We start from the raw sequence: 92,908 nt of genomic DNA, 5'->3' as shown, positions 1-92,908 counted from the left end.
GCCAGGCCCTTAAGTTATATAATCTACTTTTCAATGGACCACGCATCGACGCTGCAGGGATCCACTAAAATCGGTATTGGTCTACAGGTTTTACTGTTTTTCCTCTTATACGATTAGCAATTCTAAGAGATATTATCTAATTTAGTCATTACAGCAATGTATATATGATGAAAGCTAAACGGATATCCTTACTCAGTATTTTACTTTTATTTTTCTTTAACAGCAATAGTTTGAATGCACGGGGGCAAGCATTGGATGATGGTGTTTTGCGCATATTGGCGATTGGGAATAGCTTTTCGGAGGATGCGATCGAGCAGAACCTTTACGAATTAGCCAAAGCAGGGAAGAAAAAGATCGTCATCGGTAACCTTTATATTGGTGGGGCTCCATTAAGCCTACATGTAAGCAATGCGAAAGGAGATAAGCCAGCTTATCGCTACCGGAAGATCAATCTGGACGGTCGGATGTCAGAGCGGGCAAATGAAAGACTTTCTACGGCTTTGGTAGATGAAGCTTGGGATTATATTAGTTTCCAGCAGGCAAGCCCTTTGTCGGGGGATTATGATTCCTATGCGAAGGATCTACCACTTTTATATGAGTACGTCACAAAACATGTAAAGTATCCGGAAACACACTATATATTACATCAAACCTGGGCCTATCAGAATGGTTCATCGCATGAAGGTTTTGTCCGGTATAATCGTCATCAGAGTGCGATGTATACGGCTATCGTAAACACCTCTCAGGAAGTCTTTAATTGGGGGAATTTTAATGTATTGGTACCTTCGGGAACAGCTATACAAAATGCACGATCAAGCTATTTAGGCGATCAATTCACACGGGATGGATATCATCTTAATTTGGATTATGGACGTTTTGTAGCCGCATGTACCTGGTACGAGGCACTGTTTAAGGAAAATGTTGTCAATAATACGTTTTTGCCACTCAAAGTGACCTATATTGAAGGACAGATTGCACGTGAAGCTGCACATCAAGCGGTGGGATCTCCTTATGGGGTTACTGTATTGAAGGATTTTCAATTAATGAAATAATATATTTATATGAGTATCAAAAAAAGCTATTTGATCGAATTGGATCATGAAACAAAAAATACCAAACGTATTTTGGATCGGATACCAGATGAAAAATTAGATTGGCGTCCGCATGAAAAATCGATGACTCTAGGGGAGCTTGCAGCCCATGTTGTGGAGTTACACAGTTGGGTGTCTAAAGCGATACCAAAAGATGCATTTGATTTTAAGGTCGATTATCATCCACTCAAGGTGTCTTCGGTAGAAGAGCTTAAATTGGCGCTTTCTGAAGGATTGGAAAAGAACAAAGCTGCCATAGAACATATAGCTGAGGAAGACTGGTTTAAGGACTGGGTATTGAAAGCTGGAGACTATGAAATAGCACGTTTACCACGCGCTGGCGCTATACGTTTTATTGTTAACAACCATATTGTCCACCATCGTGGACAGCTGACTGTATATTTACGGTTACTCGGTATTCCAGTACCGGGTTTATATGGGCCTTCGGCGGATGAACCGATGCCCAGTATGTAGTATCATTTGGATATGGTATAGAAAAATAGATATAAAAATAAAGGGGATCAATTTGATCCCCTTTATTTTTATATGTTGAATTGTCTAATTATTTAGCCAATTCTTCAGCGATTGCTTTTCCGATTTCAGCTGGAGATTCAACTACACGAATACCACACTCACGCATGATTTTCATTTTTGCAGCAGCAGTATCATCAGCACCACCAACGATTGCACCAGCGTGGCCCATACGACGTCCCGGAGGCGCTGTTTGACCAGCGATAAACCCAACAACAGGTTTAGTGCCGTGTTCTTTGATCCAACGTGCAGCTTCAGCTTCCATTCCACCACCGATCTCACCAATCATGATGATCGCTTCAGTCTCTGGGTCGTTCATTAATAATTCAACAGCTTCTTTAGTTGTTGTACCGATGATAGGGTCACCACCGATTCCGATAGCTGTCGTGATTCCTAATCCAGCTTTTACAGTTTGATCTACCGCTTCGTAAGTTAAAGTTCCTGATTTAGAAACTACACCTACGTTACCTTTTTTGAAGATAAATCCTGGCATAATACCGATTTTAGCTTCACCTGCAGTGATGATACCAGGGCAGTTAGGACCGATCAAACGAGATTTCTTGTCGCTTAAGTATGATTTTACTTGGATCATGTCTTTTGTAGGGATACCCTCAGTAATACATACAATCACTTCGATACCCGCAGCGGCAGCTTCCATGATTGCATCTGCAGCAAATGCTGGAGGTACAAAGATAATAGAAACATTAGCTCCTGTAGCGTCTACTGCATCTTGAACAGTGTTGAATACAGGACGGTCTAAGTGTTGTTGACCACCTTTACCAGGAGTCACACCACCAACTACATTTGTTCCGTACTCAATCATTTGAGTCGCATGGTAAGTACCTTCGTTTCCAGTGAAACCTTGAACGATTACTTTTGAATCTTTATTAACTAATACACTCATTTCTTCTTTAAATTTTGCACACAAATCTACTATTTTGCTTTCTAAAATGGAAGCAATGTGGATAGGAATGTGACCTTTATTGATAAATTTTTAGTTCAGATTGCGTTTTTGGATAAAATCCCAAAGGATAATGCCAATTGCGACAGATACATTAAGTGAATGCTTGGTGCCATATTGGGGGATTTCGATACAAGTATCGATTTTTTCCATGACTTCTTCATCAACTCCATTGACCTCATTTCCAAAAATTAATGCATACTTTTTATCCGAGTTTGGCTCAAATTGATGTAACATGACACTATCATCCGCTTGTTCAACGGCAATGATGATATAACCTTCTGCTTTTAGTTGATCTACGACGTCAGCTGTATCTTTATGGTATTCCCAAGACACGGATTGTGTAGCACCTAAAGCAGTTTTTTCGATTTCCCGATGTGGAGGAGTGCCGGTAATGCCACATAAATATATTTTTTCAATAGCAAATCCGTCTGCGGTACGGAAGGCCGAGCCGACATTGTGCATACTGCGAACATTGTCTAAAACGATTGCGATAGGCGTTTTTTCTTGTTTTTTAAACGATTCAACATCTGTACGTTGAAGTTCATCCATCGATAATTTTTGCATGTCGCAAATATACTAAACCTAAAAAACAAAATAGATTTTGAATATTGAAAATAAGGTGTTATTTTTGCAGTCCGAATTACAAGAAAAAATTGAATAAAAATTAGCTAAAAAAAATGGCAAATCATAAATCAGCGATCAAAAGAATTAGAGCAAACGCTACTAAACGTTTAAGAAACCGTTACCAAGCAAAAACAACGCGTAACGCAATCAAAAAATTACGTCATACAACTTCTGCAGAAGAAGCAAAAACATTGTTACCACGCGTAATTTCTATGCTTGATCGTTTGGCAAAGAAAAATGTGATCCACAAGAAAAAAGCTTCTAACAACAAATCTAAGTTAACTAAATTCGTTAACGGTTTAGCGTAAGCTTTCTGTATAGATATTGAGGGGTGCAGCTCGCTGTATCCCTTTTCTTTATGTTATATACTTTGGATTTCTCTTTCCAAGCGAATAGTAATAAAAAAAAGCATCAATACTGATGCTTTTTTTTATTTTATTAGCAATAAGCTATTGCTTTAAATTGGGCAATAACTCCGCAATGACTTTTTTCAACTTATTGGGATCTTTCATATAAGGTTCCAAATCATATAGCTCTACTTTTTTGAAGTCGATGGGATGACTCTCACTCTGCAACGAAATGCTTCCTTTCTTTAATAGTTGTCCATCTTTTTTTACAGTAGGATCAAAGGCTGTTACATTGCCACCACCGATTTGAGGTTTGGTGTATTGCATCACCACTTTGTCTTCAAGGATATGTTGTACAAGTGAATCTCCCAATACCAGAAAATCCGCTGTTACCCATTGGTCTCCAGCATAGGTTTTGGATGTGGAGCTGATACAGTGTGGGGTAAATAGTTTGTTATCGATGACAACATTTGTTCCCGGTGTACAGAGATTGCTCGTTGTACGTTCGTCCTTACCATTGCCACCTAAAAGTTGTCCTTCGATTGATATCGGAAAATCTTGATCTACACCCATTGTTTTCGGGTCTTGTCCGTGTAGCATAGCACCACTATTGCGCCAAGCCCAACCTTCGCCACCTGGTGCTTGTTCGCCTACAAAACGATAGGTTACACGTAATAAATAAGCTGAGAATTCTTTATTAAAGAATAAATGGCCGTATTGAAAATTGAAGTTATCATAGCCATCATATCTGACTTTCAATAAACCATCTTCAACACGGAATGTGTTTTTATAGTTATCTCCAACCTTGTGGTTTCGGATTTTAGGGGTCCAGTTTTTTAAATCTTTCCCATTAAATAATTGAATGGGTTTGGGTTTTTTGTCTTGAGAATTGCCAAATACGGAAGTACTGAGTAATAAAATTCCAGCACCATAAATAATATGTTTGAATTTCATCCTGAATTAGGTTTATTGACCTAAATTAGGGAAACATTTTTAAATAAGCAATTCTTTTTGTTTGACATATTCGCTCGGGCGAATACCAACGACCTTATTGAATGTATTACTAAATGTAGGTAAGCTGTTATATCCAACTTTCAAAGCTACTTCATTGACACTTAATTTTTCATCCAATAATAACTTGAGTGCAGTTAACATTCTCAAGATGGTATAATATTGGATAAATGACATATTTAATTCCTTCTGGAAAAGTCTAGCCAATGTGCGTTCACTGATATTGAAAAGGCTCGCAAGTTTTTTGAAGCTTACATTTTCTTCGATATTCTCTTCCAGATAAGTAACAATATCTTTTAATTTCGGGTGGCTTGGATAAGGTAGCGCCAAGGGAAGTTCGTGCAAGGATAGTTCAGGGAGAATAAGTTTAAATGCTGTAGCTAAGCTATATTTAGGTTCTTCAACCGGAAATATATTGCCATTCCAACGATTGGTAAACATAATTAATTCAATCAGCAGGTCGTTTACCGGATAGATACCCATTTTGCCGTAGAATGCGGTATCGTTATTCGTTTTTGGAAAATAAAGATTGCGCATCACTACCTCAGGGGTACTTGGATGGATACTGTGCTTCACACCTGCAGGAATCCATAGATAATGCCGAGCCGGCAGAAAATATGATTTTTCATCTGTTTTTATAAAAACGACTCCACCCTCTGTATATAAAAATTGATCCTTATCATGGCAATGCTCGGTAATATGATTTTCCGCTATGATGGCATGATGGCAGTAGATGCTATCTTCAAATGAATCAACTTCTGTCATATAATAGCGGTTGACATATTTTGCGTCGCTCGTTGTATCTTTTATGTTCATTTTTTGCTATAAAACTACGCTGCAAAGGTAAGACTTTTTTACTAGACCTGACCTTGTATCTACTAAAGTGAGTGTATGCTTACAATAAAATTGCAATTAAATCGCTGGCGAGTTAGTATTTACTTACTTGGTTTTTGATTCGTTGTTTTTAAATAGCTGAAAATTAAATAGATATGATATTCGTTTCTGTTTTTATAAAAATATCTGGAAATATATTTTTATTTATCTACTTGAAAAACAAGGTATTATTATTGTTTCGTCTCTATTGAATAATTTTGTGTCGAATGGTAATAAATTCACTGTTGAAAAAAGCGTTAAAATTGTTTGTTTGAGAAATGGTCATGAAGGGCTAATATCTTTTTAAATAGCGGATATAAATAGGTTTCAATTTCTTAAGTTTACATGAATAGCATACAATATAAAATTATAAGGATATGGCTTACGAAAGAATAAAAATTCAAAGCTTACACGATAAAGTTATTACAGCTGCCGAAGCTGCGAAATTATTTCAGGATGGTATGGTCGTCGGAGCAAGTGGATTCACCAAGGCAGGCGATAGTAAAGTGGTATTACCGGCTTTAGCGGAAAGAGCCAAAGAGGAACCTTTGAAAATAACATTGATTACTGGGGCTTCTTTAGGGCATGGTACCGATGGTAAATTGGCAGAAGCTGGGGCCCTATCCAAGCGTATGCCCTTTCAGGTGGACCGTACCCTTCGCAATAAGATCAATGCCGGAGATGTACTTTTTATAGATCAGCATTTAAGCGAGACTGCTGAACTGTTGCATAATAAAAATCTACCCCCTGTCGATATTGCCGTTTTGGAGGTTGCCGCGATCGAGTCGGATGGCAGTATTGTTCCAACGACTTCGGTTGGTAATTCAGCTACTTTTGCCGCATTGGCTAAACAGGTTATTTTGGAAGTCAATACCGCTATACCGACCACGATTAAAGGGATACATGATATCTACCAGGCAGAAGATTACCCACGTCGTAATGTTATCCCTATTGTAGCGCCCGAAAATAAAATTGGTCGAAAGACAATTCCATTGGATCCCAGCAAGATCGTGGGTATTGTATTTACCAATGAGCTTGATAGTCCGGCAGATATCGCCGAGCCAGATGCCAAAACAACAGCAATAGCGAAACATATATTGGCATTTTTTGAAAACGAAGTTGAATTGGGGCATCTATCTGAGAGTTTGATGCCATTGCAGGCAGGGATCGGAAAGGTGGCCAATGCGGTGCTTACAGGCTTTATCCATAGTAAATTTCATAATTTAACGATGTTTTCTGAGGTATTGCAAGATAGCACATTTGATTTAATTGATGCTGGAAAGCTGGATTTTGCCTCAGCTTCTTCTATTACCGTATCAGAGGAATGTTACTCACGCGTATTTGATCATTTGGACAAATACCGCGACAAGATTGTGCTACGTCCTCAAAATATTTCCAATGCACCGGGCTTGATCAAACGTTTGGGTATTATTGCGATCAATACAGCGATAGAATTTGATATTTATGGAAATGTAAATTCGACGCATACTTCTGGTACTAATATTATGAACGGTATCGGTGGTTCAGGGGATTTTGCGCGAAATGCTTATTTAAGTATCTTCGTCACACAAGCGGCCTCTAAGGACGATGTGATTTCCCATATCGTTCCGATGGTATCTCATGTGGATCATACGGAACATGATGTTGATATTTTGGTTACAGACTATGGTTTGGCCGATTTACGTGGTTTAGCACCACGAGAACGCGCAAAAGTTATTATTGAAAATTGTGTACACCCCGATTTCAAAGCGCAATTGTTGGATTATTATACTCGTGCCTGCGAAAGGGGAGGGCATACGCCACATTTGTTGGAGGAAGCTTTCAGCTGGCATATCAACTTAAGAGAAAAAGGGACTATGAAGAAAGATTAGCTGCATATATAGCAGCAGGTTATAAAAGAATAGGGCTACTGAGGATTCAGTTAGCCCTATTCTTTTATAATTTAGTATCTACCCTTCCACAGGATCATTTCAAATATTCTAATCCTTGGGGTTCGACTTTACTTTTCGGACAAATTTTATAAGAATGCATTTTTTTCGTCCACGGTCTCATTTTAAACTTTCAACTCCCAAGAGACGGGCAGTTTTTACCTTTCAAGACCTTTTCGCTAATCCAATAGTACCGGTCTTTTTGAACTATTTACATAGGTTTGCCTATTTGTGAGACTTTCTTGGTGTTATCTATACTGACTTTGCTATTTTGTTCTGATTGAGACCGATATTAACCTTCGTTCGGAACCATTGCTTGGTCTCTGGCAATTCAATCTGTTTTTGGTAATGCGCTATGATTGTAGGATGGAATTTAGCGATGGTTTTGGCACCCCAACCGATTCCCTTTTTGATGTGGAAATTTGTTGCATTGGATAGTGTAAGCAAAAGCCTAAACATTGTTTCTGCAAATTTTGGTGAGAGGCCTTTCTTTACCGCATAATGTGTCGCTACGCCGATGGTGCGTACAATCCATTTATCTGAATTTTTGGCCAATAGCGCCAACAAAGGGATTGTTTTTTCTGGATAGGTAAGTAGGGCATGACCAAGTACACGCTCACCTACGATATCGCAGACATACCATTGGTCTCCGGATAGAATATAAGCACATGCTCTTTGGATCGACTGTTCAAGATGTAAGGGCAGGCGTAGTTGTAGCATCATACCCGCCAATACGTAACTCCCCATTTCTTTGGTTGCGACCATTATATCCATAAAGTGCAGCTGTTCATTTTCGGGTATCCATAATGCCATTTCCTTTGCCGCGAATTCTAAAAGAGGAAAGCTAACCTTATTTTTTAATAAACCTTCATTTATGGTTACAAGGAGAGCATCCTGCCCCTGCTGTTCCCAGCTTTGTTTAGCCTGCCCTAGGATTTCTCTTACACGAACCTTACTGGAGATTTTTTCCATTGGTACTATTTGATCCATTATTTTTGGTCTTTATAGATATTCCAAAAATTATAATCCGTCATTGGAGCATCTGTTATACCAATATTCCGGCCCATAGTGACGGTCTGTCCACGATGATAAGTGCCATGGATGATCAAATGCTGAATATATTCATATTTTGAAAAATCACACTGGAACCAAGGCGATTCGACTTTTACATTTTTTTCTAGATCCTGCTCCGATAAGCCTTCTACATAGTCTTGGAGTTTCTGCGAACTATCTTTGATGGCATTAAAAATATCCTCTTTATTACTGAATGTTTTTTCGAAATCAAAGTCATTACGTTCTGAAATATGACTCCACCAGTACTCCTGCGTCTGCCAGATATGGTGCAATGTTTTTAAGATCGTTGGAAAGCTCGATGGGACTTCTTGATTGAGTTGTTCATCCGGCTTGGTACTTAACCAATCCACATACTTGTTGACTACCCAGTTGTTGTACTGTACGCTTTTGGTAATTAAGGTTTTTAAGCTCATAATTATTGGTTTCTTGTTGTGTTAATATTTTAAAACTTCTTACGTAAATATAAATCTTTCCAAACAGATTTGCGATATTTAGATAAAGTATGGAATGCTTCATGCTGATTATTATTCATGAATTGATAACGTATTTTCTTTGGTCAAAAAGTTCATCCGGTACCCCTGTATTTGCTTTGTCAATTCGTGTAACAATCATAAATTATGAAATAATGAAAAGAATAAAAGGTGTTGCACTCGCTCTTATTGCGTTGCTATTTAATAGTAAGGTACAAGCTCAAATCAATTATTTAAATGAATCCAAAGCAGATTTTGACAAACACATGCAATGGTTTAGAGAAGCCAAGTATGGCATGTTCATCCATTTTGGACTTTATAGCCAACTTGGTGGAGACTATAAGGGAAAGTCAATTGAAGGTTATGCCGAATGGATTCAGGCAGGGGCTGATATTCCAAAAGAAGAATATGCTAAATTGATCTATAGCTGGAACCCGTCGCATTTTGATGCGGATCAAATCGTCCAGTTAGCCAAAGATGCTGGTATGAAATATCTGGTCTTTACGACCAAACATCATGAGGGATTTTGCCTATGGGATTCAAAATATACAGATTATGATATTGCTTCAACACCAATGAAGGGGCGGGATCTCATACAAGAATTGGCTACTGCCTGTAAGAAAAAGGGAATCCGATTTGGTACTTATTATAGTATTATAGACTGGCACCACGATTCACAATATCGTAATAGCGAAGGAAAAAGCGGTTGGGACAAATGGGGACAAGTAGCGATGAAACCAGATCAGAAGGCTGCTTATATGCAGTATATGAAAAATCAGTTGAAAGAACTAATTGTCAAGTACGATACCGATATGCTCTGGTTTGATGGTGATTGGGTTAATTGGTGGGATATGGCCGTAGGACAGGAACTCTACCAATATTTACGTGAATTAAAGCCATCCCTTATTGTAAATAATCGGGTGGCTAAACGTGAGCAATTCAAACGTGATTTTGGTACACCAGAGCAAGAGCACCTCAGTGCGAAAGTAGATTATGATTGGGAAGCTTGTTATACGTTGAATAACTCATGGGGATTCAAACGATCAGACAGTGTATGGAAGAGTCCTGAGGAAGTAAATAAAAAGTTGGTGGAGATTAATGCGCAAGGCGGAAATTTATTGTTAAATATAGGTCCAGACGGAAATGGTGAAGTTCCTGCGATAAGTAAAGAGATATTGCTGAAAGCGGCGGCGAGGCGAAAAGGTCAAACAAAATAGTATGATTTCCCTTATTCGGATAAGATCACAATAAGTTAGTTGATTATTCCATTATTTGTCAATAACATTAATCTCATAAATGGAAGGTATGCCACTTGCTTTTATAATATTCAATCGTAGCTTTTCTGTTTGATAGGCTCTCGGTAACCTGATCACCTTACAGTCTCCCATGGACTCCGCTCCCAAATAAATGGTCTCCCAGTTGCCCTTATTAAAGATCTGTATTTTATATTCCTGAATTCTATTGATTCTGACATTGGAAAACCCATCACCTAGATTTTTGGTATCCTGATATTCAAATATGCTGATTTTGTTAAATTTTTGCTTAGGATCCAATTGAATGTCAACTGTTGCTAATGTATCTGCAGCTATCCAACGACTATCTAGACTTCCATCGGTAATATTTGAAGCGGTGTAGTTCACTTTTGCATCCTGTTTGGTTGAGCTTGCGTTAACGGGTACTTTTGCCGAAACAAACTGACCGTTTTTAGGCAAAGGTTTTCCTTTTTTTAGTCCCAATCGTTTTCCCAATTCAATAACAGCATTAGCCTCATATTCACGGATTCGACCAGTCTGATCAGGAGGCACATTGACAACTAGACAGTTGTTATTATCGGTACTCCAGTAGAACAGTTCTTCCAGTTCGTCAAGAGATCTGATTGGTAACTCTGTCGATTTCTGAAACCAGTTCCAACGGCTGCTTAAGCAGATGGTGTGCTCATAGGGAAGGTAATAGGATTGACCTTTATATAGATATTGTTTTTTATCATAACGGGTGATCAACTTAGGATCCCAGAGACGGAAATCAGAGGGAAAATATTGAAAATAATATTTATTATCCTCGGTCATAGTTGATGGTAACGCGGCATTTCGCTCACCTTCTTTATAAACGATTGTATGGTTAACGCTGATGGCGCAGTGTGGATTATAGGATTTGACCAGTTTATAAAGTTGGTCCAGCCCCCAATTATCAGGATGACGATCCCAGCCCCCATCCAACCATAGTTCACTGATTTTACCATATTTGGTAAAGAGTTCTGTCAACTGGTTTTTCATATAGTCAATATATTTTTGGGGATCCTTATGTTTGTAAGATGGTTCTTTGCGATCCCAAAGGGAATAATAGATAGCGAAATCCAGACCATATTTTTTACAGGCATCGGATACCGCCTTGACCACATCTGTTTTCACAGGAGAGGCAGCAACATCATAATCAGTGTATTTACTATCCCATAAACAGAAACCGTCATGATGTTTTGTAATCAATAGGACATAGCGGAATCCCGCATCCCTCGCGGTACGTACCCATTGATCCGGATCGAGTTGGGTTGGGGTATATTTTTCTATCGGAATGCTTCCATCAGACCACTCCATATCAGTAAACGTGTTGACGCCAAAATGCATAAACATGCCATAGCCACGTTTGATCATTTCTTTCTGGGTTTGATTCGGTTTGTTCCCAGCTTGTTGTACCTGTGCGTGACCTAGCGTCACTAGACTAAGATATAGCGCAAGGAAAAATAGTGTTTTGTTCATAATTTATTTGGTATACATTTAATTTCTTCAAGCTTAGGTTTATCCCCCTTTAGATCACTGTATTTGACTGAATACCGGATATTAGAAAGACATTTTGAGTCTTCAACCGTCAATAAGGAAGTAAGATACTAAAAATATGGAATCATTATCAAAGCTTCAGATTTATGCAAATTCTAGAAATGGAATTAGGGGAATAGGTAAAATGAAAAAATATAACCAGACCTAACTGCTTGATCAGTATATTTATAGTAGATAGTATAAAACAACCAAGATAAACTTAATTTCAAACAAACATGAAAACAAAAATCATTTTAATTCTTGTCATGATCACTATGCTGTTCGGATTCCAAAATGGGGTGAAGGCAGATCCACCTTTTCAGAAAAAAGGGATGATCAAATTGACTGTTTTTTATCCTAATGGGCCAGGAAAAACATTTGACTGGAATTATTATCTCGATAAACATATGGCCTTGGTGAAACAAGTCTTTGGAAAAAATTTAAAAGGTGTCGCGATTGACAAAGGGCTTTCTGGAAAAGGATCACAGGGTGAACCAACATATTTAGCCATTTGTCATTTGTATTTTGAATCGGTAGCAGCTTATGAAGGACCAATGAAAGAGAATGGAGCAAAGTTTGCAGAGGATTTTCCAAAATATACCAATGTCAAGCCCGAAGTTCAGATTAATGAAGTGGTAGAATAATCAGGATCTATTTAAAATTAAGACCTGAAGAAAGTCGTTTGTGAAAAGCAAACGACTTTTATTTTTATCTTTATTTTCAGCATAATTTTATTTGGCTCTCTTAAAATAATAAGCAATTTATCTACAGATGGAAATAGAAGAAATTTTTCAAGACAAATCGATAAAATTAAAGGGTAAGGTCGCTATTCTTGGAGCTAGATTACTCAATGGCGACCTTTCTCTCCAATTGTTATTAGAATATGCAGATCAACAAAAGCTGTTGACAAAGCGACTCGCCTAGAAGTTATTGAATATGCGACCAAAAAGAAGCCGGTAATCGGTAACAGCACACTATTGGGGCAGCTAGAGGAAATATGAAGAACAAGCTGTTCAAAAAGAAAAAACACGCCTCTTGAAAATTAAATAGAAAAGGTCCGCAGCATAGGCGGCCTCTAAAAATAAAATAATTAAAATAAACGGATTTATAGGGACAAATTCGTTTATTCGACGTCTTTATCATAAGTAGCTAAATTTATTTTAAGATTGACCAAACTATAACCAAATGAAATATTAAAATTATGAAGATAAAACCAAGTCTAGTTCCCAAATTATTGTTTATTGGTCTGAGCTGTGCACCTATTTTTACAACACAAGCGCAACAGTCCGGTACGATCAAGCGTGTTTACATCAGTACAAAGGGCAGTGACCAAAATCCGGGAACAGTAACGCGTCCTTTTGCTACAGCCGAAGCGGCTTTAAAAGCCGTTGAAAAATCCAAACAGGGAAAAGCGCCAACAGGTATTGAAATTATCTTTACCGGCGGCACCTATTACCTGGACAAACCGATTCAATTATCGGCGGCATTTTCAGGTACAAAAAAGCAACCTTTGCGTATCAAAGCAGCAGACGGAAAGCAAGTCATCCTCAGCGGAGCCAAACCTCTTGATTTGAAATGGGAACAAGGAGAAAAAGGCATATGGAAAACTAAAATCCCCGCAGGAATGAGCTTCCAAAGCCTTTATGCAAACGATGCACATCTCGTGAGGGCGCGTTATCCAAATTATGATGCATCCGTACTACCTTTTCAGGGCTATGCTGCTGATGCATTAAGTCCGGAGCGTGTTGCGATCTGGAAAAATCCAACTGGAGGTATTGTCCATGCTTTACATTCGGGTCGTTGGGGTGGATTCCATTATCGTATTACCGGAAAAGATGGAGCATCAAAGGTTAAACTGGAAGGTGGAGAGCAAAATAACCGACCAAGTCCAATGCATGAAACCTATCGCTATGTCGAGAATATAGTTGAAGAACTTGACACCGCGCAAGAGTGGTATTTGGATGAGCAGACAGCGACCCTATATTATATGCCATCCAAAGGTAAGGATCCCAATCAATTGAAATTTGAGGCACCGCAGTTGGAAAATTTGATTACGATTGCTGGATCTGCCAGCAATCCAGTGCAGGATATCGAAGTCAGCGGTATCCGCTTTATGCATACGGCAGCTACTTTTATGAAAACGGCCGAGCCACTATTGCGTAGTGACTGGACAATCTATCGTCAAGGAGCGGTGAAGATCGAAGGTGCTGAAAACTGTGTTATTCGTGCCAATGATTTTATCGAATTGGGAGGAAATGCAGTCTTCGTTAACAATTACAACCGTGGAGTTAAAATCAGTGGCAACCGTATTGAACAGATCGGTGCCAGTGCCATCAACTTTGTGGGCGATCCTGAGGCAGTACGCTCACCCGCTTTTCGCTATGAGAAATTTGTTCCACTCAGTCAGATGGATACCGTTAAGGGGCCTAAAAGTAATAATTACCCCATGGATTGTGAAGCCAGTGACAATTTGATTCACACTATCGGATTGATCGAAAAACAGGTCGCCGGTGTGCAGGTCTCCATGGCTGAGTCTTTACGTATTTTGCACAATACCATTTACAATGTACCCCGTGCTGGTATCAATGTGGGCGATGGTACCTGGGGCGGTCATGAGATCGCTTACAATGATGTCTTTAGCACGGTACTGGAGACCAGCGACCACGGCGCGTTTAACTCTTGGGGACGTGATCGTTTTTGGCATCCTGATCGAAACAAGATGGATCAGCTGACAGCGGCTCAGCCAAACTTGATCTTAATGGATGCGGTCAAAACAACCAAAATTCACGACAACCGTTTTCGCTGTGACCACGGCTGGGATATTGATTTGGATGATGGATCTTCCAACTATGAAATCTACAACAATCTCTGTTTAAGCGGTGGATTAAAATTGCGGGAGGGCTTTTACCGCAAAGTATATAATAATGTGATGCTCAACAATGGTTTCCATCCACATGTCTGGTTCCAAAATAGCCAAGATGTCTTTCGCAATAATATTGTGATGCATGCTCATCAAGATATTCAGGTGAAGTACTGGGGAGATGAAGTGGACTACAATATTTATGCACGGCAAGAAGATCTTCAAAAAGATCAGGCCAAAGGTATAGAAAAACATGGTCGTGTTGTTGCAATGAATTTTGTTGCACCTACTCTTGGCGATTTCCGATTGAAGAACTGGAAAGACCAAGGTTTTAAAAATTTTGATATGCTGCATTTCGGTGTGACCAGCAAAAGACTGAAAAGTCTTGCTACCAGTCCGGAGATACCACAGCTGATCCAAAAAGACACAAAAGAACAGGGCGTGAAGTGGGCTTGGAAAGGTGGAAACTTTAAACCTGTTGAAACATTGGGCGAACAGTCAGCCGCTGGACTTCCATCGATTGCCGGTGTATTGGTTCTTCAATTGGATGAAAATAGCACAATCTATAAGAGCGGTTTACGGGTAGGGGATGTTATCCTCAACTATCAAGGTGAGAAAATCGATAAGTTAACAGATTTGCAGCAAGCTATTAAAAAACATGTGCATGCCGATCAACCTAAGGTTGTCCTTTTTAGAAACCAACAACAGCAGGAGTTGGATTTGCAACTTTAGTAAGTCATCTAGGGTATGATTAATAACCTAGTACAATAATAAAAGGAGGTTGTCCAAAGTGTGAAGTGACAACCTCCTTTTTATTTCATACACGTCTCCCGAAAATAGTATTGTTGAAGAAAATTATTGCTTGGCTCAGAAATTATAGATAGGAAAGGATAACGTTAACATGTCAATTCTAAAATCAATAGCCTCGCCAAAGCCAGGGGATAAAAGATTTAGAATTTAAACTCGTCAATTGTCAGGTCGTTGAAAAGTAGCTTTGCACAATTTTCATGATTCTGGGTAGTGCCCTGTACATACCAGATGACGGTATATTTTCCACCACGTCGGATCTGTTTACCACGTTTTGCTTTTAAATGATGTTGCCTGAAGATCCCTTCATATTTTGCTAACGCTCTCTCATCATAAGGAAGGGTAATCTCATAGGTATAGCGCATGCTGATCCGATCGATAATATTCTGAATGTATTTAAAGACAATCAACATTAAAAACACTGCAATGGAACCAATCGTTGCTTCTTTGTAATAGCCTGCGCCAATGGTCATGCCCAGAGAGGCACAGATCCATATGGTGACTGCCGTAGTGAGCCCCGATACACGGTTTTCTTCCTTAAAGATGACACCTGCGCCTACAAAACCTATTCCGGTGATAATATTGGCGGCGATACGGTCGGGACTCCCTGGTCCACCCAGACTCAACGAGAGCATAGTAAACATACAGGACCCCAATGTAACCAATATCATGGTTCTTAATCCAGCAGATTTCAGCTGATACTCCCGCTCGAGTCCAATAATACCACCTACAATAATGGAAAATAAGATGGGATGGATGTCGTCAATAAAATTCATGTTCTCGCTTTTACCTACCGTAAAAGTAGCGTGTTTCAGCTTTATTTACAAAGCACTTTTGTCTGTTTGCTGAAATTATTTTCGCTTATCGATTGAAAGCAAACTGTTGCAGGGGACAGTAGGTTCGATCATGGAATGAATGACAAGTGGAGTGGACGGTTCAGGAGGAAAAATAAATAATTTTGAAAATAGTTTAGGACAATTTGCAGTTTCAAACGTTATGTGTTAAGCGTTAATGAATAATCCTTACGATAAAATTTTAAACCAAAATTATGAGAAAATCTATTATCCTGATTTCAATTGGCCTGCTAGGTTTGTTAAGTTGCAAGAAAACCGACAGACTCGTTGCAAATGATGTACTTAAAGCAAAGGCTCTTGTCAATGGCATGACATTGGGGGCTACCTACTATGTAGACCCTTCCGGTAGCGATGACAGTGTTGGTACAAGTGCCGGAGCGGCATGGAAGACCCTAGCCAAAATTAATGCTTCTGTGTTCAGTCCCGGCGATCGGATCCTTTTCAAGAGTGGTGCCGTATGGAATGATACCCTGCATATCAAAAGTTCTGGAGCCAGTGGAGCGGCTATTGTACTCGATAAATATGATGGGGAGACACGGCCCATTATTAATGGTGGCGGGAAAAGAAATGGTTCCAACACGCTATATTTAAATAAGGTATCATATGTCGAAGTTAATAATCTGGAATTGACCAATACGGTGCCAAGCGGAACCAGTTATGCGGCAACCGGAATCAGGGTAAATGGTGGTACTGACATTGCTGTAAAGAACTGTTACATCCACCATGTAAATGCTGCGTTTGATAATCAGCCGAATTTTCAAAAAGCTACCGGCGGTATTATTATTGATGGCACCGTAAGCAATGTATTGGTGCAAAGCTGCCATATTGCTAATTCCTCAGTCACCGGTATACGCACTACCGGAACAGCAACCAATGTACTGTTTGACGATAATCTGCTGGAATATATCTATGGCGATGGCATTATCATGGCCGGAGCGACAGGAGGTTGCAAGATTACTCATAATACGGTCTATAAAGCCTGTATGAATACAACCAATTATAACTATGCAGGTATCTGGACCGTAAAGAGCAAGAATACCGTAGTCGCTTATAATGAGGTCTATGGGCTGACCGGTGGAGGCGCCAATGATGGTATGGCCTTCGACGCTGATGGCTATGATGCCAATTCCCCGACTAATGGTGATGTTTTTGAATATAATTATTCGCATGACAACAACGGCGGCTTTATGCTGTTTATGTACAATTCGCAGAATATTACAGTACGTTATAATGTCAGTGTCAATGATATCGGAACTAGTGGTAAGAAAAAACTGTTTCTTTTTAATGGTAGTACAAACCGCAATCACCAAATTTATAATAATGTGTTCTACATTAAGAATCCAGGGGGGACTATCTTCCATAGTGCTCCGTATGGTACCTACTCAAATAATATTTTTTATGTAGCACCATCGGCTACAGGTTTGGCTCTAGCCAGAAACGATGCCGGCAATTCGATTCCATTGACAAATCAGACAAGGTTCAACAACAATAATTTTTACCCCGGCAATATATTTACCGCGTTCAACTGGGGAACCTCGGTGCAGAGTAATAGCTTTTATACAGATCCCGCGTTCTTAAATCCAGTTGCAGGAACGGGCTTTGATATTGCCAAGGGCTATGATGTGGATCCCAATTCACCGGTCCGCAATGCGGGGATACTTATCACTGGCAATGGCGGAAAAGATTTTGTAGGCAATGTTTTACCTGCGGGTAATCCAGATGTCGGTGCGTTTCAACATGCTGTAATTTCACTAGCAGGCAGTAGTCTTGCCGATGCCTATGTGCGCAATGGTACTTATGCTGGTGTCAATTATGGGACATCGCCGGATCTGATCGTAAAATCTGATGCGCTATCTTATGCCCGCAAATCATATGTAAAATTTGATATCGCTGCTGTTACGCGACCGAAGGTAAGTTTGGCGGTCTTAAAAATGTATGTCAGTGGGGTCAACACGGCACCACAGCGTGCAATCAATATCTATACGACGGGTACCAGTTCCTGGCTGGAAAATACCATCAATTGGAATAATGCACCAATGGATACAGTATCGGCTGGGAAGATTGTTGTTTCGGGGGATGGTCTTCAGAGCATTGACGTGACGAATACCATTAATAGACTGCTGACGGGTACCGATCGTAAAGTATCATTTCTATTTCTCAATACAGGTGCTGTTTCCTCTACAAATGACATGTCTTTTAGCAGTAAAGAAGCTGCGGCAAACAAACCGGTCCTGGAACTTCAATATTAGTACATTTCAAGAAAATGAAAAAAATAGTTCCCCTCAGTAGGGAAGGCTTTAGTTTTAATTACATAAAAAATCCGCCCCTTATCTGGAGCGGATTTTTACACTGCGTTTGCAATCTATCTTATTTTAATTTATTGATGTGATACACCTGGGTTACACCTGGATCAATTTCAGCACCTTTTTTAACGGTGTTATTTTTAATATTATACTCGTAAATAAACCATTTTGAGGCTGGGGTTTTTACAGCAGTATACAGATTTCCGTTTTCGATCAGGTTGATTGTTGTTGTTGGATCTCCACCTGTCATTTCAGCTAGGTTGGCTACAATTCTTTTATTGGCTACATCGATTACATAAGGTCTGATGTATGCTTTTCCTTCACCCAACCAAGCGAGGTCACCGCCTTTTACCGCGTAGTCTTTTAGGTCAAATAGATAGTTTTTATCAAATTGAGTTTGACCATTATTGACACGCATCAGCGCATATGTACCATCCGTTTTACCACGGGTCAATATATATAGATTGTTGTTATCATCCAGGAAGGAGTAATTCTCTCTTTGCCAGTGGCCCGCTACATAACTCGCTCTGTCGTCGCTCATCACATGACCGTTTTGCATGCTTGGGTAATCGCAGATATAGACGTAAGCTTTCTTGTCTATCGGTTTGTAATCGTAGTTATAATAGAAGAAACCAAAATACGCCTTTCCGCCGCCAATGCGCATACTGGTGACATTGAGGATTGTCGGATCAACACTGCCATCGGGTTTGTAAACCGTGTAATCCAACAGTGGAATCTGCGCTTTTAAGGTTTTTGAGATCGTCATATCCTTGGTATTCATAAAGTAGATGTCCTTTTCGAATACTTTTTTATCCAAGTTTGCATCACTCGCTCCTGTTCCCGTAAAAACAATTTCTTCCGTGCTGCTAAACTGGGCTGCGACTTTCCCTAAATAGAAATCGGTTGGAAAAGCATAATTATCAACCTCTTTGAATTGTCCGTTGTCTGTCAGTTGGTGTTTACTAAAACGGGTTCCGTCATTGGATAAGTAATAGTAGCCATTGAATATATAGGCATAACCTGCATATCGTGCTTGCGGCAGGTTGCCCGTGATGTCTACCCCTTTATTATTTGCAGGCGATAATAAGGTATCTTTCATGATTTTATCGGTTGTCAACAGATACGATCCATTGGCCGTAGCCACCCAGACAGAATATGTGGATGGTATAGTTTCTGTAACTTCGGGGATGTTCGGGCTATCTTTGCAGGAGGATAGTAATAGTCCTGCTAATGCACAATAGCCAAATAGTCTATTTTTCTTCATGATTATTGATGGTGTTTGATGAATTATAATATTGATATTCTAAATTTTACGTAAAATGCTCTTCCGGGCTTTTGGAGACGAAAGTTGTCATAAGCGCGTTCATCAAAGATGTTGCGGGCCTCACCTGAAATATTATATCGGTTGCGGTTCCATGAATAGCTCACTAACAAGGAGTGAACAATTTGGGTAGGAATATAATTTTTGGAAGCGAGTGAACCAAGATGGCTATCGCTTAAATAAAACCATTTGGTATACTGGGTCGTCCAGTTAAACTGTGTACGGCTCCCTTTGCTGAACCAGTCATTTTGAGCAAAACCAAGATCTAGATTACCGTATGTCCAGGGACGGTTGGGTATTTGATAGCCATAAGACAAGCTAACTTCCTGACTGGTTTCGTTGGTGAATTTCTGATTATCAATGGCTCTATCATAACTTCCATTTAATGCGGCTGTGATGATATCTTTATAGCCGTAGCGAAATTCGAAACTTCCACCATATATTTTTACCCCCGGAATATTGTAGTACTGAAATTTGTCGCGTTCATCTTGGGTGACGATACGTACATTTTGATAATCTTTTGCCAAGCGGTAGAACCCCGAAACGTCGAGATTTATAAAATGGTTTTCATTAAAAAATGTATTATAATAAAAACCCGTGTTGAGGTTATCACTGCGCTCAGGCTTGAGATCCCAATTTGAAACATAATTTTGATCATCACCATAAATGGCAATCATTTCGGGCATATTATAAGCTCGCTCGGCAGAGAATTTAACCCCGCCATCTTTGAAGATCCTGTAACGGGAAGCGAGGCTATAACCTTTATAGCCTAGATATTTTGATTGTGTGATAATTGCACCACTCAATAATTCATTGTTATCACCGAATTTACGCTGATCAACCTGTTGATCGGTATCTATGCCGTAGTATTTGATCGCAATATTGGTGACCAATCGTTTATTCAACCATTGACTCTGCCAGGCTAGTCCTGCGATATGCTTAACCATGTTTTTGGGCAAACCTGAAGTACTATTGTTTGCTATTTCATCAAAAGTTTTACGGTAATTGGTACTGACATTGTAGTTGAGGTTCAAACTATGGTTGCGGCTTTCGTCGAAGTCATAGTTTAGATTTATCCTTCCAAGTACACTATTGGTGTTCTGTTTGTTATAGATCTCCTTTCGTCTGTTCTGACCATTTGGGTTGCTGATCGGATTGCCGGTCCATTCATAGTTATATTGGGCAGTATCTCTGTTGCGGGTGATGTCAAAGCCATAGTTTGCGTAGATATCAGCATATAATCTGTCAATAATGAAATTTTGCTTTTTATAGCTCAGGGTAGGCATGATGTAAGCTGATTCTCGCCAGTCGCCACCATAAGGTTTGTTGATCGTGGCGCCGAGTTGATTTTGTTTATTATTTCCGGAATAGGTCAGACCAACGAAAAACTGATCGGCCCAGCTTTTGTCGCGTAGCCCTATCTCAACTTGGCCCATAGACGAATAATAGCGGTCATTGAAGCGTCTCACCACATCAATAGGTACGAATTTATTATTTACTACTTTTTCAAAAACGATACCGTACTTTTCCTCTGTATACATTTTGTAGTCATTGTCCGAATAGTTGTAGAAAGCATTTGTCCGGACAGATAGTTTATTTTTAGGATTGGTATACATACCAACTAAAGATGCCTGGTGGGTATTGAAGGAGCCATAACTATAGCTGAGATCAAGGAAATGTCTATTCCGTTGTTTGGTAATGATGTTGACGGCTCCCCCGAGGGCATCCGATCCTAAAAATGCGGGAACAACCCCTTTATAGATTTCTATTCGATCGACCAAATTGACCGGGATATTATTTAAGGACATGGCAGACCCAAAATCATCCATCGGAACACCGTCTATATAGATCTTGGCAGCAAGACCGTTAATACGGAAGACAAAATTAGAGCCTAGTCCACCGTCTTCCCGAAAGGTCACGCCGGGAGCTGTACGAAGAATTTGGCTCACATTGGCGGTTTGGTTGGCATATCGGTTCATGTCAACAACACTCACATTGAATCCTGATCTTTTTATTTCGTTGACTTTTTTTTGGTTTTCCGTTTGCCCTTTTACATGGACAGTTTCCAGCATATGTTCATCATTTTTGAGCTGAAAGTCTTTGTACGTTTCATTACTTTTCAATAGGATAGTTTGCGTAATGTAACCAACAGAGGTCACCTCAATTTTAAGGTTCTGTTTGGAATCTATTTTTAATTTGTAAAAACCATCTATATCAGTCGATGTGCTGAGGTTGGTGCCGACAATGGTAATGGTGGCGCTTTCGATCGCTTTTCCGAAGGCATCTTTCACATACCCTGAAAAGGATGTTTGAGCTTGCGCAACGGAGGTAAGGAAAAATACCGAGAGGAAAAAAATGTAGGTTGACTTGAGCATGCTATTAGCGTTATGTATGTTTTTATAATGACATATGATTGGATCGTTTAACTATGCTCCTGCCAATCAGCTTTATAGGAGTATAAGTTTTTCAAAGCGGGACAAATATAAGTTTATTTAGATTAAATACAAATAATGGTTTTAATATTTTATAAATATTCATGTTAGCAGACCGCTTGCTAAATATGGGAAGGAAATAGATAAGTTGTAGACTGCGGAAGATTCATGTAATCTCCTGCAGCCATTTTTTGCTTTTTTCTTAGGTCATTCGCAGGGTATAACCGTCCTATAGAATAGCGGTTGCAGATAACTTTTAAAAATTGCCGATATATTTAATAAAATTGTTAACTTATGTTATCCACTATTCCATTTCAATTTTTTTATTGCAGGATATGATAATATAATAAATCGAGTGCTGTATTTTCCACTGTCTTTTCTATCTTTGATAGAAAGCCACCTTGGAGACGAAAATGCCATTCGAATTCATTGGATAAGTATATATTTTTTCGTAATAGGACAAACCAAACAGACGGTTTGAATGTCATAGAAATAAAAAGAAGAATAGCCAGATGAAACTTAGAGGAGATTTACAATTACGCAAATTGGGCGATGACCATATTCTAGTCTATCCAGGGCAAGATCAACTGGATGCTTCTAAGGTGTATACCTTTAATGAGACCGCTGTACAGATCTGGTTGGAATTGCAGGGAAAGGAATTTAATGTCGAAAGTGTAACAGCCGTTTTGTTGGATAATTATGAGGTGGAGGAGAACGAGGCTGAAAGAGATGCTGCAAAGTTGGTCAAGCAATTTGAAAAACAAGGATTTTTGATTTAACTGATATTGGAAGGCCTTAATGACATATACCTTTTATGATCACAACAAAATATTTTAATTACCAACAGATCTTTAACCTTGCTGGGGTACACCTGATCTGGCTGACAGCCTGGTGTTCTCTTGTTGCTGTCGTTTATTATTTTTTTCAATGGGAATGGATGATCATTCCTTGGGTTCCCCTGGCACTGATTGGTACAGCAGAGGCTTTTTATGTGGGTTTTAAAAATAACCAGGCTTATGATAGGTTATGGGAGGCACGTAAGATATGGGGTGGGATCGTCAACTCTAGCCGTTCCTTTGTATCTATGCTTTATGCTTTTAATACCGAACAAGGGGATCAGCAAAATTTGGAAGAATTCAGGAAAAAAATAACCTATCGTCATATTGCCTGGTTATATCAACTGCGTGAACAGCTCTTGATACCAACCGAATGGGAGCACATCAGCCTGAAGAGACATATTGGGGCATTGAACGTAAAAAGGCATCGTTTAATAAAGGCTGGTTTTCCGGACTATAGCCGTACACCTATTTTTTTACATAAATATCTTTCGGCGGAGGAATTTGCATTGCAATCAAGCTATAGAAACTTTGCAACTTATTTAAATGCCGAACAGGCAAAAGATATCAATGCCTTAAAAAATGATGGGATAATCTCGGATTTTAATCAAACGCAATTGCAGAATAGCCTCAATCAATTCTATGATTACCAGGGGCAAGCCGAGCGGATCAAAAAGTTTCCCTCGCCAAGGCAGTTTGCAAGTACGGCATTTGTTTTTAATGTTATCTTGATCATGCTATTACCCTTAGGGCTGGTCAATGAATTTGCCAAGTTGGGTCATTGGGGAATCTGGACAAGTATTCCTTTTTGTGTGGTGATCGGATGGATCTATATTGTAATGGAGCTGGTCGGGGATTATACCGAAAATCCATTTGGTGGACTGATGTTTGATATCCCGATGCTGTCGATCTGTCGGACGATCGAGATTGACTTATTGCAAATGATGGGTGAAGAAAATCTGCCCGAGCCGATCGCATCAAAGAATGGCGTATTGGTTTAATAATACATGGATTTGGCAGTACCTTCTCGTTTAATAGGTTGTTTAAATGAGAATGGTCAATGTGTTTTTTACCTCAGCTATCATAAATGAACTGTGTGTACTAGCAATATGCTGTAGTGAGGTCAGCTTACTCAGCATGAAATGGCGGTAGTCTTCCATATCGCGCACACAGATTTTTAGGATGTAATCATAGTCGCCGCTGACATGGAAGCATTCAGTGACTTCCTGTAAATCCATCACCTCGCGCTCGAACTGCTGAATATATTCTTTTTTATGCTGTGTGAGTTTGACATGGCAGAGCACCATAAAATCCTTGGCAATCTTGTGCTTATTGAGGAGGGCAATATATTTGGAGATTACCCCTGTGTTTTCGAGTTTGCGCACACGCTCGTACACCGCCGTTACAGATAATCCGAGCTTATAAGCAAGCTCTTTGCTGGTTTGTTTGGCATCTTCCTGTAGAAATTGCAATAATTTCTTATCTGTTTCATCGAATTGCATAGATTATTTTTTGGTTTAAAAATATACGATGTATCTGTTATAGATATATTTTCTGATATTTTGTTAAACATTAGATTTATAATCTAATATACCGATAAAATGTTGTTATAAAATTTAAAATAGCCCAATTTTATAAGTAAAAAATTATGGAAGATTTTAATGCAGCAAATGAAATACAGGATTTGCAATATTTTGGAGAATTCGGTGGTGTAAATCCGTCGATATCGGATAGTTCTACTTATACCTTCCTTTCGGCTAAGACCATGTTTGATACCTTTGAAGGGAACGCAGATGGGTGTTACTTATACTCAAGGCATTCGTCACCTATGAATCTATATCTTGCGCAGGCATTGGCGAAGCTGGAAAATACAGCGGCAGCCAATGTAACAGCTTCGGGAATGGGGGCTATTACAACTGTACTATTGCAACTCTGTAAAAGTGGTGACCATATTGTTTCCAGCAGGACCATTTATGGGGGGACTTATGCTTTTCTGAAAAATTTCTTGCCACCATTTCAAATTGATACCAGCTTTGTCGATATCAGCAATTTCGATGCAATCGAACAAGCAATACGTCCGACAACGAAAGTGATCTATTGTGAAAGTGTCAGCAATCCGCTATTGGAAGTCGCAGATTTAAGGAAGCTTTCGGCAATCTGTAAGAAATATAATCTAAAACTTGTGGTCGACAATACCTTTTCACCGCTATCTGTTTCACCGAAGCTACTGGGAGCGGATATTGTGATTCATAGCCTGACAAAATTTATTAATGGTAGCAGTGATACAGTCGGTGGAGTCTATTGTGGACCGCAGGAATTTATCAACGACACCAAAAATGTCAATTCGGGCGCCTGCATGTTGCTCGGTCCGACAATGGATAGCCTCCGTGCGGCCAGTATTCTTAAAAATCTAAGGACACTCCATATCCGGATGAAGCAGCATAGTTACAACGCATTGTATCTCGCCGAACGCTTTGAACGGGACGGACTACGGATTTCGTACCCAGGATTGTCCTCCCACAAACATCATGAACTGCTAAAAAGTATGATGCACACTGAATATGGATTTGGTGGGATATTGACGCTGGATGCTGGAACTACGGATAAGGCGAATAAACTAATGGAACTGATGCAAAAGGAGAACTTAGGTTATTTGGCGGTAAGCCTTGGATTTTATAAGACCTTATTTTCCTGCTCGGGCAGTTCTACGTCCTCTGAAATTCCTGAGGAAGAACGTGTAAGTATGGGGATCTCGGATGGGCTGATCCGCTTTTCTATCGGACTGGATCATGATATTGAGCGAACGTATCAGCGTATGAAAGCTTGTATGGAGAAAACAGGAGTACTTTAGCCACCTGATGTATTTTTTTAATGATGGCTACTCGTTTAGTTGGAAACGGATCAGAGAAGTGGTAGCGCATCAAATGTTTGTATTGATGTGACTAAGGATTTAGACGTAAATCCTAGTTTGACCCGGTGTGGTATAAGTAATTGAAAATTTTATTGGGACTATTTGACAATTCGGTTGTCGTTTAAATAGTGTATCACAATTTAATGGAGAGATACACCATATAAATTCTTATTCGTATTAATTGATGTTTAAGGCCGCACAGTACCCGATGTACTGGCGGCCTTATTGTTCTTGGTCAATTGATTTCTTAAACTGGTTTAAGTTGACACGATTATTGTTGCTTTATATTTGATCATTAAAATTAAAGCATATGTATAGTCAATTTTTTGTTCGTCTGGCTGTGGCAACAGCCTTTTTATCTGCGGTGGCGGATCGTTTGGGTTTTTGGGGAGCACCCGGCACGGCGAATGCTTCATGGGGAAACTGGGCGAATTTTGTCGCTTATTCCAATCGGCTTAATTTTTTTGCGCCTGCTTCCATGGGGAATGTACTAGCAATCGGAGCTACGGTACTCGAAGTAGTTTTGGGAATTTTGCTTTTGATCGGCTATCGGACACGTTTGGTAGCGCTGTTGTCTGGAGTGTTGCTGACAATTTTTGCATTGACGATGATGCTGTCCTTTGGGATCAAAGTCACTTTCAACTATTCGGTCTGGGTGGGTGCAAGTGCTTGTTTTTTATTGGGAACAAACCGAATTTTTCCCTTCAGCCTAGATAATTATTTGGAACGGCATAGAAAAAAATAAACAATTTGATTTTTTTATTTTTTTTCGGGACAATTGGCTCTTAACCGTCTTATAAGTATAGACTTTTTTACAAAGAATACGTTTTTCATAGGTTAGTGTGAAGCCGCTGCAAATTCCCCATTTGTACGGCTTTTTATGTTTCTGTTACATTTCCTTTAAATTCACTTCTTTCTTCTCGCCGTCCTTATCTATGGTGATGCGTTTCTCTATATTCGCCTTGTCAATATAGGATGACCTAGCTGTTCCGTAATTTGTGGTAGATCCGGTATAACCCCAATAGTTATAATAATTAGTATACCCCGATACATAGGAATAATTATAGGAGTTGGAAAAATCAAAGCTGGTCATAATAATGTAATTGCCAGGCATTAATTCAGCAAATTCAAAGTGTCCCTCATCATCATAAACCTTCGCGTGTTTGACGGAATGTCCAAAATCGGGATCCAGCGGGACCTCTGCAACTTTCTTTTGCTTTCGGATCTTTTTGTTTACCTCAAGCCATTCTTCATAGTATGCCGAATTTGGAAAAAGCATAATCTCCGTTCCTTTTGGCGCATATTGTTTTTTCGCTGTATTGACTAGACCCGCCAGCCTTTTGCCAGAGCTTGACCGTGCATAAGCGGTGCCGATGATTACGCTATTACCATTGGATATCTGCTGAATAGCCTGCCCTTTGTTAAATCGATTTTTGATCGGCTGGTAATCGAGCTCCTCGTTGACTGTAATTTCCCACTTACCATTGCCCATGGACATTTCTCGCTGCCAGAGTCGCCGGTCTTTCTTATCCACGACATAATTATAGATTGCACCCGTATTTTCTTCCAATAGCGTGATTAACCAGGTGTCATGTTTGCCCGTTTTCGGAGAGCCATAGCTATAGCTTTTGACTTCTTTAATCGTATAGTATTCCACCTGAACATTGGATTCGTCATTGTAGTAAAATTGGGGGATCCGTGCCTTATATCCGACATCCAGAGGAAGTGTTCCCATCAGATGGTCTGTCCAGTTGAAGTCAATAAATGGTTCGGTAGAACGTAAATTCAGCTTTTTATCTTTTTTTGTTTCTTTGGAATAATAATTACCAGTGATGGTCTCCCCAAAGTTGAGATTTAATTTTGTTTTCTTGGCGTCACTGGCATAGCTGATGGATTTTAGTGTGCTTCCATCCACGACGCTGGTACGCGCTGTAACCCAGGCATTGTCTTTGGGGGTATAAGAACTTGTCAGGCTCAATTGATTGTTGGCCGCAACAATATCATAAGTAATTGTTCCTTGTTTGTCCCAGTTGTTATCTTTGACATAGTATACCGTGTAAAGTGACTTCTCCGGTTTTATATACTTGGTATTGATATCCGGGCTGCCGGGTGCGACTATCTTTTGACTTAATGCCACAAAGGGAAGCAGGCCTGCTGCTAAAACAAGTGCATACGATTTCATATATGTATTCCTATAGTTAATGAAAAACAAGCTGGTTTTTCTTGTTCATTTAATTAATCTAAGGTAATAAAAAAGTTTTTTATTTTTTTGGGACAATCGCGATTCTGAACCGTCTTACTATTGACACAGATATTTAATTGTCTATTCTTAGTTTGGTTATAGCCGCATTGAATTACCCGTTCTTGCGGTCTTCTTTATTTATGTTACTCTTCTGTTCGACTCTTATAAATTTTTTGAAATATTTTGGAACAATCGCTGGACTCGACCATCATACTAACTACTTTTCCTAAGTATATGTTTTTTATCATAGGTTAATGATGAAACCGCAATGAGTTCCCCACTCATGCGGCTTCTTTGTATAGTTGATGGTTGTTGTCCAACCTTTTATTTTTGAGAAGGGACTGTACTGCTTTTGGGTACGTCATCCAATGTTTTAAGAAATGCAATAATTTTGGCTGTTTCTTTAGCTGTTAAACCTAATGTATCCGTCGGTAGGGTCTGATTGTCCAGCTTAAAGCCAAACTGCTGACCACCGCCTTTGTTGTAAAAGTCCATGACCTGCTCTAAGGTAACATAACCTCCATTGTGCATGTAAGGAGCCGTTTTGCTGATATTGCGGATAGTTGGTGTTTTAAAGGAGTATTGCAATTGGTGGACCGTCTCATGATAGCGTCCTCTGCCTCGGTCTGGATCCAGTTGCTTATTACGATAGTCTGTGGCCACGCCCAATACTTCGGATTCGGTCTTGGCATATTCAGGCGGCACAGTCCCGTTAAACAGTGGAACAAAATGGCAGGTAGCACATTTGGCTTTGCCGACAAAGAGGTTAAAGCCTGCTTTCTCATCTGCTGTCAGTAGCTGTGACTCGCCCCGCATATAGCGGTCAAACCGGGAGTTGAATGTACTCAGCGAGCGGACATAACTAGCCAATACATTTTGTACCTGCCAATTCTCAACGGTATCGGTCTTATAAATCTTGTTAAATTCTTTTGTATAGACCTTATGTTGATTCAGACGGTTGGCAATTTCCAGCATGGATCCGTGCATCTCATCCTTATTGGTGATAACGTCCACGCTCTGTCCTTCAAGATCCTCACGACGCATATCCCAGAATTGCCCATGTTGATAATTGCTATAGGAAAGAGAAGGGGTATTGCGATCCATCTTTGCACCCGATAGGGTAGTTGGCACTTTGAGTCCGTCTGCAAAGGCCTTGTCTGCGTGATGACAGGAAATACAGGATCTGCTCTGGTCACCAGAAAGGATATTGTCCCGAAATAACTTGGCTCCTAAAACAACTTTTTCGGAACTCATTTTTTGTCGTTCTGAGGGAACAAAAAAATCCGGATTAAAGGCGTCTTTGCTAAATAAATTGGAGGCTTCGGGCGAAATAGGGTGATTGACATTCAAGGATGGGATATTTTCCAATTGCCGAAACTGATGCAGTGCATCGGAAATTTTATTCAAATGTTGATCCATTAGACTGAGGCAGTCAAATTGATTTCGATCTGCACTCTTGCCCAAGATGCTATTTGTCCTGTTGATTAAAACCAGGATCTTTTCAATCTCTTCAGGATGATTGACCTGCTCTTTGATCATCGCCAACACATCAGCTACGCCATTGAGGGCATGAGTTGATTCGATGAGACCTTTACCCGAGATCGGGGTGTCAAAGCCCGTAACCCCTAAGGTAGTGATCCGAAATATCTGGTTGCGCAATGATTCCATGAGTTGGGGGAGTGATAAGGTATTGACCTCAAAATAAGTGTCGATCGCCAGGGACTTGTTTTTTAGTTTCTTTAAAAATCGAATAATCTGTTGTTTTTCTTCCTTTTGATAGCTGGGGTAGAAATATTCCTCCAATGTCTGCAAACCTTCGGCTTCGATGACGGCATTTTCTTCCAATTCAATTTCGTCTAGATTGGGGCCATTCAAAAAACGGGCGGTCTCGGGCATAAAATAGCCAACTGCCCATTCCATGGATTTGTACGTGGACCGCAACTGATCAAATCCCTGTTGCAGCTGTTGGTCAATGCTATTATTTTCGACGTTGGCGATCTGTTGGTCAATCTGTTTATCAAATGTGGTATTGATCGTTAACACCCGCTGTCTTATATCTGGTAGATCTTGAGGATCTGTCGTATGATTTCCTTTACACATGATAGCGAATAATACAATTGCTATCAGACCGCTCACAAGCCAATATTTCATCTATTTTTTATGTTTGAATAAAATAACAACAAGGGTATCCTTTCGCAGTGAAGGGATACCCTTGTTGGGTATTAATGTTGATTTTTAGTAAAATTATCGTTGTACGTTACGGATAAGAACGACTTGACCACCTTCCTTGTTGGTAACAGCTCCGGATCCATCAGCGTTGGCAAATTTATCATTCCGCCAAGTGTGGGAGTGGATATTGACAGCAAAGGTATTTGGAATGCCAACCAATTTGGAAACATCTGTCATCGCACCAAATTCCCATGAACCAAATTTACTGAGGTTGCCACTTTGGTTGTAATTTTTTTGCCAATCTGTGTTATTGCGCTCATGTTTCATGTTTAACCAAGGCTTGTAGGTCTTGGTCGCCATATTGTATTGCCAGATATAAGAATCGTGTTTGGCATCAGTATAATAAGAATCACCATCTTCCTGTATATACACGTAGTTCTCAGTCACACATAGGTTGTCAGGATTGATCAGGTTATTTCCCGGATCAGAATCTCCCTCAGCAATAACTTCCAATTTACCCTTCAGCATATCTTTAGAGTCCATATTCAATTTATAGACCCGGCCCCACATTGTTAATCCTTCTGTTGGGGTCTTGCCGTCACCCGACTGGCCTGTTGCGGTAAAATAGACTTCACGTCCATTACCAGCACCTTTACGGTAATCCACATCTTCTACTCTGGAGAAACGAATGGCTTTGTTGTCTATGTTAGCTTGGTTGATTTCTTTACCAGTTTTGTTTTTGGCATTTGGAATTTCGACAAACTCGACATCATAAGAACCACCCTTTTTCATATTTGTTTCGGTATAGTCATTATTGCTACGCTTTAGGGCGTATAGCTTGCCATTATCCAAGTCACCTTGTTGATCAGCGATATAAAGGATCAATTGGCCAGCAGATTGATGGTCTGAACCGTACGATTGATCTTCTCCGATCAGGATATAGGTCTTGCCATTGGATACGTCTTTTGGAAGTGGTACCGCATTTTCCATGGAAGCTTTTCCTAAAGCCGGTTTAACACGGTTTTTGTCCGAGCGTTGGGCTACAGATCCCAGCGGATCCAGTTTATGAACCATACTCTCTTCGCCCGATTCGCCCGCTGTTAGAAAAGCGGAGAAACCATGCTCTTCAGGTGTGGCAAGCGTAGCCGAACAAAGTCTGGTACTACCGCCAGTACCATCCATGATATATTCGCCTTTAATTGGTTTGAAGTTTTTATCGAGATAAACACGGGATACCGATTGCGTGATTTCGTGGTTACTGATCATCAGGAAACCATCTGATTTGTCATCCTTCATAAATCCAGCGCCATCGGGTTGACCAGCGAATACGAATTCGGGACTACCGGATAATTTATCTGAACTTGAGATCAGGGTGGTGATCTTTAAATTTTCAAAACCTGGCATGCCAAAGACAAAAGCGGGTTCTTTCGAATAGTTTTCTAAATTTTCCACTGGCGGATTCTCTCCACCATCTCCGATTTTATCGTTGTCTTTACAGCCAGCTATTGCCACTGACAATAGCAAACTCAGGATTGTAATTGGGTTTCTTCTCATACCGCAAAGGTATTCTGAGGATATTAGCTGTATATTAACTCTATTTTAAATAAACAATTTGCCATGAAACAGAAAAGATGATTAATTTTATGTTGGCATATTTTTCTGATTTTTTATTTTTAAATTGATCCTAATGTAGAAATATGTGAGGAGAAAAAATAGAGACAATTGCTATACTCAATCTTGGAGCTGTAACTGATAATGCATCACAAACTGATTAAACAATTGAATAACCCATTTGTTAGTCAGAAATAAAACCGATATAACCATTTTCTCTTACATTTGCAAAAGAGAGGCAAACCAAGTTGTTCGATTATCGGATTGTATAGTGAGCCCTCACTGTATATAATTCCGATGCGATGGCTGTATCTTTTGGGAAGATGTTTTTTAATGTGCGTGAAAAAGAGGTGTTAAAAGGAATAGTTGATGGTATGGATAGTCAGGAGATCGCAGACTGTTTGTGCCTATGTATTCATACAATCAATACTCACCGTAAAAATATCTTAGCTAAGGCGGGAGTCAAGACTCCCATGCAGCTGATCAAAAAGACAATTGGGGAAGGTTATGTTTAATTTTGGATAAATATTACTTTGGTCAGCTATTTACCTGTGTTTTGGTATTCTTTAAATTTATAGTAACAAAAAGAGGAACCTAGATTCCTCTTTTTGTTTTTTTTTCGTTAAAATCCAAGGTAAGATCAAGTTTTACTTGAAATTAGTTTTTTACTTGAAATCAGTTCCTGTTACTTGGATGAGTTTGTTTTATTTGCCGGTTCACCGCGAAGTACGATTTTGGCGGCTTGTTTTCCGTTGTTTTCCTTTGCTTCGGAGCTGATGGTACTAGTAGAACGCACGTTTACATTCGTTATAGTATTTGGTTCTGCCGACCTAATTTCTGTTACCTTTGCCGATCCGGATGTAGCAGTTCCTGTTTTTACTATCGAAACAGCTTTGGGATCATTGACTTGAACATTGTTTGCTTTTACCGATGTGACAGTGCTCACATTCGCTGTTCCACGCATAGTTATCCGTTTAGGTTCCCGATGCTTTTCACTTGAATTTCCGCCGGAGGTGCCATTATCGGTAGCATTTCCATTTCCATTCGCATTACCGTTTACATTGATCCGTTTAGGTTCCTGAAATTTTACGTTTTCAACATACACCTCTTCCACTTTGGGTACCGCATCGAATTTTACCTCTTTAGGTGCTGGCGGCTTATTTTTCATTGTTTTCTTGCTGTTTCCACCTGTTTTTTTGGGTTCTGGAAAGCGTATTGTTTCTTCTTTTGGAGCAGCATTTTTCTTGCGTTCCATTGCGGGAGCTCCTTCTCTTCTGGGCGGATTAGGCCGTTCAGATACCGCTTTTGGGGCATCCGGTTTTTTGGAAGTGGGGGGAGTATTGGCCGGTTTCGCAGGCTCAGTTTTTTCTGTTTTGGCCGGCGTTGTTTTCTGTGCTTCGACATGAGTCGAAAACAACAGGCTTATTGCTGTTGTCAGCAATAAGGTAAGCGCAGGCATCAGCAGGAGCTTACCACTGTTCGTTCTTTTCTGTAACATAATTAATCGTTTTTTTGTTGTTAAAAAATTAAAATTACTGGCCGGTAATGCGTTTATATCGGGGGAGGACATGCTCCACTGGATAATCAGATGTTGGTAACTGGCGCGTTCATAAACCTGTACTACGGCATCGTCTGCCAGGTATTCGTGGTTTTGTCGAACAGCCCTGTTGATCAGGTAAACCATGGGGTTGAACCATAATACAATGCGCATGAACTGCATGAGCATCACGTCTATGGAATGTCGCTGGTCTACATGTGCCTGTTCATGAGCGATAATCGAAGCCTCAATCTCTCCTTGTAAATATGCGCCACGGGGTACATAGATCCGTCTGAAAAATGAGAAGGGAGTTTTAAGGCCATGAATACTATAAATTGAAGGATTGTTTGTTGCTGATGCGCGACCGATGTAGGATGAAAACTTTTTATAGTTTACTATATACCTAATCAAAAGTACAATCGCAATCAGTAGATAGGCAAGGAAAATAGCCGTGTTGGTTGATATCAACGATTCCTGAGGGACGGCTACAGGGGCTGTGATGGCAAGCTCCATATGCTCTGGAACGACTTCCGGTTGAACCCTATTAAAATGAAAAAAATCAGGGATAAATGACGGCAGAGCAGTTTGCACCAATGGTGCAAAAAGAGCGATAGGTATAATAGCAAGCAGATAAAACCGGTTAAATGCCAATAGCTTATGCTGTTGCAGAAGAGAAATGTATACCAGATACAGTAAGCCTGAACAGGTGATCAATTTTCCCAAATAGATAATCATGTCGCTTTGTTTTTAATTTCTGAATCAATTATTTTTTTCAGTTCTTCCAATTGCTCCTTGTTCAATTGCGATTGTTTTGTAAAAAAGGAAGCGAATTTTAACGCTGAATTATCAAAATACGTTTCAACAATATCATTGACGTGTGCGAGATAATAACTGTCCTTGTCGAACAACGGATAATACTCACGTGAATTGCCATATAATACATACGATATGGCTCCTTTTTCGGTCATTCGTTTTAATAATGTCGCAATCGTCGTCGGAGCAGGTTTGGGTTCAGGATAGGCTTCCATAAGGTCTTTCATAAAGGCCTTTTTCATGTCCCAGATGTACCCCATCAATTGTTCTTCAGTCGCTGATAATTTATTCATACTACAAATATAGAATCTATTCTACATTTTGTAGAATGAAAAATGTTAAAATTTGTTATTTACTTGTATTTAATTGATTTTTAGTGTTTTATTTTTGTTTTCGTGCTTGTGATAAACAATTTTTGTTACAAAAAAAGAGAATGGCGACTGCTAAAATAATGAGCCTATGGGATACTGGGGGGGACTTTATCTGGAATGCTAGTGGAAAATGAAGTGAGACTGCATATCGAACCTGGAATACGAAATGCCTTATATCAGGGGTTTCTTTTTTGGATTGGCATTAAAATATTCTTTTTTAAACTGGAACATCTGTGCCATTTTTTGTGCGCGCCATTTGGCTTCGTCAGCCTTTTCACCTGTATATAGCCGATCGACGGACGCTTCAAATAAAAGGAGCCATTGATCGAAATGTTTTGCCTCAATGGGGAGGGGGATATGGGGTGGAAATGGACTGCCAAAGTAGGTATGTTCATCTAGTAAGATCGTCTGCCAGAAGCGATACATTTTTTCCAGGTGTACGCCCCAATTGTCCTGAATACGTTCCTGAAAAATAGGGCCTAGGAGATTGTCCTGACGAACTGTGCTGTAAAACTGATCGACTAATATTTTTATGTCCGCGATGGTTTGAATGTCCTGTTTCATGGGTTTAATGCCTGATTTTGTGAAACGGATACTTCATCTGTAGCTGTTGCACGGTGTATGAATAGGATAAATTTAGCGAGAATATAGGAGAATTGAATCAGGTTGATGTAAAGATGTGTGTTAAAAATATTGGATTTTTCTTTTATTGTCAGTAATTTGAATAGATATTTAGGGAAAACACATGGGAAAATACACTTTTTTTGTCCTGCTGCTGCTGGGATGTTACACCGCGCAGGCACAAATCACCGATATTACAGTCAACAAAGAAAATTTTGAATCTTCGGGTTTTCCATTTAAAGGCAAACGTGTGCTGCAGGTGGAGCATATTCAGACCGAAAAGGAAGATAATTATATCATTTTTTCAAAAGAGGAACGCGGAGCAGATCCGGATAAACTATATGCTCAGCAATTTCAGCGAAAAGATGGTATGTGGGTACCTGTTGTGGAGGAAACTATCGTTGAAGATGGTATTATTACTTCGGTGTGGGAATCTAGAAAAGCATTCTTTGATGCTGACAAAGATGGTAAATTGGATGCGGTGTTTATCTATTCGAGACATCCTAAGGATCATGTCGAAAAGCAGCTGAGCTGTATTGCTTTGGTTTTATATAAGGGACAATTTTATCGTCTGCGCGCAGATGCGGAGGATGGATATACTAAGACTTCCTATTCGGACAACTACGCTTCTTTGCCTAATGAAGTGAAGGAGAATGTGGAACGCTATTGGGAAAATCTGGACAAAAGATAATAGATTGTAATACTGAACACTAAGACAAAAGGGCCATTCAATTTTGGAATGCCCCTTTTGTCTTTGATTATGCTCGGATCGCTACAGTCCTGTTTGGAATATTGAATACATAGGCTTTTTTTTCTGAATTGCCTGTTTTTATTGATTCGTATTTTTCATTAAGGCATCAATGAACTCGTTACGCTCGGTTTATTGATCAGAAAGAACTTCAGTCAATTTTCATTGCTATTGGTGCTTTCCCTTTCGTATTTTACTGAATGGAAGCCAATAATTGTTTTTCCTCTTCTTCTTGCGTTTTACCAATGACATAGCGTGTAATGTTTTGATGTTTGATCTCATCAATTGTATGGATCACATCTTTCGTTCTAGCGTCTTTGCTCGGCTTGATCAGTACGATCATATCCTTGCTTTTGGACAGGGTATTGATCTTTGCTTTCAATTGCGCGAGCACTTGCGGTAATGTCTTTTCTATATCGCTTGGCTTTTCGGAAGCGGCAATGGGCTTCTTGAAGTCGCCATGATACCACATAAATTTTCCATCCCCAAGGATCAATGTCGCTGTCCGGTTTTCGTCAATGAGTACTGGTGGTGTAGCCTCGCCTTTTGTTTTGTCTGGCATGGCAATATCCATTGCTGCGGGTTTGTTTAGGGTTGTGGTTAGCATGAAGAAGGTGATCAAAAGAAAAGCAAGGTCTACCATTGCTGTCAGATCTACCTTTGGGGCCATTTTTCGGCTTCTAATTTTTTTCTTTCCGCTTTCTTGTGTTTTTTGGTTTAATTCTGCCATGATGCTTTGTCTTTAGGTTATAACTCTTGTTCATACACATTGATATGATGCCCAAGAGAGAACTATTCCATATTTTTTTTGACAATGGGAGCCGTTTTTTTCTTTGATTTTTTTTAGAGGGTTCAATTACAATAGGTTAAAGAATTGCCTAATAGAAGATGATAGACCAAGATTTGCTAGTGCTAATAATAGTGTTGTAGTGATACTAACTTCTAAGGTTGAGAACTTGTCTTCTCTGGTAGTAACTATCGCAAAAAGGTGAAGCAGAGATAAAGTGGTCGTGGCGGTTGTATAACATAGGTAGTCAGTTAGGGGAGATTGTTGAGGAACGTATTTTCGTTGAGGGAAATGAAATAAAAAAGATTAGTAACTTGCCAATAAAAAATATGGAGCAGGATAAAGGACTTGTCTATACAGATATCGTATCACCGGTAGGGAGCATAAGGCTTGTGGCGACCAGACGTGGTCTTACTGCTGTATTGTGGGAAGGTGAAGACTATACCCGGACAAAGTTATCTCAACCAGATAAAGATGACCATGCGCCATTACTTTTACTCGCTCAGCAACAGCTTTTGGAATATTTTGATCGCAAGCGCACTGTTTTTGACCTGCCGCTGGATATGAAGGGAACTCCCTTTCAGCTTAAGGTGTGGGAAGCTTTGCTCACTATTCCTTATGGCCAGACAAGAACCTATGGGGATCTGGCGCGTCAGCTTGGCGATATCAAAGCTGTACGCGCAGTCGGTGGTGCATTGAACAAAAATCCGATATCCATTATTGTACCCTGCCATCGGATCATCGGTGGATCTGGGAAACTCGTTGGTTTTGCAGGCGGCCTGAAAAATAAGTCTATTCTTATTGATCTGGAAAAGAAAGATCGGACTCCGACATTGTTTGATTGAAAGTAGGCGCTAACCTACAACCAGCCTTCCTTTATCGCCTTGGTTATTAGATCCACGGGTGTTTTTACGCCAGCTTTAGCAAGAATATTTTTCCTGTGCGTGTTTACTGTGTGAAGACTGATACACAGCTCATCTGCAATTGTTTTGCTCATTTTGCCCTCAACGATACATTTTAAAATTTCTCGCTCTCGCTTTGTAAACATATCATAGGATTTTGTGAACGCTTGATCGAGTTGAATATTAAAAAAAGAAGGTTCGTCATCAAGTCCAATAAGTGAGAAACAGGGTTTTCCTTCTTGTTTTATATGCGATATGTCGGTATGCAGAGAGAGTGTCCGGTAGAAGTTATTTTCATCATAATCTATCTGAATAGCCTGATGCAAGATCCTGATATAGTGTCCATCTTTTCTTTTGAACCTGAAATCATATTGGACTTTATAGCTTTTTATTTTTTCATAAGGTAAACTCTTAAAAAACTCTACGACTTTATATTCAAAGTTGAGAAAATAGGGTTTGTCATCAGGATGGATACGTTCCATGAGGAATGGAATAGAAAGCTCATCTGGTTTATAGCCGATCAGGTTTTGGCATTCTTCGCTGATGACCTCGACATCCCCAGTATACATGTTGAACACTAAATAATAGAAATTTCCTGCTTGAAATATATTTAACAAGCGTCTATGAAATTCGATCTGTTGTTGTAAGTGTGAGGTATCTGCTGTTTTCTCAATGTCTACAACTGTCTTCCAGAATTTCTTTGCTGTAAGGTAATATTTGGATTTAGGTGACTCCATAAAAGTTAATCGGTTAATACTGTAAATCTACAAAAAAGTACCTGGATATCTGAATGAAAGAACTCAGGTTTTTTATCGAAAAATCTTCTAATTGTTATCCTGAGAGACGGTAGGGGAAGATGATAAAGTTCGAACCCCGGCCAACCCTTCTGGTTCGAATCAACTTGTCTTTAAAATAAAAGATCCCTCATCTTTCGATGAAGGATCTTTCTGCGGAGAGTGAGGGATTCGAACCCCCGAACCTGTGACAGTTAACGGTTTTCAAGACCGCCGCATTCGACCACTCTGCCAACTCTCCGCGACAAAAGTAGAAATTCTGAATAGATTTGCAAAACTTATTTTTGCAGCAATGTCTTATGGTTTGAAAATGAGCAAGATTATTTTAAAAATGCTATGCCGGAATAATCTCGTGGCAGTGTTTTTTGATATTGGCAGCTATTTTATCGATCGGTAGATCATCCTGATCTATACCAAAAGGCTCCTCAATGGATTCACCGATCAATTCAAGCGAAGCTAATACGTATAGAATAAACGGAACGGCGACGACAACAAAATATCCGATCGAAAAAACATAGCCTACAGGAAGTGTCATTGTATAGAAGATAATGAACTTCTTGATAAACGCGCTATAAGCTAATGGAATTGGCGTATTTTTTATCCGTTCACAGGCTCCACATACATTGGTCATGGAGACAATCTCCTCATTGAGTATAATCAATTGGTCTCCACTGACAATTCCTTCTTTGTAAAGATCGTTTATCTTCTGAAAAATCATATTGGAAACCTGATTTGGACCATGCTTCTTGCTGTCCAACGCCGTAAGTTCGGGATGCTCGTTTTCATCGAGCATAAACTTGGTGTAGTCAGATCGCAAAAAATCATATAGGGTCTCCGCAAACAAGGGTATAGTTTTTCGGAAGAAACTGCGATTGACCTTGTCATCCGCATCGAGCATGGCGTTGAGCTTATAGGCAAAGGCCCGGCTGACATTGGTCAATGTACCCCATTGTTTACGTGCTTCCCACCAACGGTCATAGGCCGAGTTGGTTCTAAATACCAACAGTAAGGAGATCACAAAACCCAACAGGTTATGGACGATGGTAATGTTTTTAACCCAGCTTCTTTCATTTAATTTGAGATATTCCAATTCGAGATAGGCTATAGCCCAGGAGTAGACAGCTATTAAAATAAGAAAAGGTAACAGCTTGTTAAAGGTGTCTGATTTATGCAATTTGAAAGTTGCTGACAGCCAATCTTTAGGGTTGTATACGATCATATACAAAAATATAAATTGTTATGAAAACTTTGCGAGTTAATTGTGATTCCCGTAACTTCATCATCGTATGGCGCAACAGCAATCAAAAAGAACAAAAGGGAGTGGGAAGAAACAGCAACCTCGCGAAACCAAATGGATATGGATGATCGTGGGGATGTTTATATTTTTCTTATTTCTTGTTGCATGGCACTATAAAGCCGGAATAATATATTACTTCCGTGTGGCAACATCCAAAAATAAATCTTTAACAAAGGAGGCTAAGTATGATATCCGTAATATCGAAATCATGAGTAAGCATGATGACAAGGTATTTGGTATTGATGTTTCGACTTATCAGGATGATATCGATTGGCAGAAAGTGAATACGATCAACGATCAATTTCCCATCGACTTTGTATTTATCCGGGCGACGATGGGGGAGAGGCGTATAGATGATAAATTTAGCCGAAATTGGTCCAAAATACGTAACCGGGCTATCTTACGGGGTGCATACCATTATTTTCGGCCAAATGAGAATTCGGTCAAACAGGCTAAAAATTTTATCCGTAAGGTTCAGCTCCATCCAGGAGATCTTCCCCCCGTACTCGATATTGAGGAGCATCCGAAACAGCAATCTATGGATAGCCTGAAAGTGGGATTGAAACGTTGGCTCGAGGAGGTGGAAGCACATTATAAAGTCAAACCTATCCTATACTCCGGAGATAAATTCTATAGTGATTTTTTAGAAAAGGAATTCGCAAACTATACCCTCTGGATCGCGAACTATAATTTTTGGATTGAAAATCCAAAAGAGCATTGGGCATTTTGGCAATTTTCAGAAAAAGGCTCTGTGGCAGGTATTCGTGGAAATGTTGATTTAAATATCTATAATGGTAAAATAACTGAATTGGAAAAATTACTTATCCCCTTTAAATAGCAAATAAGATGAACAGAATTTTAGTAGCCGCATTGATAGGGGCTGTCTTTATATGTCCTGGTGCTCTGCCAGCTAATGCAAAATCAAATCTACAGCAAAAAGAATCACATTATACCACAGCTGATTTACCATTACTTGCCTTGAAGCAATTTAGAAAACTGCGTAAACAGCATGATGTGGTCGTTTTGGATACAAGGTCAGGTGATGATTTCTTAAAGGGTTTCATTCCAGGATCGATCAATGTAGGTTTTAAGGGACCATTTGATATTTTCCTAAAGCAGGTTGTCCTTGATAAAAACCAAAAGCTCTTAATTGTTGCTGAGGAGCAAGACCATAAAGTGGTGTCAGAGCGTCTAGCGCAATTGGGCTATGCAGGTGTTATCGGTATATTGGACGGTGGTATAGACCGCTGGAAAGAACGGGAACCTGTAGATTCTGTCACAAACCTAAGCGCAGGAAGATTTGGAGAAAGATCAGATCCAGGTCATATTGTGGATGTACGGACAGTGAAAGAATTTGATAAGGGACATATTGACAATGCAATGAACATTCCCTTGACGGATTTCATTAATTTTGGTAACACGCTAGAAAAAGATAATAAGCCACTTTATGTGCATTGTCAATCGGGTTATCGCAGTGCGGTTGCCGTTTCTATTTTGCGTGCCAAAGGATTTAAAAACGTGTGCAATATTCAGGGTGGATATAAGGCATTGAAAGATGAAATAAAGGAGAATTAATAATGGCAACTTTTGACCAGATTATTCAATCAAATTCGCTGGTTTTAGTGGATTTTTTTGCGACGTGGTGCGGTCCATGCCAGACGATGGCGCCGGTGTTACAGGATGTAAAGGAATTTTATCAGGAGGATCTATCGATTATAAAAATAGATGTGGATAAGAATCCAAAAATTGCTTCCATTTATAAAGTAAGTGGAGTACCTACTTTTATATTATTTAAAAATGGTCAACAGCTGTGGCGCCAGAGTGGGATGATCCCAAAGATGGAATTGCATAAGCTGATCGACCAGGCGAAATAAATCGGTGGGTAAAAAAAATAAGGCGTTCAATCAAATTGAACGCCTTATTTTTTTAATGATTCTCTGGTTTTGATAGGTAGTGTTATATAGCACTAAATATTAAAACTCATCATCATCGTCGAAGTCATCCAATCCTTCAATTTCAGGAATTTCGAAATCATCGTTTTCGAAATCATCATCGTCGTCATCAGGTCCATTGAAAGACGCGAATTTTACTTCTTCAAGATCTTCGTTAGCTAATATTGCCGTGTTCATAAAATAATACTTTATTGTTGCTTATTCAATGTTGTAAAATTAGAGAAGAAAACTATTTTTTAAAACTTTTTTTAAAAAAAATATAGCCCTTTATTTTTCTGCTAATCAGTATGTTGAATTGTTTTTTAAAAATAAAAATTTATTTTATTTTATTTACTCATTTGTTTCGCCAATTGCATTGTCTTCCGTAACGATATCTTTTAGCTGCGGAAGATCACGAACACCATTGATTCCGAAATGATCCATAAACTGTTGGCTGGTAGCGTACAACAATGGTTTGCCTATTGTATCGGCTTTGCCAGCTATTTTGATCAGTTTCTTTTCCAGTAGTCTTTGGATAGAATAATCACAACTGACACCTCTGATCTGCTCAACTTCCAGTTTGGTAATCGGCTGTCTGTATGCGATAATGGCAAGTGTTTCCAAAGCCGATTGACTGAGCTTGCGTTTGTTGTTGTGATTTTGTAATTGCTGTATCGCCTCGTGATAGACCGCTTTGGTCAGAAACTGATACGAATTATTGATATACCGTAACTCCAATACCTGATCTTCATCCTGATATTTGTCCTCAATCTTTTTGATTAATTCACGCAACTCTTCTTTCGATAATTCAATAGCCAAGGCTTCTTGTAGAATCTGTTTGATATCGGCAAGATCTATTCCTTCTGCAGAAGCAAAAATAATTGCTTCAATATTTCTAATGACGTCTTTCAATGTAGGGTATTAATAGTTAATGACTTGTTCGACCATGTGCGCAGGCAGTTCTCTGAAATCATATTTTTGCGTTCTTAATTGCGGTTCAAAACCCGCTTCCAGAATAGCTTCTTGTATTGATCTGGAGGTAAACCGATGGGGAGCACCTGCTGCCGAAACGACATTCTCCTCGATCATGATGGATCCAAAATCGTTGGCACCAGCATGCAAGCATAACTGGGCGGTGCGTTTTCCAACCGTAAGCCATGATGCCTGGATGTTTTTGATATTTGGTAACATGATTCGGCTTAAAGCGATCATACGGATATACTCTTCACTGGTAACATCATTGGTAATGCCGCGGAGTCTTTTTAATAATGTGCCATCATCTTGGAAAGGCCAAGGTATAAAGGCCATAAAACCATAAGAATCGGCCGGTTTTTCATCTTGCACTTCTCTAATCCATACAAGATGTTCGAAACGCTCTTCGATGGTTTCAATATGCCCAAACATCATGGTAGCGGAACTAGGCAGATTGATTTTGTGCGCCGCACGCATCACATCGAGCCATTCCTTGCCACCGCATTTTCCTTTGGATATCAAACGTCTGACACGGTCATTGAGAATTTCGGCTCCGGCTCCCGGTAAAGAATCAAGACCTGCTTCTTTCAATTGAGTCAACACGTCGATATGGCTCATGTTTTCCAGTTTAGAAATATGGGCGATTTCCGGTGGACCGAGTGAATGGAGTTTCAGTGTAGGGTAAAGTTCCTTTAACTGTCTATATAGATTTTTGTAGAATTCAATACCTAAATCCGGATGGTGTCCTCCCTGTAGCAAAAGTTGGTCGCCACCGAATTTAAATGTTTCTTCGATCTTCTGTTTGTAACTCTCGATATCGGTGATGTAACTGTCTTCATGACCGGGACGACGAAAGAAATTGCAGAACTTGCAGTTTGCAATACAGACATTGGTCGTATTGACATTCCTGTCGATCTGCCAGGTTACCTTGCCATGTGGTACTTGTATCTTGCGCAATTCATTGGCTACGAAAGTCAAATCAGCTGTGGGTGCATTCTGATATAAAAAAACACCCTCTTCCTTGGAAAGGAACTCAAATCGGAGCGCCCGTTCTAATAAACTACTTACATTCATCAAAACAAATATAAGTACCTTTTAGCGGATTTAAATGTATTTGGCGAATATTTGACATTCCGACTTGATATTGAGCGGGAAGCAGATAAACTAAATTTTCTCAACTTTCCTTTGTAACAGAAATATGGATGTTTGACTTAGTGTATTAAATACAATAACTTGATTTATAGTGTGTTGTGATTTAAATTAAGAATTTTCTTTTTTTTATATTTTTTATTCTTTACATTTATTTAACAGATTTTAACATTTCTGTAAATAACCAAACTGAAATTGAAAATGATAACCAAAGTGGCTCATAATCAGTGGCAATGCATGTTGTTTCTGTTGGAGCTGAACGACCAAGACTTAAAATAAACCAATACCAAGCTAAACAAACAGATAAATAAACATAAATTTTTTTAAACCACCTATTTAAAATTATGATGAAAAAAACGGACAAAAATTGCTGTTTTGATCTCATATTGGGCCAAAAGTTCAATAAGAGGTTCTTGCTGATGAGTTCTCTGCTCATCGCAGGCGGAATGACTGCTCAGGTATCTGCCAAAGGAGCTGTTACTCATGGTCGAGTTGAAGTCGTTTCGTTGGTGAAAACTAAAGGGTTGCAGGAAATACCTATTAAAGGTGTTGTAAAAGATGCCACTACAGGCCAGGCGATTACCGGTGTATCGGTTAAAATCAAAGGAACAAGTAAGGGAACATCAACAGACGCGGATGGTGCATTTACGATCCAGGGAAAAGTCGGTGATGTATTGGTCGTGAGTTACATCGGTTACTCAAGCGCTGAAGTGACTGTCACGGGAAAAGCGGATCTGGCAATTTCGTTAAATTCTGCTGAAGGTGCACTGGAAGAGGTTGTGGTCACAGGTTATTCCTCACAACGTAAGAAAGATTTGACCGGTGCCGTTGCAGTTGTCAGTGTGAAAGACCTTAAAACGACACCTGCTGCCAGTGCTGTAGAATCATTGCAAGGACGGGCGACAGGGGTTCAGATTGTCGTAGATGGTGCGCCGGGATCAACTCCGCAAATTAAGATCCGGGGTTATAGTACGATCAACAATAATGAACCACTCTATATTATAGATGGTGTTCCTTATGAAGGCAAATTAAGCTGGCTTAATCAAAACGACATTGAATCCATGCAAGTGCTGAAAGATGCCTCCGCAGCTTCAATCTATGGTTCACGCGCGAATAATGGTGTGGTTATCATTACCACAAAGATCGGAAAGGAAGGAAAACCTCAATTTAACCTTGATTCATACTATGGTGTACAAGTACCAAATAGCTCTCGTTTTCCAAAGATGTTGTCTCCACAACAGACCTTGGATATCGAAAATTTATTAAACGGCGAAAGTAAAAAGTTGCCAGATTATCTTATAAACGGTCCAAAAGTAGGCGGGAAAGATGTAATAACAGACGCTGATATCGACATGTCAAAGTATAAATTTGACGCAGGTAGTCGTGCTGATTTTTTCCAGATCACAAAAGCAAATAAGATGGGTACCAACTGGTTTGATGCATTGTCCCAAAATGCACCTACACAATCACATCAGTTAAGTGTGCTTGGTGGTGGAGAGAATGCTTCATATGCGATTTCCGGAGGTTATCTGAAACAAAAAGGTACCATTATCCATACCGGTTTTGAAAAATATAATCTTCGTTCAAATACACGGTTCTCTGCTTTCAATAACAAGTTGCGCTTTGGAGAAAACATGCAATATAGTTTTACAGAGGGCTTTGGTGTTGGGGTGAATACAAATACTGCGGGTGATTATATCGGTGAAGGAAGTGCCCTAGGTTTCGCTTATCGTATCCATAATATTATTCCGGTCTATGATATGGGCGGAAATTTTGCTGGATCCGTTGGGGGACAATTTGGTAACGGTGAAAACCCGGTCGCTATCGCCTATCGTGCGAAAGATAATAAGAATAAGAGTAATATGTTCTTCGGAAACGTATTCGGGGAATATGATATCTTATCGGGACTGACATTCCGTAGCAGTTTTGGTATGAAGTATGAAAACTATAACGGCATATCATATACTTACCCTAATCCCGAATTTACGGAGGGAAGTTTTAATAATGGGATCAATGAGTTCTTTGGGTTAAATAAAGAATGGACTTGGACAAATACGTTAAATTATAAAGCAACATTTAATGAAGATCACAGTCTAGCTATCTTAGCAGGTACTGAGGCTATCCAAAATAGAAACAGACAGATCAGGGGTAAAGGAAATGGATTCTTTACTATGTCGACTCTGGATTACCTTTATTTGGACGCTGCATCAACAGGACGTGTGAGTGAAGGCGGTGGCTCGGTAGGCTCCTTATTTTCTATTTTTGGAAAAGTTGACTATTCGTTCAAAGACCGCTATATCTTGAGCGCGACGGTGCGTCGGGATGGGTCGTCCAATTTTGGTCCGAACAACAAATATGGTACTTTCCCAGGCGCCAGTGCAGCTTGGCGTTTGTCACAAGAAGAATTTATGAAAGGCATATCCTGGCTTTCTGATCTGAAAATCAGAGCGGGTTATGGGGTGACGGGTAATCAACGTATTCCTGCCAATCAATATTTAGATCGTTATCAAGTTGCGGTGAATTCTTCATCCTACCCAATTGACGGAAGCTTGACATCAGGAATGTGGCACAATGCCTATAGTAACCCTGATGTAAAATGGGAGCAGGTTTCTGCGTTGAACCTTGGTTTGGACTTTACCTTATTGCAAGGTGATTTTGATGGATCCTTCGATTGGTACAATAAGAAGACCAAAGATATGTTGTATCTGCTTCCTTTGCCAGCCGTTGCAGCAGGTCGTGCCGCATCGCCTTATGTCAACATCGGGGATATGGAAAATAAAGGGATCGAACTGTCTTTAAATTATCATTACGGGAGACGCCAACAGAGTGCCTTTACATTGGATTTGTCGGGTACTATCTCACGTAACGTGAATAAGATCGTGTCATTGGCCCCTTCTGTTAGCCAACAGGTGTACGGAAGTTTTAGAAGTATGGAAACCTCTATCCTCAAACCCGGCGAAGCAATAGGTGCTTTTTATGGCTATAAGGTAATCGGAATCTATTCTGATGCGGATATGGCCAACACCGCTGTCGCGAAGTATGAAGATGGAAAATCCAGAGCAGGAGCGCTTAAATATGAAGATGTCAATGGTGATGGAAAAATTGACGCTAATGACCGTACAGTAATAGGAAGTCCACATCCTGATTTTGTCTATTCATTCAATATTAACGCCGGTTACAAGAATTTTGACTTTATGGCTTATTTCTATGGGTCAAAAGGAAATAAAAACTATGAGGCGACACGTTATTTTACCGACTTCGGTGTATTCAGAGGGCAAAAAAGCGAGCGGGTGCTGGATGCCTGGGATGCAAAGAACAATCCCTCAAGCATGATTCCTTCGCAGGTAAATAATGCCTCAGCATATGAATATGCTTCTTCGAGCTATTATGTGCAAGATGCTAGTTTCTTAAAGCTAAAGAACCTTCAGGTCGGCTACAATTTTGATACCAATAAGGTTTTTGGTAACAATACTGGCATAAAGAAACTGAGAGCCTATGTTGGGGTTACGAATCTGTTTACCATTACGAAATACCAAGGTTTGGATCCAGAGGTCAGTGCAACACCGTCTACATATTCCGCATTGGGTGTTGACTTTGGTGTGTACCCACAGGCACGTCAATATATGTTGGGTGTGAGTCTTGGATTTTAAGCACGGAATGAATTACGATAAAATTTGATTGAAATGAAAAAAAGAAATATAATTACAGTTCTAGGTATATCATTGATGTTATTGAGCTCATGTGGTAAATCTTTTCTAGAAAGAGATCCACAGGGTGAGCTGCCTGAGAGCCAGGTCATCAATTCGAAAGGGATCGAAGCGTCATTAATAGGCGCCTATGGAATCCTGAATGGGAATGTGAACGGCACCTGGGGGAACTATGCTTCAGCGCCGAGCCAATGGTTATTTGGCGAAGTAGGGGCCGATAATGCACATAAAGGCTCTGAGGCGACGGATCAGCCCAATATGAATATGATCGAATTCCATACGCCAAATAGCTCTAACGATAATCTGAGCACCATGTGGGAAGTGTATTATGAAGGGGTGTCACGTGCAAATAATACATTGCGCCTACTAAAATTGGATCAGGCAGGAGGAAAAACCGTTACCTCTGCCAGAGCAACGGAAATTGAAGCCGAGGCAAAAGTGTTACGTGCGCATTATTACTTCTTCCTGTGGCGAGTTTTTAAAAATTTGGCTTATGTCGATGAAAATACCTCCGTCGATGATGCTAAAGTAAAACCAAACACAGATGATGTTGTTCCTAAAATTATCGATGACCTGAAATTTGGCATCGCTAACCTCCCACAGGCAAAAATCAATAAGCAGTCAGGGCGTATGGATAAAGGAATAGCGCAAGCTTATTTGGGAAAAGTGTATTTATATCAAAAGAAATATGCTGATGCCTTGGCTTTATTTAAAGATGTCATCGGAAGTAAAGATATCCGTACAATGCCTTATCAGAATAATTTCGATGTACTTACTAAAGATGGACCAGAGGCGCTTTTGTTAGCAAAGCATGCCATCAATCCTGATGGAAGCGGCGATAACGCTAATGTGGGGGATATGTTATCTGGTTTGAACGGGAGCAATCCTGTTGGCTGTTGTGGATTCTATCAACCAACAATCGATCTGGTAAATGCTTATAAAGTCGATGCTAAGGGTCTACCAATGTTAGATACTTACCGTAATAATCCGTATAAATCTGACTTTGGTCTTGTGGACAAACCGGGTGATTCGGTAAAAACGCATTACAAACTGGATGTTACCTTACGTTTCGATCCTCGTTTGGATTATACAGTAGGTCGTAGAGGTGTACACTTCTACGATTATGGTGTAATGCCGGGAGATGCCTGGATCCGTGAGGTAAGTTCAGGAGGGCCTTTTGTGGGAATAAAAACAATGATCCCAAAAAGTTTACACAGTGGACACACGGCAGCTGGTGCGGCTTATATCACTGATCTGGATGTAAATATCATTCGCTTGGCTGACGTTATTCTCATGGCAGCAGAGTGCCAGGTTGAACTTGGTGATCTGGATGGTGCTTTGAAATCGGTCAATGCCATTCGCGAAAGAGCTGCTAAATTACCTCCAAAACTAACAGGAGATGATGTTCCCGCTGCAGCGTATGATGTAAAACCTTACCCTACTTTCCCTGATCAAAATTTTGCACGTAAAGCTGTCCGTTTTGAACGTCGTCTGGAATTAGCGATGGAAGGACACCGGTTTTATGATTTAGTAAGATGGGGCGAAGCTAAAACCGTTCTGGAAAGCTACGCGAATTTTGAAGGCGGTTTTATGGCTCGTTACAAAGGCTTAAACTTTAAGCCTCAAAATGAATATCTGCCAATTCCACAGTCACAAATTGATAGAAGCGGTGGCGCCTTAAAGCAAAACCCCGGTTATTAATACCTGATATAAAGACAGCAAAAGGAGGAAATTCGTTCCTCCTTTTGCTGTTTTAAATGATTTGTATCTGAATTTTGGCAATAGGAGAAAAGGAGTTGTTGCTCTTTTTTGTATGTTTGAACCAATGAAAAATTTCTTGCGCACGATATTGCTGCTTTGGCTTATCCCATTCTCTACCCTTATTGTAAAGTCACAGGATTTTGAAGACGTCTATCGGATGCTTCAGGAATCCAAAATATTAAATGATCATTTCTATGGATTTTCACTGTACGACTTAAACGCCAATAAGTTTGTCCTGGACGTCAATGGTAATAAGCATTTTACACCAGCTTCAAATACCAAAATGTACACAACCTATGCGGCACTGGAGCTGTTAGGTGACTCCATTCCCGGATTGGAGTATGCGGAAAGGGGGGACTCACTGTTGATCTGGGGAACGGGAGATCCGACCTTTTTGCATAATAGACTCGACACGCGAGTGGTCTATAATTTTCTGAAAAGAACGAACAAAACGATCTATGTTGTACCCGGAACAATGAAAAATAAATTCTACGCCCATGGTTGGGCAATGGAAGACTTTGAAGCATACTATCAGCCTGAGATAAGCACTTTTCCGATTTATGGAAATGTCGTCACTTTCCGTCAAAGAGGGTATAATCATTTAAATACTTCTCCTGGGATTTTTCAGAAAGACCTGGATTTTTTACCTGAGCCTAAAACGGGTGATTTTGAACTTTCCCGCTCGTTTCGGAGCAATGTTTTTTGGATGTCGAAACGTCCTGTGCCAAATGATTACGTAAATGAAGTGCCTTTTATCTATTCGGATAGTCTATTTATGAAATTGCTGTCAGACACACTTGGCAAAAAAGTAAATCTAATAACCTATAAAAAGCCCAATGATACAAAAATAGTGTATTCAGGAGAAACCAAAAATCTGATCCGAGAGATGATGTTGCCAAGTGATAATTTTATCGCTGAACAATTTTTGATGATGTGTTCTTGGAAGCAGTATAGTCAATTTGATACTTATTTGGTTCGGGATTGGATGAAAAATAAGGTCTATAAGTTTTTTTCGAATGAAGTAGCGATTTTTGATGGATCGGGATTGTCTTCCTATAACAAAGTCACGCCACAGAATAATGTGGATCTGCTGGTGCTTTTGAAAAATAAGATACCAGACGAAAAGGTGCGTTTTCGGCTATTTCCTGCTGGTGGGGTGGATGGTACGTTGAGAAGGACCTATGGTAAAGACCAGGGCGAACCTTTTGTTTTCGCAAAGACCGGAACAATTACGTCTGTCTATAACCAGAGTGGTTATCTGGTCACAAGATCTGGAAGACGGCTTGCTTTCTCTTTTATGAATAATAATTATATTGATGATCGCGCGAGTGTAATTCGTAAAGAAATGGCTAAAATAATTACTTATATTCGTCAAACTTATTAAGCCAATTTAAATGGAAGCAATTGTAAAAAACAATAAAAAACTGATTCGTTCATGGGCGATGTTTGATTGGGCCAATTCCGCTTACAACCTCGTGATTACCTCAACCATTTTCCCCGTATACTATACCGCAATTACAACGACAAAGGAACATGGTGATGTTGTTAATTTCTTTGGTTTGAAGATTGTCAATACTGCGCTTTCTAATTTTGCTCTGGCTGCTGCTTATTTGTTGATGTCATTTTCTTTGCCTTTTATATCATCGTATGCAGATGCCAAAGGATTGAAAAAACCGATTATGAAATTCTTTACTTATGTGGGAGCAATTTCATGTATGTGCCTGTTTTTCTTCAAACTCGATACCTTGGAGGTCGGTATTATCTGTTTTGCTTTGGCCGCAATGGGTTATATCGGTGGGGTGTTGTTCAATAATTCCTACTTGCCGTTGTTAGCAACTGTAGATCAACAGGATCGGGTGAGTGCGCAGGGATTTGCTTTTGGTTATATCGGTTGTGTGACCTTACAGATACTTTGTTTTATCGTGGTTTTGAAACCGGAGTGGTTTGGTATTACCGATCCATCTTTGCCTGCCCGGATATCTTTTCTGATGGTGGGACTGTGGTGGTTGGGCTTTTCCATGATTCCATTTAAATATTTACCTAAAATTGAAGCCACAGGCAATAATATTGGTAAAAGCTTTGTACAGAATGTGCGGGATGAATTTAGCCATGTGATCCATAAAATTAAAGGTATACCCGAAATAAAACAGTTTCTACCCGCTTTTTTCTTCTACGCGATCGGGGTACAGACATTGATGATTGTCGCATCCTCGTTTGGAGAGAAAATTCTTCATCTAGGGGCTGAGCGATTAATTGCTACAATTCTTTTAATTCAACTTGTCGCGATCTTAGGCGCATTTTTGATGTCGTACCTATCCAAGCTTTTTGGAAATATTAAGGTGCTGATCGTCGTTGTGATGATCTGGATTGCAATCTGTATCGCTGCATTCTACTTGTCTACAGCAATGCAGTTTTATATTATTGCCGCATTAGTCGGTTTGGTTATGGGCGGAATTCAATCTTTATCGCGGTCAACCTATTCCAAATTGATCCCAACGGATATCAAGGATACGACGGCTTTTTTCTCTTTTTATGATGTTACAGAAAAGGTGGCTATCGTCATTGGCTTGTTCTCCTTTGGCCTGATAGAACAGATTACACACAATATTCGCTATTCTGCATTGGTACTTTCTTTATTTTTTGTAATTGGATTGTTACTTTTGGTTCGGATATTAATATCCAATAAATCTTAATTTTATTGATTGAATTAAATATGAAGGTAGAACTTTTTGTTCCTTGTTTTATAGATCAGCTTTATCCAGAAACCGCTTTTAACACGATCCGTTTATTGGAGAAAGTGGGTTGTGAGGTGAGTTATAATCCTGATCAGACTTGCTGTGGGCAACCAGCTTATAATGCCGGTTTTTGGGACGATGCGAAGCAGGTAGGAAAGAAGTTTTTAGAAGATTTTTCGGGAGACCATGTCATTATTTCTCCTTCGGCCTCCTGTACCGGTATGGTCAGAAATGGTTATAGCGATCTGTTCGCAAATTCTGCAGATTCCCACCAATGTCATAAAATACAACAACAGGTCATGGAGGTTTCCGATTTCTTGATCAATGTATTGAAAAAGGATTATTTTGGTGCTGAGTTGGAAGGTGTTGGAGTATATCATGACTCTTGTTCAGCCCTGCGCGAGTGCAAGATCAAGGATGAACCGAGAAAACTGCTGAGCAAGGTGCTGGGATTGGAAATGGTAGAAGTAAAAGATAGTGAAACCTGTTGCGGTTTTGGTGGAAGTTTTGCTGTCAAGTTTGAGGGGATATCGGCCGCCATGGCGGAACAGAAAGTCAGGAATGCCATGGCATTGAATGCTGATTATATAATTTCGACTGATTCGTCTTGCTTGTTGCAACTGCAAGCGTATATTGATAAACATAATTTACCCATCCAGACCATGCATCTCGTGGATGTACTGACTACTGGTTGGGGAAATATATAAATAACACACTTTAAATCTAAACACATGAATTCTAGAAGAGATTTTCTTAAAAACCTTGCATTAGCCTCTGCTGGTGTAGCATTGGCGCCATCGTTGGAGAGCTTTGCTGTAGCAAAGAAAGACTGGTTTGACATTTCCTTGGCTGAATGGTCATTGCATAAAACTTTATTTAAAGGTGATCTGAACAATTTGGATTTCCCGGTTATAGCTGCAAAAAAATATGGTATCTATGGTGTAGAGTATGTGAATCAATTCTTTAAAGACAAGGCTAATGATAACAATTACCTGACTGAGCTGAACATGCGTGCAAAAGATAATGGTGTAAGGAATGTGTTAATAATGGTTGATGGTGAGGGAAATCTTGGTGACGAAGATGAAACTAAAAGAAAACAGGCTGTACAAAATCACTATAAATGGATTTCTGCGGCTAACTTTTTAGGTTGCCATGCCATCCGCGTCAATGCAGCTGGTAAAGGTACACCTGATGAAGTCAGCAAACGTGTGGTGGAAAGCTTGACAGCGTTGTCTGATATCGGAAAGAAAGCAGGTATCAGTATTATCGTTGAAAATCATGGTGGTATTTCCTCGCATGGTGACTGGTTGGCTAAAACTCTGAAAGCTGTGGGAAGCAAATATTGTGGAAGCTTACCTGATTTGGGTAATTTTTATGAATATGACCGTTATCAAGGTGTGACAGACTTAATGCCTTATGCGCATGGTGTAAGCGCGAAAACACATGATTTTGATGCGAATGGTAATGAAACTCAAATTGACTATGAACGTATGTTAAAAATCGTGAAAAAGGCGAAATTCAAAGGCTATGTTGGGATTGAGTACGAAGGAAGTAAATTGAGTGAAGAGGAAGGAATCTTCGCAACTAAAAAATTATTGGAGCGCTTGCGTCCATTGATCTAATATAAAAGTATATAAACAAAGTTCTTTTCATACTATTGGGAAGAACTTTGTTTTTAACCGAGAATTTAATCGGTAGGAGATATCCTATTGAAGTAAATCTAAATTTTGTCCATATTTATTTTGTCAACCGATTTGATTGCAGCACCTTCTTTGGTGACCTATGAACATAGGACGATCTGGTCGATCTGGTCTGGATAGCAATGGATAAATTGAAATCACACTACCTGATATTGAAAAATAACGATTAGAAAAACATGAATTTTGAAAAAGATGCTGTTCTGGAATCTCACTTAAATCAAGTGGGGGCTGAACGAGTATTGGTGAAAGGGCATCCCGCAGGATTATTTGTCTTGTTTTTTACGGAGATGTGGGAACGTTTTAGTTACTATGGCATGCGTGCGCTATTGGTAAACTTTCTGGTTTCGACGATTGCGCAACATGGCTGGGGCTGGACAAATTCGGAAGCTATGAAGTTGTACGGTCTGTATACGGGGATGGTCTTTTTAACGCCTTTATTTGGTGGAATTATCGCGGATCGTCTGACAGGATATAAAAAGTCTATCATGGTAGGGGCGATCATCATGACCCTAGGCCATATTTCGATGGCTATGGAGGGATTTAATAAAAATTTCTTTTTGGCTGGATTGATCCTTATTGTTCTGGGAAATGGTTTGTTCAAGCCTAATATATCTTCTATGGTTGGTAAACTATATCCTGATAAGGGTGGTAAAAAGGATGCCGGATATACGATTTTCTATATGGGGATCAATGGTGGTGCCTTTTTGGGCATGATGCTGTGCGGTTATATTGGCGAGAAAATAGGCTGGCATTATGGTTTTGGACTTGCCGGTATATTTATGTTTCTGGGCATGTTGCAGTTTTACTTTGCACAACGTATTTTTGGGAAAATAGGAGATACGCCTGAAAAAGAAAACACGGTTTCGGAAAAATTGAATCGGGACGATGAACACCCAAGGCATATTGTTCGTGATCGGCTATTGGTCATCGCGATTTTTATGTTCTCAAGTATTGTATTCCATTTAGCTTTTGAACAGGCCGGAGGTTCGATGACCATATTCGCCAAAAATTATACCCAGCGTGTACTGAGCGGAGATGTTGCCACAATTTTTAAATGGGCAGATTTCGCGTTAACTATCGTACCTATTGTTGTGATTACCGGAGTACTGTTGGTATTGGCGAAGAAAATAATCCGTAAATACCCCTTAATCATACTCTTTTCCAGCATCTCATTTTTGATTATTTGGTCGTTGTGCCTATGGAAGGTGTACCGTGAATATCATGGCATGAATTCGGAAGTGACCGTGTCCTGGTTTCCCATGCTCAATTCTTTCTTTATCATTACTTTGGCAACTTCATTCAGTAAGATCTGGGAGCGTGTATGGAACCCTTCCGGACCGATTAAGTTCGCGATGGGCTTAACCTTGGTCGGTGTTGGGTTTGCGGCCTTAGCAATAGGGAGTGCAGAGATTCCAACAGGGGCAAAGACGGCTTCGGTCAGTATGATCTGGCTAGTGCTGGCTTACTTTTTTCATACAGTGGGTGAGCTTTGCATCGGCCCCGTGGGCTTGTCTTATGTGAGTAAATTGTCGCCAAAGAAATTCTTGGGACTGTTATTTGGTTTTTGGTTTTGTGCCAACGCCATCGCTAATTTTATTGGAGGGTTTATTGGTTCTTACATTGATAAGATTACCGAATCACACTCCATGTCTTTTTTCTTTGCTGTGTTTACCGTGATACCTATGATAGCGGCAGTATTTCTACTGCTTGGTAATAAAAAAATAAAAAAGATGATGCATGGGATTGATTAATTCATAGAAAAATAGTGTATCTTCATGCGATTTTTATCAAATTAAAAACAAAACCTGAGTTATAAAACAATTATTGAAATTATATGAATCAAGAAAAAGATCAAGTTCTTGTAGCACATCTGGCCAAGCAGGGGATAGATGACAAGATGGTAAATGGGCATCCTGCCGGATTATTTGTGCTGTTCTTTACGGAAATGTGGGAGCGTTTTAGTTATTATGGAATGCGGGCGCTATTGACCTTGTTTTTAATCAGTACTATCGCTGATGGGGGATGGGAATGGAGCAATGAACGCGCAATGAAGTTATATGGTTTATATACAGGTTTTGTTTATTTGACTCCGCTGATCGGTGGTATGATTGCGGATAAATTGACCGGTTTTAAGAAGGCTATCTTGATCGGTGCATTGATTATGACGCTGGGTCACCTATCCATGGCATTTGAGGCCGTCAATTCAGGCTTCTTTTTCTTAGGTCTACTCTTGATGATCTTGGGAAATGGGATGTTCAAACCGAATATCTCCTCAATGGTTGGAAATCTATATCCAGATAAAAGTGCGAAGAAAGATGCTGGTTACACGATTTTCTATATGGGTATCAATGCTGGTTCATTTTTGGGAATGCTTTTGTGTGGTTATATCGGTGAGAAGATCGGTTGGCACTATGGATTTGGTTTAGCAGGCGTTTTCATGTTTTTTGGAATGTTACAATTCTATTTTGGTCAGAAAATATTCGGAATTATCGGCGATACTCCCAAAGCTTTACAGGCTTATCACGATGAGAAAGTCAAAAATAAAGAAGAGGTTGATGAGGTCATACCTGGTCATGTCGTTAGAGACCGTCTTATTGTCGTCACAATATTCATGCTTGCCAGTGTGGTATTCTTTTTATCTTTTGAGCAAGCCGGAGGTTCAATGTCTATTTTTGCCAAAGATTATACACAGCGCGTACTTTCGGGGGACTCAGCAGTGGCCTTTAAATGGATTGATACTATCCTAACGATTGTTCCCATTGTTATTGTAACTATTGTATTGACTGCTCTGGCAAGAAAGATCTATAAGCAATATCCATTGACAATTTTGTTTACAGCGATTTCCTTTGGTATTATCTGGTGTTTGGGCTTATGGAAAGTATTTCGTGAGATCGGTATAACAGGCTCGGAGGTTGGCGCTTCTTGGTTCCAGATATTAAATGCATTTTTTATTATTTCGCTAGCATCGTCTTTCAGTAAATTCTGGGAAAAAATATGGAATCCTTCGGGACCTGTAAAATTCGCTATGGGTTTGATCTTGGTCGGTATTGGTTTTGCGGCCTTGGCTTACGGTGCAAATGATATTCCGCAGGGGGCAAAAACAGCTTCAGTTAGTATGATATGGCTTGTTATCGCTTATTTCTTCCACTCAGCGGGAGAACTTTGTCTGTCACCCGTAGGACTTTCTTATGTTAGTAAACTCTCTCCAAAGAAGTTTTTAGGCTTACTTTTTGGCTGTTGGTTCTGTGCTTCGGCCATCGCTAATTTTATTGGTGGATTTTTAGGTTCCTATATTGATAAAATTACAGCGGAGCATTCGATGTCTTATTTCTTCATGATCTTTGCTATCGTTCCAGCTGTAACTGCATTATTATTGATCGTTTTCAATCCTATTCTGAAGAAGATGATGCACGGCATTAACTAAGATAACTGTCTTAAAATTAGAATAACAATAAAGGGCCGATCATACATGATCGGCCCTTTATTGTTATTGAAAGTGATAAACTTTGTTTTATTCCTCGATTTTTAATAACAGCTTATCTATACGATTGCCATCCATGTCCAATACTTCAAATATCATATTTTTGAAGCGTACACGTTCGCCCTCCTCAGGGACGTGATCCAGTAATAAAAATACCAGGCCTCCGACTGTCGTGACATTGTTGATGTCGTCCTCGTCTTCTTCTGAAAGGCCTACCTCAAATTCATCCAGGAGATCCTCGATCTGATATTGGCCATCAACAACATAGTCGCCACTTTCCAATTGACGCATTTTGGGGCGTACACTGATATCGCTTTCGGTAATGTTACCAACCAGGTCGCCTACGATATCGCGTAGTGTAATAATACCTTGTGGAGAGCCATATTCGTCGATAACCACGGCTTGATGCACCTGCGATGTCCTCAGCGCATTCATAATACTATATGAAGGACTGAATTCGTTGACGAACTTGATCGGCAGCAGAAGTTCCCTGAGATCAAAGGGTTTGTCTTGAAAACACTGTTTAAGCAGAGATTTGACATGAACAACACCTTTGATATTGTCCAGTCCACCTTCGCAAACAGGATAAATGGAATGGTCATTGTCAAGGATAATCTGCCTGTTTTCTTCAAAACTATCTTCAAGATCCAGAAATACAATATTCTTGCGGTGAGTCATCAGATTGATAGCTTTTTTGTCGCCTAAGCTGAGAAGACGATCCACGATGTCGTGTTCAATACCTTCAATTACACCACTATCAACCCCCTCGTCCACCAATGCCTTGATCTCTTCTTCGGTAACACTATTTCCCGTACTTTTGATATTGAGGATCTTGACAATAAACTCAGTAGAGGCACTCAATAACCAGACAAATGGTCTGACAATCTTGCTGAGCAAGTTCATGGGGTAAGCAATGAACATAGCATATTTTTCAGGAATAGCCATGCCAATACGCTTGGGTACCAGTTCGCCAAGAACCAATGAAAAATAGGTAATGATCAGCACCACCAAAACAACTGCTAACTCGTGGCTATAGGGGGCGAGTATACTTGATTTATTAAAAACTTCGATCAGGTAGGCAGAGATGCTACCACCCGAAAAGAAACCTGTTAAGATACCAATTAGCGTAATACCAATTTGTACAGTGGATAGGAAGCTGTTAGGGGATTCCTTGAGATGTAGAGCAATCTTGGCAGCTGGATTATTCTTATCGCTCTCAGCCTGTAAGCGCGCCTTTCTGCTGGAAACAATTGAAATTTCGGAAGCAGACAGGATTCCATTTAAGATGATTAGTACTAAAATTATAATTGCTTCGGTAAGCATAATGTTATGGAAAAATTGTTTGTGAATGCTAATTTAAGAAAAAGGCTGTCTAAATGGTAGAACTATCGGTATTATATTAAATACCATAACGAAAGAAGCTGTATCTTTTCGGGATACAGCTTCGTTGGTTTATACTATTTTTTGATATTACATACCGCTATCGTCAAGCATAAAGGTGTTTTTCTTTGTCTTCCACTTTCCTTTTGTGAAATCTGGGAACTCTAAAGTTTTATTACCTTTTTTGATAGATTCTGTAGAAAGTGGGAATACTGCACTCATCGTTACTGAATCATAAACGTCAATTGGCGTTTGAACTTTTTGTTTTACAGCTTGGATAAAAGCATTGAATACAAACCAGTCCATACCACCGTGACCTGAGCCAGTTGCTAATTCTTCGTATTTCTTCCAGATAGGGTGGTCGTATTTTTTAACCCATTCGTCTGCCGGATCCCAAGTATGTGGTTTTGATTTACCTTCGATATGGATACCTTTAGCTACGTCCATCCAGATACCGTCTGTACCCTGTACGCGGAAACCGATAGAATATGGTCTTGGTAAATGGGTATCATGTGTTAACAACATTGTTTCACCATTTGCACATTGTAACATCGTTTGTGTAATGTCGCCGTTTTTATAGTTCAGCTTGCTGTTAGCGTGTCCTGGTGATACTTTATTCACATAAGCCGCCAAACCACGTGCCTTACTTGAGTAAGATGTGATGTGTGTAAATCTATTGCCTTTGTTGATGTCAACAAATTGCATGATTGGACCTAAACCATGTGTTGGGTAAAGGTCACCATCTTGGTCAATGTTGAACTGTGTACGCCATTGTGCTTCAGAAAGTGCTTTTGGTCCGTACTCTACACCATGACCGTAATAACTCTTTCCATCATTGAATAGAACTTCGCGTAAATCATGTTGATAACCACCTTCAAGATGTAACAATTCGCCGAATAAACCTTGTCTGTGCATATTTAGTACAGCAAGCACATCGCGACGGAAAGCAACATTTTCCAATGTCATGTAAGGTTTTCCTGTCTCTTCAGAAGCTTTTACGACATCCCAGTGATCTTGTACAGTCAAGCCCGCGATAACCTCACAACCTACATATAAACCCGCTTTCATGGCATCAATAGCTTGGTCTTTGTGAAATTGCCAAGGTGTTGCGATGATAACGGCATCTAATTTTTCGCTGCTCAACATTTTTTTATAAGCATCAACGCCTCCAGTATACTCTTTCGGAAGTTTGGTGCCTTTCTCATTGAACTGTTTACGGCATTGTGCAAGAGATTCTTCTTGTGTATCACATATTGCCACAATTTCTAAATCGTCTCTATGTAAGGCAATCTGAACGTGATTACGTCCACGAAGGCCAACCCCGATAAAGCCGATTTTTATCTTCCCGTTTGTTTGAGCAAATAAGTCTGTGCTTGAAAGAACGCCGATTCCAGCGGTAGTGATGGCAGTTGATTTAATAAAATTTCTTCTATCCATTGTTTTGAGATATGAGGAGTTTGTATATTAGTTATTTATCTTACAATAAGAACCGTCTATGTGACTGGCTCTTATCAACAAATATATTATTTCATTTGCTATAAATGAAAGTGCAAACGATTGTTTAAATTTATTAAATTTCATGCAATCGTTTGATTGAAATAAAAATTATCATTTATTAATTCAATTTATGATATTGCAAGCACATTGATGATTTAAAAAACATAGTTTAATGTCTGATTTTAACCAATTAGTAGTAGAGAACGCAGCAAAACAATTCACATTAGAAGGAGATATCATTTCAGTGCAGCCTTTTGGTTCTGGTCATATCAATGATACTTATCGTGTAATTACCTCTATAGATCGTGGAATATCGCATTTATTGCAACGCATTAACCATCACGTTTTTCCAAATGTGGACGGCTTGATGCATAATATTGAAATCGTAACAAAACACCTCAGTAAAAAAGTAAAAGTTGCCGACGGCAAGCAGGTTAGTGATCATGTTCTGACGATCATTCCTACACTGGAGGGCAAGTTATATACAACGGATAGTACCGGGAATTTCTGGCGTATGTTTATCCTGATCGAGGATACGAAGAGTTATGATATTGTAGATACAGAAGTGCAGGCGGCGGAAGGTGGACGTGCTTTTGGACTGTTCCAGAAACAGCTTTCTGACCTGGATGCTTCCCGTATTGTGGAGGTGCTTCCTAATTTTCATAATGTAGAATTCCGACTTGATAATCTGAGAAAGGCTATCGCAAAAGATGTCTGCCAACGTGTTCGTCTGGTGCAAGATAAGCTGGATTTTATCTTTAGCCGTGAAGACCGCATGAAGACGATTCTGGATTTGGGAAATAAAGGTGCATTGCCGCTACGTATCACACATAACGATACAAAGTTTAACAACGTATTGCTTGACGTTCATGATAAAATGCAATGTGTAATTGATTTGGATACAGTAATGCCAGGGTATGTGGCCTATGATTTTGGGGATGCCATCCGCACCATTATTAATCCCGTTGCTGAAGATGAGAAGGATATATCGAAAATCGTGCTGAACCTTTCGTTGTATAAGGCTTATGCGGAAGGGTATTTGGAAGAAGCAAACGAATTTTTGACTACACTGGAAAAAGAAACTTTAGTGGATGGCGCATTTTTGTTGCCTTATATGCAAGGTGTACGTTTCTTGACTGATTATATCGAGGGTGACCACTATTATAAAACCAAATATGACGAACATAATTTGGTACGCACCAATACACAGCTGAAATTGGTAGAGGAGATGGAAAAGAATGAGGAATTTATGAGAAAGGTAATTTTTGATTGTATTTAACGATTTTATACCTTTAATATTTTTGAGAAGCTTCCATCTGATGATGAAGCTTCTTTTTCTTAACTTTATTGTATATGAAGAAACTAACCATTCTGCCTATTGCATCAGATTTGACCGGCAGTCACAATTTTAATCAGCTTTCGGATCTTGTCAAAGATTTGGAATGGAATACATTGGAATATAGTAATTGGAGCGAGTCGTATCCTTACAAGCCGCAGGTGCGATTTAAAATTGGTTATACACAAAAAACATTGCTGTTGCAGTTTGATGTCGCAGAAGAGCAATTGCGTGGAAATTATGCGGAGGTGAATCAAAATGTATGGGAGGATAGTTGTGTAGAACTTTTCGTTTCGTTTGACGATCGTAAGCATTATTATAATATTGAGTTTAATTTGATAGGAACAGGACTGATCGGCTACGGCACTCCTGATAAATCAACGAGAAATAGGCTCAGTGCGGCGGAGATTGAGACGGTGCAGGCATTCTCCATGATTGAACGGCATAGTGGCACTGACAGGCGTTGGAGTATGATCCAAGTCATTCCACTGGCTGTCTTTAAATTTAATGATACAAGTGATCTGAAAGGGAAGAAAATACATGGAAACTTCTACAAGTGTGGTGACAACCTAAAAAGTCCGCATTTTCTGTCATGGAATAAAGTAGATAATCCAACCCCTAATTTCCATTTACCTCAATTCTTTGGGGAATTGATTTTTGGATAGAAGTTGGATTATTAAAATGTTGATGCTTATTGGTAAACAGATTCTTTTTTGAATTTTTTTGCCAATAAAGCATACACCAAAACACGGTATTTATTTTTATTGGATTTACCAATAGCGGTAATAACCTCTTCTAATGCCTTGTCTAAATCAGGACCATCTTTAAGACCTAATTTTTTGATCAGGAAATTTTGCTTGACACGATTAAGCTCCTCGGGATCTGATGCTGCAATAGTTTCTGAATCTGCATTGTAAATGGAAGGTCCCATTCCTTTTGTCACTTTTGCAATAAACGCATCATCTAGTGATAGACCTAGTTTTTTGGATTCTGCAGTATATGCAGCAATTTTTTCATCTAATTTGCTCATAATTATGTAAATGATTTAATTGTAGTAAGTTAAGTTAGGAGAAAAAACTTGGAAAACAAAATAATTCTTGGCGGATAAATAAAGATTGTTACATTTGTAACCGTTTAAGTGCCGGTAACTGAAAGTGTGAAAAAATTCAGCGAATTATTCTTTGCAATTGTTGCAAATTACATTTTTATAAATTATCTTTGCACCTCAATAATTGAATATACGTAATCATAATAATAATGAAAAAAGATTTGCATCCTTCAAATTACAGATTAGTTGTATTTAAAGATATGTCAAACGACTATGCTTTTATTACTAAATCTTGTGTTGACACGAAAGAGACTATTCAGTGGGAAGATGGTAATGAGTATCCAGTTGTAAAATTAGAGATTTCTCATACATCACACCCTTTCTATACAGGTAAAATGAAATTGGTTGATACTGCTGGACGTATCGACAAATTCCGTAGCCGTTACAACAAAAAATAATTGTAGCAGATCTGTATATTACAATATTAAGAACTCGATAAATGTTATTTGTCGGGTTTTTTTTATTATTTTTATTTTGTGAAAATCTTTTTTGTAGATTGTTTTGATGCTATCCGACCGTTGGATAAGCTCACTTTCCCGCTGACTTCTTTTGATAAAAAGAGTTTATATCCTTTTACCTTTATTAAATCCTGTCTTGACTTACGTGTCGGTATACTGACACTAAGGGAGAAATGGTATAGGTTGGCTCAGGTGTTCAAATTAGAGTTTGTTGAAGGTGATGTTCTGGAAGATGGTATTGTATGCCTGTCCGAGAATATTATTCCATCTGAGGGCTTATTGCGGGCTATTACTGCAATGGAAGCGGGAGAGGCCTTACAACAAAATGGAACAGTCTTCGCCTGGCGATATCATCAAGAGGGTACCTTTAAACTAAAGGATGCTGATGACACCATATCTTTGTTGAAAGGGGTAGAGGACCTGTTTTTATTAACGGGCGCTGAAATTGTCAATGATTTCAACCTTTTAGCAAAAAAGACAGCCGCTGTGACAGTCTCTCCGACAAACCGGTTGCTGGGTACGGATTTTTACATTGCTGAACAGGTCACGATGGAGTGTGTGACACTCAACTCGACCACTGGACCCATTTACATTGATGAAGGTGTTACAATTATGGAAGGAGCATATCTGCGGGGGCCTTTATACCTAGGGAAGGGGGCTGTCGTGAAAATGGGCGCAACAATCTATGGGAATGTATCTGTTGGTAAGCAGAGTGTTGTAGGTGGTGAGGTAGGTAATTCAGTTATTGGTGACTTCTCAGCAAAAGGTCATCACGGCTATTTGGGCTGTTCGGTCATTGGTGACTGGTGTAATCTCGGTGCAGGAACATCCAATTCAAATCTAAAAAACAATCTAAAAACGGTAACGATCTATGATTATAAACTGGAAGACTTTAGAGATACAGGCTTATTGAAGTGTGGCGTTTTTGTAGGTGACTATACACGAGCGGGGATCAACTCATCTTTCAATACCGGAACTGTAATTGGAATTGCAAGTATGCTAGCAGATACAAGTTTTTATGCTAAATTTGTACCGTCGTTTGCCTGGGTGTTCAATGGAGATACACAGATCTATAACTTTGATAAGTTTATGGAGTATCTAGAAGCGCTATATATGTCGAAAAATGAGGAACTACCGGAACGGCTCATAAGGGAATTGAATCAACTTAACAAAAATATAATTAAATCGTAAAAATCATGCGTAAGAAAATCGTAGCTGGTAATTGGAAAATGAATTTAGACTATCAATCAGGATTAAGTTTATTCTCTGAAATTATCAATATGGCCAAAGATGAAGTAATTGGAAATCAGGAACTGGTTGTTTGTAGCCCTTTCATCCACTTGTCAAGTCTTGGGCAATTATCTAAGAATGTTGCTAATGTGAATATTGGTGCACAAAATATTCATCAGGCGGAGTCTGGAGCATACACAGGTGAGATTTCAGCAGGTCAGGTAAAATCGGTAGGTGCTTCACATGTGATCTTAGGTCACTCTGAAAGACGTGCTTATTTTGGTGAAACAGATGCGTTGTTGGCTGCTAAAGTAGATGTCGCGCTGAAACATGGCCTGACGCCTATATTTTGTATCGGAGAAACAAAAGAAGAACGTGAATCGGGTGATTTCTTTGAAATAATTAAAACACAATTGACAGCTGGATTGTTCCATTTGTCCAATGAAGCTTTTGCTGCAGTCGTATTGGCTTATGAGCCAGTTTGGGCGATCGGCACAGGACTTACGGCTAGTCCAGAGCAAGCGCAAGAAGTTCATCAGTTTATCCGTCAGGTTGTCGCAGAAAAATACGGACAAGAAGCAGCGGATAACACAAGTATCCTTTATGGTGGATCTTGTAATCCGGGCAATGCCAAGGATCTATTTGCACAGGCAGATATTGATGGTGGTTTGATTGGAGGAGCTTCTTTGAAATCGAGAGATTTTATAGATATTGCCAAAGTGTTTAACGGCTAATTTTTAGAAATGAAATACATAGAGGTTATCTTTCAAATGCTATCGGGTGAGGAATGGCAAAAAGATCTATTAGTATCTGATTTGGCAGACATCGGCTTTGATACTTTTGAAGATACCGAATCAGGATTTGCAGCTTATATTCCAGCTGCAAATCTTGATTTGCAAGCATTAGAAACGTTAATGCTAAATCTTGATGAAGGACTTGAAGTAGACTATAAGGTTCAGGAAATTGAAAACCAGAATTGGAACAAACTCTGGGAGAGTAATTTTAATCCCATTGAAGTCGGTGGACAGTGTTATGTACGTGCTACGTTTCATGACGCAAAACCTGATTTCCCTTATGAAATAATCATTGATCCTAAAATGTCCTTTGGAACAGGACACCATCAGACCACATCGATGATGCTCCAATATATTTTGGAGAATGATTTTGAGGGTAAGCAGGTGCTGGATATGGGTTGTGGTACGGGTATTCTAGCGATCTTGGCGTCCAAAAAAGGCGCTAATGCTGTTCTGGCAGTAGATTATGATGAAATCTGTGTGGACAGTGTGATCGAAAATAGACTGCTTAATACGGTAGACAATATCGAGGCTATTTGTGGTTCCTTCGAAGTTTTAGAAGGCCGAATTTTCGATACTATCTTAGCAAATATCAATCGAAATATTCTATTGGAACAATTACCACAATATGCTTTAAGTATCAATAAAAATGGAGAGTTGTACTTAAGCGGATTTTATGAACAGGAAGATTTGGCGATGTTACGTGATACCGCTGCGTCTTTAGGTTTCGAATTTATCTCCAAAAAAGTTTTAAATAATTGGTGTGCAGCCAAGTTTGTGAAACGGTAACAGAGCGATGCGTATTCATTTTATAGCGATAGGTGGTAGTGTGATGCATAACCTTGCCATTTCTTTGGCAAAGCAGGGGCACCAAATTACTGGATCTGATGATCAGATTGTGGAACCTTCCCGTTCCCATCTCATCGAAGCTGGGTTATTGCCAGATCAATTGGGTTGGTTTGCCGACAAGGTGACGGAAGATATTGATGCCGTTATTTTGGGTGCACATGCGGAAGCAGATAATCCCGAATTAAAAAAGGCGCAGGAATTAGGCCTGAAGATCTATTCTTTTCCAGAGTTTATACAGGAACTCTCCCAGGATAAAATCCGTGTGGTTATTGCAGGGAGCTACGGGAAAACAACGATTACGAGCATGGTTATGCACGTCATGCGCTCCTTAGGAAAAGAATTTGATTATTTGGTCGGGGCGCAATTAAGAGGTTTTGATAAACTTGTGGATATTACCAAGCATAATAAGATTATTATTATCGAGGGAGATGAATATGTTTCGTCCAAAATTGATTCCAAGTCGAAATTTTTATATTATAAGCCTAATATCGCCCTAATCTCTGGTATCGTATGGAATGAATTTAATTCCAAAATATCTCAAGAGGAATATATTAAACAATTTGAAGATTTTATTGATTCCATACCTCCTAAAGGAACGCTGATCTATAATAAAGAAGATGCTGTTCTCCAAAAAGTTTTGCAGGATACCAAAGACTGCAAGATTAACCGGCATGGCTATAAGATCCCCGATTACACAATCAATAAGGGTGTTACCTATCTAAATACCGCAGACGGAGAAGTTCCTTTACAAGTGTTCGGGAAAAATAATCTGTCTAATATCGCAGGCGCTTATACCGTCTGTGAATGGTTGGGTATTAAAAAGAAAGAGTTCTTTGATGCAATAAAGAGTTTTAATACATCTATCCGTTATCTGGAGTTTGTGGCGAGCTCAGAAGGATCTGTGGTCTATCAAGATTATGCCTGCAATGCGGATAAAGTTAGGTCGAGTATTCACGCTGTAAAAGAACAATTTCCTAATCAGAAATTGGTCACAATTATCGAATTAAACTCGTATGATAGTTTAGATTCGTCCTTTTTGTTACAATATGCGGACTCGATGGGAGAGTCGGATCTCTCTGTGGTCTACGTGAATATCCACTCCTGTAAGGAACTTAATAAGGATATCGAAAGTGTTCCTGAGAACATCAAAAACAGTTTTAATAATCCTGATTTAGAGGTTGTTGTGAGCTTAGATGGCCTGTATTCTTTTTTGGATGGGGTTAAATCTAAGGGTTACAATTTACTACTTATGAGTTTAAATAATTATAATGGGGTTAATCTCTCCGTGCTCGCTGATCGGTTTTTTAGGGATTTTTAGAGAAAAAAATATAATTTAATGTAAATTATATTTTTATTTACTATTTTTGTTTAAAATATCTACCAGATGAATGCATTAGGAAAAAAAATCAGATTACTTAGACACCAGAAGGGGTGGAGTCAAGAGGATGTTGCAAAGCGATTGGATATCTCAATCCCAGCATTTTCTAAAATTGAAACAGGTATTACAGATGTAAATCTGTCGCGCCTAAATCAAATCTCAAAATTATTCAATTTGACAGTTGTTCAACTACTATCTACTTCTGATTCGGAAGAGGATAAAGAGTATGTCAATGAGGTCAATGCGTTAACGCAAAAGTTGCAACTACGTGATGGCGAAGTTATCGAACTTCAGAAAAAGGTTATTGATCTTTACGAACAATTGCACAAAAGATAGGGCATATTAAAAATGTTACTGAAAAGGCAATCCATTTGGGTTGCCTTTTTTTGTTTATGCAACTTTATTTTGGCCAAAAGTGATTTTGTTTTTGTTTCTTTGTAAGTATTTTTATAAAAATAAAGGTTGATTACTTATGGGGAGATTAAACGGGGATATAACTACTAGCCCGTCGAACGATTTTTTTAAATCGAATGTACTAGGACAGCGCTCAGGGCTGTTCGTACTTTTCTTTACAGAGATGTGGGAACGGTTTTCATTCTATGGAATGCGTGTCCTATTGATGCAATTTTTAACTGCTGCAGTTATCCAAGGTAGCCCATTCTCTGGCTGGGCCTGGACAGCACAACAAGCAGGTGCATTGTACGGAACATATGCAATGATGCTTTATCTGACACCAATACTCGGTGGAATCATCGCTGACAAATACATCGGATCCAGAAAAGCTGTTATTATCGGCTCAGCAATCATGACATTGGGACATGCTGCAATGGCTTTTGATACTGCGATCATGTTTTTTCTGGGATTGATCTGTTTGGTTATCGGAACAGGTTTTTTCAAACCGAACATGCCTTCAATCCTTGGTGAAATGTATAAAGACCTTCCTGAAAAGAAGGACGGAGCGTATACAATATTCTATATGGGTGTCAATGCAGGCGCTTTCTTTGGGATGATGCTATGTGGTTACATCGCTGAAACATATGGATGGCATTGGGGATTTGGATTGGCTGGTATTTTTATGCTACTAGGTACACTTCAGTTTGTATTCGCAAAACCACTCATGGGCAACCTTGGTATTTTAGACAAATCTGCGGCCGGAGAGAAGAAAGAAGTTATTGTCAATGATACGGATACTAAAAACCCGTTTACAATAAAGGATTTCGTGCTTATCGGTATTGTCGCTATAATAGGCTTTGTATATGCCTTCAATGACCCATTGTCGAAAAATGGTATTATTGATGTTTTCGCCGGGCTGGATACTTCTTTTTTGAGAGGTCAATATATTATGGTCATTATTGCATTGATCTTGTTTATTTATTTGATCGTTTCCCGGATTTTGCGTTATGACAAGACTGTGCGGGATAGAATGTTTGCCGTGGTGCTTTTGGCGTTTTTCCTCATCTTCTTTTTCATGAGCTTTGAACAGGGGGCAACCTCATTGGTCATTGTCGCAAGGGATAATATCGATAGAGCGCTTACAGGTGCTGCATTGACGACATTTAATGTGGTCAATGGTTTATTAACGGTTGTGCCATTAGCAATTATCAGCTGGGTTTTAATAAAACTAGCAAAGGTAACCTGGGATAAGATTGCCATCTCTAATATCGTATTATTTGTCTGTTTTGGACTGATCTGGGGCGCAGCAATCTGGATGCTTTATCAGGAGTTTAATAAAGAAGCTTCGGAAATAAAAGTATCCTGGTTTTCTATCCTCAACTCATTTTTTATCATTGCACTAGCTTCCTCGGTGTCTAAGATATGGGAATCGAAATACAATCCTTCAGCTGCCTTTAAATATGGTTTTGGTCTGATATTGGTTGCCATAGGATTTTTGATTATCGGATTAGGTTCATGGGGTATAGCTCCAGGGATGAAAATTTCTATGGTATTTCTCGTCTTGACTTACCTATTTCATACTTTAGGAGAATTGTTTATTTCTCCAGTAGGCCTATCCTATGTTTCTAAATTGGTTCCAGCTAGGATGTTGGCTTTTATGTTTGGCATCTGGTATCTAGCAATCGCTATTGCACAAAAGGTTGCAGCGGTATTGGGCGGACAGGTGGAAACAATTCAACAAGAATATTCATTGAGTCACTTTTTCTTTTTATTTACGGCTATTCCAGCTTTGGCCGGATTGCTTGTCATGCTGTTCAATCCTTTGATCAAAAGATTGATGCACGGAGTTAAATAATAACTATATAAGCTTCTTTTACGAAAGAAGCTTTTTTGATTAATATAAATACAGTATGGAGGTTAGTACACGGGAATCGCTAGAGGAGATTCAAAATTTTAAGGGAAAGTACCCAAGACAGATCTGGAGCCTTTTTTTCTCGGAAATGTGGGAAAGATTTTGTTTTTATGGCATGCGGGGTATGTTGGTGTTCTTTATGATCACACAACTGAACTTTGCGGAGAAAGAGGCTAATTTACAGTATGGAGCTACTCAGGCATTTGTCTATGCTTTTACATTTATTGGTGGTCTTTTTGCAGATAAGATTTTAGGTTTTAGAAAATCATTGTTCTGGGGAGGTATATTAATGATTGTAGGGAGTCTTTTCCTAGCTGCGGATCCACATCAATATTTCTTTTTTGGTCTCTCATTTATTATTATTGGTACTGGTTTCTTCAAACCAAATATTTCTACCATGGTGGGAGAACTCTATCGTGATGGAGATAGCCGTCGTGATGGTGGTTTCTCCTTGTTCTACGCAGGGATCAATCTAGGTGCATTTTTAGGGGGCTATGTTTGTGTCGCCATTGGTAAAGGGTATATGTTGAGCTCGGTTATCTCCGAACCTCACCGTTGGAATGTTGCCTTTGGTTTAGCTGCAATAGGGATGCTGGCAAGTTTGATTAATTTTCACTTTACCAAAAGACACCTTGGACCTATCGGGCTTAAACCTGGACACCCAGATGCTATCGTAAAGACGAAAGCCTTGCCAAAATGGGTTGAATATGCGGTATATGCACTGACCTTGATCTTTATACCCGTTATTCAGATCATGGTGTCGAAAACCCAATATACTGACTATTTTATGTATACCATTGGACCATTGACACTTTTATATCTGTTTTATGAAATGTCACAAGTGACCAAGGAGGAACGCAAGAAATTAATTGCTGCACTGGTATTTATTTTGTTTTCCATTATCTTTTGGGGGATATATGAACAGAGTGGTGGTTCATTGAGCATCTTTGCAGCCAAGCACCTGAATGATTCTTTACTGGGGGCAGTGACACTTGATCCAAATGGTGTCAATAATTCTGGGGGTGCATTATTTATTATCGCCTTAGCGCCGTTATTTGGACTATTCTGGATTTGGTTGGGAAAACGTAAACTTGAGCCGAATACTATTATCAAGTTTGGTTTGGGCTTTGTTTTCTTAGGTTTAGGTTACTATGTACTTTTTGCGACGCGTTTATTCGCTCATGAAGGCATGACCTCATTGGATATCTTTACACTTGCATTATTAGTGATTACCGTCGGGGAGCTTTGTCTTTCGCCGATTGGGCTATCCATTATGACGAAACTGTCCCCAGCGAGGTTACAGGGTATTATGATGGGAATGTGGTTTTTGGCAAGTGCTTATGGACAATATGTTGCGGGCTTGATCGGTGCGAGTATGGCTGAAGCAAAAGAAGGAAGTTCGTTGGCAGACAACTTACTGACGTACACTGAAAGTTATAAGCAATTGGGCTTATATTCTTTAATTGCTGGTGTGGTACTTATTGCATTGTCACCTGTTGTGCGGAAATTAATGGGAAATGTGAAATAATCCCTAATCAAATATTATCCAAAAGAGACTGTATTAAAAATCTTTTTGGGAATTAGTACTTAGTCATGATTGACTGACTAGATGCATATAAGAAAGGGAGTAAGTTCATAGCGAGTTTGCTCCCTTTCTTATATCAGGTGCAAACCTTTTTGGTCAATGCATCGTACCAACTTCGATACATCGTCGTAACGTCGTCGCACTGTGACCGTGGTGAATGCGACATGAGTCCGAGGTGAGTCCGAGTTTAACACGGAGATATGGTTTAAAGACCTAGGTTACACCACGCTCTTATCTGCTCTCAGAGGCGAAGAAGGGGTAAATATCTTCCGTAGCATAGTCGAAGAACAACCGAACAATGCACGAAACTCGGACTGCGTTATGAAAAATGATATATATGGTGTGTACGTAATATCATATATATGTTTTTTATATTCAAATAAAATGAATTAATATATGCATATAAGCTGATTTTAAGATTAAATATTCTTTTGTATTTAAAAATATATACATTTTTGAATTACTTATGTATGGAGATAATCGGCCTAAGGGGGAGTATGATTACTGTTTTGCAATATTTACAATCATACAGCCGACAACAAGGTAAATAGAATGCTTCGATGTTAATTACCTATAGGAAATAGGATAAACAAAAAAGCTTGACTATTTCTGGTCAAGCTTTTTTGTTTATCCGTAAATCCATTTGAATTTATAATCTTTTTCAGGAATCTTCATGCGGTCAGCTAATCTAGTCAAGCGATCCGGTAATTTTAAGAGGTAGTCTCTTGCTTTCTCACCTTTTTCATTTAGACCTGTAACTTGATCAATTTTCCACTCATTATTAAGTTCTTTCAAGATATCGACATAATCCAATGCAGTATACACACCTAGTCGCTGTGCAGCATCCGAAAAGTGTGCAAAAGCTTCGCCCTGAGGTTCGCCTGCTTCTCTCAAAAACTGTGCTGGCATGACAATCTTTTTACGCATCATATCTTCAAATGCAATCATTACTTCACTTGCGTCTACTGTCATAGCCTTTGATATGAAAGACATGTATGCTTTGGCATGGCGTGCTTCATCCGAAGCAATGACACCGCACATTTTTGCCAGAAGTTTATCACCACCTTTTTTTGAAAGTCCCGACACCCGACGATGGGATACGTTGGTTGCAAGTTCTTGGAATGATGTATATATAAAGTTACGGTAAGGATCAGCACCAGTGCCGATATCGAAACCATCTTGTATCAAATATTGTGTAGACATTTCAAACTGACGCATATCTATTCTACCCGACAGATAAAGGTATTTGTTCAATAGATCGCCGTGACGGTTTTCTTCTGCAGTCCATGCACGAACCCATTTCATCCATCCGCCTTGTTCGTTTTTATCGACATCTTCAACCATTGTCAGCCAAGATTCGTAGGTTGGAAGGGCTTCTTCGGTAATCGTATCACCAACTAATACTGCAACTAAGTCATAGGACAGTTCTTTCGCACTTTCCTGTAAATCTCTTATTTCCTCAAAAAAAGTATCCCTTGAAGCGTCTGGAAGGAAATCAGCAGGTTGCCACATTTCTTCTACAGGCTTCAGGTATTCGCTCATTTCATTCAACATGAAAGGCTCCAAGTAGGCCATCACTTCTTTACGTGAGCCTTCTGGTAAATTTAGAGGTAATTCTTGCATATCAATACAAAGGTAAATAAATAGCATCAATAAATTATAAAAGCAAGATATAATTGTAAAAAATGGCAAATGACCTACAAAAAGTGGTTCTTTAATAGTGTTGAGCCATTTTTTAATTTGATTGGCCAAGTAACTTGGATGATTGATAATGACATAAAAAACAGATTGTCGGCCCTGTATTCGATAAAATACTATTAACTTTGTATAAATTATTTAGACGACTTTGGAAAAATATAATATAGATAAAATACGTGCAGATTTTCCTATTCTAAAAAGACAGGTAAATGGCAAGCCTTTGGTTTATCTGGACAATGGTGCGACAACACAAAAGCCCAATGCGGTAATCAATTCTATTGCACATTATTATACAGATATGAATAGTAATGTACATCGGGGAGTTCACTACCTCAGCCAGATATCTACAGATGCTTTTGAGGTGACCCGTAAAAAGCTTCAATCCTTTATCAATGCGCCTGAAGACAAGCAAGTGATTATCACCAAGGGGACGACCGATAGTATCAATTTGGTTGCGACCTGCTATGGTAGAGCATTTATCCATGCGGGAGATGAAATTATTATTTCTGCAATGGAGCACCACTCCAATATTGTGCCCTGGCAGATGCTTTGTGATGAAAAAGGCTGTAAGATCCGTGTTATTCCGATGAATGATAAGGGGGAGCTCGATATGGACGCCTATCAAAACCTCATTAACGAAAGAACGAAGCTTGTTGCTGTAACTTATGTCTCTAATGCACTGGGTACGATCAATCCGGTAAAAGAGATCATCTCGATTGCACATAAGCATGGGGCTGTCGTATTGGTAGATGCAGCGCAAGCTGTCCAACATATCCAGGTTGATGTGCAAGATCTCGATGTTGACTTTTTAGTTTTCTCAGGGCATAAAATGTATGGCCCCACTGGTGTGGGTGTGTTGTATGGTAAGGAAGAGCTGTTAAACGCAATGCCTCCTTATCAAGGCGGTGGCGATATGATTAAGGAAGTGACTTTCGAAAAGACAACCTATAATGAGTTGCCTTTTAAATTTGAAGCGGGCACTCCGAATATTGAAGCAGGAATCTGTTTGAATGAAGCGATTGACTATATCAATTCGATCGGCTTAAAAAATATTGAGGCTTACGAACACGAGTTGCTGGAATATGCATTGGAAAAATTGTCGCAGATCCCGGGAATGAAATTTATAGGTACTGCAGATCAAAAATGTTCTGTTATTTCATTTATCATTGAAGGTACACATCCCTATGATGTAGGGGTGATTTTGGATAAATTGGGTATTGCTGTGCGAACTGGACACCACTGTGCTCAGCCTGTAATGGATCGCTTTGGTATCCCTGGAACGATCCGGGCTTCGTTGGCACTTTACAACACAAAAGAAGAAATAGATATCTTGGTGGCTGGTATTCAACGTGCGGTCAATATGTTAGTGTAATAAAAACGATTATGACAATTAATGAAATACAAAACGAATTAGTTGAAGATTTTGCTTTCTTTACGGATTGGATGGAAAAATATGAGTACATCATCCAGCTGGGGAAGGAAGTTCCTTTAATTGATGAGCAATATAAGACAGAAGACTATATTATCAAGGGTTGTCAGTCCAAGGTGTGGCTGTATCCGGAGGTTAAAGATGGAAAAGTGTTTTTTACAGCAGATAGTGACGCAATTATCACCAAGGGTTTGGTTAGTCTGATGGTCAAAGTGCTGTCTGGACATACAGCAAAAGAGATTGTTGATGCAGATCTGTATTTCGTTGATGAAATCGGTTTAAAAGAACACTTGTCGCCAACCCGGGCCAATGGTTTATTGTCGATGATCAAACAGATGAAATTATACGCATTGGCGTTGCAGGTAAACGCATAACCAGAACTGGTCAAAAATTAAAAGCGGACTCTCCTGAAATTGAAATTTTAAAAGGAGATCGTAGAAAAATGATATTAATAAAAAACGGAAGTGTCCAACCTTTTTGGATACTCCCGTTTTTTTATCTATCCACCCCTCAGATGGGAACTACTGTTGCCTTAGCTAACATTATCCGATCAAATCTTTGATAATGATTTTTTTCATCTTCATTAATGCTTCTCCGGCTCCTGCATTTTGAAGGTATTTAGAAATTTGTGTCGGTACAATTTGCCAACTCACTCCGAATTCATCTTTACACCACCCACACATGCTCTCTTGTCCCTGTTGTGTAATACGATTCCAGTAATAGTCAATTTCAGCTTGATCCTGGCAGAGGATAGTGAGGGAAATACCTTCATTAAACGTAAAGTTCTGGGCGACTCCACTATCCATGGCCATTAAGGTAAATCCATTGACAAGGAATTGGGTGTGCTGGATTGATCCTTTATATTCGCCTTCCGGATAACGTAAAATACCGTTGCTGTGAAAATCTTTGAATAGTCCTTCATAGAATTGAACTGCGGTTTCGCATTTGCCTTGTTGAGGTCCGCAATACATCAGTGTAGGGACGATCGCTTGCTGGTTTGTGTCACTTACGTTGCCTTGGTATAGCTGCCAGTTTACACCGTATCTGTCCGCTACCCAGCCGTAGTAGGCACTCCATGGATAGCTGTTTAGTGGCATCAGTACGTTTCCGTCTACTGATAATGTATTCCAGATGCGATCAATCTCTTCGGCTGATTCGCAGATCACCATAAATGATATGGATGGATTTGGCTTAAACATCGGCCCTCCATTGATGCCGATAAATTTTACGCCATTGAGCAGGGCCTGGACAACGATCGGGGAGTCGCTTTCGATATGACTGTTTAAAAAAGTCCGGCAGTATAGATCAAAAGCTTCCTTCGCATTGTGATCAAACCATAGGGACGGTATAATTGAATTTTCCATGAGCGTCGATTTTTAGTTTAAAACTCACTTATTTATATTTATCATGTAATCCTTTATTCGCAATAATCATTGGTTTGATTTTCTCCAGACGGGATAATTTGGTTTTTTCCTGTTTCGCTTCGTCAATATACTGAATATAGTCTTTTTGTTTGCCTGGTGTGAGGGCATTGAAGTGATCATGGAATACATGATCTGAATGAAGTGCTTCCAAAAGAATTCCAGAGGGAGGTATGGCTTCACTTTTGGTGGGTTTAATTTCTTTTCCCTCGTCAATTGTTCGAATAGATTCTTGGATGTAAGCCTCGATTTTGGTGCTATCCATCTCGCTGACATGCTGAAAACGCCATTGTCGAAGAGCTTTGGTTTTACCTTCGGACGCGCTGATCAAGACATTTTCCTTATCTTCTAAAAATACACCGTTATAGAACCATAGGGAAAAGAAGTTTTTGAAACCACCCCATCCGATGACATTCTTCCCTTTGTGTGTATAGATGTCGCTGCCCCATTTGAACTCTTTTTTCAGTGTGGTTTTTAGCATAATCTGTTGCATCAATTCTTCGGCTTCTAACCAATTCCCTCTGCTTTTATGCCAGTTGGGGCCTTGTTTGTCCTTGAGTTTTTCGATATTAAAGGCAATAATATCACGAATGATTTTTTTTGGTAAGGGCTGGTCAATCGGAATCTGTATTGCTCCTTTTGATGTTTTAAAATCTTTAAGTTCTGCTGCGAAATGTTCGATGGCGTCAGGTCCGGGGTATATTCCGAGATGCTGTTTATTCATTGCAAAATGAATCAGATTGCCATTAAATCGAAATGTAGGCATCTGATAGGAAATGGTTTCTGTGGTTTCAGCTGGGACTACTCCAGCAATCAGCTGCCGTACCTGATTGAGATACGTCTTCTTTTCCCCTTCGAATTGGTCAATATACTCGTCAATTGTTGAAACGCTACTTGTCATAATCTTGTATCTAATCCTTGATCCTTGTGTATTTGGTTGTTATAAATTGGATGGTCTCTTGCATTAAAATGGTCAGATTCTCCGTATTGATGTCACTCAGTTTTTTAATGTAAATGCAGGCTTTGCCTATTTTATATTTGCCCAGTTGTTCCACGAGTGCCCGATGTTCTTCGAGGCCGGTATATACGTAAAGTGAAATGGCAGCCTTACGGGGACTGAATCCGATTAGGGGTGCATACCCTTCATGCCCGCTGGCATATTTATAGTAATACTGTCCAAAGCCAATGATCGATTCGCCAAACATCTTCGGTGCTTCTTTTGAGACAGATTGCATCAATTGTACCAATTGGATGCTGTCTTCCCGCTTTTGTCCATCGGGTATATCCAGAATAAAATCATCGACACTTTTTTCGATATAAGAGGTTTTATTTGCCGCCATTTTTTACTTCCGTTAAAACATAAAATCAAAAGCACCCTTTCGAAGATTGATATTATATTCAAGATAGGCCTTCATACAGGCTAGAAAATTTGCCCATCCTTCGGTCTGACGCATCATAATCAAAATGCCTTCCTGATCGTTGTTCATTTCGTGTTCTGTAATTTTGACAACAGTGGATCCCTCTCCGAAGGAAGATAAGCTGATTTCAACCAGTTGATTTGCTAATCCGCCACTCCAGTCAAAGGAAATATAGGTGTCTGGACGGATTGTTTTGCCGGTTACAGGAAAACTGTCGGGGAACTCAGGGAAATTCCATTCTACTGTTTTTCCAGTCTCGAGACGGCCTGTTGAGGACTTAATAAAATAGTGATTCATTTTGTTGGGATCAACGATGGCTTCAAAAACTTCACTGATGGGTTTTTGGATCTGAATACTTGCTTTTGCGGTTAACTTTTCCATGTTCTGAATATTAAACAAATATTGTATAAATACCGATAACTTGTATCTGCTATTTTTGTGTGTACTTACTGAGTCCATCCTGAAATTCCATTGAAGCATGCGTGCCATCGCAAAATGGTTTGTTGGATGATTGGCCGCAACGACAAAGGGTCTGGCGGTTTCGCACTTCATAGTACTTGCCACTGCTGCTTTTTACAGGGATCCCACCCCAAAGAGCAATAGGTCCACTGCACTGATTCAATACGTCTTCAATGAGACCTACCTCGGCTATGGTATTTTCTTCGATGGGAGTATTCTCCTGGTTCCACACAAGCAGTCTGCCACTGGGACAGTAATGGGCCATATTGACAGCGCTTTCTAAGGAGTTTTTATCACTATAGGATATCTCATTCCAAATTCTTTTCCCTTGATCACAGAAGCGTGCAAATGCGCATAGTTTTTCGTCGTCACTGAGAGAAAATACAGGCCCTTCAATAATTTCCGCTGTTTGGAGCGAATCATGTAATGTCGCTGTATCGGTCAGGTCAACACCAAAAGACCTGGCCTGATCATGAGAGTTGTCGCAAAAGGGTTTATTTTTGGACAGCCCACAGCGGCATAGATAGGTCTGTTGTTCAGTTTTAAAAGATTCCCCGTTTTCATAGGATCTAGAGACTCCCTGTCGATCTGGAATAATATATTGTAAATGAAAAGGTACCTGCCCGTGTAAAATATACGGGCCATCTTTGGTGACCTCGATAAAGATTTCACTGGTATTGGCTGTAGATCCTATTTGAATATGCCAATAATCTGAGGGATTGCTCATGAGCCTTTAAGTTTATAGTATAAAATAAACACCACAGAAACGGATAGGTTTTATTTTTTCTGACTTTGGTTGTTACTACCCTAAAATGAACAAAAATTGCACCTTATCTTTAGCTTTTTGAGTTATTTTTGAAGGTAACACAAATTTTTCTGTTGAACTATTGTCTTCCTCAAAGCTTTAGTTCGGCTATTGGAGACAATTATAATATCGAAACTTATGACAAAAATCAGGTATTGCTTTGTTCTAATGCTTTCAACTGCTGTAATGGTGGTGATGGGACAGGTTCAGAATGTAAATAAGGGAAATGAAGCTGCAGATATGTTTAATGACCCAAGTACAAGGGATAGAAATGCAATATTAGCTGCTGAAGCAGGCTGGTGGAAAGAATCTTTAGTGGGGCAGGAACAGCGTCTCAAAAAATGGAAAGAGGCCTCCTTTGGAATGTTTGTTCACTGGGGCATTTATTCACAATATGGTAATATCTGGAAGGGGAAAAAAGGAGGTGGATATGCTGAGCATCTCATGCGTGTCATGCAGATTCCCCGTCAGGAATACTTGGATTCTGCCGCGAGATTTAATCCTGTAAAATTTAATGCGGAAGAATGGGTGATGTTAGCTAAAAATGCAGGTATGAAGTACTTTATCATCACCGCTAAACATCACGATGGTTTTGCAATGTACCCATCGCAGTATGCTAGCGCTTATTCTATCAAAAGCACTGCCTTCAAACGAGATCCAATGGGGGAGCTTGCGAAAGCGTGCCATAAACATGGCTTGCTATTTGGATTTTACTATTCCCATGCGTTTGATTGGGAAGATCCTAATGCGCCGGGGAATGACTGGGATTATAACAGTCCGGGCGGGGATAAGTTGTTGGGCGGGGCAAACTGGTTTGACAACCACCCAGACTGGTTACCCAAAGCAGAACGTTATGTGGATGAAAAAGCAATTCCACAAATACAAGAACTGATCCATAAATATAACCCCGATTTACTCTGGTTTGATACACCGCATAAGCTGCCTTTGTCGGAAAATTTAAGGATTCTGAAAGCTATCAGAGAAGCAGATCCTACGATTGTTGTTAACGGGCGATTAGCACGTACAGGCGACAAAAATTATGGTGATTATTTAAATACCGCTGACCGGCCAGAAGAATTTTACCCTGTTTCCAATGGGGCTTATTGGGAGGCTATTCCGACAACCAATGATTCGTACGGCTATTCGTCAACGGATATGAATCATAAACCAACAGCGCATTTTATTCAACTGTTGGCGAAAGCAACGGCTATGGGAGGGAATATTTTATTGAACATCGGTCCAAAAGCTGATGGCCGTTTTGATGGACCTGATGTGACTATTTTGGAAGGAATAGCTGCATGGATGGCGAATAATAAGGAAAGTGTCATCGATGTAGCACCTTCTCCCTTGCCACGTCAACAATGGGGGGTGATCACAAAAAGAAAAAACACATTGTATCTGCATGTCTTTAAGCGACCAAAAGGAGAGCTATTGACTGTGGGAGGTCTTACGGCTGGTATCAAATCCATCTCTTTATTGTCTTCAAAGAAGAGTATCAAAGGGTATAATTCAGATGCTGTGGGGCTTCATATCCCATTGGATCAAATAGCTGCTGACCCGGCAGATGAAGTTATTGTTGTCCAGTTAAAACAGGATATAGCTGCGCCTGAATCCAATGATCTGATTTATGTGGATGCACAAAGTACTGATAATCGTTTATTGTCTTTCTATGCAAAACAGCATGGCGATCCGATGAAATTTGGGGATGGTAAAAGAGACCGTTATTATGTGTCCGGATGGAAAAATAGCAATCAATATCTCGGATGGAATATCAATGTATTAGAACCAGCACAATTTAATGTTTCAGTACGCTATGTTAGGGATGTGGCAAATACAGGTGGAGATATGGTTTTAAAAATAGGTGGGAAAGCATTTAATTTTTCAATTGATTCCACTTCTCCAACAAGTGGACGAGGAAAATCGCTTGGGCTTGGACAAATAGACTTGCCAGTAGGAAAGCAATCTGTGGAACTTCGTACAAAAAATATTGTTGGGGGAGAAGCAGTGAAGTTTTTGGAGGTCGTGCTAACGCATGATTAAAAACAGTTCATGAGGGAGGAGATTCTGATGCTGCTAAATAAAAAAAGCTAATCTTGCGATTAGCTTTTTTTGTGATCCCGCTGGGATTCGAACCCAGGACCCATACATTAAAAGTGTATTGCTCTACCAGCTGAGCTACGGAATCCTTTCTGTTTTTGAAAGTGATGCAAAGGTATAAAAATAGATGATTGTATACAAGTCTTTTTGTGTTTTTTATTGATATATTTTATAACCGTTTATAAATTACGTGTTTATTTTTCTTAACGATGTGGATTACTATTTGAGGTCAGTGGAATTTAATCGTAAATCGAGCGATTTTGGGTAGACCTTTTTCGGCTTTTATGAAACCAATAGCTTGTTAAAATGAAAAAAGTCGGCATTTGGTGCCGACTTTTTTCTATTTTGATGAATAGGGGAGTAACATTATTCTGTCACAACGCCCATATTGCTGAATTTGTCAATTCGTTCTTTGATCAATGTATCACTGTCTTTCGCTGTTAATTCAGCTAGATCTTTCAATAATTGTTCTTTAAGATTAGCGGCTGCTTTTGCCGGATCTTGGTGCGCACCACCTAATGGCTCGGGAATGATACCATCTATCAGTCCATTGCTTAACATGTCGCTTGAAGTTAGTTTCAACGCTTCGGCTGCTTTCTCCTTGTGATCCCAGCTTCTCCATAAGATCGACGAGCAAGATTCTGGTGAAATAACAGAATACCACGTATGTTCCATCATGTACACACGATTACCTACCCCAATACCCAAGGCTCCTCCAGAAGCACCCTCACCGATAACAACGCAGATAATAGGAACTTTAAGTACTGCCATTTCCATCAGGTTGCGTGCAATGGCTTCACCTTGTCCACGCTCTTCAGCCTCCAAACCAGGATAAGCTCCCATCGTGTCAATCAAAGTAATAACTGGCTTATTGAATTTTTCAGCCATTTTCATCAATCGCAATGCTTTACGATAACCTTCTGGGTTGGCCATACCAAAATTATGATATTGACGTTCTTTGGTGTTTTTACCTTTCTGATGACCAATGATCATAACAGGATTACCATCGATTGAGGCCATTCCACCTACAATTGCCTTGTCATCTTTTACCGTGCGATCACCGTGCAATTCAATAAATTCATCGCAGATAGCTTCGATATAATCATAGGTCTGTGGACGATCCTGATGACGGGACATTTGAACATTCTGCCATCCAGTTAAATTGCTGTATATTTCTTTTTCCGTAGAAGCAAGTTTTTCCTCAAGTTCACGAACGGTTGCGCTCATATCAACTTGGGTTTTTTCGGCAACTTGTGTTACCTTTTCAATCTGCAATTGCAAATCTGCAATTGGCTTTTCAAAATCAAACGTGGTTTTCATATATCTATTTTATGAAAATATTCAGAGGGCTAATTTAGCGCATTTTTTCCGAAATTAAAATTTGAGCATACAATATCATTGGAAATCCTTTGTTACATTTGCGTTATAATCTCGGTGGTGGCTTAATTTTTGATTGTAAGCCTGTGAAAAATGTTGACTTATGCTGAAAAAATACTTTTACTTTCTTTTTCTATTGATTTCACCCATACTTGCAAGATCGGAGAGCTATCCGGAGGTTCTATTTGATAATAGTATAATCAATGGAAGCTATGCAAAAAGCATGGCGCATTACACTGGAGAGTCTTGGGTACAAAATGTGAATCATAGTCTTCCTGTTTCGGATAGCCTATTTTTTACTCCAGGGAACTCGCTTTCGCTACGATACGTTTCATCCCCCAATGGTAAATGGGAGGCCAGTATATTAAATGATAAGCAAAAATTTCAGTATATGATCGCTAAGGATGATCATTTAACCTTTAAATTGTTTATCCAAAGTAATACCGAAAAGGGACAGTTGCCGAAAGTTGCGTTGCAACAAAATGATATACGCAGTAATGCCTTGGATATTACCCATTACATCGAAGACTTTGCTTATGATACTTGGCTCAATGTTTCTATCCCAGTGTCAAAATTTGAAGGAATTACTATTGGAAAAGCCGTTTCCTCATTACTATTAGAACAAAATGGAACCAGCGCAACTACACATCAGCTTTTTATTGATCAAATAGAATTTCTGCCAAGAAATTATCCAAAAGTGAAACTGTCGTCGGCAGCTATTTTATCTAAAATAGGTTCTGTAGACAAGCAAGTTGAACTTGTGTGGCAGTTGCCATTAACCCCGAGTATCCGCTATGTGAAAATTTATAGATCAGAGGATAAACTCAATTTTCAACCAATTGCAATCTTACCGATCTATGTGCAGAAGTGTCTCGACCGGGTGAATGAGTATAATAAAAAATATTATTATAAAATAGCATGGGTTGATTACAACTATGTAGAGTCCCCTTTTTCAGATGTAAAAGAAATACAGACCAAAAAGGGCACCGATGCTGAGATGCTGAGTTTTATTCGGAATGCACATGTCAATTATTTTATTGATAATTATGATGTAAACAGTGGTATGTACCTCCCTGATCGCGGAAATCGGCAGGCTATTGTTTCAACGAATGAAACAGGGTATGCCATTTTGGGCCTACTTGTTGCCGCTGAAAATCAATTGATATCCAGACAAGCCTTATTATCACGGATGACACGTATGGTGAAATTCCTAGGGGCAGCACAAAATCATCAGGGTATTTTTACTGCTTTTTACGATGGGAGATCAGGTGTGCCCTTTTATCGGGATTCTGTGCCTATCTATGATATAAGAGGAACTTCACATTTAATGGAGTCATTGTTAATCGCCCGTGAATACTTTGCTAAGGATGATCCGGAAGAACAATCTCTGCGGAAATCAATTACCACGTTATGGGAAAGAATAAATTGGCGTTATTTTACAGATCCAAATAATACAGATGTTCTCTGGAGCAAATGGTCGCCTATAGATAGTACAGCGAGGTCACGTCCATTGGGTGGATTTAATGAGAGTCTAAGTACCTATCTGCTAGCGATGTCTTCTCCTACACATCCTTTAGCCACTTCAGCTTACATGAACGGATTTGCAACCAAACATGCGGATGCAATGGATTTTACTGATGAGCTAAGTACTTTGGCTCCTGAGATAAAAACAAAATTAAATGACTCACTTGCGCAGTCTATAAGCAACAACCCTTTGATTGGTAGTATTTGGAATGCACCTGCCTCAATCTATTCGGATGATAAGGTTATCTTCGCGAAAAGTATTGCGGGAGGAAATCTGACGGAGTCACTAATGTCCGTTTATCGGCCATTCTTAATCATGGATCCTAAGGGGAAAGTGGATAATTTTGTGGATTATAAAAAATATCTGTCTGATTATATCCTTGCCTATAAACGGAGAGACAATGAATTGAATATCGGGACGAGATTTACGGATATTTGGGGTGTTGAACACACCGAAAATGCTTATCAGGGATATTTTGTCAATCCCGCAATTTCAATTGCTTCCTATCCATTTGAAAGGGAGATTGGTCTGAAGGCCATGCGTAAATTTTACGAAGAATATGCTGATGTGCTATTTACACAATATGGATTCAGAGCATGGATCGACCTGAAAAACAATGATGTTTCTGAGAGCTATCGGGCAAGGAATCAAGCTACAATAGCCATAATGATTGAAAATGCCAATACGGGGATGATCTGGAAATTGTATGAACGGATTCCAGAGATTAAAAAGACATTGGATACAGTCTATGTGAAGAAATAGATTTGTTACGATCCTGTATAAGGAAAAGCAGCTCCTTTTTAGAGTTTTTTCCTTATATTTACCCTGCTTAAATCGACAATAAATACGTTAAAAACGATGCTTAGAAAAATTAATTTGGGACTATTAGCCTTATGCGCAAGTTTATCATTATTTTCTTGTAAACAACAGGCTATTGTAGTTAATCCTGGGGCTGTTGTCACAAAAGATGGAACTGATGATGGTTTGAAAAATGTGAAAAAGGATTTTAATGATGCGAAAAGGACTGATGAGGGAATTAAATTCAGTATTTCCTCCGACCTATTGTTTCCGACAAATTCTTCCTATCTGTCTGATAAAGCGAAGACTGAAGTAAGTAAGCTGGCGGTAATTTTAAACGAGAACAATAATAAAATTAAAGTTGATGGTTATACTGATGCGACTGGTACTGTCGAATATAATCAATGGCTTTCGGATAAACGTGCAGCATCTGTAAAGAAATTCTTGGTAGATTCAGGCGTACAGGAGTCCCGCATTACTGCTAAAGGTTTTGGTCAGTCAAATCCTGTGGGTGATAACAAAACGCCAGATGGACGTCAAAAAAATAGAAGGGTGGAAGTGACTATCCTCGATAAAAAATAGAATTATCAGGACTTTTTTCTGAACTAAAAAGCGAGATATTTTATAAATATATCGCTTTTTTTATGCCTTTATCGGAGGCATTACGCATTCTTGTTAAAATGCGTAATGGAGTTAGCTCCTATCCTCACTCGTATAATCACAGTTATCATAATATAAATTTTAGACAATATTGGAAGAAAAGATACCAGTTGAAAGAAATGAATGGCGTCCTCCTGATTTTCGGGAGGCACTCAGGTTTTGGTTTATACTGGGCTGGATAAGTTTTGGTGGAACAACAGGGCATATTACCCTCATGCATGATTTCTTGGTGGGCAAGAAAAAGTGGGTAAGCAATAAGAAGTTCTTTCAGGCACTTAATGCTTGTATGTTGCTACCCGGACCTGAGGCGCATCAATTGACCATCTATCTTGGGTGGAAATTGCATGGTCTGAAAGGTGGGATATTAGCGGGGTTGTTCTTTATTTTACCTTCTTTGTTTATCATATTTGGACTTAGTCTGTTATATGTCTACTTTGGAAGCTCTACAATTCTTTCTGCGTTATTTTCGGGTTTAAAACCCGCAGTTCTAGCGATTATACTGTTCGCAACCTATAAAGTTGGGCAAAAATCATTATTGAGCGCATGGCATTATATCGTAGCTCTAGCGGGATTTTTACTTTCTTATTTTGTTAAAATACCTATGCCCTGGATTATTCTGGGGGTTATTGTTGGGGGCTTCATTCTTTATTTCCTAAAAACCAAAAAAGCCACTGCTACATTTGAAAAGGAAGACGCGGAAGATGTCGAAGAATGTTATCCTATTAATTCGTTAGAGAAAGTGCCACCAATTTCTGTAGGTAAGATTTGCATTCAATTATCTGCATTTTTCCTGTTGTGGTTGGGACCGTTTATTTTCCTGTATGTATTTATGCCAGATGCTGCATTTTGGAAAGAACTCTCTTTTTTATTTACGAAATCGGCATACTTTACCATTGGAGGGTCATATACTGTTATTCCCTATATCGCCGGCCTGGTTACGGAAAAATTTCTTTGGTTGACAAAAACGCAAATGATAGATGGTTTTGCTTTGGCCGAGACGACGCCAGGTCCATTGGTAATCGTGTTGGCTTATGTGGGATTTATGGCTGGATTCAACCATTTCGACCATTCGTATGTCATGGCTGCGGTAGGTCTGACGGCTACTGCTTATTTTACTTTTTTGCCAAATTTTGCATTGATCTTCGTTGGGGCTCCCTTGATCGAGCGGTCTCAAAAGAATTCGGCCATTCAATACGTACTTTCTTTGGTCACCGCCTCTGTGGTGGGGGTGATTGTTAATTTAGCTTGTTATTTGGGACAGGGTATTTTGTTTCCTAAGGCATTCGCTGTGGCCGAGTTGGATTGGAAAGCACTGCTATGGGTTGCTGTTTCAATTTTTCTATTATTTCGCTATCGGATCGGGATGTTGCATCTTATACTTTTGAGTTTACTTTATGGCTTTTTGCTATATCTACTGTCATAAACAAGAAAAGCCCATCGACTGATGAGCTTTCTTGTACCTAGGGCGGGAATCGAACCCGCACTCCCTTAACGGGAACAGGATTTTAAGTCCTGCGTGTCTACCAGTTCCACCACCTAGGCAGGTGAGCGAAAAACGAGATTCGAACTCGCGACCCCAACCTTGGCAAGGTTGTGCTCTACCAGCTGAGCTATTTTCGCATGGAATTTTTATTTCAATTTTAAAAAGAACCTCGTGTTCCTTTTTGGTGATGCAAATATAGAGCGAAAATTTAATATTGCAAAATATTTGTTTACTTTATTTTGTTGTTTTTTATAACTCCTTTGAATTCAGTATAGAAAAAATTAAATCGCTTTCAAATCCCCTAGACAACGCAAATTGATAGACTTTGTTCCTAACGATGAAAGAATCTTTGCCGTTTATTTCCCGAATTTTTTTGTCAATAATATTTTTCAATATAGCCTCGTATTCGTCTAGTTCAATCTGCTTGAATGCAATTTTTATCAATTGCTCAGAAACCCGCTTTCCTTTTAGAGCCTGTTTGATCTTGATTTTGCCCCACCCCTTCATACGAAGCTTACCATTGCAATAGGCTATTGCGAAGCGCTCTTCATTTAAAAAGTTTTCTGCAATCAAATTTGCTATAATATTTTCGACATCCTCCTCATGTAGCCCCCAGCTGTAAAGTTTGTCCCGCACTTCTTGCTGGGATCTTTCCTGGTAAGCACAATAACTTTCAGCCTTTAATTGAGCCTGACGTGGTGTTAGGATCTTTTTGTTTTTTTTATCTTCTTCAAACATATTGTCAAAATTTCAAAAATAATATGAAATAACTAAAAAAATGTTCAGTTTTGATCCAATCAAAATATCAGGAGAATGTATAAAATATCGGAAATCGTCCAGATTTTACACCCTAATCGCACATTTATCACGGATCCCAATTCTTTAATTCAACACTTATTTTATGACAGTCGGAAAATTGTTCAGGCAGATAACGGTGTGTTTTTCGCACTTCAGAAGAGTAGGGATGGCCATCATTATATCAAAGAAGCCTATGATAAGGGCGTGAGAAACTTTGTTCTGCAGATTGATGCGGAACAGGAACTGTTATTTCCGGATGCAAATCTGATCTGGGTTTCGGATAGTCTCGAAGCTATGCAAGTATTGGCGGCTTTTCATAGGCAGAAGTTTAGTTTTCCGGTTATAGGGATCACTGGTAGCAATGGGAAGACTATAGTCAAGGAATGGTTGTATCAACTCATGTCTCCGGAATATAAGATCTACCGTAGTCCCAAAAGCTATAATTCGCAATTGGGCGTTGCACTGACACTATGGGGTTTATCAGATCAGTATAATCTAGCGATTATCGAAGCTGGAATTTCTGAAAAGGGTGAAATGGTGAAATTGGAAAATATGATCAAACCAACAATTGGCCTGCTGACAAATATAGGCGTGGCTCATAAAACTGGTTTTGAGTCAAAGAACGAAAAGATCTACGAAAAGATAAACCTGTTCAAGGATGTTGAAACCATGATCTTTCCCAGCCGTTATGTAGAGGATATTCAATTGCCCTATCGACCTCGAAAGTTTTCCTGGGGATTTGATCAAGGGCTTTCATTGGAGGTTTATTCCCTCAAACAGGTGGATGATAAGTTCACGGTAGCCACACTTTTCTATGGCGGACGGACATTTGCCATCGAAGTACCTTTTGTCGATAAGGGAAATGTGGAAAATGCAATTAACTGCGTAGCTGTTATGTTGCGTTTTGGTTATGAAAGAGAGGTAATTGCATCAAGAATTAAGGAGTTGCAACCAGTAGCGATGCGACTGGAGCTAAAAAAGGGAAAAAAGAATAGCTCGATTATTGATGATTCCTATAGTAATGATCTGGATGCGTTGCAGATCGCGCTCGAGTTTTTAAATCAACAGGGACAGCATCCTCGAAAAATATTGATCCTTTCCGATATACCGGGAGTAAATATAACAGATGAGAAAAGTCTGTCAAAATTGAAACGTTTACTTTCAGAATACCGTCTAGATAAACTGATCTTGATCGGGGAGATCTTGGCCCAGGTTGCTGATCAATTTGCTATTCCATCGTTGTCTTACCCTAGCACAACAGCATTTTTGGAAGATATCAGGGCTATTCAATTGGAAGATTCTACTATTTTATTGAAAGGGGGACGTGAGTTTCATTTTGAACGAATCAGCCGATTGTTAGTGGCTAAATCACATGACACCGTGCTTGAAATCAACCTGAATGCCATGGAGAATAACTTGAATGTCTATCGCCAGCTGTTGCCAAAACATGTAAAATTGATGTCGATGGTCAAAGCATTTTCTTATGGGAGTGGAAGCTTTGAAATTGCAAACCTTTTACAATTCAATAGGGTAGATTACCTCACTGTTGCATTTGCCGACGAAGGGGTTGATCTGAGAGGAGCAGGCATAACATTGCCAATCGTTGTGATGAGTCCGGATGAAAATACATTTGAATCCATCATTCAACATAATCTTGAACCTGAGATTTATAGCTTTAGAATTCTGTCTTCTTTCTTGAATTACTTAAAAGGGAAGGGGATCGCATCCTTTCCGGTTCATATCAAAGTGGATACAGGGATGCATCGTCTTGGTTTTATGCCTGATGAAGTCGATAGACTCATTACGGAGCTAAAAGATGGTTCAATACTTCAGGTAAAATCAGCATTTTCCCATTTGGCCTCTGCTGGAAATAAAGAGGATAATACTTTTACCCAACAGCAGATTGACCTCTTGGATCAATTTACAAAGCGCCTTGAAGAAGGTCTTGGTTATTCATTCTTAAGACATATTGCAGCAACTTCGGGCATCGAACTATGGCCGCAGGCTTATTTTGATATGGTTCGGTTGGGAATTGGATTGTATGGGATCGATATTGAGCGACATGATCTTCCGCTTAAAGAAGTAAGTAGTTTGAAGACCAATGTGACGCAAATAAAACACTTGGCTGCTGGAGAGACAGTAGGTTATAATAGGCATGGGGTATTGCACCGGGATAGCAAAACCGCAACCATAAAAATTGGTTATGCAGATGGTTATGACAGACGTTTTGGGAATGGTGTAGGTAAGATGATGGTCAATGGCTGTCTTGTACCGACGATCGGAGATATTTGCATGGACATGTGTATGCTTGACGTTACGGATATCGAAGTGGCCGAGGAAGACGAGGTAATTGTTTATCCCGATATTAAGCTGGCCGCGAAATCTATCGGAACTATTCCTTATGAACTGTTGACGAGTATCTCCCAACGGGTAAAAAGAGTATATTTTTATGAATAATAAAGGATATTCTGCATTTTTGTATAAATATATTTTGATTTTCTAACTCATGCTGGGCAAATTATTCAGGGGATTTATTAATTATCTAATTCGAGGTATTCTCGTTGTTGTACCTTTGGCTGGTGCTGTCTTTCTGATCGTATGGATTTTTGCGTCGATAGACTCAGCGCTGAATCTGACTGAACATTTTTTTCAGGATGAAAAAGGGCATCCGCTATATATTCCCGGAATTGGAATCTTGACAGTAATTCTTATCCTTGTTCTTGCGGGGGTGATATTTACGAATTTTGTGACTGACCCGATTAAAGTGTGGATCAATCATCAGATCAAAAGAATACCGCTTTTGAATACCTTGTATACTTCGATAAAGGATTTTACTGAAGCATTTGTGGGTGATGCGAAAAAATTCAATGAACCCGTGCTGGTAACTGTAAACGAGTTCGGACTAAAAAAGATAGGGTTCCTGACACAACATGATCTAAAAAGTATTGGTTTGGAAGATGAGGTGATGGTTTATTTTCCTTATTCTTATTCTTTTGCCGGTCAGGTTGTTATCATCAGCGCGGATAAGGTGAAAAAACTGGATATGTCACCGACCGATGCAATGAAACTTGTCGTTTCTGGTGGTGTCAGTGGGATTGAACATTAACGGAATAGATTGTAACGAATAAAGGATCTATACAGAAAGTAAATAAAAAAATAGGGGCACCCGATGATCTTCTTCGGATGCCCTATTTTTATGCTATTCAACCAACATTTGTGCTGTTTTTAAGCTTTCTTTTGTCCTAAAGTTGGATTTACTGGCGGAATGGGAATATAGCCATTATCACTGGGAACTTCTGGGAATTCGTGTTGTTCCCATTTTGCTCTGGCGATTTTGAGGGTCTCAATGTCCGAAGCAACAAAATTCCAGTCGATATAGCGTTGTTCCGGGAAAGGTTCACCACCAAAGATGTACACTGAGGTGCCGGCTTTGATTTCGAATTCACATAATTTGGCGTCCTTTGCAATCAGAATTTGTTTTGGGCCAAACTCTTGGCCTTCTGCATGTACTGAGCCATGAAGAATATACAATCCACTTTCTCCGTAGAGATGTTCACCTAGCTTAATAAGAGAGTCTTTGTCAGCTTTAATTTCAATAAGATATAAGGGACTGTATACGGGTACTTCCGAACGATGATTGTTAATTTCACCTGCTATCAGCCGATAGTTTACGCCGTCTTCGCTCCAATGGGGAAGTTGAGGTTCTTCAATGTGAACAAAATTTGGTTCCATCTTTTCCAGATCCTTTGGTAATGCGACCCAGATCTGTAAACCGTGTAGTTCATGAGTGATAGACCTTAGGTAGTCTGGAGTTCGTTCGGAATGTGTTACTCCTTTTCCGGCTGTCATCCAGTTTACCGCTCCCGGTTTTATTTCGACCTCGTTTCCTAGACTGTCGCGGTGCATAATGCTCCCTTCGAAGAGGTAAGTTAATGTTGATAATCCAATATGAGGATGTGGAGCAATATCCATGAACTGAGGCTCGGAGATCGTTTCAGGTCCCATATGGTCAATAAATATAAACGGACCGACCATCCTTTTTTGTCTGAATGGAAGTAGTCTTCCCACCAAGAAATTACCTATGTCTGCGGCTCTTTCTTCAATAACTATTGCAATATTTGACATAATGTTTCCTTATTTTTGTGTATCTAATCTATAGCAATTTAAGAAATGTCAGGTATAATCGATCGTATTCTGCGTAAAAAGTCTGTAAGAAATGAAGAGGCATTAGCACTGTCCGATAGATTGTCATTTGTTAACAGTCAAATAGATCATTTTCTAATGGAAAAGATCTTAGCGGAAGAGGCTGTGGTGAAACCGGAATATCGGATATTTCAAAAAAAAATGTTGCTATTGGAGCTCGGGGCCTATCAGGAAATAGGGGTCGAGCTGGATTTATTAAACCAATATTTCGAAATCGTCAATAGGTTGATGCCTGCCGGTTTCTCACTGAAATGGGAAAACCGTTTCCAATCGGAAAATGAGCTGATGATACCTCCACTTCTATTATTTCCGATGGTGCAAAATGCAGTTGCAAACGGATATAATAGCATGTCTTCACATCCTATCCGAATCCGCCTCTCGGGATCTCCCAAAATAATGCTATTTGAGGTAAGTCATCGTATGAATCATTACCTGAACGGTCAATTTGAAAATACCCTAATGGCAGATTTCCAGAACAGATTGGAATATCTTTTCCCAGAACGACATAGTTTGCTATTGAACAGCAATAGCAATACCTGTCGCGCTACACTCACAATTCACTTCTAAATAACACCAAAATGTTTTAAGGCATTCCAGATGCCGTTGCTATCCACATCGTCAGTAATATAATCTGCAATTTCCTTGACTTCGGGATTCGCATTTCCCATGGCGATACCAACCTGTGTATGGGCGAGCATGGTAATATCATTTCCCCCATCACCAAAGGACATGGTTTCCGAAAGTTCGATGCCAAAATGTTCTAAAAAAACATCTATACCAACTTTTTTACTTTGGCCCATTGGGTTGACATCTGCAAAAACGGATGTCCATCGTGATGCAATCGAGTTGGGCATAACGTTTTCCATAAATTCAGCCTCTTCTTCCGGATTGATAAAAACATTGATCTGCATGACAGATTCCAGGTCAAAGTTGTCTTCGTAATTGCGTATAGGCGGCGTCTTTACGTTGACTTGTTGATACATTTTTAGCACTTCGGGCGTTACCTGATTTAAGGAGATTTCTTTTTCGGACATAAATGAAAAGGTAAGCTCGGGATGATGCTTCGCATAACCAATTAATGAACGAATGTCCGTTTGAGCAATGTTATTTTTATAAATAACCTGTTCATCTTTGGTGACACAATAACCTCCATTAAATGTTATAAAGCCATCGAAATCAAGGTAGCGGATATGTCCCAATTGATTAAAGGAACGACCGGTTGAAACGAAAACTTTTATGTTTTTCTCTTTTAGTAATTGAAATGCCTGTTGTGTGGATTCGGGGACCTGATGTGTTTTGAAACTTAACAATGTCCCATCTATATCAAAAAAAATCGCTTTAATCATAGAAATTGGAGTCAAGTTCAAATATAGTAAATAAAGGAATAGTGTAACAGGTACAATATTAAATAGCTGTTAATACTTTTCGCAAAAATCTGACAT

Annotated in this window: 82 protein-coding genes and 4 tRNA genes; 46 read left to right on the top strand and 40 right to left on the bottom strand. The window is 39.5% G+C overall.

What is annotated here, in order from left to right; translation table 11 throughout:
* Positions 1-164 precede the first annotated feature (164 nt).
* Both AC07UV_RS15720 and AC07UV_RS15715 read left to right on the top strand, forming a co-directional pair.
* A complete protein-coding gene (locus AC07UV_RS15720; protein WP_495184423.1) occupies positions 165-1,052 on the top strand; it encodes a DUF4886 domain-containing protein in 888 nt (295 codons plus the stop codon).
* Positions 1,053-1,061: 9 nt separating this feature from the next.
* Positions 1,062-1,565 carry a DinB family protein gene (locus AC07UV_RS15715; RefSeq protein WP_495184422.1) on the top strand — a complete coding sequence of 168 codons (504 nt, stop codon included), beginning with the start codon at positions 1,062-1,064 and terminating at the stop codon, positions 1,563-1,565.
* Between the two features lie 88 nt (positions 1,566-1,653).
* Here the strand turns inward: AC07UV_RS15715 and sucD are convergent, their stop codons facing one another.
* Complete coding sequence (sucD, locus tag AC07UV_RS15710) at positions 1,654-2,526, bottom strand: succinate--CoA ligase subunit alpha (RefSeq protein WP_077438675.1); 873 nt, start codon at positions 2,524-2,526, stop codon at positions 1,654-1,656.
* Between the two features lie 90 nt (positions 2,527-2,616).
* Entirely contained in the window at positions 2,617-3,150 is a 534-nt protein-coding gene (locus AC07UV_RS15705) for an RNA methyltransferase (RefSeq protein WP_282250176.1), read from the bottom strand.
* A gap of 113 nt (positions 3,151-3,263) precedes the next feature.
* On the opposite strand from AC07UV_RS15705, the gene rpsT reads away from it, so the two are divergent.
* Positions 3,264-3,518 (top strand): 30S ribosomal protein S20, encoded by a 255-nt coding sequence (rpsT, locus tag AC07UV_RS15700; protein WP_046671646.1) that lies wholly within the window; start codon positions 3,264-3,266, stop codon positions 3,516-3,518.
* A gap of 141 nt (positions 3,519-3,659) precedes the next feature.
* Here rpsT and AC07UV_RS15695 read toward each other — a convergent pair whose 3' ends face one another.
* Both AC07UV_RS15695 and AC07UV_RS15690 read right to left on the bottom strand, forming a co-directional pair.
* Positions 3,660-4,511: a 3-keto-disaccharide hydrolase gene (locus tag AC07UV_RS15695; RefSeq protein ID WP_495184421.1), complete on the bottom strand. Its 852-nt coding sequence runs from the start codon at positions 4,509-4,511 to the stop codon at positions 3,660-3,662.
* A 39-nt stretch (positions 4,512-4,550) separates the two neighbouring features.
* Positions 4,551-5,384, bottom strand: coding sequence for a helix-turn-helix transcriptional regulator (locus AC07UV_RS15690; RefSeq protein WP_282250166.1), 834 nt, complete (start codon positions 5,382-5,384; stop codon positions 4,551-4,553).
* Positions 5,385-5,818: 434 nt separating this feature from the next.
* Here AC07UV_RS15690 and scpC point away from each other — a divergent pair, with 434 nt between their 5' ends.
* On the top strand, positions 5,819-7,312 hold the full coding sequence (gene scpC, locus AC07UV_RS15685; protein ID WP_495184420.1) for a succinyl-CoA:acetate CoA-transferase ScpC: 1,494 nt from the start codon (positions 5,819-5,821) through the stop codon (positions 7,310-7,312).
* Positions 7,313-7,621: 309 nt separating this feature from the next.
* Here the strand turns inward: scpC and AC07UV_RS15680 are convergent, their stop codons facing one another.
* Entirely contained in the window at positions 7,622-8,359 is a 738-nt protein-coding gene (locus AC07UV_RS15680) for a DNA alkylation repair protein (RefSeq protein ID WP_495184419.1), read from the bottom strand.
* Positions 8,359-8,856 (bottom strand): DinB family protein, encoded by a 498-nt coding sequence (locus AC07UV_RS15675; RefSeq protein ID WP_282250163.1) that lies wholly within the window; start codon positions 8,854-8,856, stop codon positions 8,359-8,361. Before AC07UV_RS15675 ends, AC07UV_RS15680 begins: the two co-directional genes overlap by 1 nt.
* 212 nt (positions 8,857-9,068) lie before the next feature.
* On the opposite strand from AC07UV_RS15675, the gene AC07UV_RS15670 reads away from it, so the two are divergent.
* Positions 9,069-10,130, top strand: a complete 1,062-nt coding sequence (locus AC07UV_RS15670; protein WP_495184418.1) for an alpha-L-fucosidase — start codon at positions 9,069-9,071, stop codon at positions 10,128-10,130.
* Positions 10,131-10,181: 51 nt separating this feature from the next.
* Here AC07UV_RS15670 and AC07UV_RS15665 read toward each other — a convergent pair whose 3' ends face one another.
* A complete protein-coding gene (locus AC07UV_RS15665; RefSeq protein ID WP_495184417.1) occupies positions 10,182-11,666 on the bottom strand; it encodes an alpha-L-fucosidase in 1,485 nt (494 codons plus the stop codon).
* Positions 11,667-11,959: 293 nt separating this feature from the next.
* Between AC07UV_RS15665 and AC07UV_RS15660 the strand changes: the two genes are divergently transcribed.
* From AC07UV_RS15660 to AC07UV_RS15650, 3 genes are all read left to right on the top strand, one after another.
* The gene (locus AC07UV_RS15660) at positions 11,960-12,367 is read left to right on the top strand and encodes an EthD family reductase (RefSeq protein WP_495184416.1); all 408 of its coding nucleotides are present in this window, start codon (positions 11,960-11,962) and stop codon (positions 12,365-12,367) included.
* 127 nt (positions 12,368-12,494) lie between these two features.
* Positions 12,495-12,647: a hypothetical protein gene (locus AC07UV_RS15655; RefSeq protein ID WP_495184415.1), complete on the top strand. Its 153-nt coding sequence runs from the start codon at positions 12,495-12,497 to the stop codon at positions 12,645-12,647.
* A gap of 277 nt (positions 12,648-12,924) precedes the next feature.
* A complete protein-coding gene (locus AC07UV_RS15650) occupies positions 12,925-15,315 on the top strand; it encodes a right-handed parallel beta-helix repeat-containing protein (RefSeq protein ID WP_495184414.1) in 2,391 nt (796 codons plus the stop codon).
* A gap of 218 nt (positions 15,316-15,533) precedes the next feature.
* Here the strand turns inward: AC07UV_RS15650 and AC07UV_RS15645 are convergent, their stop codons facing one another.
* Positions 15,534-16,166: an MgtC/SapB family protein gene (locus tag AC07UV_RS15645; RefSeq protein ID WP_495184413.1), complete on the bottom strand. Its 633-nt coding sequence runs from the start codon at positions 16,164-16,166 to the stop codon at positions 15,534-15,536.
* Between the two features lie 272 nt (positions 16,167-16,438).
* Between AC07UV_RS15645 and AC07UV_RS15640 the strand changes: the two genes are divergently transcribed.
* A complete protein-coding gene (locus AC07UV_RS15640; RefSeq protein WP_495184412.1) occupies positions 16,439-18,493 on the top strand; it encodes a CBM96 family carbohydrate-binding protein in 2,055 nt (684 codons plus the stop codon).
* Between the two features lie 118 nt (positions 18,494-18,611).
* On the opposite strand, the gene AC07UV_RS15635 is transcribed toward AC07UV_RS15640, so the two are convergent.
* Both AC07UV_RS15635 and AC07UV_RS15630 read right to left on the bottom strand, forming a co-directional pair.
* The gene (locus AC07UV_RS15635) at positions 18,612-19,811 is read right to left on the bottom strand and encodes a DUF4374 domain-containing protein (RefSeq protein WP_495184411.1); all 1,200 of its coding nucleotides are present in this window, start codon (positions 19,809-19,811) and stop codon (positions 18,612-18,614) included.
* Positions 19,812-19,834: 23 nt separating this feature from the next.
* Positions 19,835-22,243, bottom strand: coding sequence for a TonB-dependent receptor (locus AC07UV_RS15630; RefSeq protein WP_495184410.1), 2,409 nt, complete (start codon positions 22,241-22,243; stop codon positions 19,835-19,837).
* A 569-nt stretch (positions 22,244-22,812) separates the two neighbouring features.
* On the opposite strand from AC07UV_RS15630, the gene AC07UV_RS15625 reads away from it, so the two are divergent.
* Both AC07UV_RS15625 and AC07UV_RS15620 read left to right on the top strand, forming a co-directional pair.
* Positions 22,813-23,079: a PqqD family protein gene (locus AC07UV_RS15625; RefSeq protein ID WP_223585120.1), complete on the top strand. Its 267-nt coding sequence runs from the start codon at positions 22,813-22,815 to the stop codon at positions 23,077-23,079.
* Positions 23,080-23,114: 35 nt separating this feature from the next.
* The gene (locus tag AC07UV_RS15620; protein ID WP_495184409.1) at positions 23,115-24,137 is read left to right on the top strand and encodes a bestrophin family protein; all 1,023 of its coding nucleotides are present in this window, start codon (positions 23,115-23,117) and stop codon (positions 24,135-24,137) included.
* Positions 24,138-24,179: 42 nt separating this feature from the next.
* Here AC07UV_RS15620 and AC07UV_RS15615 read toward each other — a convergent pair whose 3' ends face one another.
* On the bottom strand, positions 24,180-24,638 hold the full coding sequence (locus AC07UV_RS15615) for an Lrp/AsnC family transcriptional regulator (RefSeq protein ID WP_495184408.1): 459 nt from the start codon (positions 24,636-24,638) through the stop codon (positions 24,180-24,182).
* Between the two features lie 146 nt (positions 24,639-24,784).
* Here AC07UV_RS15615 and AC07UV_RS15610 point away from each other — a divergent pair, with 146 nt between their 5' ends.
* Entirely contained in the window at positions 24,785-25,987 is a 1,203-nt protein-coding gene (locus AC07UV_RS15610) for an aminotransferase class I/II-fold pyridoxal phosphate-dependent enzyme (RefSeq protein ID WP_282250145.1), read from the top strand.
* Positions 25,988-26,357: 370 nt separating this feature from the next.
* Complete coding sequence (locus AC07UV_RS15605; protein ID WP_495184407.1) at positions 26,358-26,792, top strand: DoxX family membrane protein; 435 nt, start codon at positions 26,358-26,360, stop codon at positions 26,790-26,792.
* Positions 26,793-26,936: 144 nt separating this feature from the next.
* Here AC07UV_RS15605 and AC07UV_RS15600 read toward each other — a convergent pair whose 3' ends face one another.
* From AC07UV_RS15600 to AC07UV_RS15590, 3 genes are all read right to left on the bottom strand, one after another.
* Complete coding sequence (locus AC07UV_RS15600; protein ID WP_495184406.1) at positions 26,937-28,229, bottom strand: DUF3108 domain-containing protein; 1,293 nt, start codon at positions 28,227-28,229, stop codon at positions 26,937-26,939.
* Positions 28,230-28,613: 384 nt separating this feature from the next.
* A complete protein-coding gene (locus AC07UV_RS15595; protein ID WP_495184405.1) occupies positions 28,614-30,440 on the bottom strand; it encodes a cytochrome-c peroxidase in 1,827 nt (608 codons plus the stop codon).
* A gap of 93 nt (positions 30,441-30,533) precedes the next feature.
* Complete coding sequence (locus AC07UV_RS15590) at positions 30,534-32,012, bottom strand: PhoX family protein (RefSeq protein ID WP_495184404.1); 1,479 nt, start codon at positions 32,010-32,012, stop codon at positions 30,534-30,536.
* A gap of 359 nt (positions 32,013-32,371) precedes the next feature.
* On the opposite strand from AC07UV_RS15590, the gene AC07UV_RS15585 reads away from it, so the two are divergent.
* The gene (locus tag AC07UV_RS15585) at positions 32,372-32,584 is read left to right on the top strand and encodes a helix-turn-helix domain-containing protein (RefSeq protein ID WP_282250139.1); all 213 of its coding nucleotides are present in this window, start codon (positions 32,372-32,374) and stop codon (positions 32,582-32,584) included.
* A gap of 170 nt (positions 32,585-32,754) precedes the next feature.
* Here the strand turns inward: AC07UV_RS15585 and AC07UV_RS15580 are convergent, their stop codons facing one another.
* The 3 genes from AC07UV_RS15580 to AC07UV_RS15570 form a co-directional block, all read right to left on the bottom strand.
* Entirely contained in the window at positions 32,755-34,341 is a 1,587-nt protein-coding gene (locus tag AC07UV_RS15580; RefSeq protein ID WP_495184403.1) for a M56 family metallopeptidase, read from the bottom strand.
* Positions 34,338-34,712 carry a BlaI/MecI/CopY family transcriptional regulator gene (locus AC07UV_RS15575; RefSeq protein WP_259187433.1) on the bottom strand — a complete coding sequence of 125 codons (375 nt, stop codon included), beginning with the start codon at positions 34,710-34,712 and terminating at the stop codon, positions 34,338-34,340. The genes AC07UV_RS15580 and AC07UV_RS15575 overlap by 4 nt, the downstream gene beginning before the upstream one ends.
* A 249-nt stretch (positions 34,713-34,961) precedes the next feature.
* The gene (locus tag AC07UV_RS15570) at positions 34,962-35,354 is read right to left on the bottom strand and encodes a group III truncated hemoglobin (protein WP_495184402.1); all 393 of its coding nucleotides are present in this window, start codon (positions 35,352-35,354) and stop codon (positions 34,962-34,964) included.
* A gap of 181 nt (positions 35,355-35,535) precedes the next feature.
* On the opposite strand from AC07UV_RS15570, the gene AC07UV_RS15565 reads away from it, so the two are divergent.
* Complete coding sequence (locus tag AC07UV_RS15565; protein WP_282250133.1) at positions 35,536-36,102, top strand: hypothetical protein; 567 nt, start codon at positions 35,536-35,538, stop codon at positions 36,100-36,102.
* A 250-nt stretch (positions 36,103-36,352) separates the two neighbouring features.
* Here the strand turns inward: AC07UV_RS15565 and AC07UV_RS15560 are convergent, their stop codons facing one another.
* Positions 36,353-36,889, bottom strand: coding sequence for an ExbD/TolR family protein (locus tag AC07UV_RS15560; RefSeq protein WP_495184401.1), 537 nt, complete (start codon positions 36,887-36,889; stop codon positions 36,353-36,355).
* A gap of 386 nt (positions 36,890-37,275) precedes the next feature.
* Here AC07UV_RS15560 and AC07UV_RS15555 point away from each other — a divergent pair, with 386 nt between their 5' ends.
* Positions 37,276-37,791, top strand: coding sequence for a methylated-DNA--[protein]-cysteine S-methyltransferase (locus AC07UV_RS15555; RefSeq protein WP_495184400.1), 516 nt, complete (start codon positions 37,276-37,278; stop codon positions 37,789-37,791).
* 14 nt (positions 37,792-37,805) lie between these two features.
* Here the strand turns inward: AC07UV_RS15555 and AC07UV_RS15550 are convergent, their stop codons facing one another.
* The 3 genes from AC07UV_RS15550 to AC07UV_RS15540 all read right to left on the bottom strand — a co-directional run bounded on the left by AC07UV_RS15550 (position 37,806) and on the right by AC07UV_RS15540 (position 39,861).
* Positions 37,806-38,585, bottom strand: coding sequence for a LuxR C-terminal-related transcriptional regulator (locus AC07UV_RS15550; protein WP_495184399.1), 780 nt, complete (start codon positions 38,583-38,585; stop codon positions 37,806-37,808).
* 213 nt (positions 38,586-38,798) lie between these two features.
* Positions 38,799-38,883: transfer RNA gene (locus AC07UV_RS15545), tRNA-Ser, on the bottom strand.
* A 93-nt stretch (positions 38,884-38,976) separates the two neighbouring features.
* Positions 38,977-39,861, bottom strand: a complete 885-nt coding sequence (locus AC07UV_RS15540; RefSeq protein ID WP_282250128.1) for a bestrophin family protein — start codon at positions 39,859-39,861, stop codon at positions 38,977-38,979.
* A 67-nt stretch (positions 39,862-39,928) separates the two neighbouring features.
* Between AC07UV_RS15540 and AC07UV_RS15535 the strand changes: the two genes are divergently transcribed.
* Genes AC07UV_RS15535 through trxA form a run of 3 tightly spaced genes read left to right on the top strand, consistent with a single transcriptional unit; the run spans position 39,929 to position 41,813 of the window.
* Entirely contained in the window at positions 39,929-40,777 is an 849-nt protein-coding gene (locus AC07UV_RS15535; RefSeq protein WP_495184398.1) for a glycoside hydrolase family 25 protein, read from the top strand.
* An 8-nt stretch (positions 40,778-40,785) separates the two neighbouring features.
* A complete protein-coding gene (locus tag AC07UV_RS15530; protein ID WP_495184397.1) occupies positions 40,786-41,514 on the top strand; it encodes a rhodanese-like domain-containing protein in 729 nt (242 codons plus the stop codon).
* A gap of 2 nt (positions 41,515-41,516) precedes the next feature.
* Positions 41,517-41,813: a thioredoxin gene (gene trxA, locus AC07UV_RS15525; protein WP_104385868.1), complete on the top strand. Its 297-nt coding sequence runs from the start codon at positions 41,517-41,519 to the stop codon at positions 41,811-41,813.
* Between the two features lie 99 nt (positions 41,814-41,912).
* On the opposite strand, the gene AC07UV_RS15520 is transcribed toward trxA, so the two are convergent.
* The 3 genes from AC07UV_RS15520 to mqnC all read right to left on the bottom strand — a co-directional run bounded on the left by AC07UV_RS15520 (position 41,913) and on the right by mqnC (position 43,916).
* Positions 41,913-42,068, bottom strand: coding sequence for a hypothetical protein (locus AC07UV_RS15520; protein WP_167457266.1), 156 nt, complete (start codon positions 42,066-42,068; stop codon positions 41,913-41,915).
* Between the two features lie 153 nt (positions 42,069-42,221).
* Complete coding sequence (gene scpB / locus AC07UV_RS15515) at positions 42,222-42,782, bottom strand: SMC-Scp complex subunit ScpB (protein WP_282250119.1); 561 nt, start codon at positions 42,780-42,782, stop codon at positions 42,222-42,224.
* 9 nt (positions 42,783-42,791) lie between these two features.
* The gene (gene mqnC / locus AC07UV_RS15510; protein WP_495184396.1) at positions 42,792-43,916 is read right to left on the bottom strand and encodes a cyclic dehypoxanthinyl futalosine synthase; all 1,125 of its coding nucleotides are present in this window, start codon (positions 43,914-43,916) and stop codon (positions 42,792-42,794) included.
* Positions 43,917-44,335: 419 nt separating this feature from the next.
* Here mqnC and AC07UV_RS15505 point away from each other — a divergent pair, with 419 nt between their 5' ends.
* The 8 genes from AC07UV_RS15505 to AC07UV_RS15470 all read left to right on the top strand — a co-directional run bounded on the left by AC07UV_RS15505 (position 44,336) and on the right by AC07UV_RS15470 (position 57,318).
* Entirely contained in the window at positions 44,336-47,641 is a 3,306-nt protein-coding gene (locus AC07UV_RS15505) for a SusC/RagA family TonB-linked outer membrane protein (protein ID WP_282250116.1), read from the top strand.
* Positions 47,642-47,674: 33 nt separating this feature from the next.
* Positions 47,675-49,399 (top strand): RagB/SusD family nutrient uptake outer membrane protein, encoded by a 1,725-nt coding sequence (locus AC07UV_RS15500; RefSeq protein WP_282250115.1) that lies wholly within the window; start codon positions 47,675-47,677, stop codon positions 49,397-49,399.
* Between the two features lie 124 nt (positions 49,400-49,523).
* Positions 49,524-50,843, top strand: coding sequence for a D-alanyl-D-alanine carboxypeptidase (locus AC07UV_RS15495; RefSeq protein WP_495184395.1), 1,320 nt, complete (start codon positions 49,524-49,526; stop codon positions 50,841-50,843).
* 10 nt (positions 50,844-50,853) lie between these two features.
* Positions 50,854-52,152 (top strand): MFS transporter, encoded by a 1,299-nt coding sequence (locus tag AC07UV_RS15490; protein WP_495184394.1) that lies wholly within the window; start codon positions 50,854-50,856, stop codon positions 52,150-52,152.
* Between the two features lie 20 nt (positions 52,153-52,172).
* Entirely contained in the window at positions 52,173-52,901 is a 729-nt protein-coding gene (locus AC07UV_RS15485; protein WP_495184393.1) for a (Fe-S)-binding protein, read from the top strand.
* A gap of 24 nt (positions 52,902-52,925) precedes the next feature.
* The gene (locus tag AC07UV_RS15480; RefSeq protein WP_120259400.1) at positions 52,926-53,816 is read left to right on the top strand and encodes a TIM barrel protein; all 891 of its coding nucleotides are present in this window, start codon (positions 52,926-52,928) and stop codon (positions 53,814-53,816) included.
* Between the two features lie 254 nt (positions 53,817-54,070).
* A complete protein-coding gene (locus tag AC07UV_RS15475) occupies positions 54,071-55,645 on the top strand; it encodes a peptide MFS transporter (protein WP_495184392.1) in 1,575 nt (524 codons plus the stop codon).
* Between the two features lie 83 nt (positions 55,646-55,728).
* Positions 55,729-57,318: a peptide MFS transporter gene (locus AC07UV_RS15470; protein ID WP_282250108.1), complete on the top strand. Its 1,590-nt coding sequence runs from the start codon at positions 55,729-55,731 to the stop codon at positions 57,316-57,318.
* Between the two features lie 87 nt (positions 57,319-57,405).
* Here the strand turns inward: AC07UV_RS15470 and AC07UV_RS15465 are convergent, their stop codons facing one another.
* Positions 57,406-58,698, bottom strand: coding sequence for a hemolysin family protein (locus AC07UV_RS15465; RefSeq protein ID WP_495184391.1), 1,293 nt, complete (start codon positions 58,696-58,698; stop codon positions 57,406-57,408).
* A gap of 147 nt (positions 58,699-58,845) precedes the next feature.
* Positions 58,846-60,192, bottom strand: coding sequence for a Gfo/Idh/MocA family protein (locus AC07UV_RS15460; RefSeq protein ID WP_282250105.1), 1,347 nt, complete (start codon positions 60,190-60,192; stop codon positions 58,846-58,848).
* Positions 60,193-60,424: 232 nt separating this feature from the next.
* Between AC07UV_RS15460 and AC07UV_RS15455 the strand changes: the two genes are divergently transcribed.
* Together AC07UV_RS15455 and AC07UV_RS15450 are read left to right on the top strand one after the other, a co-directional pair.
* Positions 60,425-61,531, top strand: a complete 1,107-nt coding sequence (locus AC07UV_RS15455) for a phosphotransferase enzyme family protein (protein WP_495184390.1) — start codon at positions 60,425-60,427, stop codon at positions 61,529-61,531.
* A gap of 74 nt (positions 61,532-61,605) precedes the next feature.
* Positions 61,606-62,253, top strand: coding sequence for a carbohydrate-binding family 9-like protein (locus AC07UV_RS15450; protein WP_495184389.1), 648 nt, complete (start codon positions 61,606-61,608; stop codon positions 62,251-62,253).
* 26 nt (positions 62,254-62,279) lie between these two features.
* Here the strand turns inward: AC07UV_RS15450 and AC07UV_RS15445 are convergent, their stop codons facing one another.
* Positions 62,280-62,618: a DUF2853 family protein gene (locus AC07UV_RS15445; protein ID WP_223585151.1), complete on the bottom strand. Its 339-nt coding sequence runs from the start codon at positions 62,616-62,618 to the stop codon at positions 62,280-62,282.
* Positions 62,619-62,845: 227 nt separating this feature from the next.
* On the opposite strand from AC07UV_RS15445, the gene AC07UV_RS15440 reads away from it, so the two are divergent.
* The 8 genes from AC07UV_RS15440 to AC07UV_RS15405 all read left to right on the top strand — a co-directional run bounded on the left by AC07UV_RS15440 (position 62,846) and on the right by AC07UV_RS15405 (position 71,238).
* Entirely contained in the window at positions 62,846-63,094 is a 249-nt protein-coding gene (locus tag AC07UV_RS15440) for a type B 50S ribosomal protein L31 (RefSeq protein WP_077437478.1), read from the top strand.
* 78 nt (positions 63,095-63,172) lie between these two features.
* Positions 63,173-64,345: a putative sugar nucleotidyl transferase gene (locus tag AC07UV_RS15435; protein WP_495184388.1), complete on the top strand. Its 1,173-nt coding sequence runs from the start codon at positions 63,173-63,175 to the stop codon at positions 64,343-64,345.
* A gap of 5 nt (positions 64,346-64,350) precedes the next feature.
* On the top strand, positions 64,351-65,118 hold the full coding sequence (tpiA, locus tag AC07UV_RS15430) for a triose-phosphate isomerase (protein WP_282250101.1): 768 nt from the start codon (positions 64,351-64,353) through the stop codon (positions 65,116-65,118).
* Between the two features lie 9 nt (positions 65,119-65,127).
* Positions 65,128-65,967, top strand: a complete 840-nt coding sequence (gene prmA / locus AC07UV_RS15425) for a 50S ribosomal protein L11 methyltransferase (protein WP_282250099.1) — start codon at positions 65,128-65,130, stop codon at positions 65,965-65,967.
* Positions 65,968-65,974: 7 nt separating this feature from the next.
* On the top strand, positions 65,975-67,345 hold the full coding sequence (locus AC07UV_RS15420; protein WP_495184387.1) for a Mur ligase domain-containing protein: 1,371 nt from the start codon (positions 65,975-65,977) through the stop codon (positions 67,343-67,345).
* Between the two features lie 66 nt (positions 67,346-67,411).
* A complete protein-coding gene (locus AC07UV_RS15415) occupies positions 67,412-67,741 on the top strand; it encodes a helix-turn-helix domain-containing protein (RefSeq protein WP_120259412.1) in 330 nt (109 codons plus the stop codon).
* A 136-nt stretch (positions 67,742-67,877) separates the two neighbouring features.
* Positions 67,878-69,653, top strand: coding sequence for a peptide MFS transporter (locus AC07UV_RS15410; protein WP_495184386.1), 1,776 nt, complete (start codon positions 67,878-67,880; stop codon positions 69,651-69,653).
* Between the two features lie 55 nt (positions 69,654-69,708).
* On the top strand, positions 69,709-71,238 hold the full coding sequence (locus tag AC07UV_RS15405) for a peptide MFS transporter (protein ID WP_282250090.1): 1,530 nt from the start codon (positions 69,709-69,711) through the stop codon (positions 71,236-71,238).
* Positions 71,239-71,922: 684 nt separating this feature from the next.
* Here the strand turns inward: AC07UV_RS15405 and AC07UV_RS15400 are convergent.
* Complete coding sequence (locus AC07UV_RS15400; protein ID WP_120259999.1) at positions 71,923-72,918, bottom strand: acyl-ACP desaturase; 996 nt, start codon at positions 72,916-72,918, stop codon at positions 71,923-71,925.
* 223 nt (positions 72,919-73,141) lie between these two features.
* On the opposite strand from AC07UV_RS15400, the gene AC07UV_RS15395 reads away from it, so the two are divergent.
* Together AC07UV_RS15395 and AC07UV_RS15390 are read left to right on the top strand one after the other, a co-directional pair.
* A complete protein-coding gene (locus AC07UV_RS15395) occupies positions 73,142-74,365 on the top strand; it encodes a SufS family cysteine desulfurase (protein WP_495184385.1) in 1,224 nt (407 codons plus the stop codon).
* An 11-nt stretch (positions 74,366-74,376) separates the two neighbouring features.
* Positions 74,377-74,796, top strand: coding sequence for a SufE family protein (locus AC07UV_RS15390; RefSeq protein ID WP_282250087.1), 420 nt, complete (start codon positions 74,377-74,379; stop codon positions 74,794-74,796).
* Positions 74,797-74,964: 168 nt separating this feature from the next.
* On the opposite strand, the gene AC07UV_RS15385 is transcribed toward AC07UV_RS15390, so the two are convergent.
* The 5 genes from AC07UV_RS15385 to AC07UV_RS15365 are packed head-to-tail and all read right to left on the bottom strand — an operon-like array spanning position 74,965 to position 78,447.
* Entirely contained in the window at positions 74,965-75,786 is an 822-nt protein-coding gene (locus tag AC07UV_RS15385; protein ID WP_495184384.1) for a VOC family protein, read from the bottom strand.
* A 28-nt stretch (positions 75,787-75,814) separates the two neighbouring features.
* Positions 75,815-76,744, bottom strand: coding sequence for a DUF1801 domain-containing protein (locus AC07UV_RS15380; RefSeq protein WP_495184383.1), 930 nt, complete (start codon positions 76,742-76,744; stop codon positions 75,815-75,817).
* A gap of 10 nt (positions 76,745-76,754) precedes the next feature.
* Positions 76,755-77,183 carry a DUF1801 domain-containing protein gene (locus tag AC07UV_RS15375; protein ID WP_495184382.1) on the bottom strand — a complete coding sequence of 143 codons (429 nt, stop codon included), beginning with the start codon at positions 77,181-77,183 and terminating at the stop codon, positions 76,755-76,757.
* Positions 77,184-77,195: 12 nt separating this feature from the next.
* Positions 77,196-77,642 carry an SRPBCC domain-containing protein gene (locus tag AC07UV_RS15370; RefSeq protein ID WP_495184381.1) on the bottom strand — a complete coding sequence of 149 codons (447 nt, stop codon included), beginning with the start codon at positions 77,640-77,642 and terminating at the stop codon, positions 77,196-77,198.
* A 49-nt stretch (positions 77,643-77,691) separates the two neighbouring features.
* A complete protein-coding gene (locus tag AC07UV_RS15365) occupies positions 77,692-78,447 on the bottom strand; it encodes a CDGSH iron-sulfur domain-containing protein (protein ID WP_495184380.1) in 756 nt (251 codons plus the stop codon).
* A gap of 216 nt (positions 78,448-78,663) precedes the next feature.
* Between AC07UV_RS15365 and AC07UV_RS15360 the strand changes: the two genes are divergently transcribed.
* On the top strand, positions 78,664-80,565 hold the full coding sequence (locus tag AC07UV_RS15360; RefSeq protein WP_495184379.1) for an alpha-L-fucosidase: 1,902 nt from the start codon (positions 78,664-78,666) through the stop codon (positions 80,563-80,565).
* A gap of 72 nt (positions 80,566-80,637) precedes the next feature.
* Here the strand turns inward: AC07UV_RS15360 and AC07UV_RS15355 are convergent.
* Positions 80,638-80,710, bottom strand: a tRNA-Lys gene (locus tag AC07UV_RS15355).
* A 278-nt stretch (positions 80,711-80,988) separates the two neighbouring features.
* A complete protein-coding gene (locus AC07UV_RS15350; RefSeq protein ID WP_120259503.1) occupies positions 80,989-81,942 on the bottom strand; it encodes an acetyl-CoA carboxylase carboxyltransferase subunit alpha in 954 nt (317 codons plus the stop codon).
* 160 nt (positions 81,943-82,102) lie between these two features.
* Here AC07UV_RS15350 and AC07UV_RS15345 point away from each other — a divergent pair, with 160 nt between their 5' ends.
* From AC07UV_RS15345 to chrA, 3 genes are all read left to right on the top strand, one after another.
* Positions 82,103-84,286, top strand: a complete 2,184-nt coding sequence (locus AC07UV_RS15345) for a glucoamylase family protein (protein WP_495184378.1) — start codon at positions 82,103-82,105, stop codon at positions 84,284-84,286.
* Between the two features lie 96 nt (positions 84,287-84,382).
* Complete coding sequence (locus AC07UV_RS15340; protein ID WP_282250075.1) at positions 84,383-84,904, top strand: OmpA family protein; 522 nt, start codon at positions 84,383-84,385, stop codon at positions 84,902-84,904.
* 169 nt (positions 84,905-85,073) lie between these two features.
* A complete protein-coding gene (gene chrA, locus AC07UV_RS15335) occupies positions 85,074-86,405 on the top strand; it encodes a chromate efflux transporter (protein WP_495184377.1) in 1,332 nt (443 codons plus the stop codon).
* 34 nt (positions 86,406-86,439) lie between these two features.
* Here the strand turns inward: chrA and AC07UV_RS15330 are convergent.
* The 3 genes from AC07UV_RS15330 to AC07UV_RS15320 form a co-directional block, all read right to left on the bottom strand.
* Positions 86,440-86,524: transfer RNA gene (locus tag AC07UV_RS15330), tRNA-Leu, on the bottom strand.
* 5 nt (positions 86,525-86,529) lie between these two features.
* Positions 86,530-86,602, bottom strand: a tRNA-Gly gene (locus AC07UV_RS15325).
* 112 nt (positions 86,603-86,714) lie between these two features.
* Positions 86,715-87,203 (bottom strand): regulatory protein RecX, encoded by a 489-nt coding sequence (locus AC07UV_RS15320; RefSeq protein ID WP_495184376.1) that lies wholly within the window; start codon positions 87,201-87,203, stop codon positions 86,715-86,717.
* A gap of 75 nt (positions 87,204-87,278) precedes the next feature.
* On the opposite strand from AC07UV_RS15320, the gene AC07UV_RS15315 reads away from it, so the two are divergent.
* Together AC07UV_RS15315 and AC07UV_RS15310 are read left to right on the top strand one after the other, a co-directional pair.
* Positions 87,279-89,720 (top strand): bifunctional UDP-N-acetylmuramoyl-tripeptide:D-alanyl-D-alanine ligase/alanine racemase, encoded by a 2,442-nt coding sequence (locus tag AC07UV_RS15315; RefSeq protein ID WP_495184375.1) that lies wholly within the window; start codon positions 87,279-87,281, stop codon positions 89,718-89,720.
* A gap of 49 nt (positions 89,721-89,769) precedes the next feature.
* Positions 89,770-90,369 carry a DUF502 domain-containing protein gene (locus AC07UV_RS15310; protein ID WP_282250069.1) on the top strand — a complete coding sequence of 200 codons (600 nt, stop codon included), beginning with the start codon at positions 89,770-89,772 and terminating at the stop codon, positions 90,367-90,369.
* Positions 90,370-90,488: 119 nt separating this feature from the next.
* On the opposite strand, the gene AC07UV_RS15305 is transcribed toward AC07UV_RS15310, so the two are convergent.
* On the bottom strand, positions 90,489-91,388 hold the full coding sequence (locus AC07UV_RS15305; RefSeq protein ID WP_495184374.1) for a pirin family protein: 900 nt from the start codon (positions 91,386-91,388) through the stop codon (positions 90,489-90,491).
* A gap of 45 nt (positions 91,389-91,433) precedes the next feature.
* Here AC07UV_RS15305 and AC07UV_RS15300 point away from each other — a divergent pair, with 45 nt between their 5' ends.
* On the top strand, positions 91,434-92,033 hold the full coding sequence (locus tag AC07UV_RS15300; protein WP_495184373.1) for a hypothetical protein: 600 nt from the start codon (positions 91,434-91,436) through the stop codon (positions 92,031-92,033).
* Here AC07UV_RS15300 and AC07UV_RS15295 read toward each other — a convergent pair.
* Positions 92,030-92,812, bottom strand: coding sequence for a Cof-type HAD-IIB family hydrolase (locus tag AC07UV_RS15295; RefSeq protein WP_282250063.1), 783 nt, complete (start codon positions 92,810-92,812; stop codon positions 92,030-92,032). The two genes, AC07UV_RS15300 and AC07UV_RS15295, sit on opposite strands and share 4 nt — an antisense overlap.
* Positions 92,813-92,908 lie beyond the last annotated feature (96 nt).

The sequence above is a fragment of the Sphingobacterium sp. GW821-FHT03E03 genome (assembly GCF_059420745.1).
This window is presented reverse-complemented; position numbering and strand designations above follow the sequence as displayed.

Bases quoted from the DNA above. Each gene is read 5' to 3' on its own strand.
- AC07UV_RS15595 (WP_495184405.1), bottom strand. From the start codon at position 30,440: ATGAAATATTGGCTTGTGAGCGGTCTGATAGCAATTGTATTATTCGCT.
- AC07UV_RS15690 (WP_282250166.1), bottom strand. From the start codon at position 5,384: ATGAACATAAAAGATACAACGAGCGACGCAAAATATGTCAACCGCTAT.
- prmA (WP_282250099.1), top strand. From the start codon at position 65,128: ATGAAATACATAGAGGTTATCTTTCAAATGCTATCGGGTGAGGAATGG.
- AC07UV_RS15505 (WP_282250116.1), top strand. From the start codon at position 44,336: ATGATGAAAAAAACGGACAAAAATTGCTGTTTTGATCTCATATTGGGC.
- AC07UV_RS15500 (WP_282250115.1), top strand. From the start codon at position 47,675: ATGAAAAAAAGAAATATAATTACAGTTCTAGGTATATCATTGATGTTA.
- AC07UV_RS15565 (WP_282250133.1), top strand. From the start codon at position 35,536: ATGGGAAAATACACTTTTTTTGTCCTGCTGCTGCTGGGATGTTACACC.
- AC07UV_RS15640 (WP_495184412.1), top strand. From the start codon at position 16,439: ATGAGAAAATCTATTATCCTGATTTCAATTGGCCTGCTAGGTTTGTTA.
- AC07UV_RS15400 (WP_120259999.1), bottom strand. From the start codon at position 72,918: ATGCAAGAATTACCTCTAAATTTACCAGAAGGCTCACGTAAAGAAGTG.
- AC07UV_RS15570 (WP_495184402.1), bottom strand. From the start codon at position 35,354: ATGAAACAGGACATTCAAACCATCGCGGACATAAAAATATTAGTCGAT.
- AC07UV_RS15460 (WP_282250105.1), bottom strand. From the start codon at position 60,192: ATGGATAGAAGAAATTTTATTAAATCAACTGCCATCACTACCGCTGGA.
- AC07UV_RS15380 (WP_495184383.1), bottom strand. From the start codon at position 76,744: ATGACAAGTAGCGTTTCAACAATTGACGAGTATATTGACCAATTCGAA.
- AC07UV_RS15705 (WP_282250176.1), bottom strand. From the start codon at position 3,150: ATGCAAAAATTATCGATGGATGAACTTCAACGTACAGATGTTGAATCG.
- AC07UV_RS15535 (WP_495184398.1), top strand. From the start codon at position 39,929: ATGGCGCAACAGCAATCAAAAAGAACAAAAGGGAGTGGGAAGAAACAG.
- AC07UV_RS15495 (WP_495184395.1), top strand. From the start codon at position 49,524: ATGAAAAATTTCTTGCGCACGATATTGCTGCTTTGGCTTATCCCATTC.
- AC07UV_RS15480 (WP_120259400.1), top strand. From the start codon at position 52,926: ATGAATTCTAGAAGAGATTTTCTTAAAAACCTTGCATTAGCCTCTGCT.
- AC07UV_RS15660 (WP_495184416.1), top strand. From the start codon at position 11,960: ATGAAAACAAAAATCATTTTAATTCTTGTCATGATCACTATGCTGTTC.
- AC07UV_RS15305 (WP_495184374.1), bottom strand. From the start codon at position 91,388: ATGTCAAATATTGCAATAGTTATTGAAGAAAGAGCCGCAGACATAGGT.
- mqnC (WP_495184396.1), bottom strand. From the start codon at position 43,916: ATGAATGTAAGTAGTTTATTAGAACGGGCGCTCCGATTTGAGTTCCTT.
- AC07UV_RS15345 (WP_495184378.1), top strand. From the start codon at position 82,103: ATGCTGAAAAAATACTTTTACTTTCTTTTTCTATTGATTTCACCCATA.
- AC07UV_RS15615 (WP_495184408.1), bottom strand. From the start codon at position 24,638: ATGCAATTCGATGAAACAGATAAGAAATTATTGCAATTTCTACAGGAA.
- AC07UV_RS15680 (WP_495184419.1), bottom strand. From the start codon at position 8,359: ATGGATCAAATAGTACCAATGGAAAAAATCTCCAGTAAGGTTCGTGTA.
- AC07UV_RS15600 (WP_495184406.1), bottom strand. From the start codon at position 28,229: ATGAAATCGTATGCACTTGTTTTAGCAGCAGGCCTGCTTCCCTTTGTG.
- AC07UV_RS15450 (WP_495184389.1), top strand. From the start codon at position 61,606: ATGAAGAAACTAACCATTCTGCCTATTGCATCAGATTTGACCGGCAGT.
- AC07UV_RS15715 (WP_495184422.1), top strand. From the start codon at position 1,062: ATGAGTATCAAAAAAAGCTATTTGATCGAATTGGATCATGAAACAAAA.
- AC07UV_RS15420 (WP_495184387.1), top strand. From the start codon at position 65,975: ATGCGTATTCATTTTATAGCGATAGGTGGTAGTGTGATGCATAACCTT.
- AC07UV_RS15445 (WP_223585151.1), bottom strand. From the start codon at position 62,618: ATGAGCAAATTAGATGAAAAAATTGCTGCATATACTGCAGAATCCAAA.
- AC07UV_RS15310 (WP_282250069.1), top strand. From the start codon at position 89,770: ATGCTGGGCAAATTATTCAGGGGATTTATTAATTATCTAATTCGAGGT.
- AC07UV_RS15665 (WP_495184417.1), bottom strand. From the start codon at position 11,666: ATGAACAAAACACTATTTTTCCTTGCGCTATATCTTAGTCTAGTGACG.
- AC07UV_RS15360 (WP_495184379.1), top strand. From the start codon at position 78,664: ATGACAAAAATCAGGTATTGCTTTGTTCTAATGCTTTCAACTGCTGTA.
- AC07UV_RS15575 (WP_259187433.1), bottom strand. From the start codon at position 34,712: ATGAATAAATTATCAGCGACTGAAGAACAATTGATGGGGTACATCTGG.
- AC07UV_RS15410 (WP_495184386.1), top strand. From the start codon at position 67,878: ATGGGGAGATTAAACGGGGATATAACTACTAGCCCGTCGAACGATTTT.
- AC07UV_RS15340 (WP_282250075.1), top strand. From the start codon at position 84,383: ATGCTTAGAAAAATTAATTTGGGACTATTAGCCTTATGCGCAAGTTTA.
- AC07UV_RS15455 (WP_495184390.1), top strand. From the start codon at position 60,425: ATGTCTGATTTTAACCAATTAGTAGTAGAGAACGCAGCAAAACAATTC.
- AC07UV_RS15520 (WP_167457266.1), bottom strand. From the start codon at position 42,068: ATGAACACGGCAATATTAGCTAACGAAGATCTTGAAGAAGTAAAATTC.
- sucD (WP_077438675.1), bottom strand. From the start codon at position 2,526: ATGAGTGTATTAGTTAATAAAGATTCAAAAGTAATCGTTCAAGGTTTC.
- AC07UV_RS15650 (WP_495184414.1), top strand. From the start codon at position 12,925: ATGAAGATAAAACCAAGTCTAGTTCCCAAATTATTGTTTATTGGTCTG.
- AC07UV_RS15675 (WP_282250163.1), bottom strand. From the start codon at position 8,856: ATGAGCTTAAAAACCTTAATTACCAAAAGCGTACAGTACAACAACTGG.
- AC07UV_RS15315 (WP_495184375.1), top strand. From the start codon at position 87,279: ATGTATAAAATATCGGAAATCGTCCAGATTTTACACCCTAATCGCACA.
- AC07UV_RS15530 (WP_495184397.1), top strand. From the start codon at position 40,786: ATGAACAGAATTTTAGTAGCCGCATTGATAGGGGCTGTCTTTATATGT.
- AC07UV_RS15415 (WP_120259412.1), top strand. From the start codon at position 67,412: ATGAATGCATTAGGAAAAAAAATCAGATTACTTAGACACCAGAAGGGG.
- AC07UV_RS15320 (WP_495184376.1), bottom strand. From the start codon at position 87,203: ATGTTTGAAGAAGATAAAAAAAACAAAAAGATCCTAACACCACGTCAG.
- tpiA (WP_282250101.1), top strand. From the start codon at position 64,351: ATGCGTAAGAAAATCGTAGCTGGTAATTGGAAAATGAATTTAGACTAT.
- AC07UV_RS15580 (WP_495184403.1), bottom strand. From the start codon at position 34,341: ATGATTATCTATTTGGGAAAATTGATCACCTGTTCAGGCTTACTGTAT.
- AC07UV_RS15295 (WP_282250063.1), bottom strand. From the start codon at position 92,812: ATGATTAAAGCGATTTTTTTTGATATAGATGGGACATTGTTAAGTTTC.
- AC07UV_RS15385 (WP_495184384.1), bottom strand. From the start codon at position 75,786: ATGGAAAATTCAATTATACCGTCCCTATGGTTTGATCACAATGCGAAG.
- AC07UV_RS15720 (WP_495184423.1), top strand. From the start codon at position 165: ATGATGAAAGCTAAACGGATATCCTTACTCAGTATTTTACTTTTATTT.
- AC07UV_RS15645 (WP_495184413.1), bottom strand. From the start codon at position 16,166: ATGAATTTTATTGACGACATCCATCCCATCTTATTTTCCATTATTGTA.
- rpsT (WP_046671646.1), top strand. From the start codon at position 3,264: ATGGCAAATCATAAATCAGCGATCAAAAGAATTAGAGCAAACGCTACT.
- AC07UV_RS15560 (WP_495184401.1), bottom strand. From the start codon at position 36,889: ATGGCAGAATTAAACCAAAAAACACAAGAAAGCGGAAAGAAAAAAATT.
- AC07UV_RS15470 (WP_282250108.1), top strand. From the start codon at position 55,729: ATGAATCAAGAAAAAGATCAAGTTCTTGTAGCACATCTGGCCAAGCAG.
- AC07UV_RS15585 (WP_282250139.1), top strand. From the start codon at position 32,372: ATGGCTGTATCTTTTGGGAAGATGTTTTTTAATGTGCGTGAAAAAGAG.
- AC07UV_RS15485 (WP_495184393.1), top strand. From the start codon at position 52,173: ATGAAGGTAGAACTTTTTGTTCCTTGTTTTATAGATCAGCTTTATCCA.
- AC07UV_RS15540 (WP_282250128.1), bottom strand. From the start codon at position 39,861: ATGATCGTATACAACCCTAAAGATTGGCTGTCAGCAACTTTCAAATTG.
- AC07UV_RS15610 (WP_282250145.1), top strand. From the start codon at position 24,785: ATGGAAGATTTTAATGCAGCAAATGAAATACAGGATTTGCAATATTTT.
- AC07UV_RS15375 (WP_495184382.1), bottom strand. From the start codon at position 77,183: ATGGCGGCAAATAAAACCTCTTATATCGAAAAAAGTGTCGATGATTTT.
- AC07UV_RS15465 (WP_495184391.1), bottom strand. From the start codon at position 58,698: ATGCTTACCGAAGCAATTATAATTTTAGTACTAATCATCTTAAATGGA.
- scpC (WP_495184420.1), top strand. From the start codon at position 5,819: ATGGCTTACGAAAGAATAAAAATTCAAAGCTTACACGATAAAGTTATT.
- AC07UV_RS15350 (WP_120259503.1), bottom strand. From the start codon at position 81,942: ATGAAAACCACGTTTGATTTTGAAAAGCCAATTGCAGATTTGCAATTG.
- AC07UV_RS15605 (WP_495184407.1), top strand. From the start codon at position 26,358: ATGTATAGTCAATTTTTTGTTCGTCTGGCTGTGGCAACAGCCTTTTTA.
- AC07UV_RS15620 (WP_495184409.1), top strand. From the start codon at position 23,115: ATGATCACAACAAAATATTTTAATTACCAACAGATCTTTAACCTTGCT.
- AC07UV_RS15440 (WP_077437478.1), top strand. From the start codon at position 62,846: ATGAAAAAAGATTTGCATCCTTCAAATTACAGATTAGTTGTATTTAAA.
- AC07UV_RS15695 (WP_495184421.1), bottom strand. From the start codon at position 4,511: ATGAAATTCAAACATATTATTTATGGTGCTGGAATTTTATTACTCAGT.
- AC07UV_RS15655 (WP_495184415.1), top strand. From the start codon at position 12,495: ATGGAAATAGAAGAAATTTTTCAAGACAAATCGATAAAATTAAAGGGT.
- AC07UV_RS15590 (WP_495184404.1), bottom strand. From the start codon at position 32,012: ATGAGAAGAAACCCAATTACAATCCTGAGTTTGCTATTGTCAGTGGCA.
- AC07UV_RS15625 (WP_223585120.1), top strand. From the start codon at position 22,813: ATGAAACTTAGAGGAGATTTACAATTACGCAAATTGGGCGATGACCAT.
- AC07UV_RS15390 (WP_282250087.1), top strand. From the start codon at position 74,377: ATGACAATTAATGAAATACAAAACGAATTAGTTGAAGATTTTGCTTTC.
- AC07UV_RS15370 (WP_495184381.1), bottom strand. From the start codon at position 77,642: ATGGAAAAGTTAACCGCAAAAGCAAGTATTCAGATCCAAAAACCCATC.
- AC07UV_RS15630 (WP_495184410.1), bottom strand. From the start codon at position 22,243: ATGCTCAAGTCAACCTACATTTTTTTCCTCTCGGTATTTTTCCTTACC.
- AC07UV_RS15635 (WP_495184411.1), bottom strand. From the start codon at position 19,811: ATGAAGAAAAATAGACTATTTGGCTATTGTGCATTAGCAGGACTATTA.
- trxA (WP_104385868.1), top strand. From the start codon at position 41,517: ATGGCAACTTTTGACCAGATTATTCAATCAAATTCGCTGGTTTTAGTG.
- AC07UV_RS15475 (WP_495184392.1), top strand. From the start codon at position 54,071: ATGAATTTTGAAAAAGATGCTGTTCTGGAATCTCACTTAAATCAAGTG.
- AC07UV_RS15555 (WP_495184400.1), top strand. From the start codon at position 37,276: ATGGAGCAGGATAAAGGACTTGTCTATACAGATATCGTATCACCGGTA.
- AC07UV_RS15365 (WP_495184380.1), bottom strand. From the start codon at position 78,447: ATGAGCAATCCCTCAGATTATTGGCATATTCAAATAGGATCTACAGCC.
- AC07UV_RS15490 (WP_495184394.1), top strand. From the start codon at position 50,854: ATGGAAGCAATTGTAAAAAACAATAAAAAACTGATTCGTTCATGGGCG.
- AC07UV_RS15550 (WP_495184399.1), bottom strand. From the start codon at position 38,585: ATGGAGTCACCTAAATCCAAATATTACCTTACAGCAAAGAAATTCTGG.
- AC07UV_RS15405 (WP_282250090.1), top strand. From the start codon at position 69,709: ATGGAGGTTAGTACACGGGAATCGCTAGAGGAGATTCAAAATTTTAAG.
- AC07UV_RS15670 (WP_495184418.1), top strand. From the start codon at position 9,069: ATGAAAAGAATAAAAGGTGTTGCACTCGCTCTTATTGCGTTGCTATTT.
- AC07UV_RS15300 (WP_495184373.1), top strand. From the start codon at position 91,434: ATGTCAGGTATAATCGATCGTATTCTGCGTAAAAAGTCTGTAAGAAAT.